This window comes from Limnothrix redekei LRLZ20PSL1, assembly GCF_043235035.1.
Taxonomy (GTDB): Bacteria; Cyanobacteriota; Cyanobacteriia; order CACIAM-69d; family CACIAM-69d; genus CACIAM-69d.
Map to the genome: position 1 here is coordinate 115,344 of NZ_JAZAQF010000086.1, position 115,343 is coordinate 230,686.

General features: G+C 55.4%; 96 protein-coding genes, 2 tRNA genes and 1 pseudogene (2 of these 99 cut by a window edge). 42 read left to right on the top strand and 57 right to left on the bottom strand.

The genetic code is table 11. The features are described 5' to 3' along the window. From VPK24_RS15215 to VPK24_RS15245, 7 genes are all read right to left on the bottom strand, one after another. On the bottom strand, positions 1 to 275 hold the 5' end (the start) of the coding sequence (locus VPK24_RS15215) for a S8 family peptidase (protein ID WP_393014613.1). 1,861 nt of this gene lie to the left of the window's left edge; the window shows 275 of its 2,136 coding nt (coding positions 1-275); it begins with the start codon at positions 273 to 275; its stop codon lies beyond the left edge, outside the window. Positions 276 to 459: 184 nt separating this feature from the next. Next, positions 460 to 675 carry a cyanobactin biosynthesis PatC/TenC/TruC family protein gene (locus tag VPK24_RS15220; RefSeq protein WP_393014615.1) on the bottom strand — a complete coding sequence of 72 codons (216 nt, stop codon included), beginning with the start codon at positions 673 to 675 and terminating at the stop codon, positions 460 to 462. A 64-nt stretch (positions 676 to 739) separates the two neighbouring features. Next, positions 740 to 946 carry a cyanobactin biosynthesis system PatB/AcyB/McaB family protein gene (locus VPK24_RS15225; RefSeq protein ID WP_393014616.1) on the bottom strand — a complete coding sequence of 69 codons (207 nt, stop codon included), beginning with the start codon at positions 944 to 946 and terminating at the stop codon, positions 740 to 742. Between the two features lie 111 nt (positions 947 to 1,057). After that, positions 1,058 to 3,031 carry a S8 family peptidase gene (locus VPK24_RS15230; RefSeq protein ID WP_393014618.1) on the bottom strand — a complete coding sequence of 658 codons (1,974 nt, stop codon included), beginning with the start codon at positions 3,029 to 3,031 and terminating at the stop codon, positions 1,058 to 1,060. Continuing rightward, positions 3,018 to 3,941: a DUF5838 family protein gene (locus VPK24_RS15235; protein WP_393014620.1), complete on the bottom strand. Its 924-nt coding sequence runs from the start codon at positions 3,939 to 3,941 to the stop codon at positions 3,018 to 3,020. Before VPK24_RS15235 ends, VPK24_RS15230 begins: the two co-directional genes overlap by 14 nt. A gap of 335 nt (positions 3,942 to 4,276) precedes the next feature. Further along, entirely contained in the window at positions 4,277 to 4,438 is a 162-nt protein-coding gene (locus VPK24_RS15240; RefSeq protein ID WP_393014621.1) for an anacyclamide/piricyclamide family prenylated cyclic peptide, read from the bottom strand. Positions 4,439 to 4,780: 342 nt separating this feature from the next. Further along, positions 4,781 to 4,948: an anacyclamide/piricyclamide family prenylated cyclic peptide gene (locus VPK24_RS15245; protein ID WP_393014623.1), complete on the bottom strand. Its 168-nt coding sequence runs from the start codon at positions 4,946 to 4,948 to the stop codon at positions 4,781 to 4,783. A 634-nt stretch (positions 4,949 to 5,582) separates the two neighbouring features. On the opposite strand from VPK24_RS15245, the gene VPK24_RS15250 reads away from it, so the two are divergent. Continuing rightward, positions 5,583 to 6,326, top strand: a complete 744-nt coding sequence (locus VPK24_RS15250) for a hypothetical protein (protein ID WP_393014624.1) — start codon at positions 5,583 to 5,585, stop codon at positions 6,324 to 6,326. Between the two features lie 204 nt (positions 6,327 to 6,530). Then, on the top strand, positions 6,531 to 7,880 hold the full coding sequence (locus VPK24_RS15255) for an ATP-grasp domain-containing protein (protein WP_393014626.1): 1,350 nt from the start codon (positions 6,531 to 6,533) through the stop codon (positions 7,878 to 7,880). A 14-nt stretch (positions 7,881 to 7,894) separates the two neighbouring features. On the opposite strand, the gene VPK24_RS15260 is transcribed toward VPK24_RS15255, so the two are convergent. The 6 genes from VPK24_RS15260 to VPK24_RS15285 form a co-directional block, all read right to left on the bottom strand. After that, a tRNA-Ala gene (locus VPK24_RS15260) sits at positions 7,895 to 7,967 on the bottom strand. Continuing rightward, positions 7,958 to 8,719 carry an HAD family hydrolase gene (locus tag VPK24_RS15265; protein ID WP_393014628.1) on the bottom strand — a complete coding sequence of 254 codons (762 nt, stop codon included), beginning with the start codon at positions 8,717 to 8,719 and terminating at the stop codon, positions 7,958 to 7,960. The genes VPK24_RS15260 and VPK24_RS15265 overlap by 10 nt, the downstream gene beginning before the upstream one ends. A gap of 173 nt (positions 8,720 to 8,892) precedes the next feature. Beyond that, on the bottom strand, positions 8,893 to 11,187 hold the full coding sequence (locus VPK24_RS15270) for a transglutaminase family protein (protein ID WP_393014629.1): 2,295 nt from the start codon (positions 11,185 to 11,187) through the stop codon (positions 8,893 to 8,895). A 135-nt stretch (positions 11,188 to 11,322) separates the two neighbouring features. Next, a complete protein-coding gene (locus VPK24_RS15275) occupies positions 11,323 to 12,672 on the bottom strand; it encodes an adenylate/guanylate cyclase domain-containing protein (protein ID WP_393014631.1) in 1,350 nt (449 codons plus the stop codon). A gap of 67 nt (positions 12,673 to 12,739) precedes the next feature. Continuing rightward, positions 12,740 to 12,892 carry a hypothetical protein gene (locus VPK24_RS15280; RefSeq protein ID WP_393014633.1) on the bottom strand — a complete coding sequence of 51 codons (153 nt, stop codon included), beginning with the start codon at positions 12,890 to 12,892 and terminating at the stop codon, positions 12,740 to 12,742. 65 nt (positions 12,893 to 12,957) lie between these two features. Next, positions 12,958 to 13,113 (bottom strand): hypothetical protein, encoded by a 156-nt coding sequence (locus VPK24_RS15285; protein WP_393014635.1) that lies wholly within the window; start codon positions 13,111 to 13,113, stop codon positions 12,958 to 12,960. A 33-nt stretch (positions 13,114 to 13,146) separates the two neighbouring features. On the opposite strand from VPK24_RS15285, the gene VPK24_RS15290 reads away from it, so the two are divergent. Then, positions 13,147 to 13,848, top strand: a complete 702-nt coding sequence (locus tag VPK24_RS15290; protein WP_393014637.1) for a Uma2 family endonuclease — start codon at positions 13,147 to 13,149, stop codon at positions 13,846 to 13,848. Between the two features lie 51 nt (positions 13,849 to 13,899). Further along, positions 13,900 to 14,466 (top strand): Uma2 family endonuclease, encoded by a 567-nt coding sequence (locus VPK24_RS15295; RefSeq protein ID WP_393014639.1) that lies wholly within the window; start codon positions 13,900 to 13,902, stop codon positions 14,464 to 14,466. A gap of 38 nt (positions 14,467 to 14,504) precedes the next feature. Here the strand turns inward: VPK24_RS15295 and VPK24_RS15300 are convergent, their stop codons facing one another. From VPK24_RS15300 to VPK24_RS15335, 8 genes are all read right to left on the bottom strand, one after another. Further along, complete coding sequence (locus VPK24_RS15300) at positions 14,505 to 14,684, bottom strand: hypothetical protein (protein ID WP_242026240.1); 180 nt, start codon at positions 14,682 to 14,684, stop codon at positions 14,505 to 14,507. A gap of 144 nt (positions 14,685 to 14,828) precedes the next feature. Then, positions 14,829 to 15,143, bottom strand: a complete 315-nt coding sequence (locus VPK24_RS15305) for a DUF2442 domain-containing protein (RefSeq protein ID WP_393014641.1) — start codon at positions 15,141 to 15,143, stop codon at positions 14,829 to 14,831. Then, positions 15,118 to 15,684 carry a DUF4160 domain-containing protein gene (locus tag VPK24_RS15310; RefSeq protein WP_393014642.1) on the bottom strand — a complete coding sequence of 189 codons (567 nt, stop codon included), beginning with the start codon at positions 15,682 to 15,684 and terminating at the stop codon, positions 15,118 to 15,120. Before VPK24_RS15310 ends, VPK24_RS15305 begins: the two co-directional genes overlap by 26 nt. A gap of 143 nt (positions 15,685 to 15,827) precedes the next feature. After that, entirely contained in the window at positions 15,828 to 17,957 is a 2,130-nt protein-coding gene (locus VPK24_RS15315; RefSeq protein WP_393014983.1) for a tetratricopeptide repeat protein, read from the bottom strand. Between the two features lie 60 nt (positions 17,958 to 18,017). Next, on the bottom strand, positions 18,018 to 19,421 hold the full coding sequence (locus VPK24_RS15320; protein WP_393014643.1) for an ATP-binding protein: 1,404 nt from the start codon (positions 19,419 to 19,421) through the stop codon (positions 18,018 to 18,020). A gap of 36 nt (positions 19,422 to 19,457) precedes the next feature. After that, positions 19,458 to 21,044, bottom strand: coding sequence for a DHA2 family efflux MFS transporter permease subunit (locus VPK24_RS15325; protein WP_393014645.1), 1,587 nt, complete (start codon positions 21,042 to 21,044; stop codon positions 19,458 to 19,460). Positions 21,045 to 21,056: 12 nt separating this feature from the next. Further along, a complete protein-coding gene (locus VPK24_RS15330) occupies positions 21,057 to 22,403 on the bottom strand; it encodes an HlyD family secretion protein (RefSeq protein ID WP_393014647.1) in 1,347 nt (448 codons plus the stop codon). A 165-nt stretch (positions 22,404 to 22,568) separates the two neighbouring features. Then, positions 22,569 to 23,045: a MarR family winged helix-turn-helix transcriptional regulator gene (locus VPK24_RS15335; protein WP_393014649.1), complete on the bottom strand. Its 477-nt coding sequence runs from the start codon at positions 23,043 to 23,045 to the stop codon at positions 22,569 to 22,571. A 310-nt stretch (positions 23,046 to 23,355) separates the two neighbouring features. Here VPK24_RS15335 and VPK24_RS15340 point away from each other — a divergent pair, with 310 nt between their 5' ends. The 3 genes from VPK24_RS15340 (at position 23,356) to arsC (ending at position 25,708) form a co-directional block, all read left to right on the top strand. Then, positions 23,356 to 23,691, top strand: coding sequence for an ArsR/SmtB family transcription factor (locus VPK24_RS15340; RefSeq protein WP_393014651.1), 336 nt, complete (start codon positions 23,356 to 23,358; stop codon positions 23,689 to 23,691). 359 nt (positions 23,692 to 24,050) lie between these two features. Further along, positions 24,051 to 25,190 carry an ACR3 family arsenite efflux transporter gene (arsB, locus tag VPK24_RS15345; RefSeq protein WP_393014985.1) on the top strand — a complete coding sequence of 380 codons (1,140 nt, stop codon included), beginning with the start codon at positions 24,051 to 24,053 and terminating at the stop codon, positions 25,188 to 25,190. A 110-nt stretch (positions 25,191 to 25,300) separates the two neighbouring features. Further along, the gene (gene arsC, locus VPK24_RS15350; protein WP_393014653.1) at positions 25,301 to 25,708 is read left to right on the top strand and encodes an arsenate reductase, glutathione/glutaredoxin type; all 408 of its coding nucleotides are present in this window, start codon (positions 25,301 to 25,303) and stop codon (positions 25,706 to 25,708) included. On the opposite strand, the gene VPK24_RS15355 is transcribed toward arsC, so the two are convergent. The 4 genes and pseudogenes from VPK24_RS15355 to VPK24_RS15370 form a co-directional block, all read right to left on the bottom strand. Next, positions 25,705 to 26,208: a nucleoside 2-deoxyribosyltransferase gene (locus VPK24_RS15355; protein ID WP_393014986.1), complete on the bottom strand. Its 504-nt coding sequence runs from the start codon at positions 26,206 to 26,208 to the stop codon at positions 25,705 to 25,707. The two genes, arsC and VPK24_RS15355, sit on opposite strands and share 4 nt — an antisense overlap. Then, a pseudogene (locus VPK24_RS15360) lies at positions 26,191 to 26,697 on the bottom strand (HD domain-containing protein); the annotation flags it as partial. The pseudogene VPK24_RS15360 and the gene VPK24_RS15355, both read right to left, overlap by 18 nt. Before the next feature lie 97 nt (positions 26,698 to 26,794). After that, a complete protein-coding gene (locus VPK24_RS15365; protein WP_393014655.1) occupies positions 26,795 to 27,511 on the bottom strand; it encodes an HAD family hydrolase in 717 nt (238 codons plus the stop codon). A 184-nt stretch (positions 27,512 to 27,695) separates the two neighbouring features. Continuing rightward, positions 27,696 to 28,055, bottom strand: coding sequence for a translation initiation factor (locus VPK24_RS15370; protein ID WP_099535125.1), 360 nt, complete (start codon positions 28,053 to 28,055; stop codon positions 27,696 to 27,698). Between the two features lie 157 nt (positions 28,056 to 28,212). Between VPK24_RS15370 and VPK24_RS15375 the strand changes: the two genes are divergently transcribed. After that, entirely contained in the window at positions 28,213 to 28,656 is a 444-nt protein-coding gene (locus VPK24_RS15375) for a hypothetical protein (RefSeq protein WP_099535123.1), read from the top strand. A 76-nt stretch (positions 28,657 to 28,732) separates the two neighbouring features. Here the strand turns inward: VPK24_RS15375 and VPK24_RS15380 are convergent, their stop codons facing one another. Further along, a complete protein-coding gene (locus VPK24_RS15380) occupies positions 28,733 to 29,395 on the bottom strand; it encodes a hypothetical protein (RefSeq protein WP_393014658.1) in 663 nt (220 codons plus the stop codon). 321 nt (positions 29,396 to 29,716) lie between these two features. Between VPK24_RS15380 and VPK24_RS15385 the strand changes: the two genes are divergently transcribed. Next, the gene (locus tag VPK24_RS15385; RefSeq protein WP_393014660.1) at positions 29,717 to 31,015 is read left to right on the top strand and encodes an FAD-dependent oxidoreductase; all 1,299 of its coding nucleotides are present in this window, start codon (positions 29,717 to 29,719) and stop codon (positions 31,013 to 31,015) included. 6 nt (positions 31,016 to 31,021) lie between these two features. Here the strand turns inward: VPK24_RS15385 and gcvH are convergent, their stop codons facing one another. After that, on the bottom strand, positions 31,022 to 31,414 hold the full coding sequence (gene gcvH, locus VPK24_RS15390) for a glycine cleavage system protein GcvH (RefSeq protein ID WP_393014661.1): 393 nt from the start codon (positions 31,412 to 31,414) through the stop codon (positions 31,022 to 31,024). A gap of 141 nt (positions 31,415 to 31,555) precedes the next feature. Then, positions 31,556 to 31,999, bottom strand: coding sequence for an acyl-CoA thioesterase (locus VPK24_RS15395; RefSeq protein ID WP_099535620.1), 444 nt, complete (start codon positions 31,997 to 31,999; stop codon positions 31,556 to 31,558). 677 nt (positions 32,000 to 32,676) lie between these two features. On the opposite strand from VPK24_RS15395, the gene VPK24_RS15400 reads away from it, so the two are divergent. Continuing rightward, the gene (locus tag VPK24_RS15400; protein WP_190527312.1) at positions 32,677 to 33,519 is read left to right on the top strand and encodes a universal stress protein; all 843 of its coding nucleotides are present in this window, start codon (positions 32,677 to 32,679) and stop codon (positions 33,517 to 33,519) included. 91 nt (positions 33,520 to 33,610) lie between these two features. On the opposite strand, the gene VPK24_RS15405 is transcribed toward VPK24_RS15400, so the two are convergent. The 3 genes from VPK24_RS15405 to VPK24_RS15415 form a co-directional block, all read right to left on the bottom strand. Further along, complete coding sequence (locus VPK24_RS15405) at positions 33,611 to 34,081, bottom strand: NADAR family protein (RefSeq protein WP_190527314.1); 471 nt, start codon at positions 34,079 to 34,081, stop codon at positions 33,611 to 33,613. A gap of 176 nt (positions 34,082 to 34,257) precedes the next feature. Beyond that, positions 34,258 to 35,109: a glutamate racemase gene (murI, locus tag VPK24_RS15410; RefSeq protein WP_190527452.1), complete on the bottom strand. Its 852-nt coding sequence runs from the start codon at positions 35,107 to 35,109 to the stop codon at positions 34,258 to 34,260. Positions 35,110 to 35,520: 411 nt separating this feature from the next. Continuing rightward, positions 35,521 to 37,110 carry an adenylate/guanylate cyclase domain-containing protein gene (locus VPK24_RS15415; RefSeq protein ID WP_393014664.1) on the bottom strand — a complete coding sequence of 530 codons (1,590 nt, stop codon included), beginning with the start codon at positions 37,108 to 37,110 and terminating at the stop codon, positions 35,521 to 35,523. Positions 37,111 to 37,676: 566 nt separating this feature from the next. Here VPK24_RS15415 and VPK24_RS15420 point away from each other — a divergent pair. Next, positions 37,677 to 38,339 carry a hypothetical protein gene (locus tag VPK24_RS15420; protein ID WP_393014666.1) on the top strand — a complete coding sequence of 221 codons (663 nt, stop codon included), beginning with the start codon at positions 37,677 to 37,679 and terminating at the stop codon, positions 38,337 to 38,339. A 75-nt stretch (positions 38,340 to 38,414) separates the two neighbouring features. Here VPK24_RS15420 and VPK24_RS15425 read toward each other — a convergent pair whose 3' ends face one another. The 3 genes from VPK24_RS15425 to psaD form a co-directional block, all read right to left on the bottom strand. Further along, positions 38,415 to 39,941 (bottom strand): anthranilate synthase component I family protein, encoded by a 1,527-nt coding sequence (locus tag VPK24_RS15425; protein ID WP_393014668.1) that lies wholly within the window; start codon positions 39,939 to 39,941, stop codon positions 38,415 to 38,417. 24 nt (positions 39,942 to 39,965) lie between these two features. Then, positions 39,966 to 40,229 carry a hypothetical protein gene (locus tag VPK24_RS15430; protein ID WP_393014670.1) on the bottom strand — a complete coding sequence of 88 codons (264 nt, stop codon included), beginning with the start codon at positions 40,227 to 40,229 and terminating at the stop codon, positions 39,966 to 39,968. 110 nt (positions 40,230 to 40,339) lie between these two features. Next, positions 40,340 to 40,789 carry a photosystem I reaction center subunit II PsaD gene (gene psaD, locus VPK24_RS15435; RefSeq protein WP_393014672.1) on the bottom strand — a complete coding sequence of 150 codons (450 nt, stop codon included), beginning with the start codon at positions 40,787 to 40,789 and terminating at the stop codon, positions 40,340 to 40,342. A gap of 411 nt (positions 40,790 to 41,200) precedes the next feature. Between psaD and VPK24_RS15440 the strand changes: the two genes are divergently transcribed. Next, complete coding sequence (locus VPK24_RS15440) at positions 41,201 to 41,926, top strand: response regulator transcription factor (protein ID WP_099535626.1); 726 nt, start codon at positions 41,201 to 41,203, stop codon at positions 41,924 to 41,926. 375 nt (positions 41,927 to 42,301) lie between these two features. On the opposite strand, the gene VPK24_RS15445 is transcribed toward VPK24_RS15440, so the two are convergent. Further along, positions 42,302 to 42,375, bottom strand: a tRNA-Asp gene (locus tag VPK24_RS15445). A gap of 330 nt (positions 42,376 to 42,705) precedes the next feature. Here VPK24_RS15445 and carB point away from each other — a divergent pair. Continuing rightward, on the top strand, positions 42,706 to 46,005 hold the full coding sequence (gene carB / locus VPK24_RS15450) for a carbamoyl-phosphate synthase large subunit (protein ID WP_393014674.1): 3,300 nt from the start codon (positions 42,706 to 42,708) through the stop codon (positions 46,003 to 46,005). A gap of 182 nt (positions 46,006 to 46,187) precedes the next feature. Here carB and VPK24_RS15455 read toward each other — a convergent pair whose 3' ends face one another. The 3 genes from VPK24_RS15455 to VPK24_RS15465 all read right to left on the bottom strand — a co-directional run bounded on the left by VPK24_RS15455 (position 46,188) and on the right by VPK24_RS15465 (position 50,868). Then, positions 46,188 to 47,285: an alkene reductase gene (locus tag VPK24_RS15455; protein WP_393014676.1), complete on the bottom strand. Its 1,098-nt coding sequence runs from the start codon at positions 47,283 to 47,285 to the stop codon at positions 46,188 to 46,190. Between the two features lie 299 nt (positions 47,286 to 47,584). Further along, on the bottom strand, positions 47,585 to 49,000 hold the full coding sequence (locus tag VPK24_RS15460; RefSeq protein WP_393014677.1) for a mechanosensitive ion channel domain-containing protein: 1,416 nt from the start codon (positions 48,998 to 49,000) through the stop codon (positions 47,585 to 47,587). A gap of 125 nt (positions 49,001 to 49,125) precedes the next feature. Beyond that, entirely contained in the window at positions 49,126 to 50,868 is a 1,743-nt protein-coding gene (locus tag VPK24_RS15465) for an ABC transporter ATP-binding protein (RefSeq protein ID WP_393014679.1), read from the bottom strand. A 438-nt stretch (positions 50,869 to 51,306) separates the two neighbouring features. On the opposite strand from VPK24_RS15465, the gene VPK24_RS15470 reads away from it, so the two are divergent. The 3 genes from VPK24_RS15470 to VPK24_RS15480 all read left to right on the top strand — a co-directional run bounded on the left by VPK24_RS15470 (position 51,307) and on the right by VPK24_RS15480 (position 56,347). Then, complete coding sequence (locus VPK24_RS15470; RefSeq protein WP_393014681.1) at positions 51,307 to 53,340, top strand: tetratricopeptide repeat protein; 2,034 nt, start codon at positions 51,307 to 51,309, stop codon at positions 53,338 to 53,340. 273 nt (positions 53,341 to 53,613) lie between these two features. Next, positions 53,614 to 55,650 carry a protein kinase domain-containing protein gene (locus VPK24_RS15475; protein ID WP_393014683.1) on the top strand — a complete coding sequence of 679 codons (2,037 nt, stop codon included), beginning with the start codon at positions 53,614 to 53,616 and terminating at the stop codon, positions 55,648 to 55,650. Between the two features lie 40 nt (positions 55,651 to 55,690). Beyond that, positions 55,691 to 56,347 (top strand): DUF3124 domain-containing protein, encoded by a 657-nt coding sequence (locus VPK24_RS15480; protein ID WP_393014685.1) that lies wholly within the window; start codon positions 55,691 to 55,693, stop codon positions 56,345 to 56,347. A gap of 98 nt (positions 56,348 to 56,445) precedes the next feature. Here the strand turns inward: VPK24_RS15480 and VPK24_RS15485 are convergent, their stop codons facing one another. The 7 genes from VPK24_RS15485 to VPK24_RS15515 form a co-directional block, all read right to left on the bottom strand. Further along, complete coding sequence (locus tag VPK24_RS15485; RefSeq protein ID WP_393014687.1) at positions 56,446 to 57,486, bottom strand: hypothetical protein; 1,041 nt, start codon at positions 57,484 to 57,486, stop codon at positions 56,446 to 56,448. A gap of 77 nt (positions 57,487 to 57,563) precedes the next feature. Beyond that, positions 57,564 to 58,823: a SufS family cysteine desulfurase gene (locus tag VPK24_RS15490; RefSeq protein WP_393014689.1), complete on the bottom strand. Its 1,260-nt coding sequence runs from the start codon at positions 58,821 to 58,823 to the stop codon at positions 57,564 to 57,566. Between the two features lie 131 nt (positions 58,824 to 58,954). Beyond that, positions 58,955 to 60,352, bottom strand: coding sequence for a Fe-S cluster assembly protein SufD (gene sufD, locus VPK24_RS15495; RefSeq protein ID WP_393014690.1), 1,398 nt, complete (start codon positions 60,350 to 60,352; stop codon positions 58,955 to 58,957). Between the two features lie 2 nt (positions 60,353 to 60,354). Further along, positions 60,355 to 61,137: a Fe-S cluster assembly ATPase SufC gene (sufC, locus tag VPK24_RS15500; protein WP_190355347.1), complete on the bottom strand. Its 783-nt coding sequence runs from the start codon at positions 61,135 to 61,137 to the stop codon at positions 60,355 to 60,357. A 320-nt stretch (positions 61,138 to 61,457) separates the two neighbouring features. Beyond that, positions 61,458 to 62,894: a Fe-S cluster assembly protein SufB gene (sufB, locus tag VPK24_RS15505; protein ID WP_393014989.1), complete on the bottom strand. Its 1,437-nt coding sequence runs from the start codon at positions 62,892 to 62,894 to the stop codon at positions 61,458 to 61,460. Positions 62,895 to 63,029: 135 nt separating this feature from the next. Further along, positions 63,030 to 63,377, bottom strand: a complete 348-nt coding sequence (locus tag VPK24_RS15510) for a ferredoxin-thioredoxin reductase catalytic domain-containing protein (RefSeq protein WP_393014692.1) — start codon at positions 63,375 to 63,377, stop codon at positions 63,030 to 63,032. Between the two features lie 52 nt (positions 63,378 to 63,429). Further along, positions 63,430 to 63,609: a hypothetical protein gene (locus tag VPK24_RS15515; RefSeq protein WP_099535548.1), complete on the bottom strand. Its 180-nt coding sequence runs from the start codon at positions 63,607 to 63,609 to the stop codon at positions 63,430 to 63,432. A gap of 18 nt (positions 63,610 to 63,627) precedes the next feature. Here VPK24_RS15515 and sufR point away from each other — a divergent pair, with 18 nt between their 5' ends. The 3 genes from sufR (at position 63,628) to VPK24_RS15530 (ending at position 65,418) form a co-directional block, all read left to right on the top strand. Next, positions 63,628 to 64,308 carry an iron-sulfur cluster biosynthesis transcriptional regulator SufR gene (sufR, locus tag VPK24_RS15520; protein ID WP_393014694.1) on the top strand — a complete coding sequence of 227 codons (681 nt, stop codon included), beginning with the start codon at positions 63,628 to 63,630 and terminating at the stop codon, positions 64,306 to 64,308. Positions 64,309 to 64,549: 241 nt separating this feature from the next. Beyond that, the gene (locus VPK24_RS15525; protein WP_393014696.1) at positions 64,550 to 64,822 is read left to right on the top strand and encodes a hypothetical protein; all 273 of its coding nucleotides are present in this window, start codon (positions 64,550 to 64,552) and stop codon (positions 64,820 to 64,822) included. Between the two features lie 158 nt (positions 64,823 to 64,980). Continuing rightward, positions 64,981 to 65,418, top strand: a complete 438-nt coding sequence (locus VPK24_RS15530; RefSeq protein ID WP_199291569.1) for a hypothetical protein — start codon at positions 64,981 to 64,983, stop codon at positions 65,416 to 65,418. 307 nt (positions 65,419 to 65,725) lie between these two features. Here the strand turns inward: VPK24_RS15530 and petL are convergent, their stop codons facing one another. Further along, positions 65,726 to 65,821, bottom strand: coding sequence for a cytochrome b6-f complex subunit PetL (gene petL, locus VPK24_RS15535; RefSeq protein ID WP_393014698.1), 96 nt, complete (start codon positions 65,819 to 65,821; stop codon positions 65,726 to 65,728). Between the two features lie 131 nt (positions 65,822 to 65,952). Here petL and aroB point away from each other — a divergent pair, with 131 nt between their 5' ends. The 6 genes from aroB (at position 65,953) to VPK24_RS15565 (ending at position 73,873) form a co-directional block, all read left to right on the top strand. After that, positions 65,953 to 67,053 carry a 3-dehydroquinate synthase gene (aroB, locus tag VPK24_RS15540; RefSeq protein ID WP_393014700.1) on the top strand — a complete coding sequence of 367 codons (1,101 nt, stop codon included), beginning with the start codon at positions 65,953 to 65,955 and terminating at the stop codon, positions 67,051 to 67,053. A gap of 129 nt (positions 67,054 to 67,182) precedes the next feature. Then, complete coding sequence (locus tag VPK24_RS15545; RefSeq protein WP_099535556.1) at positions 67,183 to 68,232, top strand: MraY family glycosyltransferase; 1,050 nt, start codon at positions 67,183 to 67,185, stop codon at positions 68,230 to 68,232. A 10-nt stretch (positions 68,233 to 68,242) separates the two neighbouring features. Then, positions 68,243 to 68,992 (top strand): GUN4 domain-containing protein, encoded by a 750-nt coding sequence (locus VPK24_RS15550; RefSeq protein WP_393014702.1) that lies wholly within the window; start codon positions 68,243 to 68,245, stop codon positions 68,990 to 68,992. A 621-nt stretch (positions 68,993 to 69,613) separates the two neighbouring features. Continuing rightward, positions 69,614 to 71,287, top strand: a complete 1,674-nt coding sequence (bicA, locus tag VPK24_RS15555) for a bicarbonate transporter BicA (RefSeq protein ID WP_393014704.1) — start codon at positions 69,614 to 69,616, stop codon at positions 71,285 to 71,287. Positions 71,288 to 71,495: 208 nt separating this feature from the next. Further along, on the top strand, positions 71,496 to 72,866 hold the full coding sequence (locus VPK24_RS15560) for a cation:proton antiporter (protein ID WP_393014991.1): 1,371 nt from the start codon (positions 71,496 to 71,498) through the stop codon (positions 72,864 to 72,866). 269 nt (positions 72,867 to 73,135) lie between these two features. Continuing rightward, complete coding sequence (locus VPK24_RS15565; RefSeq protein WP_393014706.1) at positions 73,136 to 73,873, top strand: peptidase; 738 nt, start codon at positions 73,136 to 73,138, stop codon at positions 73,871 to 73,873. Between the two features lie 128 nt (positions 73,874 to 74,001). Here the strand turns inward: VPK24_RS15565 and VPK24_RS15570 are convergent, their stop codons facing one another. Continuing rightward, complete coding sequence (locus VPK24_RS15570) at positions 74,002 to 74,613, bottom strand: nitroreductase family protein (protein ID WP_393014708.1); 612 nt, start codon at positions 74,611 to 74,613, stop codon at positions 74,002 to 74,004. A 200-nt stretch (positions 74,614 to 74,813) separates the two neighbouring features. On the opposite strand from VPK24_RS15570, the gene VPK24_RS15575 reads away from it, so the two are divergent. From VPK24_RS15575 to VPK24_RS15620, 10 genes are all read left to right on the top strand, one after another. Continuing rightward, positions 74,814 to 75,281, top strand: coding sequence for a DUF4079 domain-containing protein (locus VPK24_RS15575; protein ID WP_190355342.1), 468 nt, complete (start codon positions 74,814 to 74,816; stop codon positions 75,279 to 75,281). A 352-nt stretch (positions 75,282 to 75,633) separates the two neighbouring features. Next, positions 75,634 to 77,757, top strand: a complete 2,124-nt coding sequence (locus VPK24_RS15580) for an S-layer homology domain-containing protein (RefSeq protein ID WP_393014710.1) — start codon at positions 75,634 to 75,636, stop codon at positions 77,755 to 77,757. A gap of 347 nt (positions 77,758 to 78,104) precedes the next feature. After that, the gene (locus tag VPK24_RS15585; protein ID WP_393014712.1) at positions 78,105 to 80,882 is read left to right on the top strand and encodes an S-layer homology domain-containing protein; all 2,778 of its coding nucleotides are present in this window, start codon (positions 78,105 to 78,107) and stop codon (positions 80,880 to 80,882) included. Between the two features lie 193 nt (positions 80,883 to 81,075). Beyond that, positions 81,076 to 82,308 carry a magnesium/cobalt transporter CorA gene (gene corA, locus VPK24_RS15590; protein WP_393014713.1) on the top strand — a complete coding sequence of 411 codons (1,233 nt, stop codon included), beginning with the start codon at positions 81,076 to 81,078 and terminating at the stop codon, positions 82,306 to 82,308. A gap of 311 nt (positions 82,309 to 82,619) precedes the next feature. After that, positions 82,620 to 85,172, top strand: a complete 2,553-nt coding sequence (locus VPK24_RS15595) for a sugar phosphate nucleotidyltransferase (RefSeq protein WP_393014992.1) — start codon at positions 82,620 to 82,622, stop codon at positions 85,170 to 85,172. A 455-nt stretch (positions 85,173 to 85,627) separates the two neighbouring features. Further along, on the top strand, positions 85,628 to 86,335 hold the full coding sequence (locus tag VPK24_RS15600) for a Crp/Fnr family transcriptional regulator (protein ID WP_099535580.1): 708 nt from the start codon (positions 85,628 to 85,630) through the stop codon (positions 86,333 to 86,335). Then, positions 86,329 to 87,594, top strand: a complete 1,266-nt coding sequence (locus VPK24_RS15605; RefSeq protein WP_393014715.1) for a class I SAM-dependent methyltransferase — start codon at positions 86,329 to 86,331, stop codon at positions 87,592 to 87,594. The genes VPK24_RS15600 and VPK24_RS15605 overlap by 7 nt, the downstream gene beginning before the upstream one ends. A gap of 150 nt (positions 87,595 to 87,744) precedes the next feature. Then, a complete protein-coding gene (locus VPK24_RS15610; protein WP_190355338.1) occupies positions 87,745 to 87,996 on the top strand; it encodes a BolA family protein in 252 nt (83 codons plus the stop codon). 245 nt (positions 87,997 to 88,241) lie between these two features. Beyond that, positions 88,242 to 88,565, top strand: a complete 324-nt coding sequence (gene grxD / locus VPK24_RS15615; RefSeq protein WP_393014717.1) for a Grx4 family monothiol glutaredoxin — start codon at positions 88,242 to 88,244, stop codon at positions 88,563 to 88,565. 129 nt (positions 88,566 to 88,694) lie between these two features. Further along, the gene (locus VPK24_RS15620) at positions 88,695 to 89,258 is read left to right on the top strand and encodes a glyoxalase-like domain protein (RefSeq protein ID WP_393014719.1); all 564 of its coding nucleotides are present in this window, start codon (positions 88,695 to 88,697) and stop codon (positions 89,256 to 89,258) included. Between the two features lie 37 nt (positions 89,259 to 89,295). On the opposite strand, the gene VPK24_RS15625 is transcribed toward VPK24_RS15620, so the two are convergent. The 3 genes from VPK24_RS15625 to VPK24_RS15635 all read right to left on the bottom strand — a co-directional run bounded on the left by VPK24_RS15625 (position 89,296) and on the right by VPK24_RS15635 (position 92,073). Further along, complete coding sequence (locus tag VPK24_RS15625) at positions 89,296 to 90,240, bottom strand: TIGR04168 family protein (protein WP_393014721.1); 945 nt, start codon at positions 90,238 to 90,240, stop codon at positions 89,296 to 89,298. A 143-nt stretch (positions 90,241 to 90,383) separates the two neighbouring features. Then, positions 90,384 to 91,205, bottom strand: a complete 822-nt coding sequence (locus VPK24_RS15630; protein WP_393014723.1) for a SirB1 family protein — start codon at positions 91,203 to 91,205, stop codon at positions 90,384 to 90,386. 73 nt (positions 91,206 to 91,278) lie between these two features. Continuing rightward, positions 91,279 to 92,073, bottom strand: coding sequence for a pentapeptide repeat-containing protein (locus VPK24_RS15635; protein ID WP_393014725.1), 795 nt, complete (start codon positions 92,071 to 92,073; stop codon positions 91,279 to 91,281). Between the two features lie 578 nt (positions 92,074 to 92,651). Between VPK24_RS15635 and VPK24_RS15640 the strand changes: the two genes are divergently transcribed. Together VPK24_RS15640 and VPK24_RS15645 are read left to right on the top strand one after the other, a co-directional pair. After that, on the top strand, positions 92,652 to 92,927 hold the full coding sequence (locus tag VPK24_RS15640) for an HU family DNA-binding protein (protein ID WP_099535592.1): 276 nt from the start codon (positions 92,652 to 92,654) through the stop codon (positions 92,925 to 92,927). A gap of 318 nt (positions 92,928 to 93,245) precedes the next feature. Then, a complete protein-coding gene (locus tag VPK24_RS15645; protein ID WP_393014994.1) occupies positions 93,246 to 94,004 on the top strand; it encodes a WecB/TagA/CpsF family glycosyltransferase in 759 nt (252 codons plus the stop codon). 85 nt (positions 94,005 to 94,089) lie between these two features. On the opposite strand, the gene VPK24_RS15650 is transcribed toward VPK24_RS15645, so the two are convergent. Beyond that, entirely contained in the window at positions 94,090 to 94,680 is a 591-nt protein-coding gene (locus tag VPK24_RS15650; RefSeq protein WP_393014727.1) for a hypothetical protein, read from the bottom strand. A gap of 79 nt (positions 94,681 to 94,759) precedes the next feature. Next, positions 94,760 to 97,330, bottom strand: a complete 2,571-nt coding sequence (locus VPK24_RS15655; protein ID WP_393014729.1) for a peptidase U32 family protein — start codon at positions 97,328 to 97,330, stop codon at positions 94,760 to 94,762. Positions 97,331 to 97,951: 621 nt separating this feature from the next. Between VPK24_RS15655 and VPK24_RS15660 the strand changes: the two genes are divergently transcribed. Both VPK24_RS15660 and VPK24_RS15665 read left to right on the top strand, forming a co-directional pair. Then, positions 97,952 to 98,272: an STAS domain-containing protein gene (locus tag VPK24_RS15660; protein ID WP_099535598.1), complete on the top strand. Its 321-nt coding sequence runs from the start codon at positions 97,952 to 97,954 to the stop codon at positions 98,270 to 98,272. A 503-nt stretch (positions 98,273 to 98,775) separates the two neighbouring features. After that, a complete protein-coding gene (locus VPK24_RS15665) occupies positions 98,776 to 99,666 on the top strand; it encodes a sensor histidine kinase (protein WP_393014731.1) in 891 nt (296 codons plus the stop codon). An 11-nt stretch (positions 99,667 to 99,677) separates the two neighbouring features. On the opposite strand, the gene VPK24_RS15670 is transcribed toward VPK24_RS15665, so the two are convergent. Next, positions 99,678 to 100,706, bottom strand: a complete 1,029-nt coding sequence (locus VPK24_RS15670) for a S66 peptidase family protein (RefSeq protein WP_393014733.1) — start codon at positions 100,704 to 100,706, stop codon at positions 99,678 to 99,680. Between the two features lie 597 nt (positions 100,707 to 101,303). On the opposite strand from VPK24_RS15670, the gene VPK24_RS15675 reads away from it, so the two are divergent. Both VPK24_RS15675 and VPK24_RS15680 read left to right on the top strand, forming a co-directional pair. Continuing rightward, complete coding sequence (locus VPK24_RS15675) at positions 101,304 to 102,401, top strand: Fe(3+) ABC transporter substrate-binding protein (RefSeq protein WP_393014735.1); 1,098 nt, start codon at positions 101,304 to 101,306, stop codon at positions 102,399 to 102,401. Positions 102,402 to 103,249: 848 nt separating this feature from the next. Then, entirely contained in the window at positions 103,250 to 108,685 is a 5,436-nt protein-coding gene (locus VPK24_RS15680) for a trifunctional serine/threonine-protein kinase/ATP-binding protein/sensor histidine kinase (RefSeq protein ID WP_393014737.1), read from the top strand. Between the two features lie 130 nt (positions 108,686 to 108,815). Here the strand turns inward: VPK24_RS15680 and VPK24_RS15685 are convergent, their stop codons facing one another. From VPK24_RS15685 to VPK24_RS15700, 4 genes are all read right to left on the bottom strand, one after another. Continuing rightward, a complete protein-coding gene (locus VPK24_RS15685) occupies positions 108,816 to 109,424 on the bottom strand; it encodes an L-threonylcarbamoyladenylate synthase (RefSeq protein ID WP_393014739.1) in 609 nt (202 codons plus the stop codon). Positions 109,425 to 109,576: 152 nt separating this feature from the next. Continuing rightward, positions 109,577 to 112,594 carry an ATP-dependent Clp protease ATP-binding subunit gene (locus tag VPK24_RS15690; protein ID WP_393014741.1) on the bottom strand — a complete coding sequence of 1,006 codons (3,018 nt, stop codon included), beginning with the start codon at positions 112,592 to 112,594 and terminating at the stop codon, positions 109,577 to 109,579. Positions 112,595 to 112,673: 79 nt separating this feature from the next. After that, a complete protein-coding gene (locus VPK24_RS15695) occupies positions 112,674 to 113,780 on the bottom strand; it encodes a CIA30 family protein (protein WP_393014743.1) in 1,107 nt (368 codons plus the stop codon). A 134-nt stretch (positions 113,781 to 113,914) separates the two neighbouring features. Next, positions 113,915 to 115,054 carry an ATP-binding protein gene (locus VPK24_RS15700; RefSeq protein ID WP_190355150.1) on the bottom strand — a complete coding sequence of 380 codons (1,140 nt, stop codon included), beginning with the start codon at positions 115,052 to 115,054 and terminating at the stop codon, positions 113,915 to 113,917. 233 nt (positions 115,055 to 115,287) lie between these two features. Here VPK24_RS15700 and VPK24_RS15705 point away from each other — a divergent pair, with 233 nt between their 5' ends. Continuing rightward, positions 115,288 to 115,343: the start of a cation-translocating P-type ATPase gene (locus tag VPK24_RS15705; protein WP_393014745.1), read on the top strand. Its footprint extends 2,917 nt past the window's final position; the window shows 56 of its 2,973 coding nt (coding positions 1-56); the start codon lies at positions 115,288 to 115,290; its stop codon lies off the right edge, out of view.

Sequence of the window (115,343 nt, forward strand, 5' to 3'; positions counted from 1 at the left end):
TCGGGAATAGCCGCTTCCATTAGCTTCCCCGATTCCTCCTCACTGAGACCTGCTGCTTTGGCATGGAGGTCAATTTCAACAAAGGCTTGAATATCAGCTGGGTCGATTTCAAATGATTCGATCCAGTAGGGATCAATTCGAGTTAGATTTCCCCCTTGAAAGCAAGCCCGATCAAGATCAACCTTCCCATCAAGCACAGCAATTTTGATGCGCGGATCGCCAAGGGTGCGCGATCGCAAGGCAGACATTCCAGAAATATCGGCTAGATTCGGCATAATTTTAAGAACTTTATGAACAATGCATCAATTACGCACGCATCAATTGCGATTAACCCGTGGGAAGTCAATCGCATTGCTTGCTGTCCAACTGCAACTATTGGGAGTTGATCCTGAAGCTTGTGGGCTGCCTAGCGACAGTCGCTTTGATTCGACTTAGCAACCCATGCTTAGTCACAAATGGTTAGCACCAGATGCGGCCGCGCCGAAACGGTTTTTCGTTCTTTGGGCGCTGGTAGCCTTGGTAAAACGTGCGCCAACGACCGTAATCCTCCAAGCCTGTTGTCAAGGGTTGTGGTTCCTTCTTGGCTTTGGGTTCTGAGGATTGATCGTTGGTTTTAGCCGACTCTGTTTCGGCCACTTGCTCGGCTGATTTTTTTGATTTTTTATCGTTTGCCATGGTGTTGTCTCCTGAAGATCACCGATTGCTGTGGCGAGTTTGTCGCATATCTAGACGACTTGATCTAGTAAGAACGCCCTTGTCCTGACATTTTCAAGTAGCCATAGGCCGGATATTGAAACTGAGCCGGATCGTTGTAATTAGCGCCGTGCATGATGTCCATGCGAATGCTCAACAGGTCTTCACCACCACCATGAAGGACATCCACACAGTCATGGATGTGGACGAAATGAGGGCGTTTGACTGGGGGAGATTGTTTAGGAAGTGCCATCGGAGTTGCCAGGATGATCGTGATGGGACGCGGCGAGAAATGAGATGGGCAGCTACCCTCTTCACTCCTCGCCTCTAGTTCTTGATGTTTTTTGTGGCTGCGCGGTTGCCCTTAGTAAGGCGACGACCAGGAACGCACCTCGCCCAGGGTGACAGGAATGAGGTCGCTCACATCAATCGTAAAACGGAAGACCTTCTTGGCGCGGCGGCTGTTTTCCGGATCAAAGAACTTCAGTTGCACATCCCAACAATCGCTGTCCATCCGGCAGAAGGGACTCTTGGACACATTGATGCTGTCCAGTTCCATCCCCGCGCCAACGGCTTCCGAGAAGGTTTGGGCGGCTTGGAACGCATTGGTGGCAGCGAAGTTGAGAGCGCGGTCTTGGGAGGTTTGGCCCAAGTTGCGGAGATCGTAATAAATTCGATTCAGGAAGCTGCTGAGCGTGCGGCGCATTTGGCTTTCATCGCCGTCCTGTTCGGTACCCACGGCTTCTAGGGCGGCATCCACCAGGGTGTTGACGTGCCAGCCGTACATCCCGCGTGGGCTTTGGGGTTCGATGACGGGGACGACTTGACCAGAGAACAGACGCACGGTGCGACCCGTAATCAGGCCGGGAATGCTGACCCGCTCAATGTAGTCTGCGCTGTCTTCAGCTTCGACCTGACCTGCCAAGAGGCCTTGGAGGACGGCATAGACTTCACGGGAGAAGGAACCCGTAGGCTCAATTGCATAAATCGGGGTCAGTTCCAGATTCAGCGTCCAAATCAGCGATTTGGTTTCTGATAGGTTTTCCCCTAAGTAATCGACCATTTGCCGCGCATCGTAGGGGTTGGCGGGAATCTGCGTTCCTTCAATGGCGTAGGGCGGCATGAGTTGTTTAAAGGTGTCGCGGCGGGCTTCGCTGCCGAAGTCGTAACCGAGAGTACCGATCGCGTAAACCATGCCATTAGCGGGTTCAGCAGCTTGGCTAGGGGTGACGGGGGCGCTGGTGGTTTCGGGCATAGGGGTTCCTGATGAAGTAATGGAGTTAACAGGGGTTTCGATCGCACTGACCGTTACCAGGGCGGGTTGGCGCTCCTGTGGGGGAGAAACAATTTCTTCTGCTTCTTCCACGGGCGGGGAGGAACCGCCGCAACTGCAACCGGAGGCTTCTATCAGTGCGGTTTCTAAGCTTTGAGCTTGATCGTCAGACATACTGACTCCTATTAATTTTTCTCCGGTTAACTTTTGAACAGCCCCAGGAATATTCAGAACACCGACCAAACATTTACGATCGTGTTCGGTGTCGGCAAGGGGACAAGGCAGGGCAGAAGCGAGAATCGCATCCCGCACCGCTTGGGGGTTGGGGTCGTCGCCCCGTTGCACCTGAAGGCTCAACAGCAGGGCCGCCACGCCAGAAACAATGGGAGCGGCAAAGCTGGTGCCACTGAGCCGAATGATGCCACCACCGGGACTAGCGCCGGAAATATTTTCACCAGGGGCGAGAATGCCTTGGCTTTGGTAGGTTTCCCCCCAGTTGCTGAAATCCAGGGGATGACCTCTAGCATCCATCGCACCAACCGCGAGGACGGCGGGTAGAGCGGCGGGGACATTCAGGCAGTCGCAACCATCGTTTCCGGCGGCGGCAACGATGAGGATGTTGCGTTCTTGGCAAGTTTGCACGGCGCGATCGAGCCAGTCTTCTGCTTCGCCAATATCGGTGAGAGCACCACCGCTGATGTTGATGATGTGCGCTCCGGCTTCGGCGGCTTGTTCGATCGCGCGGGCAAGATCCAGTTGGGAGAGCTTACGGTTGTCGTCGGAGAAGACGGGGGCGAGGATGCCGCAACAGTGGGGGGCGAGTCCAGGAACTTCGGTGTTGGGCTGCCCGAAAATCAAGCTGGCAATGTGGGTGCCGTGGGTGGACATGGCCCCGGCGGTGGCTTTGCCAAGGGCAAGCGTGGGCAGGCGGCTGAGGTTGGCTCCGGCGAAGCAGGAATGGTCGGTATCGACGAGGCCATCGAGGACGGCGACGGCAATTTCCGAGGAGCCTTGGGTGCGGGTTTGGAGTGCCGCCAGTCCGGGAAGCCAATCACGCTGGGGCATATTGTTCGCCTCCCTCTAGATTGCGGTCTGCATGGTAATAGTAAAGGCGCACGTTTTCTAAATAATTTTTTTCGAGTTCTTTTTGGGAGGTTCCGACCCACATTTGAGGCAATACATCCCGATGTTGATAAAAGCTGTGAACCCGTTGGGCGGTGTCGTTCAGTCGGAAATGCTGGGATAGGTTGTCTCGATTTTTGAGGTGATAATAAAGCACCGGATTGGTATTGGCTTTCGATAAGCCGGTAAAGAATAGGTCAGATCCTTGCAGGGGTTTTAAGACCGACTCTGGAAAGTGTCGCCAAACCTTTTCCTGCGTTTTGGGCTGATAAAAATCTGCCTCTGCAACTTCAGCATAGAGTTCGATTTCGCTAGTGCCGTCAAAGTAGAAGTCAAAGCCGATGAGAGAGACAAAATCTTTGAGATATTGGCTACTCGCTGCTCCATCACTGAGGGCAAAGGCAGTTTCTAGTTTTTCTGGATAATCTTGGATGCGGATGTGCATTTTGAGGCTAGAGTCGGGCAGATGTTGCCTTAAGTCGATTCCAGCCGAGAAAACGGTCATTTTATTAAAATCAAAATCGCGTCCCAGAAATCTCTGCAACAGCGAGTAGTCCAACTTAACACCTACTCGGCTTTTCACCTGACCAAAAAACGCCAGGGACTGGTGTAGCCATTTTTGCCACTGTTGGGTTGGGTCTTTGAAAAACAGCAGAAATCTTGAGGCAATTAATTTATCGAGTTCGATTTTGCAGGATGCTTCTAAACTGCAACTTTCCCGTATCGAAACGACAAAATCTTCAAATAGAGAAAGGGGATAAATGGGATCGACATCAAAGGCTTGTTGATGGGCGCGAATAAATTGAATTCTTTGTTCTTTAAGTCGCTCTTTGTCAATCTCAGTAACAATCATAACAAGCCGGTCATCAGATAAAATTCATTTAAAATCATATGCCTAGAAAACCGAGGGGATTAAAGCCGGGAGAGGATATTTTATATAAGTCCTAATCACTCGTAGCAAATCAGATTCAGATCCCCCTAAATCCCCCTTAATAAGGAGGATTTTGAAGATTTCCAGTTCCCCCCTTGAAAAAGGGGGGCTAGGGAGGATCAAACCTTGGTGCGGTGGTATCGGAAAGCCCCGAAGTAACGAGAGTTGCCCGTCAATTCATTGAGGCAAACTCCGCGTCCTGGCAATTGAAAAAGGAGTTTTGACCTGTTTTGAGGTGGATGGTAGAGCTAAGAGACTTACTCCGCGTCATCCCCCGCAAAAGGATTCATAGTTCCGTTGTTATATAATGACAAAGCGGTGGATGCGATCGCACTGCCATCCCGAGAAACGGTCGCAGAAGTTTCGTGCTGCACGGGAGCCACGGTTTGCGGCATCAGCGCTTTCAGATTTTTCTTCATGGTCTTTGCTTCAAGTCGAGTGAGGGGTATTGTTCCTGTCAGGAACTGAAGAGAAGTTAGCCCACTTTATTCAGCATCGTCAAGACTAAAGATTGCATCTTTATATTTTATTTTTGATGCAATCAAGCTCAGTGAAAGAGAGCAAAAATGGTCAGGCAACTGAAGCAGAGAAACAATCAGTTGTCTGTCTTGGAGTCTTGCCATCCAACAACCTAGTGCCAGGTATCGGAATGCCCTGAAGTAACGAGGGTTGCCCGTCAATTCATAGAGACGAACCAAGCGCCTTGGCAGTCAAAAAAAGGGTTTTGACCTGTTTTGAGGTGGATGATAGAATGAGGCGTGTTACTCCGCATCGTCTCCCGCAAAAGGATCAGTCTGGTCGCTTCGCCCCCAACCTAACGCAACCCAGATAGACGGGGCGATCGCAATCCGACCATCACGAGAAACGGTCGCAGAAGTTTCGCGCTGCACGGGAGCCACGGTTTGGGGCATCAAATTTTTTTTCTTCATGGTCTTTGCCTCAAGTTGAGTGAGGGGCACTGTTCCTGTCAGGAACTGAAGAGAAGCTAGCCCACTTTATTCAGCATCGTCAAGACTAAGGATTGCGTCTTTATATTTTTAATCTTGATGCAATCAAACTCGACAAAAGAAAATAGAAATAGTCAAGCAACTGAAGTAGAAAAATAATTCAGTTGCCTGTTTTGGAGCTTTGCGATCCAACACCTAGTGCCAGGTAGGTATCACCAGGTATCGGAAAGCCCCGAAGTGACGAGGATTGCCCGTCACTTCATCGAGGCGAACTCTGCGCCCTGGCAGCTAGAAAACGGGTTTTGACCGGTTTTGGGGTGGATGGTAAAGTGCCATCGTCACCAAGCGGCGAAGTAGTGATACACCGCTATGCGGGGTCGTCCACCTACCTTGATGTGACGGGCAACAGGGCTTCCCGGAGTTGCCATTGGTCATCAGCCAAATCACCTGGGTAGGATAGAGACACGGCTAACGGGGTCTATTGAGTTGATCTGTTGATCTAGTGACAAAATCTAATGACAACAGGCTGATATCGTTAGCTTTTTTGCGTTTCAGATATTCCCTCAGGCGAATTTTTCCAGCGATCGAGTGAGCAGTAGCATCAGCGAGGCAGCCTATGTCCATAAAGTCTGCGGACTATGAGGAAATTCTGGCGACTTATAGTGGGCGGCAGGCGGCGATCGAGCTGCTGCGGGAATATCGGCCCTACTTGGAACTGTTGCCCAGTATGCGGCGGCCCCTGGACAGCACCGTGGTGATTACGTTGCCGTTGGCGCGGATCGATCCCGATGTGTTGGAAATGACCCAACTGGCCGATGTGGCCGATGTGAGCCGATCGCGCCGTCGCCATTCGATCGAGTCCGAGCGATCGACCAACAAGCCGGGGCGGCAGGCGGTGCGGTTGCCCTGCGAGATTGCCCTCCTGATGTGCGATCCCGAATGGCAGGTGACCACGGGCGTGGCGGTGTTTGTGTTTGTGCATCGGCCCAATGAGGATTTTTATGGGCTGATGAGTCGCTGGCGACAAACGCAATTGCTGCTCGATCGCGACTATGAATGGGTGATGCCCCTGGCTTACCGCCATGTGGTGGGCGATCGGGCCGATCGAATCTATCCGCTGTTTTTGCTGTCGGAGCGATCGCCCGAACGATTGCAACGGGGCTTGAAGGGCGCAACCTTGCCCTATGTGGTTTGTCCAACCCAGGCGGAACCCCCCGCTCGATTCGATCCCCAGGTTGACCATACCCCTGCTCCCACCACGGATCTGACCCGCGAAACGCCCCATCCGGGCCCGGGGCGATCGACCCGCGAGGCTCAGCCCGCCTCCGATCCAGAACTGGAAGGCGATCTTTGGGTTTAGTGAGGGTCGCTGCTCGTTTTCTTTGGGGCCAATTCGGTTTTGGGCAACGACTGAAACCCGGATTGGGCCCAGTATCCAATAGGTTGCTTTTGTGCCTTGAGTGGCATTGGGCGACACAGCGCCGTTTTCAGCGCGATCGTATAATGCCAAGGCCACCCCACAAGGCTGGCCATCCCCTCCCCACAGCGTTTAGCTAGGTTAACGATGGACTTGCTGGAGTATCAGGCAAAAGCCCTGTTTGCCGCCATGGGCATTCCGGTGCTGCCTTCCCAACCGATCGCCAGCTTGCAGGAATTGCGGGAACTAAAGATTCCCTACCCGATCGCCCTGAAATCCCAAGTGCGGGCCGGGGGGCGGGGGCGTGCTGGCGGGATCCGGTTCGCCAGCAACACGATCGATGCGGTGGCCGCCGCCCAAGCCATTTTCAGCTTGCCGATCGAGGGGGAATGTCCTGCGTTGCTGCTGGCGGAGGCCAAATACAACGTGGAGCAGGAGTTTTATCTGGCGGTGGCGCTGGATGACAACGCTCGGCGGCCGGTGCTGCTGGGATCCACCCAAGGGGGGATGGATGGCAAGCTTTCCGCCGGTACGGTGCATCAGGTGTTGGTGGATGGGGAATTTTCGCCCTTCTATGCCCGCCGTTTGGTGCTGAAGATGGGGCTGCGGGGCGAGCTAGTGCCTTCCGTCAGCGAGATTGTGGAGCGGATGTATGCCCTGTTTGTCCAAAATGATTTGGATTTGGTAGAGATCAATCCCCTAGGGGTCGATCGCGCCGGGGGATTGATGGCCCTGGACGGCAAAGTCACCGTGAACGACAGTGCGATCGATCGCCATGCGGAGTTGAAATGCCTGCTCAACGGCGTAGTGATGCCGCCCAGCCTCAAGCCCGTTTGGATTGAGGGCGGAACCGGAACCGCGCCCGCTCCGGCGGCCAATGCGACCCACGGTGCTCAGGGGGCCGTGAATGGTCAGGGCAGTAATTCCACCAATGGCGATCGCAGCAAAAAGAACGCCAGCACCCCGATCGGGATTGTTTGCAATGGCATGGGGCTGACCTTAGCGGCCTTGGATTTGGTTTGCCGCTTTGGGGGCAACGTGGCCGGGTTCATCAATGTGGGCTGGACCGTGGGCGGTGGCCGTCCCGAAACCCTAGAAGAGCGGCTCGAACAGGCCTTAGCCAGTCTCAGTCATCCACACCCGGTTCGGGTGGTGCTGCTGGATCTGTTGGGCAGTGCCATCACCCTGGATGGCATGGTGACCGTCATTCACCAATATGCCAAGCGCCATGGTTGGTGGCGACAGGAAACCCAACCGATGGAGGAATTACCGCAACCCCTCCCAACCAACCGCAGTGAAGGGGATTTTGCCTCGAATAATTTGGCTAATAGCTTGGCCCTGAATAAGGGACGGGGCCCCGCGATCGTGCTGCGGGTGTTGGGAGAACCCAGTGATGAAACGCGCGAGTTAATTGAAAGTTTGCCGATTTCCCTGGCCGACAGCCTCGAAGCCGCAGCCAAACTGACAGCTGTGTTGGCCAACGCGCCCCAAGTTTAAGGAACTGGTTGAAATGGAGAATAGCGGACTCGAACCGCTGGCCTCTGCGGTGCGATCGCAGCGCTCTACCAACTGAGCTAATTCCCCGAGGCGATTGGCGTATCGGACATGGTAGCACCAATCGGCGGTTCGGGCCGTTCCCGACCGGAAAAAAGCCGCTGCACCCGATCGAGATCCAAGGTATTTAAAAAGTCCACCACCCAATCGGCCCGGCGGTGCACCATTTGGAATGGGTGGCTGGTGGCCACGCCCACCACCTGCATTCCAGCAGCCTTGGCCGCCGCAATGCCAGGGTAGGTGTCTTCGATCGCCAAGCAATTTTGGGGTTGTAGATCCGGCCGATCGAGCTGCGATTGCAACTGGGCCACCGCTTGCAAATAACCATCGGGAGCGGGCTTGCTCTCTAGGCCCATATCACCCGTAATCAGCACGCTAAAGAACGATCGCAGCCCCGCCCGACTCAAAACCGTCTCCACCTCCGCAGCCAGCGCCCCGGTCACAATCCCCATGGGCAACCCCAAGGTGCGCACCCGACTACAAAAGTCCACCACGCCCGGGTAGATTGGCAGTTGGGGCAAGTGGGCTAGGCGATCGAGATACAGTTGCGACTTGCGGGCCACCAACCGATCGAGCGTGTCATCATCCACCATTCGCCCCCGTCGAGCCAGCAGATCCCGCAAACAGGCCCGATCGCTCCGGCCCAAACATACCTCGCGGAATTCTTCCGGATCCGGCCGCAAATTCTCACTCAGCAACATCTCTTGCAGAAGTTGCCCGTGCAGCGGTTCGTCATTAATGATTGTGCCGTTAAAGTCCAGCAGAATTGCTTTGAGGGTCATGGGCAATTGGGCAAACAACGGCCAACGGAGCCATTACCGATTCCCAACCTCGAAGATCCTCGGTGCGGATTTGAATCCTGAATCCTGGGAACGGGAATTGCGTCTTAAAAGTTTAGCGCCAAACCAGTACCCCACCGTTGAACACCAAAGGCCAGGGCCCGATCGCCCGCCCCCTAGCGAGCCGCTGCCCCCAACAGCCGGGGTCGATCGCGCCGTCGCACCCGCTGCCACTGTTCCCGCAAAGCCGCCACATCCGCCGGGCGATCGCCATAGCGCCAATCACTGTAGGCCCTGGCCACCGCCGCCAACAAAGCCAAGCGATCACCCGCGCCGGGGCCGCCCCCCTGCTGGGCGAGCCACTGTTCATAGGCGGCCACATATTCCAACGGTGTTTGCCAAGGATAGGCAGGACAGTCTTCTGCCAGCCAATCGCGCACCTCCTGATATAACGCGGCGATCGGGGCTAACCGAGCCAATCGCCGCCGCCGTTGCCAAGTGCGCCAGCCCAACCAACCCAACCACAGGGCCCCGCCCACCACCAAGGCCAGGGCGATCGCCGCCAAAATGCCTGTCCAGCCCCCCGTCAACAAACCCAGCAACCGACCCACCAGCGCCAGCAGTCCCCCCAGCACCCCTGAAATCACCCCATCCAGCCAATTGCGCAGGGGTGTGGGCAACCAACCAGCTACCCAAGCCCAGAGTTTTTCCAGGGTGCTGAAGGTTTCATTTTTCTCGATCGAGGGTGGAATCAAGGGATGGCCAGGAATTGGGTCAAAGCTATACCAGCCATACCCAGGAAAATAAACCTCTGTGATCAAATGGGCATCGGTGTTGTAAACCTCGTATAGGCCGGTGAAGGGATTGAACCGACCCGGCGCAAACCCGGCCGCCACCCGCGCCGGAATCCCCAAGCTTCGCAACATGAGGGTGAGGGTGGTGGGGAAATGATCGGGATAGCCCCCTTGATACTGAAACAAAAAGCGATCGACCAAATCTTCACCCGCAGCCGGTGGCGGCAAGTCCGGTTGCACAGTGTAGGTTTGCTTCAGGGCTTGGGCTAAGAACAGCGCCTGTTCATACGCATCATTGCGGGCGTTGGGAGCCTTAGCGAGTAATTCTTGGGCCCGTTTTTGCAACTTGGGCCGCAGGGCCGCGGGCACATCGAGGTAATAGTTCCGAATGAAGGGGGGATAGGTACGGCGAGCCTGGCGCAGTCGGGTGCGATCGCGGTAGGCCACTTGGGAGATGACCGAGTAGGTTAACCCTTCATCCAAAATGCGGGGCGATCGAATACTGCCTTCCTTGTCGATCGCAATTCCTCGGGTTGGGAAAAACAGCTCCGTTGGTTGGGCCAGGGTGGGAATCAGGTTGGGCAAGGCCGAAAGCACCGTGTAGCTTTGCACCACCTCTTCAATTTGGGCGCGGGTTGGCTCCGGTGGAATCACAAAGCGATAGGACCAATCGGGCCGCACCAGGCTTTGGGTGTCGTCATTGCGGGAAATTTCCCACCCACGACCGGTGTAGCGATCGAACCCCAACACTCGCCAAAAGCCCGGCGACTGCGATCGCACCCGCATCACCAAGGTGGGAACCAGTTGCCCCTGAAGGGTTTGGTCGATCGTGCTGCTAAAGCCGTAATAGAACGTGTTGTCCGTTTGGCCGCGGCCTGCGCCACTGGTTCCTCCGAGAGCTTGGCCATCTTGCCCATAACCGGGATTGCGAATCGATGCAGACTGATCCCGATTATCAAACATCTCATCCATCAAATTGGGCGGGGCCGTCACCGGAAACTGGCGCAGTTGGTAGCCCGGAAAACGCGGCAGCAGAGCAAAGACCACCAGCCCCAAAACCGCCACCACCCCAAACAGCCGGGCCATTTGACCCGGCCGAATTAGCCCCGTGAGGGCGCGCCAATCCCGATCGCCCGGTTCCAACCCCAGGCGCGATCGATAGTCCAACACCAACATCGGCAGCGCCACCCCCACAAAGGCCACCAACACGGGCGCAAACAACATGGTTTGGCTAAGGGTTCCGGCCACCCCCATCAGAATCAGCCCGATCAGCATCGAGTAGCCCAAGTCCTTCCGCCGGGGCAAGTCGAAGCAATGGAGCACTTGTAAATGGATCAGCAACTCCGCCAAAACCAGGCGTGTATCTCCCAAATTGCCCAGGAGCGATCGAAAGAAAACGGCCAAGGCCACCAGCATTCCCGCCGCGATCGCCAGTTGCGCCCCCAGGTTGCGCCGCCGCCGTTGCCGCCAACTCCAGTAGGCCCCGCCAAAGCTGAGGGGAATGGCCCACCAACTGGTTTGGGTTCCAGCGGCCACATCGGTGGCCAAAATCCCGATCGCCACCAAAATTTGCACCAAAATTCGCAGGGCGATCGACTCTTCCGGTTGCGGCCGGGGTTGATTTTGCCAAGTTTGCAGCCGTTGCCACCAAGCCTTCCTTGCCGCTTCCGAAACCATGCCTGCTCCCCGGTTTTGCTTCAGCTATTCCCAGGATAGTGGTTTGGCCAAAGATCCCCAGATCCTCAACCGATCAATCACAGTCACAATCACGATCATGAACGATCGCGATCATCACCACGATCGCAACCCCCATCAAAGAGCAATTTCAGGGGTTGGCTCGCGCGATCGCAACTCCGACGGCCCCGAGTCAGTGCCATGGGGCACAGGGGCCGGTGTTTCTTCTGAGGCCGAGTTGGCTTCCGGATTGGGCCAGGGACTCGATCGCCGCCGCACATAGAGATAGGCCGTCATGCGACCGCGCCCCTTCACCGGCAGATTAGACCAACGCTCAAACTCGTAATGATCTTTCAGGTAGGCATAGGTTGCCTCGGTCACCTGAATTTTGCCGGGAATCCCCTGGGACTCCATCCGACTGGCCACATTGACCGTGTCGCCCCAAAGGTCATAGCTAAATTTTTTGATGCCAATCACGCCGGCCACCACAGCCCCCGTGTTGATGCCAATTCGCAAGGCCAAGGGCAGCCCGGTTTCTCGCCGCAGTTGATTAATTTCCCGGCGCATAGCGATCGCCATTTCCATCACCGTGAGGGCATGGTCAGGACGCGGCACAGGAATTCCGCCGGCCACCATGTAGGCATCGCCGATCGTCTTAATTTTTTCGAGGCCAAATTCTTCGGCTAATCGATCGAACGCCGAAAAAATTCGATTCAACAATTGCACCAACTCCAAGGGCGGCAACTGCACCGAAAGGGGCGTGAAGTCCACAATATCGGCAAATAAAATCGTGGCTTCCTCAAACCGATCGGCGAGGATTTCGTTTTCCATCGCCAACCCATCCCCCCTTGCCAGCCGATCGACAATGGCTTGGGGCAACACATTCAACAGCAGCTTTTGCGTGCGGCTTTGCTCATCGCGCAGGGCCGATTCCATTTGCCGCCGCTCCCGCACTTCCCGATCGAGCAAAAAGAGCTGCTCTTGCAATAATTCCGCCTGTCGTCGCAAACGCTTTTGCAAACTGGCGGCCAACAGGGCCGGCCCCCGAAACAGCGTCAGATTGCGGGCCCGCTCATGGAGTCGATCGAGCCGACTGCGATCCAAATGCAACCGAATGCGTGCCAAAGCCTCCGCCGGTTCCAAGGGCAACAGCAAATAGTCCGCCGCCCCCGCCGCAAACAACGCGCCCCGATCGATTTGCCCCGCCGTCCCCACCAGCACGATCGGGGTGTTTTGGTAAGGAGCCGCCGATCGCAACTGATGGCACAGTTCCAAGGCCGCCAGCTCTGGCCAAGACCCCACCAACACCAAAAGCGGCTGGAGCCGAGCCGCCGCCATCAACTCATCCAAACTCGCGGGGCAATGGGCTTCGCACCCTAACTCCGCCACCACCTGGGCCAAGGCCTGCGCCAATTCCCGATCGGCAATGCCAATCAGAATTGGGCTACCGGAGGCAACCACAGCCGAGCTTGTCGTTGGAGCATTCACAATAATCGCAGCGCCATGCGGCCGAAAACGATGCAGCCTGTCGTAACCATCAGTTACTAGGTAGGGGCTACAACTCCGCACAGACCAAATCCGCCTCAAACCAGAGATTCAAGGGAAATTGCCCCCAAAATCCCGGTATTTCGTGGTCAAAATTCGGTAAATGATGAAAACCGACCGCCACAGTGGCGATCGCCCCCCCAAAAGACAGACTGCGTGACAATACGCCGATTAAAGATGCACCAACGGTTTAGCTCCCTGAGGCCGCACTGTGGCATCAAGCAACCTTCAGCTCAGGGTTTTGAGCCAAAAGTATCTTGAGCTTTGAGCCAGCAACAAAGCTGCTGCGATCGTATCAAAATTCCCCCGAATCCAGGTTTCCTGGGCCCCACAAACCCCCACCGGGCGATCGCAGGCTCCGTTGGCATCAGGCCCCGTTGGCATAATGAGACCAACCGCGATCGTGAGGACTAACCGATGATTGCCCAACCCACCACCACGACGATCACGCCGGGGATTCAGCCGTCACCGATCGACTATCCCGACAGCGACGGCCAGCCGATCGCGGACAACACGAAACAGTTTCATTGGATCCAAAAGATCTACATGAACCTTGCCGCCATCTTTACCAACGATCCGCAAGTTTTTGTGGCGGGCGATCTGCTCTGGTATCCGATGGAAGGAGACAACAAAACCCGACAAGCGCCCGATGTGATGGTAGCGTTTGGGGTTCCCAAGGGCGATCGGGGTTCCTACAAGCAGTGGTGTGAAAACAACATCGCGCCCCAAGTGGTATTTGAGATTTTGTCGCCGGGAAATCGCTTTGGGGAAATGCTGAAAAAGCAGGCGTTTTATGACACCTACGGCGTTGAGGAATATTACATCTACGATCCCGATCGCCATGATTTGAGCATTTTGGCGCGATCGGAGCGAGGCGATTTGCGGCTCCGGGACGATCACCCGGACGATTGGGTGAGTCCCCGGCTCGGGATTCGGTTCCAAATGGGCGAAGACAGCTTCACCCTATTTCGGCCAGACGGTCAGCCCTTTTCGACCCTGGCGGAAGAGATCCAGCGCACCAAGCAAGAGCGCGATCGGGCTGAACAGGAGCGCGATCGCGCCGATCGCCTGGCGGCTCGGCTGCGAGAGTTGGGCATTGATCCCGAGGTGATCGGGTAGACCACGGCACAATAGCAACAGGCGATCGCGATCGGCAGGAGCGCAACGGGAATGACCATTGCCACAAGCCCTCAAACCTGGACGGATCAAGACTGGATGGCCTTACCCAGAGAGGGGCATCGCTACGAGTTGGTGGACGGTCAGATGGTGGATCTGGGCCATGCGGGGATGGAGCATGGCTATTTGGCCTGCGTTTTGGTGGCGGCGCTGATGAATTGGGTGCGATCGCGCCGTTTGGGGGCGGTTTGTGATTCGAGCACGGCGTTTACCTTGGCCAATGGCAACCGGCGATCGCCCGATATTGCCTTTATCGATCGGTCTCGGTTGCAGGGTCTCAGCCGCCCGCCACGCGGCTATTTTGAGGGTGCGCCGGATCTGGTGGTGGAGATTTTGTCGCCGGGCAACACGGTGGACGAAATGCACCAAAAAATCGTGGAATATTTTGCCCACGGGACGCGCTTGCTGTGGAAGATTGACCCGAATGAGCGCTGCATTTTGGTCTATCACGGCCCGGAACCCGATCGCCTGTTGCGGGTTGGCGATTTGTTGGAGGGGGAGGATGTGGTGAGTGGGTTTGCGTTCCCGGTGGCGGAGTTATTTGAACCGTGGGATTTTTGACGAGCCGCGATCGCTCCCCGCGAGCTAGATTGATTGGGCTATGGCGGGTCTGGGGTGATCCAATCCGTGAGCGATCGCCCCAGGTAGGCTTCCAAAAAGGCTCGGGCGGCGGCGGGTTCGATCGCCTCTAGGGCGGCGACGATGGCGGGAATTGCGTCGGCTTGGGGGTCTTGGGTTTCGTTGAACCAATAATGCACGGTCGATCGGGCAATGCCCATGGTGACGGCGAGCCGCCAATGGTCTGAAAGGGGGGCTGATGTCGTAGTCTTGCAAGGTTTGTTTGAGTGCTTTTCCTGCTCGCGCCATGCCCCCAATGGTCTCAAAGGGGGGCTGATGGGCGCAATGGCTGGGGGTGATCGATCCTACGGTTCTGGGATGGGGGTCGATCGCCGTTGGGTGAGCCAGCGATCGAATGATCGGGCGCTTTCGCCGCTGCGTTTGCCGGCCAGGAGTCCATTGATGCCGATGTGTTCGTCGAGGTCGGGCCACTCGATCGCGTAGCCATCGCCGAGCAGTTGCCAGTTTTGGCGTTCGGTGGGGGTGGCTTGTTGCAAGCGGGGATACCAATCGAGGGGGATGGTGAGTTGGCGGCCGTCGGCGAGGTGAATGGTGAAGGTGCGATCGTCAAAGTCGATTCGCTGGGCTTGGGGTTCAATCTCCAAGATCAAAGTAGTCATGCCAGGCCTCAATCAGCTCGGGTTGGTGTTCTTGAACGAGTTTGATAATGCGACTGACTTCGTGGTCAGGAAAGCCGAGGTTTTTGCTGGTTTCAATTGGATCGAGCCAAATCTTGACCAGTTGCCGATCGCGTTTGACGTGGATGTGGGGCGGCTCTCCTCGATCGGAACTGAAGAAAATGAAACTGTAGGGGCCGACTTGCAGAACGGTTGGCATTTTTGATCCATTTTCTAATGACTCAAGGGCGATCGAGTAGGGTGCATGGGAGCAATTTGTAATTGTTACGAAACGGTTGATTTGTTCTCCCATGCACCGTGAATTGATCGCTACCCAACCGATCGTTGTTCCATGCGTTACGGGTGGCGGTGCATGGGAGATGAATGGCGATTGGTATTGCCTTCCGAGCGTTCTCCCATGCACCCTACTACAAAAATTCGATCGCGAAGAGCATTGAATAATTAATGTGTGATTGTTGATGGCTTTAGCGGCGATAATTTTGGGAATGGTTGATTGGGTAGGGTGCATGGGAGCAATTTGCAATTGTTACGAAATGGTTGATTTGTTCTCCCATGCACCGTGGATTGATCGCCACCCAATCGATCGTCGTTCCATGTGTGGCGGGTTGCGGTGCACGGGAGAACAATCGCAATAGTCGTTGCTTCTGGAGCGTACTCCCCTGCACCCTACGGGCCTGTGGATTTGGGGGTGAGGTGGGATTGGAGCAGGTCGATCGCCCGGTGTAGGTCGGGGGTTTGCAGGGGCGATCGGGCGATTGCTTGGGAGGCTTCCAGCACGCCGCCCCGAATCGGCCACGTTGCTGTTGGATCGGTCAGGGTGGCGAGGGTGGTGGTGAGTTGCTCAAAACCGGCTTCGACATTGCCCAGCAGGATTGAGATGATCGACCAATGAAGTTGTTCTTGGTCGATGTTTTTGGGGCAGAGTTGCAGGCTTTCGGCTAGGAGCGATCGGGCACTGTCGAGATCGGAGCGCAAGGCTCGCACCGCTGCCAAATTGAAAGCGGGCATATAGAAGCTGGGTTTGAGTTTTCTGGCTTTTAACAAATAGGTTTCGGCTTCGTCGAGGCGATCGGTAATTAGGCACAAAAAGCCGAGATTATTGGGCAGAATTTCATCGGTGGGATCGAGTTCGGCTACCTTTTGAAAGGTGGCGATCGCCCCAGCGAGATCGCCTTGCTCAAATTGCAATAGTCCTAAATCGTAGTAGGGCGAAGTGTTTTGCGGGTTGAGTTTGATTGCTTGTTGAAAGGCGGCGATCGCCTCTTCATGCCGCCCGAGATGACCCAGCGCAGTGCCTCGGTTGTACCAGGCATCGTGGTCGTCGGGCTTGAATTGGAGGGCTTGGTCGTAGCTGGCGATCGCCTCTTCATAGCGCCCAAGATTATCCAGCGCAATGCCTCGGTTGTTCCAGGCTTCGTGGTAATCGGGTTTGAATTGGAGAGTTTGGTCGTAGCTGGCGATCGCCTCTCCATGCTGCCCAAGAGCATTTAGCATCATGCCTCGACCAAAGCAGGCGTGATATTCATCAGCTTTAAGCTGGAGGGTGCGATCATAGCTACTGATCGCATCTTCACACCATCCCAAAATACTCAAAACTAGACCTCGCATAAGCCAAACTTTTTCACTATCAGGATTGAGCTGGAGGGCACGATCATAGCTGCTGATCGCATCTTCATACCGTCCCAAATCCTTCAGTGCACTGCCTCGTTTACTCCAAACATCGTAGTCATCGGGTTTGAACTGAAGGGCGCGATCATAGCTGGTAATCGCATCTTCATACCGTCCCAAATCCTTCAGTGCGCTGCCTCGGGCACTCCAGGCATTGTCGTCATCGGGTTTGAGCTGGATAGCACGATCATAGTTAGTAATTGCCTCCTCATATTGCCCAAGAATACTCAGAACCAGACCTCGAATAAGCCAAACTTTTTCACTGTCAGGATTGAGCTGTAGAGCGTGACCATAGCTGGTGATTGCTTCTTCATACCGCCCCATATGAAACAATGAACTACCGTGAAAAAAAGCAGCTGAATCATTTGTCGGATCAAGATCAAGGGCACGAATAAAATTACTGATTGCCGGACTGTAATTTTTAGCGAAAAAATTTAGCTTTCCAGCTTGAAAGTAGAGTTTGCTTAGTTGATTTATATCACCAGTAATTTTAATCAGGTCTTGTAATTCAAGCAGCTTTTTGATGAACTCTGCCTCAGTCAGATTTTCATAGCTATCTTCTGCTAATGCTTCTTCTAGGATTTTTCGATCAATTTCTGAAGATTCTAAGGGAAACCGATAGACCCCTAGCCGCCAATCAAAAAAGTCCGGCGCTCGCTCACTGAGATATTGGATGGTCGTCGGTCGGCAACTGATTACAAATGCACAAGGAAATTGATCCCGCAAGGTTTCCCGCGCCCAATTCAAATGCTGCAAAATTGGTGGAACACCCTGCCAATCAACCTCATAAATTTGCACATTGCTCCAGCCCGCCTGCCGTTTGGTGTCTTCATAGTCCAGCAGGGTTTCATCCAAATCCCGCACAAACAGCACATCAAACTCGGTCGTTGCTGCCAGCTCCTTCACCTTGTCCAGCAGCGTCGTATCCTTTCGATCGAGTACCAATTGAGCAAACCGTTTTTTGGGAATCTCCCGCCGTAAGCGATCGAATAGCTCTACTTCCTTAGCGCGATCGCACACCAAAAAGTGCAGCTCAAATCCCGTTTGCCGCTGGAGCGATCGCCGCAAATTCCCATAGATCTCCTCCGGTGTTTCCGGTAGCAAATCCTCCTCTTCATCCCAATCCATCACCCATCCCCTCCTCAACGTTGAGGTCAGCCGCCTGCCATGTCAGTCCAGACAAGGGACTTAAGCCCCTTGCCCCCGCAAGTTTGCTGCTTGAAACGCATCCCACCGCTGCTTAAATTCCTTGGAACTCCGAATCAGCGGATGCACCGCCGCCCAAGTGATTTTGTCTTCGGTTTCCTCATCCCACTCGCGATATTCCAACACACACAATCGAAACAGCAAATTGCGACAGCGATCTTCACATTCGTTGCGACTGTCCTTGGTTTGCTCAACCGCCATCAACGCTTCCCAATCCTCAAATCGAATCGCATCCAGATAGGTTTCTCGCGCCTCCGCGATCGCCCGTTGCACCGTTTTCAAACTAATGGGCAACACATCAATCCGCTTCAACGATTCCTGCACCAACCGCATCAGTTCCCGCATGTGGCCGCCACTAGCCACACACAACCGCTGCACGGCGGCCTCATCCGCAAACACATCGGGCACAAGCGATCGGCTGGGCGCAGCTTTCGCCACCCGCCGAGCCAACACGTCCCGCAATTTGGCATAGCCATCATTCAGCATTTGATGATTGCGATCGGCGATCGCCACCATCGGCAACCGTTCCACCCCGTCATACTCATCCCGCAACCGTGACGCACTGGCCGAAAACACAAAGGACACCGGAGCCGTATAAATCGTGTGGCAGTTGAGGGACTTCAGGGAATCCGCGCGATCGAGAAAAATCTCATCGTGATTGGTGCGGCCATCGGTGCGATCGACCGGCGAAATTCGATCTAAGTTATCCGCCATCACCACCAAATCGCGTTTACCCGACGGCAATTTTTGGCGCGCATTGGCTAACAAATCATTCAGGGCCGTTTCTAAGCTTTCAGTGCGATCGCGCATCAATTTGCGAACTTGATCGCGCTTTTGCGGTTCCAACCGCACCGCCGTGGTCAGCTTGACAAACTGACTCAGTTGCAACTCCACATTGGTTTTCAGATCTTCAATTTTGATATCAGCCGACAGGATAGTTTTGAGATCATCAAAAGACTTAGAAATCCATTGGGCGATCGGTTGCGAATCGAGTCCTTCTAGGCTCTTGAGTCCATCAATAATATTGCGAGCACAAGCCAGCAAAATATCTGAATATTCCGTATCTTTCAGGTTCAAATCCCCAGCATCTTCCGTGGCAGCGGCGAAGTAAACCACAAAGAATCCCCGCTCTTCCAGCCACTGTTTCAGCTTTTTCAGTTCCGTGGATTTGCCGCCGCCGCGATGACCGGAATAGATTTGGCAGGTTTTGCGTTGGGCATCGGTGATCGTGCGGCCCAAGTCCACGGTGATGTCATCGTCGCCCCGCACCGAGGTGCAGTCCACGTAGGCGGGATCGCCCGGTTCTAGCGGTCGCGACGGATCGAATTCGTGTTTGAGCTGAACAATGATCTGAAATTCTGGGCTAAACACGCCGACAACTACCAACGCAACTAGCCTCGATTGTAGCCAAGCCGATCGCCCCTAGTGCCCTCCGCTCGGTGCTTGGCCCTTGCGACCCTTGCCCAGCAACAACAACAACGGCAACGAAGCCAAAAACGCCATCCCCACCACCCAAAACGTGTCACTAAACGACAGAATCGACGATTGCAAACTCAAGAGACCATCCAGCGAGGCGATCGCCTGTTGGTGAGCCGTCGTCGGATCAACGCCACGACTTTGGAACGCGCTGGTCAGGGCATCGAGTCGCCCTTGGGTTTCCGGGCTATAAACACTCAGGTGCTCACTCAAGACACTGCGGTGGAAGGCGTTGCGGCGATCGAGCAGCGTCGTCAAAATCGCGATGCCAATGCTGCCGCCCAGTTGCCGCGTCAGGTTATAAAACCCCGACCCGGCGGGAATGTCAGCCGGGGGCAACGAGCCGAGGGTAGCCAAGCTGAGGGGCAAAAACATCATCACCGTGCCCACACCCCGGAAAATCAGCGGATAGAACAGTGAATCGCTGCTGGAGTCGGGGTTGAGGGTCGCCAGGGAAAACATCACGAGGCTGGTCATGACGCTGCCCGCCGCGATCGCCCAGCGGGGATCGATCAAGCTGCTCACTTTTCCCAGCATGAGCATTGTGGCGGCGGAGGCCAGCGCCCCCGGCAACAGCAACAGACCCGTTTGCTGGGCGGTGTAGTGCAACACGCTCTGGGCAAAAATCGGCACGGCGAACAAGGTTCCATAGAGACCCATGCCCACCACGGCGGAGTAGATGCTGCCGGCCGCGAGCGATCGATGGCGCAACACGCGCAAGTCCACGGCCGGGTGGCGCACGGTCAGCTCCCGCCAAATAAACAGCGCCAACCCCACGATCGCAGCGATCGCCAGGGCCACGATCGTCGGGGATTCAAACCAGTTGTCCTGCTCGCCCTCTTCCAGGAAAGTTTGCAGGCTGCCCACGGCGATCGTCAGCAGGCCAATGCCCCACCAATCGACCGATCTCCTTGGGCCGGAGCGATCGATCGGGCGATCGGCGGGCAAAAACAGCAGGGCCATCACCACCGCCGCGATCCCGAAGGGAATATTGATAAAGAAAATCCAGCGCCACCCAAGGTTATCGGTCAGGTAGCCGCCGAGGGTCGGCCCGATCGCCGGCCCCGTAATCACGCCGACTCCAAAGACCGCTTGGGCCAAACCCTGCTCGGCGGGCGGAAAGCTCTGAAACAAAATCGACTGGGCCTTGGCCAGCAAACCGCCGCCCAGCAACCCTTGCAAGATGCGGGCGGCTACTAGCTCGGGCAAACTGCCGGATAGACCACAGAGAACGGAGGCGATCGTGAAGCCAGCCAAGGAGAGGATGAAATAGCGTTTTTGGCCAAAGGTTTCGCCCAGCCAAGCCGTCAGGGGAATCACGATTACGTTGGCGATCGCGTAGCCCGTAACGATCCAGCCGATTTCGCTGAGGGTGGCTCCGACGCTGGATTGGATATCCGTGAGGGCAACGTTGACGATGCTGGTGTCAATCACTTCCAGGATTGCACCCAGGGAAGCGGTGGCGGCGATCGCCCATTTCAGCCAGCCGGTGGGATAGGTCGGGGCGATCGCGGGATTAGATGTAGCGCTCATGGGGCCTGGCTCCTAGCGCACCGCCACGCTGACGTTGGCGGACATCCCCGGCGTGACTTGGGCTTCGTAGCCGCGCAAACTGTCGGGGTCGATCGCAATCCGCACGGGAATCCGTTGCACCACTTTGGTGAAGTTGCCCGTGGCGTTGTCCGGCGGCAACAGGGCAAATTGCGCACCGGAGGCGGGGGCCAGGCTTTCCACATGGCCGCGGAACGGGCGATCGGGAAAGGCATCGAGCCGAATTTCGACCGCTTCGCCGGGATGCATCCGCTGCACTTGGGTTTCCTTGAAGTTAGCTTCGATCCAAAGCTGATCACCGACGATCGCTATTAGCGGTTGACCCGCTTGCACCTGTGCGCCCACTTCCACGGCTTTGCGGCCAATCCGGCCGCTGACGGGTGCGGCGATCGTGGTGTAGGACAACTGCAACTGGGCGGCGCGTAGGTCGGCGGCCTGGCGGGCAATTTGGGCCGTGGCGGCGGCGTAGCGATCGCGATTCACCTGGGTTTGGTTGCCGGTGGCGCGGGCCTGTTGCAGATCGCCCTGGCGCGATTGGCGGGTGGCCTTGGCCCGATCGACCCCTTGGCGAGCCTGGGCCACTCGGGCGATCGCCTGTTGCACCTGTTGGCGGGCGGCGGCGGTTTGGGCCAGGGCCACATCGTAGGCGGCCTTGGCGGCATCCCGTTGCTGGGCAGCGATCGCCCCGTCTTGGTAAAGCGCATTGTAGCGATCGTAGTCCGCCTTGGCTTTGGTCAAGGCTGCCTGAGCTTGAGCCAAATTCGCCCGCGCCACGGGTACGCCTGCGGTGGCTTCGTTCAAGGCCGCTTCGGCATTGGCGATCGCGGCGGTGGCATCGTTCAGATCGCCGCTGGCCGTGGTCAGTTGGGCGGCGGTGTTGGCTCCGGCCAGGGCGATCGAAGATTGGGCCGCACGGGCATCCTGTTGGGCCGCCACCAAGGCCGCCTGGGATTGCTGCACTTTCACTTGGTAGTCCGTTGGGTCGAGGCGCACCAACACCGACCCCGCCGTCACATGCTGGTTTTCCTCGATCGCCACGGCCGTTACTGTGCCCGGCACGCGGCTCGCCACTTGATAAAGATGGCCCGCTACTTGGGCGTTGTCCGTTTCCTCGTGGGTGGAGGCATATTGCCAAAACTGCCAAGCCCAGCGGCCCCCGGCGATCGCCCCGGCCGCCACCAGCACCAGCACGATCGCCAGGCCGATCGGGTGACGCTTTTGGGGAGCAGGCTCGGGCGTGGGTTCAGGAATTGGGGCGATCGGGCGATCGGATGGGGAAGCGGCGATCGGCTCCAATGTGGTAACGGGCGGCTCAGAGCCGTTGCGATCAGTTTCATTCATTAACTGGGGTTTCACAATCTCTGACCTCCGTGGAATGTGGAATCACGAAATGACGGATTATTACGGGTATTTTTATTTCGTGTGCGTATTATTTGAGCGACTAAACACCCCTTGGGTGGTGATCGATGTTGTCCAGGCGATCGCTGGCTTCAACAACCCGGTGAATCAGTCGAGCTGCGTCAGGTTGCTGATTGCCCGATCGACCAAGCTAGACATCAGTTGCCGATCGGGTTCCGAAAATCCTTGCAGGGTTTCATCGCGAATTTGGATGGCGATCGGCGGCAAAATTTCTCGCATTTGCCAACCCAAATCCGTCAGCCAAATCCGCCACACGCGCCGATCGTGGCGATCGCGCTCCCGTCGAATCAGGCCGCGCTCCTCCATTCGATCGAGTGCGCCGGTCATCGTGCCGCCCACCTGCCGTAGCCGATCGCCGATCGCGCAGGTGGCTAGCCCGTCCTGTTCCCACAGGCAACAGAGCACTACCCAGTGAAACGGCGTGAGGCTATGGGGTTCCAGCAGTTCCTGAAACCGCCGTCCCATCAGTTGCGACAGCAGCCGAATCCGATAGCCCAAACCATGGGGGGCCAAAATTTCCTGCCAAGGCGCAGTGGAACGGGGCGATCGAGCGGTGGCGTTCATGGGAAAACCGCAAGCGTAATTTATTTCGTGTACTAACTATTTAAGCACGAAATAAAATTCGAAGTATGACCTGAGCGCCGTTGGCCATCCGGGCCATGATGAGACGCGAAGATCAGAACTGATCATCCCGGATCGTCCCCGATCGCCCCTAAGCCTTGGCTACAATCCGATCGAGCCGATCGATCGCCCTGATCGCCTTTCCCGATTGCGTTTGGCCCCTGGCGGACTTGTTGCCGATCGCCTTGGACTCTTGAGCAACCTGGGCCAAGGGGCGTTAGGCTGAGCAAGAGCGTGGCCAAGGAACCTCAAAATGGCACTGAAATCGATCGAACGGGCGGAAACGGTGGAGCGAGCAACCCTGCTGGCGGGGTTTCATGCCCTGGGCGATCCGATTCGATTGGGAGCGATCGAACATTTGCGGCAGGGCGAGTTGTGCGTGTGCGACCTCTGCGAGCTGCTGGGGGTTAGTCAATCGAAGCTGTCGTTTCACCTGAAGGTGCTCCGGGAAGCGGGCTTAATTGAAGTGCGCCAGGATGGCCGCTGGAACTATTACCGGCTGAATTCGATGGGATTTGATCGTTTAGAGCAATATTTGACGAATTTTGCGGAGTTGGTGGGCATGGGCGATCGCGCCTGCTGTCCCTAGCGATTCGCCGCGCCCACAGACAAGGGGTTTAGGGGCTGTCATCAAATCCCCAAAACCCTAATGATTGCGTCTTCCCAGCCGATCAATCGTAGGGGCGGGGTCTCCCCGCCCAGCCCCCGCGATCCCTGACGCTTCCGGTGGTGGCCAGGTTGGGAGCGATCGCTCGGGTCAGGGTTGGGAGACCCAACCCCTACGGCGACGGAATTGATGACACGCCCTAAACCCCTTGCCCCCTCAATGGGATCTTTAGGAGTCTTCAAATCAATTTTTTTTGAATTCATCAATTTTTTTTGAATTATTCCTGGCACAATGGAGGCGATCGGGGGAAATCGGTGCGCATTGCCCGATCGCGAGGTGTTATGACCATCAATCCCAGTGCCAAGGCCCCGAAGGTGGGCGGCCAACTCAGTTTTTTTGAACGCTATCTGACCGTTTGGGTGCTGGTCTGCATCGGGGTCGGCATTCTGTTGGGGCGGCTGTTTCCCGATGTGGCGATCGCCCTGGATGCCTGGACGGTGCATCAGGTGTCAATCCCGATCGCGGTCTGCCTGTTTTTCATGATGTATCCGATCATGGTGAAAATCGATTTCACCCAAGCCAAACGGGCCATGCGATCGCCCAAGCCAGTGTTGCTAACCCTGGTGGTGAATTGGGGAATTAAGCCCTTCACGATGATCGCGATTGCCCAGCTATTTTTAGGCCATTGGTTCCGCCCACTGATCCAAGGTTCCGAGCTATTGCGTGGGAAATCAATTGCTCTCGCGGATTCCTACATTGCCGGGGCAATTTTGTTAGGCATTGCGCCCTGCACGGCCATGGTGTTGATGTGGGGCTATCTCTGCTATGGCAATCAGGGCCACACTTTGGTGATGGTGGCGGTGAATTCGCTGACCATGCTGCTGCTCTATGCGCCTTTGGGTCGGTGGCTGTTGGCGGCCAATGATTTGGCCGTTCCTTGGGCCACGATCGCCCTGTCCGTGTTGATCTATGTGGGCTTGCCCTTGGCAGCGGGCATTTACACGCGCCACTGGATTTTCAAATACAAGGGAGCCGATTGGTTTGAGCAAAAATTTTTGCACTACCTCAGCCCGATCGCCACTTCAGCGCTGCTATTAACCCTGATTTTGCTCTTTGCCTTTAAGGGAGAGCTAATCGTTAATAATCCGCTGCATATTTTCCTAATTGCCGTGCCGTTACTGATTCAAACGCTGGCAATTTTTGGGATTACCTATGCCTTAGCGAAACCCCTGAAATTAGTCTACGAAGATGCGGCCCCGGCGGCTTTAATCGGTGCGAGCAATCATTTTGAAGTGGCGATCGCCACGGCGGTGATGTTGTTTGGTTTGAACTCGGGGGCGGCCCTGGCGACGGTGGTGGGCGTGTTGATCGAAGTGCCGGTGATGTTGTTGCTGGTGGAATGCTGTCGGCGCACGGCCCACTGGTTCCCCCGATCGCCCGAAAAGGCCACCTTGCTCGATCCGCGTTGTGTGCGTCTTTAAGTTGTGTGTGTCTTTAAGTTGTGTGTGTCTTTAAGTTGTGTGCGTCTTTAAGTTGTGTGCGTCTTTAAGTTGTTGAGATTGGTGCGTTTTGAGATTGGGAGGGCAATGGAATGAAATCGGTGATGTTTGTTTGTCGGCGCAATTCTTGCCGATCGCAGATGGCGGAAGGCTGGGCGAAAACCCTGGGAGCGGGCAAAATTCGGGTGGTGAGTTCCGGTCTTGAAGCCAGCCGGGTGCATCCCACGGCGATCTCGGTGATGGCGGAAGCAGGAATTGAGATCAGCGACCAAACCTCCAACGCCCTGGCCGAATTTGCCCCCGAAGACTTCGACGGCGTGATTTCCCTCTGTGGCTGTGGGGTGAATTTGCCGGAAGCCTGGGTGCTGCGGGAACGGTTTGAGGATTGGCAACTGGACGATCCCGATGGCCAGCCGATCGAGGTGTTTCGGCGGGTGCGCGACGAAATTCGCGATCGCGTCACGGCCTTGATCGATCAAATCAGCCAAATCAGCCCTTAATTCAGCGGCACCAAGGCTTCAATCGCCGCCACCAAGCGCGATCGTACGGTGGGCAAGTCGGCGGCCGGATCCGTGAGCGCAATGACCGATCGGGCCGTTCCCAGTAGCATGGCGTTGAAGCCGCCCGCATCACCAGAGCCGCGAAAATCTGTGCGCAGCGCCACGATCGGTAACTGACGTGCGAACGCATAGCCACATTCCCAACAGGTTCCCGAGTCCGCATCGGCCCCGTCCAACACGGCAATCACGGCGTTTGCCTGATCCAGCCCCGATCGACAGCGTTCAAAAATCGCCTGCGGATCACTGAGGCCCGCACATGCCGCCTGGGGCAAAAAGACTGGATAGCCCAAGGTTTGCAGTTCCTCGGTCAGGGTTTGGTTCAGCCAGCGTTCTCCCAAGGAAAACAGCGGCCCAGCCCAATAAAGCCGCAAGGGGCGATCGGCCGTTGGGGCGGCCAGATGGGCACGGCCGGTTTGCAAAATGGCGTGAAACGGTTCCATCAGGGCCGGCGGCATTGGCCCCAGGGCAGTCACCACCTGTTCAGCCCAGTCGAAATAGGCCTGGCGACGGGCGATCGACCAGCGCTCCGGGGGCGACTGATCCACATCCCGCAAGTTGCAAATTTTGTCCGCCAGTTTCACCAGTTTGGCCTGATCGCTCAAGTTGGGCGCATGGTCAATTTGCAACTGCTTTCGCTCGGCCTGGGGCAATCGCTTATCGTCCGTCACCTCTTGCACCAGGGCGGCAATTTCGGGGCCAAAGTGGGCGACCAATTCGGCAGCGGTGGTGTCTGTGTCCTCGATCGTGTCGTGGAGCAGGGCCGCCGCCAGCACTTGAGGATCCGTCATTTGGGCCTCATGCACCAGCACCCGCAGCAGGGCGATCGGGTGATTGATGTAGGGCGATCGCTCTCGATCCTTGCGCCGTTGGTGTCGATGCTTTGCGGCCGCAAAGGCCAAGGCCCGCGCTAACAAATCTAGTTGGGGCAAACCGTTGGGGAAATCGATCGGGCGATGGCTTCCCGATTCAGTGATCGGCTGAGGATCCATAGGGCTGACGGTTGCGCAACGGTAAGGGAGATTGAGATTAAACGGTGGATGCAGCCGAAAGCGAGATCGCCTCGTCTCCCAAGCGCGATCGCAACAGTTGCCAAAGCCGTTGATTGGTAAAGTTTTCAATCACCAACGAGGCCCCGGCTTGGGTCAGTTCCTCGGGCGCGTGGGTGGTGCTCAGGCCCACGGTGAAAATCCCCGCCGCCACCGCCGATCGCACTCCGGGGGGTGAATCCTCAAAGGCGATCGCCCCATTGGCCGGCAGGTTCAACCGTTCCAACCCCAACCGGTAGGGCGCGGGATCCGGTTTGCCGGGGGGCGCTTCCTCCGCCAGCACCACCGTTGCGAACCGCTCCCGCAACCCCAAGGCCGTCAGCATGTGGATCGCATTGTCCTTGGGCGCATTGGTCACCACAGCCATCGGCAGATTGCAAGGCTCCAGGGCTTTCAGCAGCAAAGGCAACCCCAGCACCGGTTCCAAGTCGGGGGCCAACTGCCGAAACAGAGCTTCCTTGCGATCGCTCAGGGCCGCTCCCTCCGCCACGGAATAGCTGGGCAACAAATCCACCACAATTTGGGCATTGGTGCGGCCACTGATGATCTGTTCATAAATCGTGGGCGTGAGGTCAAAGCCCACTTCCGCCAAAACCAGTTCCCAAGCTCGGTAATGCAAGGGATTGGTTTCAGTTAAAGTGCCATCCAAATCGAATAGCAAGCCGAAGGAATTGGGCAACAAATCAGCGGACAACATGGCAAAGGCAAGGAGCGAAGGGGAAGGGCGTATGATTCAAGCCAAGTAATTCAAGCCAAGTAATTTCAATCAATTCAATTTGACTTACTCAAATTGGCTTACTCAAATTGGCTTACTCAAGCCAAGTAATTTCAACCAATTCAATCAATCAATCAATTCAATCCAATCCAATGTATCCATCGCTTTATCCACCGCTGCGTTTGGCTTTATAGCCCTGTTCCACCAGCAACGCCACTAGCCGATCGGCATAATCCCCTTGAATTTCCAAATTGTTGTCCTTGACTGTGCCGCCGGTTCCGCAGCGGTTTTTCAGGGTTTTCAGCAGGGCTTGTAGCGTCTCGGGTTTGTGCTGAAAACCGCTGATGACCGTGACGGTTTTGCCGCCGCGGCCTTTGCGGGACAGTTGCACTTTCAGGTTTTGTTGATTGGGCGGCAGGTCAGGAACCGCCCGGGCAATCGCGTCTGGATTCACCGCATCGCCAAATTCCGAATAGACCACACGGCGATCGGGGCGATCGTCAGCAGCACGGCGAGGACTCGGCATTGGTAGCAACTACTCCTTTGCAGTTGGGATTCGTACATTATGATGAAACGACGTTAATCCATGCGGGTTTCATGGCCCTGAGTCGGGGTTTAGCGCCATTGCCCCGCCGCTGGCCCTGGCCCGCAGGTCGATCGCCCGTTTCGCCCGGAGGAGTTGCGTGAACGCCGCCGAACGTGCCCACTCGATCGCCCTAGCCAGCCAAATCGCGGCTGCGGTGAATTTGTTTCGCATCGCTTTTCCCGATGTGCGCGTGGATCTGAAACCTTGGCTCAATGATGCAGAAACCCGCGCCACCGTTGATCCAGACTCGATCGACATTGGGTTTCACTTCCCGGGCTACAGCCGCGCCTGTGCCTGCCGTAGTTTGCTGGTGCAAGTGCGCTTTTTTGCGGATCCGGTAGAAGACACCCAACGGGCGATCGGTGTGGAGGTGGCGGGCTACGACCATCGGGGGCAACAGTGGCGCTTCTCCACGATCGAGGCCTGGCAGTTTGAGGGCGACAGCCAACCCCGCGCCGAACCGGCCGATCGAATTAAGCATTACTGCCGCGAGGTGTTGGAACTGTTCAACGGGCGATCGAGCAGCGATTCGGCTGCCTAAGTATTGCTCGATCGTATCGCTCGATCGCGCAAACTCAAGTGCAGCCAGTCGAACAGGGAGGCGAGAGTAAATTACCTTACTCTTGTCCCCAACCATTAGGATTCAGGGTGTTATAGCCACTGATCAGTTTCTTTTGCCCCTTCAACTGATAATAATCATCTTCGTAAATTGAGAACATACAGAGGTCGATCGGGGTCACTTCCGAAGCATTAATCGATCCGATCGCCCCGCTGGCTTCCAAAGCTGCCGCCGCCAATTCTGAGCAAAAGAACCGTGAAAAATCTTCCGCATTACGGGTTAATTTTCCAGGAATAGGTAAATTGTTGGGCAAGTCAAAGGCAGAGCGAATTGCCTGGGCAATGTCATAGGAACGGTGCTCATGATGGAGCAGAAAATTATAAAAAGCTCGCAAATCCATGCGATCGCGCACGTCCTGTCTGAGGGGCAACCACCACATATCCCCTGGATAAAACTTCACTCGATCGCTCAACCGATTGGCAATTACCCCGGCTCTCGTGCCGCTGGCCACGGTGGACTCCATCACCTGGTTAAAGAACCCCTCTTGGGCCTCTCCATAGATAAAGAGTTTGGTTTGAAAAACAATGCCAATGTGGGTGATGTTCGATCGCGTGGCCATCTTAATCAGCGATGAAAATCCCACATTGCTCGAAAATGCAACAATATCGCCGGGATTCATGGCTTTCCGAACTGATTCGTAGGGGGCAGATTTCCAGGGCATGAAACCTCTTCAAAGTCTTTGCTGAGATTGAATGAAAATAGATAGATGGGAAAATTAGACAGTCGGGAGCCGCCAAAAAAAGGCTAAGGATGTGTTCTCATATAGCCTATGATGCGTACCCCATTGTTGGCGAATCCCTGAGCAAATCATCGGTAGCGTAGTCAGTAGCTCAATCGGTAGCTTAGTTAGTAGCCCAGACAAAAGCCCAAATAAAAGCCCAGACAAAAGCCCGAACAAGTTTTGAATGCATCATCTCGGGCGATCGCATCCTTGACATCATCATCGGCCCACGTCCTTGGCACAGTCGTTCCTTAACCCCCTATGGCAGCCTGCTACGAACAACACGATTGGATCATTTTGGGCGGAACCGCGGCCGGACGGCTGGCGGCCCAACAGGCGACCCGATCGGGGTTGCGGGTGGCGCTGATTGAGCCGTTGGAACCGGAAACGCGCCCTTGGGCTGAGTTGCTGGTGAGTCAAGGGGCGGCCCTGGCGGCCGGGACGATCGATTGGCGATCGCTGCAACGCCAGGCCCAATGGCACGATCGCCTCTGGGGCGATCAACGGGCTGCTTTGGCAGCGGGTGGGGTGGACTGCCTGGTGGGCGATGGGTTGCTGATGCGACACCAGAACCAGTGGCGAGTGCAATTGGGTGATCGCCTGTTGGCGGGGCGGCGTTGTCTGTTGGCGTTGCCGGGCCGATCGACCGTGCCCCTGTGGACAGAGCGGGCCCCCGTGGCGGCCTACACTCCGGACACAATCGCCCAATTGGCTCATCGGGGGGTGCGGCCCGGCGAGCGCTGGTTGGTCACCGCCGACAGTCCCATGGCGATCGAGCTGGCCCAGGTGCTCCGGGGGTTGGGGGCCCAAGTGACCTTGGCGGCGGCGGGCGATCGGGTCTTGGGGGGGTTACCGGCGGCCGCAGCCGAATGGTTACAAGCGGAACTGGCAGCCCAGGCGATCGAGGTGATTTTGCGGGCTGCTCCCCAACAGTGCAAAGTGTTGGAGGGACAAACCTGGATTCAAGTTGGCGATCGGGCCCGGGAAGTGGATTGCTTGCTCACGGATGGCAACTATCAAGCTCTCCTGCCCAAGGGGTTTGAGCAGCTTTGCCCCCGGGCGATCGGGATTGGCGATTGGCCCGCCAATGACCGGTTGCAACTGCCCCTCGCGCCAGAACTGTATGGCTGCGGGGCCCTGCTGGGGGGCCACCCGATCGGGGCGATCGCCGCCACCGAAGCCCAATTGATCATCCGCAATAGCCTGCAAAACCCAATCCAACGCCCCCATTGCATCCGCTATGAACAGCAGCCTTGGGCCGTGCGCGGGCCGCTGCCCTTGGCTGTGGTAGGCGGTGGCGAAGGGCCAGAACTGCGCAGCGTGGCCTTGACCCTAGCGGCCGGCCGTTGCCAAATCCAGCACGATCGCCAGGGCCAATTGCAAGGGGCCCTGTTACTCGCGGCGGGGGCGATCGAAGCGATCAGCACCGTCGCCGCCCTGATTACCCGATCGGGAACCATTGCCGACCTGGCCCACCTGCCCGCCACCGAGTCCCCAGCGATTGACCTGCTGCGGCGCACCGCTCAACAGGCCCTGGTAGCCGCTCGCTCCCGCCAGTAACGGGCCCTACTGCTCCCCAGATACCAAGCTGGAGTAGATATCCGCCGTCATTGCTCGATCCAATTCCTGTGGATTGCTCATCCGAATTTTCACCAACCAGCCATCCCCGTAGGGATCCTCATTGACCAACTCTGGAGAACTATCCACGTCGCTATTGGTTGCCACCACTTCCCCAGACACCATGGCGTATAGCTCGCTGACGGCCTTCACAGATTCGATCGATCCCACCGATTCACCAGCCTCAACCCTTTGTCCTACGGATGGCAGTTCCACAAACACCACATCGCCCAGTTGGTCGGCCGCAAAATCCGTGACCCCCATCGTGGCCTCGTCGCCTTCAACCCGGACATACTCATGGGAGTCGCTATATTTCAAATCATGGGGAAAGTGGTTAGCCATTGCTTTGCCATTCCTTGGGATTGTTGGAACTAAAAACTGCGAATTGCGACCTTGATTGGCTATGCATGAGCCACCGGCCACGAACTGAGTGATGAATGACTGAATCGAGTCGCGCGTGAACGATCGTGAATCGCCCTTGGCCTACTGCACGGGCCCGGCGATCGACTGCAACACAGACACCAACTCCGGTGGCCAGCGGCGCATTACCCGCCCCGTTGCTCGATCGACCGGTACTAGGGTGACACAGGCCGTGGCATAACATTCCCCCGTCGCCGCCGATTCCACTTGGTAGTCAAACATCAAGCGTACGCCCTCGATCGGCTCCAGGGCCACCTTCACCACCACCTCTTCGCCCATCCGCGCTGGGCGGTGATATTGGATCCCCAGGTCAACCACGGGCAACTCACAGCCCATCTCCACCAGTTGCTCATAGGCCAACCCGCGCGATCGTAAATATTCCACCCGCGCCGACTCCATCCAAGAAAGATAAGTGCCATGCCACACCACCCCGGCATAGTCCGTGTGGTGGGGCTGAACCCGCGCCGGGTAAGCAAAACCCTGAAAATCCGTTGAATCTTGAGCCATCGGAGCTGAGGAGGCAGTTACAGAGGCATTCATAGCGCACATTGCAAAGCACATTGCAAAATTGCAGAAGGATTTAATCGGCCAAGGTTCAGGCAGGGCTAATCCCCTTTGGTCGAGCCAGCGATCGCGTGGAGTGATCGAACCGGCGATCGCATTGATTAAACCAGGATTAAACCGGCAATCATCAGGCGATCATCATAGGGCCCGAGGTCATTCAGAACATAATCCTCTTGTTAACAAATTAAACAGACAGCCCTCGGGCCCACCACCCCCATTTAACACCTCCAGACCCGATCCCGTTGTAATTCTTTAAGGTTTTAATTTTTCCAGCAATTCTTGAAAAATGTAACTATTACAAGGGGTTCTGGCGGCAACTCAGGAATTCGGTGGTAGGCTTTAAATGAACTGTTGAAGTCTGTTGAATCAGCTCGTCGATCGTCAGCAAGTGGCGTGCCTGCTATGTTTGTGTCGCCCCTGACCCGGTTGATTCACACAGCAAAGAGACATCCTTAAATAATACCAACCCTAAGCAACACCAATTCCAGGATATTCACTTGATATCCATTTGGTTAGTATTAGGTTGGCATTAGCATTTTGTCGATTTTCTCTGGATCAAATTTCAACATTGTTCTTGAGTAGTTCTTGATCGGTCTAGCAACGCGACTCCTTCAGAAGCCATGATTAAAAAAATCTTGTTCGCTGACTCGGGCACGGGACAGTCAGAAGAAATGCTGAAATTTCTGATGGAGATCCCCGCGATCAAAGATGCCCATGTCACCATTTTGCACGTGGTTCCTGGTCGGATTGGGTCTGACCAGATGACCGAAAAGCTGGAAGCAGGCGGCAAGATGCTGGCCAAGGCGATCGAGTTTTTGGGCCTGCCGCCGGAGCAAGTGTCGCCCATGTTGCAGCAGGGTGAACCCAAAGACTTGGTGCTGCGGGTGGCGGACAGTGTGGACGCGGACTTGATCGTGATGGGATCGCGGGGTCTGAAGCGGCTGCAATCAATTTTGGAAAACTCGGTGAGTCAGTATGTTTTCCAACTGTCGGGGCGGCCGATGTTGCTGGTGAAGGATGATATCTACGTCAAGCGGATTAACCGCGTGATGGTGGCGATCGATAAGTCCGAGGCATCCCAGCAAGCGCTGCAATTGGGACTGTTTTTGACGCGGGATATCAAGGGCAGCCAATTGATTTTGACCCACGTAGATGCCAAGCGGAAGCCGGATGAGGTGATCAGCGGCGAGAGCGATGAGGTGCTGGCTGGGGCGATCGCGGAGGCGAAAAAGTTTGGGGTTGGCTACAAGGCCATTTCTGCCGGGGGGCGGGCTGGGGAAACCATCTGTCGCTTGGCGGATGATAACAATGCGGATCTGTTGCTGTTGGGGTCGCCCGATCGCCGGCCGTCGGTGGCGAAGGGACTGCCGGATCTCGATCGCCTGCTGGGATCGTCTCTGTCAGACTATGTGCGGGTTTATGCCAACTGTCCGGTGTTGTTGACGCGGATTCCGAGTGCGTAAGGTTTTCAGCTTGGGCGTTTGAGCTTAGGGCTTTGAGCGCTAACCAAGTTTTCGGGGGCAAGGGGTTTAAACCCCTTGTCTGTTTGTTTGTCTAGAGAAAACTGCGACTCAAGGCTAGGTTTTCCCGCAGTCGATCGCGCGTTTCCATGAGCACCTTGCCTAGTTCGTTTTTTCCGGTGCGATCGGCTCCACATCCCCAGTAATAATCTGTGGGTGAATCTTCAATGAGTTCTTCGCTGCCCGTGCTGAGCAACACTTGCGCCAATTCAGGATGGCTAGAAAACTTGACCCACACCCCTTGGGCCATGATCGATCGCTTCACCCGATTCCAGTCCGATCGCAACTGATGGGCCGGGTTGCGCCCCAAGGCGGCCGCTTCTGATGCAGTCAGCGCCGATCGAATTTGATCGATCATGACCGTCGATTCCGTGCCCACAAACTTCTGTGCCTGATAGAAATGTTCCACCGTTGGCCAGTCAACGCCATCAACAACAATCCAATGGGGTGAGAAGTTGGAAAAACACCCATAGGGTTCGCCAACTTTGTAGAAGTAAATGGTCATGGGAAATCGATCGGGCAACGGCGGACAGCCCATCACACCCGGCGAGCATTCCAGCCTGGGATCAATGGGCAGAGATGGATGAGGCGATCGCTGTGTTCTCAAGATTTTTGGGAGCGCGCCTATTGCTGATCATCGCATGGCAATGATCCCTGAGAGCAATTTCCCGATCGCCCGGCCTAAGCTGACAACGGCGACTCGATCGGCAAGTAATCGCCTAGGGTTTCCGCCTCCAGCAGTTGCACCTGCTCCACCAACGGCGCACAGCCTAACCAGCGGGTTGCCAAACTGGCAAAGCGATCGGCCTCGCCCGTGACACAAAAGCGAGTGGGTTGCGGTTGATCCAAATGCTTCAGGTTAAGCAACTCCAGCTCTTGGGTTGCGGCGGCCACCACATGGGCGGCCGGGTCGATCGTGACCACTCCCGGCGGCAGCAGCGGTTCAATCACCCCTGCTAGGTGTGGATAGTGGGTGCAACCATAAACCAACGTGTCGATCGACTGTTCCAGCAGCGGTTCCAGGTACTGTTGCGCGATCGCTCGGGTATCGGGTTCGTGCAACCGCCCTTGCTCCACGATCGGCACAAATTCCGGACAGCCCACTTGCCAAACCTGCACCGTGGGATCAATCTCCACCATGGCCCGGCGATAGGCATCGCTGGCGGCCGTGATTGGCGTGGCAATCACCCCCACCCGGGATCCGCGATCGACCGCCACCCGAGCCGCCGGCAAAATCAAGCCCACAATGGGCAAATCAAACTCTGCTCGCACCACATCCAGCGCTAACGCCGAAGAGGTATTGCAGGCCATCACAACCATCTTCACGCCCTGGCGCTCCATCCAGGAGAGGATTTCGCGTGAAAATTGGACAATTTCGGCGGGCGATCGCATCCCGTAGGGCAAGCGGGCCGTATCCGCCAAATACAGCAGCGACTCGTTGGGCAGTTGGCGATATAGCTCCCGCAAAACCGTTAGGCCACCCACGCCACTATCAAACACGCCGATCGGCCGTCTGCGGGCATCCCTCGCGATCGCTCCTGAAATTAGCCCCTTCAAACTCCAGACCTCCAATCCTCAAGGACAAGCAACTGCCTCGCCAGTCACAACCGCACCATTAAACCGCGCCATTGAGCCGCGCCATTGAACCGCGCCATTTTGCAACTCCACATCTGGAACGGTATCCGAGATCCTGTTCAGGAAACCCTAGCTTCGGGAAATCCTAGCTTCAGGAAACTCCGGCGATCTCGCATTCATCGCAGTACCAGCGGCAATGGATGGCGGGGAATGGATGAAGGCTGCAACAGCGATCGGGGCAAGTTCCCATCAATTACGCTACAGCTTGGCGGGGATGTCAACTCTGGAGCCGATCGGGAGTCAATGGTGAGTCAAGCGCCGGTTCCGGTGAGGGCCCGCAGGCTTTGGTTCAGGACATCAGCGAGATCATCAGCGCGATCGGGCCCGTCGCCGTCCTCGGTAGCGTTTGCGCTTATGAATCACCTTGCCCTTAATTAGTTGCCAGGTGTGCTCAGAAGGTGGAAAACCCGCCAAAACCGATCGCTGCAAATAGATATGAGTTGCGCGATCAGTTGGATTCATGCTGAGGCATTCTTCAAACAAAGAAGCGGCTTCCCGATATTGCCGACGATGGAATCGCAGGACTCCTTCCTCAAATAAACTACTGGATGCACGCTTGAGGGTTTGCAATTCAATCGGGTCGGCATTCAGGACTTCATAAACCGCCACAGGTTGAGTCCTTCCGCGCACATACAGCCGATCGATAAACCGAATGCTGTACTTAGAGGGGTTATGCAGCGCTGCCAATAGACGATGGGAAACCAAAATCGAAACACTATATTGCTTCGTTAATTCCTCTAGGCGAGAAGCCAAATTTACCGCATCCCCGATCGCGGTAGTTTCCATGCGGTGAACGCCCCCGATTGTGCCCAAAATCAGCGGCCCCGTATCCAAACCAATGCCAATGCGAATGGCCGATCGCCCTGCTTTCAAGCGCTCCTGGTTATATTCACTCAGCGCCTTGAGCATCGAAATGGCCGCATCAACCGCCAGGTCAGCATCCCCTTCAAACAGGGCCATAATGGCATCGCCAATGTACTTGTCAATGAACCCATTATGTTGGGCGATCGCCCGCTCCATTCGACCTAAATAGGCATTCAAAAAACGCAAATTTTCCTGAGGGGACATGGTTTCCGAAAGGGTCGTAAAACCTCGAATATCGGCAAACATGACCGCCATGGTTCGTTCCGTATAGTCTCCTAGGCTCACTTCCGCCAAGGTTGACCGCTGCAACAATTGCAGAAATTGGGTAGGCACAAATCGCCCATCTAAACCATCCCAATCGGCCGGCGCTTCCGAAGTTTCTGTCAAATCTGTAATGTCAATGTCTGCCAAATCCGTTGTTTCGGGATTGGCCTCGTCACTAATTTCCTCTACTTTTTGATCATTTGCTGGCCCATGAACAGGCTCATCAACTAGTTCATCGACTAGTTCGTCAACTAGTTCGTCAATTGGCTCATTACCGCCTTGATGATGGTTGCTTGGGCTATCTTCTCCCTGATGATCATTAACAAATGCAGAACCATCAGCTTCAAATTCAGAGCTGATCTTGAAATTGGAATGAGGATGTTGATTGATATCAAAAGAATAATGAGAATGAGAATGGCGATTGGAAGAATGACGATCGAAATGATTGACCAGCGGCAAACGGGAATGAGAATCAGAATCTTGAGGAGAACAAGAATGGGCGATCGCTTGGGCGCAGGTTTGGCGGGTAATCCAAAATCCAATCACACTGGCTGCTGAGGTACTCAAAAAAGCCACCATCGCCGCAGTGCTGACGGGGGGAATCATCTGGCTCAATTCTGGAGCAGTCTCCGAAAAAATCAGGAGTTGCCACTGCCAGGTGATGGCTCCACTGATGACGGCCGCCAAGGCCGGCAAGGCAATGAATAACCATTCCCACGACCAATTGCGAAATCGCCCACTCAGGGCTTGATAGAACTGAAGTGTTGACATGACTCCCTGAGTGACGGCTTTGGCTCAGATGCTATTTGCATGATGCACACCTTGAGGGAAAAAAATCGGGAAGATGCAGGCAAAAAACGTAGACCATGGGCGCAAATAGCGCTGTGCTTACCGTAGCCTGATTCAATTCCCTGTGCCAGGAATCGTCGTGGATCGTTGGCCTGTCGTGATTGATCCCAGATCTCGCCTCACAGGGCTGGCGCGTGGGGAATGGAAAATCATGTGCTCCAAGAGAGCTGAATTGCAAATCTTAATTGCAAATCTTAATTGCAAACCTTAATTGCAAACCTTTACCTAACCGCTGCTTTAGATTTGGATCAACTTCTATCCCGCCTGTTGATGCTGTGGGGTGGAAATAGCAATAGGGTTGTGGGTTGTCCTCAACTGCTGTTTTGAAACGGCCAAATTGCCCAAGGGCTGAATGGGCAACTGAGCCAGGGAGCGGCTAAATGGCTGAATTTTTAATGGATTGCTACTGAATTGCTGCTGAATTGCTACTGGATTGCCACTGAGTGGCCATTGAACTTCTCAAGTGCTGAATTGCTGGGAGAAAAATCGTGATGCGTGCAGTCTTGACCTTGCTTTTGTTGGGTGCTTGTTCAATGGGAGGGCCTGTGACCGGAGCCGATCGCTCGCCGGTTGTGCCGATCGCTCCCCAATCGATCGCGCCGGTTGCCCAAGCCACGCCCACACCGCCCGCCCGCATCACCGAGACGATCATGGTTGAAGGGGAGCCGGAGTCGATCGAGCTGGAGCGGTTTGCGCCCGATCGATTTCCGGTGGTGACCTATTTGGCTCGGGAAGATTTTGCCCCGATCATGGATCGCCAAGGGGGCCGCGCGATCGTCCGGTTTGTGGCCCAGGGGGGAGCAGTCCGCAACGAAGCGGCCTATGTCAGTGTGATTGTTCCGGAAACGCCCACCACGCCGGAACAGTTGTGGCAAAGCTATACGGGCCCCAATGGCTGGTTAGCTACGAATCGGGCCAGCATTGTTCGATCGAGCGACGACCCCAAATTCAAGCGGTTTGGTTGGGTGAAGCGGGCGATCGCCTTCATGCGCACCGACAAAGGCGAGCCGATCGCCGGAGAGCTTTATTTAGGAGAAATGGCGGGTCGCCCCTTTGTGGTGCTCGTGCATTTGCCCATGGAATACCTGGAAGGCTATGGCCCTCGGGTGAGCTTGCTGCTGAAACATTTGGCAGTGCAGCCAGCGCCCTAATTCCAGCTTGCATCAAGGCGCTCAGGCGCTTTGAATGGCGGTTCTTCTAAGCTGCTAGGGTCAACCCTTGTTGAATTAACCTTGCAAGCAACGCAAGGCCTCCAGCACGCCGCGCGCCTTATTTAAGGTTTCCTGGTATTCCTTTTCGGGATCCGAGTCCGCCACCAGTCCCGCGCCCGCTTGCACCGACACTTCGTGAGTACCATCAGCACGGTTGCGCACCAAGGCCGTGCGCAGGGTGATGGCGGTGTTGAGTTGCCCCTCAAAGTCGTAGTAGCCATAGGCTCCGGAATAGGGGCCGCGCCGACAGCCTTCCAGGGCGTGAATGATCTCCATGGCCCGAATTTTGGGCGCACCGCTGACGGTTCCGGCGGGGAAGGTGGCAGCCAACACATCCCAAGCCGTGCGATCGCCCGCCACTTGCCCGATCGCGTTGCTCACGATGTGCATCACATGGCTGTATCGCTCGATCGTCATGAGTTGATTGACCGTGACCGTGCCGCTGTTGCAAACACGCCCCAAATCATTGCGGCCCAAGTCCACCAACATCACGTGTTCGGCCACTTCTTTGGGATCTGCCAACAGATCCGCCGCCAGGGCTTCATCTTCGGTGTGATTGGCTCCTCGGGGGCGTGTACCGGCGATTGGGCGAACGGTGGCTTGAATGGTTCCATCAACTTGGCGATCGGTCTTGACCATGATTTCCGGGCTGGAACCGATTAATTGCCAATCACCAAATTGGAAATAGGCCATGTAGGGCGAAGGGTTCACCAACCGGAGCGATCGATAGATATCGAAAGGATCCCCTTCAAAATCCGTGCTCAACCGTTGGGAAATCACCACCTGAAAAATATCGCCGGCCTTGATGTGTTCCTTGGCCTTGAGCACGTTGGCATGGAAGGCTTCGCGAGTGGTGTTGCTGCGAGGGTTCAAGGGCGGGCGATCGCTCTGGGTAGCCGGAGTCCAGCGCAGGAGTGATTCTTGGCGATCGATACTGCCTTGGAGGCGATCGATCAATTCATCAACCCGCCCACAGGCCACCTCATAGGCCTGGCGTAACTCCACCGCCGGATCCCGCAAATCCGCATAGGCAATCACAAACACCTTTCGCTTCACCTGATCAAAAATCATCAGGCGATCGACCTGCATCCACAGCCCATCCGGCAAATCCGCCTCCGTGGGCCCATAGACCGGCACACGCGGCTCAATCCACTGGATCAGCTCATAGCCCCAAAAGCCAAACAGCCCGCCAATTCCCGGGGGCAACTGTGGCAGCTTCACCGGCCGCACCAACTCCAGACAACCGCTCAAAACCTCAAACGGGTTGCCCCGGTGCTCCACCACCGTCCCATCCCGGAACGTTTGCACCGCCAAATCTCCACGCGCTTCTAGCACCCACAGGGGGTCATAACCCAAAAGGCTATAGCGGCCAATATTTTCGCCCCCTTCCACCGACTCCAGCAAGAAGCTGTAGCGTTGGCCCTGGCAAGTGCGCAACCAGGCCGAAACCGGCGTGTCCAAATCCGCAACCCACTCGCGATAAACCGGGACGAAGTTTCCTTGGCGGGCGAGTTCCGAAAATTGGCTAAAGTCGGGCAACATGGGTCAGCAGCAGATGAGCAAGTCTCAAAATACTAGCAACCGTCTGGATTCCTTGCACCAAAACTTCTCCGATCGGGCGATCGCCCCATGGTGTCGATGTCCCAGCTCAGGAATGCACCGGTAATCAGCACCGGTAATCAGCCAGCCCAACACAGGCAGGCCCAAAACAAAAACGAGCCGCCCCAAAGCAAGGAAGCGGCCCGTTATTGAGTCGATTTGGCAGTCTTGGAATTGGGGAAAGTTCCCCGAACCATGGGCAAAGGCGCTGGAATCGAGCGGAGCTGTCAAGCAGAATTCTGAGCAAATCAGCGGTTTAAGTGCAGGAGTCAAAAACCACCTTGCAATTCAAGCTCAACCCCTCGCCCATCCGAGCACCCACCATGGGCAACCCCAAAAACCTACACTTCGTAGGTTTCCTTGCCGCTGAACTTGACCGTTGCGGGCTGAGGGTTTTCGCCAATGCGGCGATCCTTCTTGCCGTTGAAGTCGCGACCAGCATTCACCTTTTCGGGGAAGGTGCCATCGGCGGGGTGGATGAACTCCTGTTCGCCGTTGGGATAAATACGATAGACCTTATAGTCTTCGATTTTGGGCTTGAACTTGGTGCGCAGTTGCTTACCAAGGGCGATGCACTGCTCCTTGCGGGCCAAGAACAGCAGGTTTTCGCCTGCGTTCATGACGGCAGCGCCACCGGTGGGCATTTCAAAAACTTGTTCTTTGGTACTGGTCCAGGTAATGGCGTATTTCTCTTCGACGTTAGCCTTCGAGAGCAAGCCACCCGTGCTACCGCCAAATTTCGGCGTTTGGCCCGTGAGGCCGCTGGTTTCAGGTGTAGGATTTTCGGACATCGCTTTTTGTCTCGCTAGTCTCTAAAAAGTCTTGCGAATTTACGGGAAATCCTAGCACTGGCTTTGTGTTGAGCCATACCCCCCCGGCCAGAACTGTTACAGTTCTTTATTTGAGCCGATCGAGCTGAGAATAGCTGCTGCAAAGGATCTGCGGCGCGATCGCCCCGGTTTTCGAGCGCTATGCTGAGGACGAAAGCCCCGCTTCGCCCTGGAGCTAACCCGATCGCCCATCCGTGCCCAGAATGGGGAGGCGCGATCAACCCATTGCCGGGATTGGGGTGCAATTCTGGTACAGGATGGGCTGAAGATCGGCTCAAAATGCTCAAATTTTTGATGTGATTTCGACCTGTTTTTCGACCTGTTTTTCGATGTGTTTGGTGTGATCGCGACACGGATGAGGCCCTGCAAATCATGCAAATTCTGATTGTGGAAGATGACACGGAGATTGCGGAGTTGTTGCGCGGCACGCTCGATCGCGAAGGGTTCACCTGTGGGGTTTGTCACGATGGCCAAGCGGCGATCGAGCAGTTTTATCGATCGCAGCCCGATTTAGTCATTTTGGATTGGATGATTCCGGGCATTGATGGCCTCGAAGTCTGTGCCCGCATTCGCCAAAAACCCGGCGACAAGGATCCTTATATTTTGATGTTGACGGCGCGGGGCGAAGAGTTCGATCGAGTTGTGGGCCTGTCAACCGGTGCAGATGACTATTTAGTTAAGCCTTTTAGCCCCCGCGAGATGGTGGCTCGGGTGCGGGCGCTGTTGCGTCGCAGTTTGCGCCAGGCCGGAACCGGGGGCGATCGGGACTTGACCCCCACCTACGCCACCCACCACTTCAGCCTCGACAGCGATCGGCGCGTGGCCCGTCGCCACCTGCCCGATCACGATTCCGAAGATCTTGACCTCACCACCTTGGAGTTCAATCTGTTGGCCACCTTCCTCAGCTATCCGGGCCGGGTCTGGAGCCGCAGCCAACTGATCGACAAACTTTGGGGCGATGACTTTTTTGGCGATGAGCGAGTGGTGGACACCCATGTGGCCCGCCTGCGCAAGAAAATTGAACCGGATCCCGGAAATCCCCAATTTCTGAAAACGGTGATTGGGGCCGGCTATAAGTTTGAAGACCCCGGAAACTAATCTCGAACTCGCCTGATTTTCCATGCCCCAATCGTTATAACAAGGGGCTTAGGGCCTGTCGTCAAATTGCCTGAAATCCTGATGACCTCGTTCTTTAAACCAATCAGTCGTAGGGGCGGGGTTTCCCCGCCCAGTTCCCGTGATCCTTGGGTATTCCCAGGGGTGGACAGGGTTGTGGCGATCGCCCGGGTTAGGGTTGGGAGACCCAACCCCTACGACGATGGAAATGACGACAGGCCCTAAGGATCGATCGCACAGGATCGACCTGCCTGGTTGAGACTGAAGCAATAGAAGCAACATCAGTGACGATGTAGGTTCAGTTCGGGTTCAGAGCTGACGCTCTTCGCTCTTTAGTCTTGAACTTTACCTTTTGAACGGGTCTGACGGGGCTCGAACCCGCAACTTCCGCCGTGACAGGGCGGTGCTCTAACCAATTGAACTACAGACCCAAATTGCTTTTTGGCTTTTGGAGCGCTTTTGTTTCGCGTCCCGCGCCTTCAGCGATATACATATTTGCGGATAAACTCGAATTTGTCAAACGTTTTTCTGAAATTTCCTAAAAAAATTTTCTGGGCGGTCTTCCAGAAGATTTTCTAAAAAACTTTTTCGCCCCTTTGGCCGCCGATCGCGGGCCTGGGGTAGGAACCCAAAGCAAAACCGGGCCGGAGAACAGTGCGCCCTAAACATTGACGGGATGATCGCACCTCGTACAATAAGCAGGATCTCGGGCCGGGCGGCCCGTGGTCGATCGAAATCGCTAGTCCCCTGGGATTGCCCTTATGCCCCGCCGCGACGACATTCGCAAGATTCTGCTCCTTGGTTCCGGCCCGATCGTGATTGGTCAGGCCTGCGAATTTGACTACTCCGGTACTCAGGCTTGTAAAGCGCTCCGGGCCGAAGGGTACGAGGTCGTGCTGGTGAACTCCAACCCAGCCACGATCATGACCGACCCAGAAATGGCCGATCGCACCTACATTGAGCCGCTCACCCCGGAAGTGGTTGAGAAAATCATCATTAAAGAGCGGCCCGATGCCTTGCTGCCCACCATGGGCGGCCAAACGGCCCTGAACATTGCTGTGGCCTTGGCCAAGAGCGGTGTGCTGGCTCGCTATGGTGTGGAGCTGATTGGGGCCAAGCTGGCGGCGATCGAAATGGCCGAAGACCGCAAGCTCTTTAAGGAAGCCATGGAGCGAATTGGCGTGGGCGTTTGCCCCTCGGGGTTGGCCAACTCCCTGGAAGAAGCCCGTGATGTGGCGCGCCAAATTGGCTCCTACCCGCTGATTATTCGCCCGGCCTTCACCATGGGCGGCTCCGGCGGCGGCATTGCCTACAACCAAGAGGAATTTGAAGAAATTGCCCAGTCGGGTTTGGATGCCAGCCCCGTTTCACAAATTCTGATCGAGCAGTCCTTGTTGGGTTGGAAGGAATATGAGCTGGAGGTGATGCGCGATCTAGCCGATAACGTGGTGATTATCTGCTCGATCGAGAACTTCGACCCGATGGGGGTGCATACGGGCGATTCGATCACCGTGGCTCCGGCCCAAACCCTCACCGACAAGGAATATCAGCGGCTGCGGGATGCTTCGATCAAGATCATCCGGGAAATTGGGGTGGAAACCGGCGGCTCCAATATTCAGTTTTCGGTAAACCCGGAAAACGGCGATGTGATCGTCATTGAAATGAATCCTCGGGTGTCGCGCAGCTCGGCCTTGGCTTCCAAGGCCACAGGCTTCCCGATCGCCAAGTTTGCGGCCAAGCTGGCCGTGGGCTACACCCTGGATGAAATTTCCAACGACATCACCCAAAAAACCCCGGCCTCCTTTGAGCCGACGATCGATTACGTCGTCACTAAAATTCCCCGGTTTGCCTTTGAGAAATTCCCCGGCACCCCGGCCGTGCTGACCACCCAAATGAAATCCGTGGGTGAGGCAATGGCGATCGGGCGGACGTTCCAGGAATCCTTCCAAAAGGCACTGCGATCGCTCGAAACGGGTCGAGCCGGTTGGGGCTGCGATCGGGATGAAAAAATTCCCAGTCTGGAACAGGTTCGATCGAGCCTACGCACCCCCAGCCCGGAGCGCGTCTTTACCTTGCGCTATGCCATGCAGCTAGGCATGAGCGTGGAAGATATTTACGAACTGACCGGCGTTGATCCTTGGTTCCTGGATAAGCTGCAAGAAATTCTGGAAACCGAAAAGCTGCTGAAGCGCACGCCCTTGAAGGACATGAGCGCTGCAATTCTGCTGGCGGCCAAGCAACAGGGCTTCAGCGATCGACAAATTGCCTACGCCACCAAAACCAGCGAAGACGAAGTGCGGGCCTATCGCAAAGGCTTGGGCATTGTGCCGGTTTACAAAACCGTGGACACCTGCGCCGCCGAATTTGAAGCCTACACGCCCTACTACTACTCCGCCTATGAAACCAGCAGTCTGGTGTTGGCTGGTGACGAAGCGGAAACCGTGGCGGCGGAAACGGAAACCCTGCCGAGCGATCGACAAAAAGTAATGATCCTGGGTGGTGGCCCCAACCGGATTGGCCAGGGGATTGAGTTTGACTATTGCTGTTGTCATGCTTCCTTTGCGCTGCAAGCGGATGGCTACGAAACGATCATGGTTAACTCCAACCCGGAAACGGTTTCCACGGACTACGACACCAGCGATCGGCTCTACTTTGAACCGCTGACCAAGGAAGATGTGCTGAACATCATCGAAGCGGAACAGCCCAAGGGCGTGATTGTGCAATTTGGCGGTCAAACGCCCCTGAAACTGTCGGTTCCTTTGCTGACGGCTTTGCAAAGCAACCCCGATCTGCCAACGGAGATTTGGGGAACGTCGCCCGACTCGATCGACATGGCCGAAGACCGGGAACGGTTCGAGCATGTGTTGCGGGAACTGAACATCATGCAGCCCCCCAACGGCATTGCTCGCAGCTATGGTGAAGCCCTGGATATTGCCCGGCGGATTGGCTATCCGGTGGTGGTGCGGCCCAGCTATGTGTTGGGCGGTCGTGCCATGGAAATTGTCTATTCCGATGCGGATCTGGAACGCTACATGACCGTGGCGGTGCAGGTGGAACCAGATCACCCAATCTTGATTGATAAGTATCTGGAAAACGCGATCGAGGTGGATGTGGATGCGATCGCCGACCACGGCGGCAACGTGACGATCGGCGGGATCATGGAACACATCGAGCAGGCTGGGATTCACTCCGGTGACTCCGCCTGCGCCATTCCCAGTTTCTCGCTGCCGGCCAGCGCTCTAGCCACCATTCGCGACTGGACGGTTTCCTTGGCCAAAGCCCTGAAGGTGGTGGGGCTGATGAATATTCAGTTCGCAGTGGTCACGGGCGACAATGGCCAACCCCAGGTTTATATCCTGGAAGCGAATCCCCGGGCCTCGCGGACGGTTCCCTTTGTTTCCAAGGCGATCGGGGTACCCTTGGCCAAAATGGCCGTGCGGGTAATGTCTGGCAAAACCTTGGCCGAGCTGGGCTTTGAACAGGAAGTGATTCCCGATCGCTTTGCCCTCAAGGAAGCGGTGTTGCCCTTTGAAAAATTCCCGGGCACCGATACGATTCTGGGGCCGGAAATGCGATCGACCGGGGAAGTGATGGGCGTGGATCCAGACTTTGGCACGGCCTTCGCCAAGGCTGCTTTGGGGGCGGGCCAACGGTTGCCCCTAACCGGGACGGTGTTTGTGTCGGTCAACAGTCGCGACAAGGCGGCGATCGTGCCGGTGGTGAAGGAACTGCTGGACTTGGGTTTTGAAGTGTTGGCCACCGAAGGCACGCGCAAAGTGCTCCATGAGCATGGCCTCAAAGCGGTGCAACTGACCCTGAAAATCCATGAGGGCCGCCCCAACATTCGCGATGCGATCGTCAACGGTCAGGTGCAGTTGGTGATTAACACGCCCGCCGGGGAGCAAGCCCAGTTCGACGATCGAGCCATTCGGCGCACCGCCCTGGTCTACAAAGTGCCCATCATCACCACGATCGCCGGGGCCAAGGCCACGGCCGCCGCCATTCGATCGCTTCAATCCCAACCCCTAACCGTGAAATCCCTCCAGGAATATTTGGCTTAGGCCAATGAGGGCAGAGAGGATATCTGAGGATATCCACGGTTAAGAGGATATCCAGAGTTAAACAGACAAGGGGCTGAAGCCCCTTGTTTTTTTGGCTGAGTCCCCTGATTTTCTCAGTTTTTTCCAGGGGTTTTTTCTAGGGGTTTCCTAGCATCTTTCAGTGCTATTGAGGTTGAAGCCCCCTACGATGCTTGATAGGCAGGAAAATCCGCATAGCCCTTTTCGTCAAAAGCGTACCAAACCTCTAACGGGGCTTCCGGAGCCAGGGGCCAATCATGGGCAAACCGCTCAACTAAGTCCGGGTTGCTGATGAAAGGTCGCCCAAAAGCAATCAAGTCTGCATTTCCCGACGCGATCGCCGCTTCAGCCGTTTCTTGGGTGTAGCCACAATTGCCCATTAAGGGGCCTGAAAACACCGATCGAAACTCGTTCAGGGTCATGGGTTCACCCAAGTTATGGAACCCAATCGCTAGGCCATCCATAACGTGCAAATAGCCCAAATTCAGCGCATTGAGCTGTTGCGCCGCATAGGTAAAGGTTTCCCGATAATCCGGCGAACCCATATCGTTATAAATCCCATTGGGCGCAAGCCGAACCCCCACCCGATCGGACGGGAAAACTGTGATTACGGCTGCCACAATTTCGCCCAGAAACCGATAGCGATTTTCCAGGCTGCCACCGTAGCGATCGGTGCGTTGATTGGTTTTAGATTGTAGGAATTGATCAATCAAATAGCCATTGGCTGCGTGAATTTCCACCCCATCAAAACCCGCCGCCTTGGCTCGTTCGGCGGCCCGGCGATAGTCTTCCACCACTGCCGCCACCTCGTCGGTTTCCAAGGCGCGCGGGGTTTCGTAGGGGTGTTTGCCCGTGGGGGTGTGGATGTGGTCGTTGCTGATGGCGATTGCGGAGGCCGAAACCGGCAGCGACTCATCGGCGCGGAAACTGCTGTGGGAAGCGCGGCCGCAGTGCCACAGTTGCAAGAAAATTTTGCTGTCCCGATCGTGCACTGCTTGGGTGACCTGTTTCCAGGCTTCCGTTTGAGCGTCGTTGTAAATGCCGGGAGAATTTTGCCAGCCAATGCCCTGCTCAGAAACGACGGCGGCTTCGCTAATCAAAAGGCCAGCACTCGATCGCTGGGCATAATATTCCGCCATCAAGGCATTGGGCAGGCGCTCCACCCCTGCACGGGCACGGGTTAGGGGAGCCAAAACCACACGATTTTTGAGGGTTAAGTCACCAAACGTGAAAGGACTTAGAAGCTGAGGAGATGAACTCACAGAACGATTCCCAATGAATGACAGGGTTGATAGTCATGACTTTCAATCTAGCAAATTCATTAGTCTCTGGGACTCAATTGGCAGATTAAATTGCGTTTAAGTATTTGGATCTGAGCAATGGCCCCTACGAACTCTTTGACCATAATTTAGACCAAGAGACATCACTCACTGATCACATGAGCATGAAAAACAATTTAAGATGCTTTTGTTGACATCAAGACAGAAACTTAGTGAAAGATTTCGGTCAAAAATCTCGGTCAAAAATTTAAAAATATTCTGAATCAAACTCTAGGAAGCAATCAAGCAGACCAATGACTAACCCACTGGTGAAGTTGGTTTTGAAGTCTAGCCATTAGGCTTTTCGGTTCCGAATCTTCCAACAGACCCGCTGTTTCTAAATGGTGGCGATAGCTCTCCAACACATCTTGACGATCGCCCATGGCCTGTGAAATTACCTCCAGCAAGTGAGGATGGTTATTCAGAAGCAATTGAAACCCATCGCGGTGAATCAAAAAGAGTTCAGTGGGTTCCGCCGCTCGCATGGTGGTGGGGTAAGGCACATTCAACATCAGTGGCAATTCACCGAAAAATTCACCCTCTGTGAAAGAAAACAACCGGCGGCTGATGCGTTGATTTTCAAAAATGGCTTCGATCGCCCCCTTCAAGACAATGCAAAATTCATGGGCCCCATCCCCTTGCTGATAAAGAATTTCGGCCGTTGTTAATTGCCGTCGGTAGCCTAATTGGATCAGAAACTCAATTTCCAGGGGGGTGAAACTTTGGAAGTAGCCGATCGATCGCAGCAGGTCTTTGAGGGGTTGGGTGGGAACGGTTGCAGGAACGATCGCCCCAGCCTCAGTCTCCAGGGGTTCCGACTCGGCCGCAACCCAATGAGGAAGGGTCGGCGCAAGCTGGATCTGATGTTGCCGCAAACCATGGGCGATCGCAAAGTGGAGAGCACTGCGAATGCCAGCGCGTTGATCGACGCGATCGACCCAGGCCCAAAGCTCCAAGCTAATGCTGCCTTCCTGAAAGCCTTGAAACATTACTTTGGGTGGGGGTGATCGCAAAATCTGTGAGTGGGTAAAAGCCGCCGCTAGCAAAATTTCCGTCACGACTGAAAGATCGCTAGTCGGAACCACTTTCAAGGGAATTTCAATGCGGCTTCGGCAATCTTGATAACTCCAATTTTCAACCATTCGATTCGTTAATTCACTGTTGGGCACAATCAATTCTGATCCACGAAACGTGCGAATCACAGTTGAACGAATGGAAATATCTTGGATGTATCCCAACTTGTTATTAAATTCAATCAAATCCCCGACTTTGAGCTTTTGTTCGCCCAATAGGGTCAACCCACTAGCCCAGTTTTTGGTTAATTCTTTCAGTCCCAAACCAATGCCAACGCCTAGACCACTGATCACTAAAGCAAAGGATTCCAATTGTAATCCCATGGACTGGAGCACCAGCACATAACCCAGAGCACCCATACTCCAACTAAACAAAATAGCAACTGCTCCACGGGTTCCTTCGCTCATGCCCAAGCGCTTAAGGATGATGTTTTTCAGCAGTTGGCGCAGTCCTTTGGTGAATAGACTCACTAGCAGCAGCAGCAACGCCACTTGAATCATCCACCCGATCGTGATCGGGGTGGTTCCCAATCTAAAAAGGGGAACTTGTGTAATTTGCGACCAAGCAACTTGTAAAGCAGCCATGAAGACGTTCCCGATCGGGGTTGGGTTGGGAAAGTGGCCAGATTCAGCATTCAGGAAGCATCGTTCAGGAAGGGGTTTTCAGAACAAATTTTTCATAAGAACCCTTTTCCAAAAATTGAAACCCTTTATTCACGAAATTGGCGAGCATAGTAGGCGGCATAACGACCGTTTTGGACTAGTAGCTGATCATGGCTGCCCGATTCGACAATTTGCCCTTTTTCAACCACCAAAATCCGATCGGCCCCACGCACGGTGGCCAGGCGGTGCGCAATGGTCAGGGTGGTGCGATCGCGCCGGAGTCGATCGAGCGCTTCTTGCACCAGGCTTTCGGATTCCGAGTCGAGGGCGCTGGTGGCCTCATCCAAAATCAGAATTTTGGGATCTCGCAACACGGCCCGGGCGATCGCAATTCGCTGGCGCTGGCCGCCGGATAGGTTGGCTCCCCGTTCGCCCACCCAGGTGTTATAGCCCTCGGAGAGTTGGCTGATGAAGTCGTGGGCGTTGGCAATTTGGGCGGCTTGTTCGATGGCGCTGTGGCTGGCTTTAGGGTTACCCAGAGCGATGTTTTGGGCGATCGAACCGGAAAAGAGGATCGTTTCTTGGGGCACGATCGCAATCTGTTGGCGCAGGCTGTTGAGGGTCACTTCTCGTAAATCGATGCCATCAATGCAAACCTGGCCCGCTTGGGGATCATAAAACCGCAGCAACAGATTGACGATCGTGCTTTTGCCCGCGCCGGAAGCCCCCACCAGGGCGATCGCCTCACCGGGCCGCACGGTCAGATCCAACCCTTGCAACACCGGTTCCGCCGCGCTCGGGTAGGCAAACTCGATCGCGCGGAATTCCACCCGGCCGGTGATGGCGGGCAGGGGTTGCGCCCCGGGGCGATCGCGCACCGTCGGCGGCACGGCCAGCAGCTCAAACAGCCGATCGACTGAGGCCTCACTTTCCTTGAATTCGTTGTAATTGCTGGTGGTGATCGAAATGGGGTCAATCAACAGGGCCACAGCGGTCACGTAGCTAATGAACCCCGCGCCGGTTAAGTTGCCTTGGCCAATTTGCCAGCTTCCCAACCAAAACAACACCAACACGCTCATGGCTTCCAAAAAGCCCACAATCACAAACTGAGCCGCCTTGGCTTGGGCCGCTTGCAGTTTGGCGTGCCGGGCCGCTTCGGCCTCTTGCCGGAAGCGATCGAGTTCTGTGCGTTCGGCCCCAAAGGCTTGCACCAACCGAATTCCCGCCAAAATTTCCGCGATCGTGGCCGCCAATCCCGCAATTCGATCCTGGCTGCGGCGAGCAAAGCTCAACAGGCGATCCCCAAACCAAGCAATCAAAACCGCAATCAAGGGCGCGATCGCAAAGGTAGCCAAGGTTAACTGCCAGTTGAGATAGATCATGTATCCCAGCACCACCACCAGTTGCAGCACACAGGGCACAAATTGGTGAAACACCTTGCCCACCGCGTCTCCCACCCGATCGACATCGCCCGTGAGTCGATAGGCCAGGTCACCCGTTTGCGATCGCTCAAAATAGTCCAGGCTCAGGGTTTGTAAATGTCCATACAGCCGCACCCGCAGGGTCATGGCCACCCGCAAAGCCGCCTTGGCCATCAAGGTATCTTGGCCATACTGAAACGCGCCGCGCACCAGAAAAATCAGGGCCGCTAAGCCCGCCAATTGCAGAATTTTGTCTGGCTGACCCGTGCCGATCGGCTCGGCCAACTGGCCCGGCAACCAGGCCAACACCGGCCAAAAAGCCGTGAACCCCACCGTGCAGGCCAATGCCAGGGCGATCGTCTTGGCCTCCGCGCGCACGAAGGGCCACAGTTGCCAATAGTGCGATCGCCCTTTGCCGGTTCGGGACATTGTTTACACCTGCTTTGTGGATAGAGCCAAAATGCTACCTGTTAATCAACCCCGAATCCCGATCGGGCCCCAATCTCCTCCTTGGCCGATCCTCGCGATTGCCAGAATCGAAAGCAGATTGAAAGGGGATCGGAAACGATCCATCTAGTCAACTTCAATGAGATGGCCTAAGAATGGTCTAAAAAAGAATGGCCTAAAAATGGCTGATTCAAGCGCCCCTTGGTAGCGAATTCCCCAATGAATCGTTAAAAAACATACCTATTCCTCCGAAGGATCCCCAAAGAGTTATGGTGTTAGCCGTCGTAGCCCTCGGGTGGGTGGTTTAAACTTGAAGCGTGCGACCATCCCGCGCGATCGCCCAATTGAGCCATCGGATGCCGCTCGCTCCCTACAAACCCACTGCTTTGAACGCTGACACAGTAACCGCAGCCTGGCCCTATGGTGACGCTCTCAGTCGGTCAACTTCTCGACCGACGCTATCGGATCGTAGAAATCCTGTCGTCCGGAGCGTTCGGGCAAACTTACCTGGCTGCGGACTTGCGCCGACCGGGCTTGCCCCACTGCATCGTGCGGCAATTCCAATTCCCCAGCAAAAATTCCAAAGCACTGCAAGTGGTGCAGTTGCTGTTTAAGAAAAAAGCAGAAACCCTCGAAAAGCTGGGCACTCACGATCGAATCCCGCAGCTTTTGGCCTGTTTTGAGCAAGAGGGACAACTTTTTTTCATTGAGGAACTGATTCAGGGGCAAACCATCGCCGAGGAGCTGAAGGCCAATCAGCCCCAGCCGGAAGAGTATGTGGTGCGTTTCCTGCAAGATACGCTGGAAGTGCTGGATTTTGTCCACAAAAACGGGGTCATTCACCGTAATTTGCGGCCCGAAACCCTGATTCGCCGCACGATCGATGGGCGAATTGTCCCGATCGAGTTCGGCTTGATTCAAGAAATTGCCAATCCCTCAGCCCGGGCTGATGCCATCACGCCGCCCCCTTCACCGGATTCGGTGGTTTACATGTCGCCGGAACAGTTGCAGGGAAACCCGCTCTACAACAGCGATCTCTATGCGGTGGGGATGATTTGCGTCCAAGCCCTGACCGGGTTACCGCCCAATGCTCTGCCCAAACCCAAAGATAACAATGGCGATCGCCCGCCCCATCTGGATTGGCCCAACCACGGGCAAATTAACCCCGGGCTGATTTCCCTGATTGAACGGCTGATTTCTCCCTACTTCGATCGCCGCTATCAGTCGGCCGCCGATGCCCTGCGGGATTTGCAGGAACTCTATGGGCTGTCCATGGGCAGCGGGGTGAATCTCAGCGGCGCGGGCATGAGCGGCCTGCGGGCCCGCCTGGCCAACAGCAGCCAAAACGCCCCCGCCCACAGCGAGGCCCAAGAGGCGGCCAAACGCCGTTGGCCCGATCGCCGGTTGTGGTTGGGGGTGGCGATCGCGGTGGTGGGATTGGGGTTTGGGGCGTTGCTGCTGGCGGGGCCCCTGCGATCGCGCTATTGGGTCGATCGCGGCAGTGACCAACTGAAGGCCGAAAACTTGGAAGAGGCGATCGCCAACTACAGCCAAGCCCTTCAGGTGGATGCCAACAATGCGGAAGCGCTCTACCGACGGGGAGCCGCCTATGAGGAAATTGGGGAATATCAAAAGGCGATCGCGGATTTAGATCGGGCCATTCGCCTGCGGCCCAAACATGCCCCCAGCTATTTCCAACGGGCCAACGCCCGCTACCGTCTCAGTGATGCCCGCGCCGCGATCGAGGACTACGATCGGGCCCTGACCTACGACCCCAACTTGGTGCAGGCTTACCTGAACCGGGGCAACGTTCGGGGCGACATTGGCGACGATAAAGGGGCAATCGAAGACTACAACCGTGTGATTGCGGCCAAGGGAGTGCCGGCCCGCCTCTTGGCCCCCGCCTATCTGAATCGGGGCCTATCGCGATCGAACCTGGATGACCAACAGGGGGCGATCGAAGATGCCACCAAAGCGATTCAACTCAACCCCAGCTATGCCCTGGCCTATCAAAACCGCGGCCTAGCCCATCGGCGGGCCGGCAACCTCCAGGCCGCCCTTCAGGATTTCAACATTGCGATCCAACTGCAACCGGACGACCCAGACCCCTACTACAATCGGGGGCTAACCCGTTGGGATTTGGGCGAAGTGGAAGGCACGATCGAAGACTTCAACAAGGCGATCGAACTGCGGCCAGAACATGCCCTGGTTTATTACGATCGGGGCGTGGCCCGGCTAAAACAGGGTGACCAAACTGGCGCACTCACCGACTTCCAACAATCGGCCAAGCTGTGCATCGACGAAGGCCGTTTGGGTTGTTACCGTGATGCCCAGTACCAAATCCAACAGATCCAAGCGGGCAAACTGCCCACCGATCTCAAATTGTCCGATGAGGAAGAACCCGAAGCCCCACCACCCGAACCCAGCCCAACCGCCAGCCCTCCGCCATCCTAGTCACGCGGCAGGCTTGCTTTCATCGGTCAAGCCATAGGTCAAGCCATAGGTCAAGTTAAATGACTGCTACCGTTACCCGATCGTTAGGCAGCAAAGGGCTTCAGCCCCCTGCGATTGCGACTGACTCCGCAATCTGCGCCCAACGGATTAAACCTGTCGCGCGACTAGGCGCGGCCATCCATTCACCTGCTGGGGTCTGTCTCAGTTTCTAATTCCCCAAACCTCGTTTCTGGATCATTTAACCTGTTGTTTTTGCCCCATCCCTAACTGAACTTGGCCCCCAACACCCCACCTTCTCCTCCACCTCCGGGCGATCGACCTCCCAAACCATCCTTAGGCAAGGATCCTATTACCATCGGCCAACTGCTGGATAAGCGCTATCGCATCTTGCAAGTGCTCGGCTCCGGAGCCTTTGGCAAAACCTACCTGGCTGCGGATCTTCGCCGGCCGGGCTATCCCCAATGTGTGGTGAAGCAACTGCGCCTGTTGCGTCCCAACCCCACCGCCGCCAAAAATGCCCACCGTCTCTTTCAGCGAGAGGCGGAAATGTTGCAACGGTTGGGAACCCATCCCCAAATTCCCCGCCTGTTGGCTTTTTTTGAAGAAAACGAGCAGTTTTATCTCGTCAAGGAATTTGCACCGGGCCACCCCCTCTCGCGGGAATTGGTGGTGGGGGAACCACTCCCGGAGCAACGGGTGATTTCCATGGTGGCGGAAATTCTGGAAATTTTGTCCTTTGTCCATGGCAACCGGGTGATTCACCGGGATATCAAACCCGCCAACTTAATCCGCCGCAGCGCTGACGGCCGGTTGGTGTTGATTGACTTTGGTTCCGTGAAGGAAATTTTGCAAACCGATGGGGAATCGGCCGCTGCCCGCACGATCGCGGCTGGCACTCCGGCCTATATGCCGATCGAGCAGTTTTATGGCAATCCCCAGTTCAACAGCGATATCTACGCCGTTGGGGCGATCGCGATTCAGGCCTTAGGGGGCTTTTCCTCGGAGGAATTACAGGCCTTGCGCGGATCCCAGGAGCCGGTGAGCGGCCGCCTGAATTGGCGAGCCAGCATTTCCGTCAGCACGGCGTTTGGAACCGTCCTCGATAAGATGGTGCATCCTTCCTATCAACAGCGCTACGCCAGCGCCGAGGAAGTGTTGATGGATCTGTTGCCGCTGATGGGCGGGAATGGTGGTGAATCCATCACCACGGCCGCCGAGGAAGAATTGGGCAACCCCATCCCTTGGGCGGATTGGTGGCGACGCTGGTGGCCCTGGGGGCTGGGGTTGTTGGGCACGGTGGTGGGGCTGGCAACCCTCTGGCAGTCGGGGTTGCCCCAATTAGCCATTGCCCAGATGATTTTGTCGCGGTGGTCTCAAGTGCCTACGGGATTGGTGATGAACCCAAATGCATCCCCTTCGGACTTGGTGGGAGTTGCGCGAGTGTTGGAGGGAAAAAAACCGGCTTCCGATCGCACCTGGGACTACAACAAGGCCATTCACGACGCAACCCAAGCGCTGGTTTGGTCTGCCAGCAGTTCTGCCTATTTTTTGCGCGGCGTGGCCTACTACAACAGCGGCAACTGGAATGCGGCGTTGGCTGACTTAAACCAGGCCTTGCAGCTCGAAGCCAGTGACGCGATCGCCCGTACCTATCTGGCGGCCACACAAGATCGCCTGGGTGATTTGCAAAGCGCTCTGGCCAGCTACGATCGAGCCATCAAAGACAATGACAGTCTGAGTGCGGCCTACCTGGGCCGAGGATTTGTGCGGTTGCAACTGAGCGATGCGAAAGGGGCGATCGCGGACTTTGACAAAGTGCTGTCTCAGCAGTCCAGTTGGTCGGCGGCTTACCGTGGCCGGGCCTTGGCCAAAATGCTGGCGGGCGACTCCGAAGGGGCGATCACCGACAGTTCCCAAGCCATCCGCTTGGATCCCAACAACGCCAGAGCCTATCAGGTGCGGGGACGTACTCACTTTGCCAGCGGCAATCTGCCCTCAGCCCTGGCCGATTTGACGGTGGCCATTCGTTTAGACAGCAAAGATCCGGAAAGCTACTACTACCGCGCCCTCACTCGCCAGGCCCTGGGGGAACCCCAAGGCACACTCAGCGATCTGAACCAGGCGATCGCCCTAGACGATCGCTATGCCATGGCCTATCAACAGCGGGGATTGGTGCAGGTGGGCTTGGGGAACCGGGCCCCGGCGGCGGCGGATTTTCGACAGGCGGCCAAGCTCTGTCTCGATCGGGGGCAACTGGATTGTTATGACGCAGCCCGCCGTGAGCTAGAGAAATTGCAGGCCATGCCTTAAGGGCTGTTCTCTAGGTTATTCTCCAACCCCCCATACCCTCATGCTGTCGATCGGGAAAATCATCGGGAACCCATGGTTCGGGCAAGCCGCCAGCCGCATCCGGCCAACCGGACTGATGGGCGCGGTGGCGGGCCTGTTGGTGGGTTGCCAAGCGCCCCCATCGCCTTCTCTGTCTTCGTCGTCCATGCCGACCGGTTCGCCCCCGGTGCAACCCTTGACGCGCATCACCCAATCCGGCGGCATTGCAATCACGCCTGATCGCCTGGCCGTCAGCACCGGTCAGGTCATCTTGGTGCCAGCCTACTCCCATGTGTATTACGGCGATCGACAGGATGAATTCCTGCTGAGCGTCACCCTCAGTATTCGCAACACCAGCCTCACGGAATCGATTGTGGTGCGATCGGTGCGCTATTACGACTCCAAAGGCAAGCTGATCAAGCAATATGCCAGCAGTGCCTTGAAGCTGCCGCCCTTAGCGAGCACGGAATTTTTCATTCCCCAAACCGATCGCAGCGGCGGTTCCAGTGCCAGTTTTGTGGTGGAGTGGGTCGCGGAGCAACAACAGGTTACGGCCCCGATCGTGGAAGCGATTATGCTCAGCACCAGTTTTCAGCAGGGCGTTTCATTCACCAGTCCTGGCCACGTGATTCAAGAGCTTTCAGCCTCACCAGCCGCCCGATCGCCCAATTCGCAGTGATGACAAGGGGGCACATTTGGTTGCACCATGGGGCGGGTTAAGCGAGCAAAATCCTGCTTTAGGAACCATGCTGCGGTCGCCGGAGCCAGGGCTGAGAGCTACGGGGATCCTAAAGATTGCAGGGAAATGAACGCGATCGCTATGCCTAAATCCTCGTCATCGGTGGCCAACAACAGGCGAGTGGCGTTCGGCTCCGGAGCCAGGGCGATCGCTTCGATTTTGTGGTTGCCCGCTTGGATCAGATTTTGCGGGCGATCGACCGGCTGCCAAGCCCATTGGCCCTCAACCCAAGTCAAAGACCCCACCCAATACAGGGCCGACTGAAAAGGGCCCCGATCGCCGCCATCGGTGGTGGCCACGCCCAACAGGCGACCATCGGCCAAATACACCAAATCCGAGAGCGATCGCTGGGTGGCCAAATTTAGGGGGCCGGTCACGGGGGCGCTGCCTTGTAGCTCGATCGCATTGCTGGCCGGGTCAAACCAACCCCAATGGAGGGTGGCGGGGCGGCCCTGGCCACCGCGATCGGCAAACAAGATCACCAGGCGATCGCCCCAGCGCACAATCTGTAGGGTTTCAATGTCGCGATCGGGTTCCGGGGTTGGGGGCAAGTTAAAAACCGCCCGAACAGTCAGTTCACCGGCCAGCGATCGGGGGTCTGGATTCAGGAAAACCTCGGCGATCGAGGAACCATTCTCCAACGCTGACAACCGATAGGCCCGTCCGCGACTGGTGACAGCCAGATAGTCTCCAGTTCCGGGAATGGCGCTGATCGCTTCGAGATCGTTGGGCAACTCAGCCCCAGCAGGCCAGGTTAGGGAAAACATGCCCCAACTGCGGCGATCATTCCACTGCAAGCGGCTGAGGCGTTTGAACAGAGCAGGATCGCTCTTGGTGTCATGCACAGCCAAGAACTGGTCGCCTCCGTCGGCCGATGGTTGGTTGACTAAGCCGCTGATGCCGGCCGATCGCTCCGTGCTGAGTTCAACCCAGGATAAATTGATCGCGTTGCGGGCTTGCAAGGGGGCCACCACCAGGCCGATCGCCCCGATGGTTACCAGCAACAGCAGCAGCCATCGGCGAATTCGGCGCACAAGGGTTTGGAGTCGGGAACGAAGCGGCGCGAGATCTGGCAGCATTCGGAGCAAAATCGACAGTGATCGATCGACTGGGGCGGCTTCCCTAGTTTGACCGATGGGCTGAAGCGGTCGCCAGCTTAGCCGACGGACTGGAAAAAGTTGATCGTGGCGTGCAGGGCTTGGGCAAACCGATCAATTTCTTCGATCGTGTTGTAGAAATACAGGCTGGCGCGGGCGCTAGAAGCAATATTCAGGGACTTATGCAGGGGCTGGGTGCAGTGGTGACCCGATCGAATGGCGATTCCCTCTTGATCCAAAAAAGAGGAGAGGTCGTGGGCGTGAATCCCATCCACGGTGAAGGCAGCCAGAGCCGCTCGGCCGGAGCCGTCCGCTTGGGGACGCGGGCCATAGATGCGCACTTTGGGAATGGCCCCGAGGCGATCGAACAGGTGACGGGTTAATTCTGCTTCATAGCGATGAATGGCATCCATCCCGATCGCGCTTAGGTAATCGATCGCCGCGCCCAGGGCGATCGCCTCGCCAATGGCCGGTGTCCCTGCTTCCAATTTGTGGGGCAAGTCCGCATAGGTCGATCGCTCCAAATCCACCTCAGCAATCATTTCCCCACCTCCCAAAAAGGGCGGCATCGATCGCAGCAATTCCAGCTTGCCATAAAGGAAGCCAATGCCCGTTGGGGCGCACATTTTGTGGCCAGAAGCCACCAGCCAATCACAATCCAGTGCTTGCACATCTAGGGCCAAGTGGGGCGCACTTTGGCAAGCATCGAGCAAGACTTTGGCTCCCACCGATCGAGCGGCGGCCACCACCTCAGCCACGGGCAAAACACAGCCTAAGGTGTTAGACACATGCACCAGGGAGACCAGTTTGGTGCGATCGGAAATCAGCGATCGCAACTGCTCCAAATCCAAAGATTCCGTGGCATCCAAGCCCACGAATTTCAGCACTGCCCCCGTGCGTTGGGCCACCAATTGCCAGGGCACTAAGTTGCTGTGGTGCTCTGCCACGGACAGGATAATTTCATCGCCCGCTTGCAGTTGGCTCATGCCCCAACTGTAGGCCACCACATTGATCGCTTCGCTGGCATTGCGTGTGAACACAATTTCCTGAAACGATCGAGCATTCACAAACTTAGCCACCTTTTCCCGCGCCGCTTCATAGGCATCCGTGGCCCGCATACTCAGGGCGTGAACCCCACGATGCACATTGGCGTTGTCCCACTCGTAATAGTGCCGTAAGGCATCAATCACCTGTCGGGGCTTTTGGGAAGTCGCCGCATTGTCCAAATACACCAGCGGCTGATCATGCACCCGTTGATCCAGGATCGGGAAGTCGGGGCGCACCTGTTGAGCGATCGAGCGGGGCAAGGTGAGGGTCATGGCACAGGGAACAGAACTAGGGGATGAAGTAGACCTGATGACCAACCGAGAGCAAGGGTGATTGGCTCGCGATCAACCGATATCAATGGCGATTGGTGAATGGCAATTGGTGAATGGCGATTAATGAGGCTCTAGCTTGCGCTGCCTGGATTAATCCGTTGGGCAATTTGGCGAGCCAAGGTCGATCGCAATGAGGCGATCGGGAGGCGATCCAAAATTTCCCCCGCAAACCCATCCAACAGGAGCGATCGAGCCGTGGCCAAATCCAAACCGCGACTGCGACAGTAAAACAGCTCCGTTTCCTCCAGTTGGCTGACCGTGGAACCGTGAGAACACTTCACGTCATCCGCAATGATCTCCAGTTGCGGCTTGGTGTCCACCCGCGCCTTGGGCGACAGCAACAAATTGCGGTTGAGCTGGGCGGCGTTGGTTTGTTGCGCATCGTGATCCACAAAAACCCGTCCATTGAAGACCGTGTGGCCCCGATCGTCCGCAATGCACTTGTGCAACTGATCGGCGGTTCCGTGGGGATGGCTCAACACCAGGGAGCTATGGGTGTCCGTTAACTGTTCACCCGTAGCCACCGACAACCCGTTCAGGATGGTTTCAGTGCCGGGGCCCGTTTGGGCAATGTCGATCGAGTGACGGGCGATCGATGCACCCTGGCTAATGGTGGTCAGGGTGTAGTGACTGTTCCAGTCCTGGGAGATGGCGGTTTTGCCGATATGGATCGCCTGCTCGCCTTCCCGTTGCAGCCGCACATGGTGCAGGGTGGCGCAATTCCCCAGCACCACTTCCATCACGCTGTTGGTGCAATAGCCGCCTTGCCCGATCGCCACATAGTCTTCAATCAGGGTGCAATGGCTGTCGCCGGCCTTGGCCAACACCAAGCAACGGGGCTGACTGATTGCCGGTTGATCTGCCGTGGCCACATACAGCAGGTGAATGGGTTTGGCCACCTGCACGCGGCGTTCCAGCTCAATCACCACGCCATCGTTCAGGCCGGCCGTATTCAGCACCGAGAAGGCATCCTGACTGCCTTGTTGGCCCAGGTGGCTCGCCAGGCGCTCCCGATCGGTCACGGCCGCCAGCGAGCCGATTGTGACACCATCGGGCAGCCCGGCCAGATTCGACAGTTCCGGCGCAAACCGACCGTTCACCACCACCACCCGCACCGACGCTTCGGGAATGGCGAATGCCGCGATCGCCTCCCGTTCAAGGGTGGTTAGCTCCGGGGCCCGAAACGCGATCGCCAACATGGGCGACAGATCCGTAAACCGCCAATCCTCATCTCGCGTCGAAGGCAACGCCATTTCCTGTGCCACAGCTTGGGCCTGCGATCGCAGCCGCTGCACCAATTCCCAATCGGTTGCCGGAGTTGCCGCCGTCACCGTGGCCAGCAAGCCTGCGTAATAGGTCGATCGCTGGGCTGCTTTGCTCGGTGCTCGATCGCCCGGCGTTGAGTTCGCCGTCAGTGCGTCCAAATCTGCCTTGTTCAAGTCCGTTAAACCACTCAAATCCACGCCCATCGTTACACCCCCACCGGCTGCAACTCGTCCACCCAGTCGTAGCCTTTGGCTTCCAATTCCAGCGCCAATTCCTTACCGCCCGTCATCACGATTTTGCCGTCGTACATGACATGGACATAATCCGGCACGATGTAGTCCAGCAGCCGTTGGTAGTGGGTAATCACCAGCATCGCATTCTTTTCGTTTGCCAGTTGATTCACCCCCTCGGCCACAATCCGCAGGGCATCAATATCCAAGCCGGAATCCGTTTCATCCAACACAGCCAAGGTGGGTTCGAGCAGCGCCATTTGCAGGATTTCGTTGCGCTTTTTCTCGCCGCCCGAGAAGCCTTGATTCACGCTGCGATCGAGGAAGGACGCATCCATCTGCACCACTTGCAGGCGATCGCGCACCACATCCTCAAAATCAAAGGGATCCACTTCCTCCAATCCCTGGTGTTTGCGGCGGGCATTGTAGGACGCACGCAGAAAATCCAAGTTGGAAACCCCGGGAATTTCTACCGGGTATTGGAAGGCTAAGAACACCCCCGATCGGGCCCGTTCTTCCGCTTCCAATTCCAAGAGATTTTGTCCTTCAAAGACCACCTCGCCACCGGTCACCTCGTAGGCCGGATGTCCTGCCAAAATTTTGGAAAATGTACTTTTTCCGGAGCCGTTGCGACCCATGATCGCGTGAATTTCGCCGGCCTTAATTTCCAGGTTTAAGCCCTTCAAAATTGGCGTGTCATTCACATTGGCGGTGAGGTTTTTGACCGAAAGAACGGTCGGCGCATTATCAACAATCATCGTGGACTTTCAACCCTCAAAAACAGGCTTCCAATTCAACAAATAAGCTCAACAAATAAGCTCAACAAACAGGTTCAACAAGCAAGGGACTTAGAGCCTGTCGTCATTTTCCTCGCCGTAGGGGTTGGGTCTCCCAACCCTAACCCGGGCGATCGCCCTAACCTTGTCCACCCCTGGGAACACCCAAGGATCACGGGAACTGGGCGGGGAGACCCCGCCCCTACGACTGATCGGTTGGGAGAACGAGGTCATCGGGGTTTCAGGCGATTGGACGACACACCTTAAGCCCCTTGTTTCCAATCCCGATCGGCCCAGTACCGTTAGCCCACCGAGCCTTCCAACTTCAGGCTAAGGAGTTTGTCGGCTTCCACCGCAAATTCCATGGGCAACTGGTTAAACACATCCTTACAGAAGCCCGAAATCATCATTGAAACGGCATCTTCGGCAGAAATGCCCCGTTGCGCCAAATAAAACAGTTGGTCTTCGCCAATTTTGGACGTGGTGGCTTCGTGCTCCACCCTGGCCAACTCGTTCTGCACTTGAATGTAGGGATAGGTGTTGGCTTGGGCATTGCTGCCAATCAACATCGAATCGCATTGGGAATAGTTGCGCGCCCCATCGGCATTGGGCCCCACTTTCACCAGGCCGCGGTAGCTGTTTTTGGACTTGCCCGCCGAAATGCCCTTGGAGACGATCGTGCTGCGGGTGTTTTTGCCGATATGCACCATCTTCGTGCCAGTGTCGGCCTGTTGACAGTTATTGGTGAGGGCAACGGAATAGAACTCCCCGATCGAGTTATCACCCACCAGCACGCAACTGGGATATTTCCAAGTAATGGCTGATCCCGTTTCCACCTGTGTCCAAGAAATCTTGGAATTCCTGCCTTTGCAGAGGCCGCGCTTGGTCACGAAATTATAAATTCCGCCCTTCCCGTTCACATCCCCGGCATACCAGTTTTGCACCGTGGAATATTTGATGCTGGCATTGTCCAGGGCCACCAATTCCACCACCGCCGCATGGAGTTGGTTGCTGTCATACATGGGAGCCGTGCAACCTTCCAAATAGCTGACGGAGCTACCTTCTTCAGCCACAATCAACGTCCGCTCAAACTGACCGGAATCCCCGTTGTTGATGCGGAAGTAGGTGGACAATTCCATGGGGCATTCAACGCCCTTGGGAATGTAGACAAAGGAGCCATCGCTAAACACAGCGGAGTTGAGGGCCGCAAAGTAGTTATCCGCGATCGGGACAACGCTGCCCAAGTATTTTTTAACCAGCTCCGGATGCTCCTTGAGGGCCTCAGAAATGGAGCAGAAAATCACCCCATGCTCTGCGAGCTTTTCGCGGAAAGTGGTGGCCACGGAAACGCTGTCAAAGATGGCATCCACCGCCACATTAGCCAGCCGCTTTTGCTCCGAAAGGGGAATCCCCAACTTTTCGAAGGTTTCGAGCAGAGTTGGATCAACTTCATCTAGGCTCTGCTTCTTTTGCGCTTGCTTCGGAGCAGAGTAGTAAATGATGTCTTGGTAGTTGATCGAGGGATAGTTCACATCGGGCCAGGTCGGCTCCGTCATCTTCAGCCACTGGCGGTAGGCCCGCAGCCGAAATTCCAGCATGAACTCTGGCTCGTTTTTCTTGGCCGAAATGGCGTAGATTGTCTCTTCACTCAGACCCCGAGGCAGGGTATCTGACTCGATGTCGGTGACGAAGCCGTACTTATAGGGTTGGTTAACGAGGGTGCTGACGGATGCGCTCATGGCTCGTGGGGACTGGCGTTCTTCTCGGAGGGGGCGGGGGCCATCGGCGGAATGGACGATCGCACCTTTGGCTACCGGGGCGATCGAACGGATTGTAACCACTCACCGCGCGGAAAGTCGCGGGAGTAGGGAGCGCTAGCGCATGTTCAGGATTTCGTCGAGGCCGATTTCCTGCTTCTCGCCCCGGAAGTCATTGTCAGGGGTTAGAAACAACATGCAGTGACATTCATAGCGCTCGCGCATGGGCACGCAAGGACAGTTCCAATAGGCAGCAGCCACTTCGGCTTCCTTGTCTTCGTAGTGCCGACAGGGGCAAAGGGGCGAGCCGAGTTCGTCCTTGTGGCGGGCGAGACCTTCGATCACGACAGCGGTCACGCCCGGATCAGCGCAAAAGTAAGTGCCGGTACGTTTGGCATAGCTTTCAGCGAACTTCCGAACTGCATCAAGGCTCTTTTCGCTGGCGTGGGTCGTTGCATTGTCCATGTCGGCGGGTCTCTAGAAATTAACGGTGGGGTTTGTATAATGACCTTGATTGCTAAAACAACTTGATTGTTGCGTAATCATCTTTAGCGTACTTTAGCAACGCAAAAGTTGTCAAAGCCTGAGCGATCGAGGCCAGAATATAACAATAGGCTGTTTTCTTAACCGGTTGTTTTGAACGGGCCGATTCACGGTCGATCGACTGGCTGCCGCTGCCGAATGCTGCCCAATCCACGATCCACGGTCTGAGCGAATGAGTGCTCTTCAGCAAGCGTCCACGAAGCATGACATTTTGAAATACCTCCTCCAGCAGGGAGAAGCCACGGCCCAACGGCTGGCGGAGGCGCTGGGCATCAGTCCACAGGCCACCCGTCGGCACCTGAAGGATCTCGAAAGCGAGGGGCTGATCCTGCACGAGGCAGCCAGGGGCGGCACGGGTCGTCCCCAGCACCTTTACCGGTTGAGTCCGGCGGGGCGATCGCAATTTCCCGACAACTACGATGAATTTGCCGTGGATTTGCTCCACACCCTGACCGAAACGATCGGGAATGACCAAGTGCAGTCCCTGCTGCGCCAACAGTGGGTGCGCAAGGCGTTGGACTACCGCCGACATCTGGGCGCGGGTAATTTGCGCGATCGGGTGGCTCGGTTGGTGGACTTGCGCCGCGCCGAGGGCTACATGGCCGAGTGGGAAGCGATCGAGCCGGAAGCCGACGGCCACCCGCGCTACTTGCTGGTGGAACACAACTGCGCCATTTCCACCGTGGCCGAGTCCTATCCCGGCGTTTGTGCCCATGAGTTGGAAATGTTCGCGATCGCCCTTCAGGGCTGCAAGGTGGAGCGCACCCACTGGATTGTGGGCGGTGAGCACCGTTGTGGCTACTCCATCCAAGAGTCGGAAACCACCCCCGCCCCTGCGACCCGCACCAACTAGGCTTGCCCCACTCGGCCCCACAACCATAGGGGTGCAACAGAAGGGGCGATTGAGGGGAGCGATCGGGTCAGCAATCGGGCTAAGGTTAACTAGCGGGGGGTTGTCGATTGCAGCACGCCTGTTCAACTCCGCCTGTTAATCCCACCCATTCCAGCCCGCCCATTGCCTCTCGGGCGCTGTCTCCCAAATCTGGGTGAACCGAGCCGAGCGATCGCGATGGAAACCATCCGCCTCGATGCCTATGCCGCTGCACAATCCTATGAATCCTCAGGGTTTGGAGTTTTTGACCCCGGAAGAGTCTGCAAAGGTCGATGCGGCTCTGTTGTCTCAGCCCGAAAAGTTTTTAACGCGGTTGACCCTCTCGTCTTTGAAACTGCTGCGCTACATTGCCGAGGATGAGGGTGTGGCGATCGAAGCATTAACCCATGATCAGGTGATTGCTTGGTTTGAGCGCGATGCCAAGCGCAAGCGTGAGCAGGGAATTGATGCGACAGTGCTGAAGTGGGATGTTTAAATAGGTTTACAGACCTGTTTTAGCGGGTCTGTTTTTGATAGATTTTGGGTCTAATTTCCCTTTGAATTGCCTTGCAATTTCCCTTTTAGCTTCAATTTCAATTTCAACTCTAATTTCGACTCTAATTTCGACTCTAATTCCCGATTCACAACAACACCATGCTTGACTGGCTCCACACCCTTCTGGGTCACGATCATCACGCCCTGTCCCAATCGATTCAAGCAAGTTGGCAGTTTGGGTTTTCTGCCTTGCAAACCAGCCCTGCCAGTGAATTTTCACGGGGTTATTGTGTTCAAATCTGTGCCTTTCTGGTACCGGCCAATTTGTTGGCGACGATTCAAGCATTGGTGATGATGGTGATCGATCGCCCCCTGCGCGATCGATTGGTGATTGGTTTGGTCGGCAGTGTTTACGCCACCTTGATGGTGTTGCATGTGGCGACCTGGTTTGCGGTGGGCGTGGTAATGGCTCCGACCTATGTGTTGCTGTCGTTGGCGGTGGTTTGCTTGGTGATGAATGGGGCAATCATTGGAAAAGCAGTCCGATCGAGATCAAACTTGAGCAGCTCCGTCGCCGCTTCGGCCCCAGCTCTCTAGAACTGCACCCTTAAGACTGCCAAGACTGCACCAATCAAACTGCACCAATAAGACTGAACCAATCAAACTGCACCAATCGATACCCATTGATAAAGACCAGAAGAGATGCTTTTTGAATAGGCACAAGTTCAAACCGATCACCATCCTTAAAGGATCAACCCAAAGAAGCTCAAAAGGTCAACCCAAAAAGCAGACAAGGGGCTTAAGCCCCTTGCCCCCATCATCTTGTCAGCCCACAATCTTGCTGTGGAAGAATCAGGGCTGTCATCAATTGAATGAACCCAGATCAGCTTGACCTAGATCAAACCTAGATCAGCTTGATGGCCCGCAGGGTGAACATCATGCCCGCTGCCACGCCCAACATGCCGCCAAAGAAGATGAAATAAGTAATTACGCCAGACATGGGCCAAGCCTCCCAATGGATTCTGAAAAATGGGTTAGTCCCTAACCATTGAACCATCCCGCGCTAAAATACGGCCCGCTCTGGTTTTTTGCCGTTCGTTCACTGTTGCTGGCGCAATTGCGCTTTGGGTTATGGCCGCTACGATTCGCGTAAATTTGCCCCAAAATGCCTACGACATCGCGATCGGGGCGGGCTTGCTCGATCATGTGGGCGATTGGATGCGCGAGCGATCGACCCAAACCAATCCCAAGGTTTTGTTGGTCTCAAACCCGCAAATTTTCAAGCGCTATGGCGATCGGGTGATCACATCCCTACAGGCGGCGGGGTACCAAGTTCAAAGCTGCATTTTGCCCGCTGGTGAGCGGTACAAAACCCCCAACTCTCTCCAAAAAATTTACGATGCGGCGCTCGATTTTCGCTTGGAGCGATCGAGCGTCATGTTGGCGCTGGGCGGCGGAGTGATTGGCGATATGACCGGGTTTGCGGCCGCCACTTGGTTGCGGGGCATTGCCTTTGTTCAAGTGCCCACTTCGCTGTTGGCCATGGTGGATGCCGCGATCGGGGGCAAAACCGGCATTAACCATCCCCGAGGCAAAAATCTGATTGGGGCGTTTCACCAACCGAGGCTGGTGTTGATTGATCCCGAGGTGCTGGCCACCCTGCCGGTGCGGGAATTGCGGGCGGGCATGGCGGAGGTGATTAAATACGGCATTATCTGGGATCCAGACCTGTTCGATCGGCTGGAAGCGGCCCCGCGCCTCGATCGCTTTGCTGCCATTCAACCCCTGTTGGGCGAAATTTTGCAACGATCCTGCCAAGCCAAGGCCGATGTGGTGGCCCAAGACGAAAAGGAAGGGGGCTTGCGGGCCATCCTCAACTATGGCCACACGATCGGCCACGCGATCGAGTCATTGACCAACTACCGCTTGGTGAACCACGGGGAAGCCGTGGCGATCGGGATGGTGGCGGCGGCCGAGTTGGCGGCCAAGATGGGCCTGTGGGATGGGGCCAACTGTGCCCGACAACTGGCGGTGATTCAAAAAACGGCCCTGCCCGATCGCGTGCCGGCCAGCCTGGATCCGGAAGCGATCGCTGACTCCTTGCTGTTAGATAAAAAAGTCAAAGACGGCAAAGTTCGCTTCATCTTGCCCACTCGGATCGGAGCCGTTGAAATGGTTGATCAAGTGCCCGCCGATGTTTTGTACCCAGTGCTGCGAGCCTTACAGGGTTAACAGCGGGGCCCCTGAGCACCGGTCTCTGGCTGGATGCTGGCTTTTCCCGGGTTCGGTCAGTGTTCGGCCAAATGTAGTAGACTCTGCCTGACGCGGGTTCTCGTTGCATTCTGAAACGTTGGTAGCCCCATGTTCCCGTATTTGTTTCATTTCATTGCGTTTCTGGCGGCGGCGGCCATTGTGATGTGGACAACGCCGATCGTCCGGGCTGCGGGCCTCAAAACTGGGCGCTTTGATCTCCCCAACGAGCGTAAAATGCACGATCGCCCCATGGTTCGACTAGGGGGAATTTCGATCTTTTGCGGCGCGATCGCAGCCCTCGGTCTGGTGTGGTGGCTGGGCGGCTTTGAAACCGCCAGTTCCCACAAAATCAATGAAATTATTGGTGTTTTAGGGGGCGGGATCGCCTTTTTTGCGATCGGGCTTGCGGATGACCTCTATGGCCTTTCTCCCTTCACGCGCCTGGCCATTCAAACCGCCGTCGCCACCGTCTGTTGGCATGTGGGCGTTAGCATTGATTTCCTCACAATTCCTGGCTTGGGCCTGGTGCAATTGGGCTGGCTGAGCTTGCCCATCACCGTTCTCTGGTTAGTGGGCATGGTAAACGCCATCAACTGGATTGACGGTCTGGATGGTCTGGCGGCCGGCGTTTCCGGCATTTCCGCCACCGTCATGATGTTTGTGGCTCTGTTTATGAACCAGCCGGCCGTGGGCCTGATTGCCGCGGCCTTGGCGGGCGCGGCCCTCGGATTTTTGCGCTACAACTTCAACCCTGCCCAAATTTTTATGGGAGACGGGGGAGCCTATTTTATGGGCTTCGTGCTGGCGGGGGTAGGGGCGATCGGCCTGGTGAAGGTGACCGCCGTAACTTCTGTGCTGCTGCCTTACCTGATTCTGGCGGTTCCGTTGTTGGATATGTCGGCGGTCATTCTCGATCGCCTGCGCAACGGTAAGCTGCCTTGGATTGCTGACAAGCGACACTTACACCACCGCCTTTTGGATGCCGGCTTGTCCCATCGGGCGGCCGTTTTGTTTATTTATGCCCTGACCCTGTGGGTGGGAACCCTGGCTCTGGCTTTTTCCGGAATGCCCAGCGGTCTTGGCTATGCCCTCGCGGCTACTGCCGTTTTGAGCTACATGGGCTGGCAAGTTTGGCGACAGGCCAAAAACCCCTCCTAGGACTGACCAGATGGATCCGATCGCCCTACTGATTGGGCTGGGGCTGGGCGGAGCGATCGGCTGGTGGGGGCGTGCTGCTTGGCGATCACCCAAACCCGATTCATCGCCCTCCTTGGATCAGCTTCAGCATTACCTGTGGCAGTGGCACGATCGCCACGCCCAATCCTTGGATCTGTCACTCGATCGACAGACAACCCTAGAACAACACTTGCAAACCTTGGGCGATCGATTAGGGGCGATCGAGCAACAGCTCAACACCTTGCCCGCCTTCCCGATCAACCCCGAACCCGCCCCCCTAGCCTCAGCGCTCGGGTTCGACTACCTGCCCCTCAACGACCTACTCGGCAATGGACGATGGCAAGCCGCCGACACCGCCACCCGAGACTATTTGCTAGCGGCCCTGGGCAAATCAACCCGGGATCCCCTCACCCCCGACGATCTCCAGAACCTGCCGCTCACGGACTTAGCCACCATCAACCAGCTTTGGACCTATTGGAGCGGTGGTCGGTTTGGTTGGACAGCCCAACAGGTCGCCTGGCAGGCCGCCCAAGGTGACTATGGGCAATTTTGCGATCGGGTCGGTTGGCGCAAAGGCGAATCCTGGTGCTACGCTGACGAGCTTTCCTTCCGTGACAATGCACCCATCGGCCATTTGCCCACCATTGTTTGGACAAAACGCGCCTGCTATGGCCTAGGAGCCGTTCCCGTGTCGAGCCTGTTGGCCGCCCTGCTCGATCGCCTGGCTCAGGCCGATCGCTGAGGAGACTAGGCACTCAGACAGCTAATGGTCTTGGTCGCCAACCCCATCGTCAAAACCCCCTAAAGACCAAAGTTTCTAGGTATAAAAACTTATTCGCTTAGACAATTAAATCTGTAGCAATGACCCTTCTCCTCAATTGTCGAATCAAAAATTGTTGCATCAAAAACAGTGGCAATTCAAAGCAGCTCAAGAATTGCCACGGGGGCTTGCAGTCCGTAACTATCAATGCTGCCCTAGTGGGTTGATAAAAATCACTAATTGAGTGATTGGTATCCGATTACCATCCCAACAGAGCCAAATTATGCTTCATTTCGAAAAATAGAACATAGCTATCAGGCATCAAAGATTTTTCAATAAAAATATTGACCGTAGAGCGATTTTTAAGCGATCACGAGGGATTCCTTTGGCGTAGATTAAAAAAAGCTAAATTGCACATCCCCGTTGCTCTTGAGCAATACAAAACTTAATGATTAGAAATCATGATTATTTGCTTAATGAACTGTGATGGCAAGCTGGCTTCAATCGTTCAATACACAAAGCCTGGAATGCTGAAGCATTTCATCTCTGTCATGTTGATCCCATGTTTAGCTTTTCAATCTTGATAGTCAGCACTGACTGCTTATGACTGTGACAAACCTAATTCGATTTAACAATTTACGGGGCGATATATTTGGCGGTGTTACTGCCGCAATCGTTTCGTTGCCCTTAGCCCTGGCTTTCGGTGTGGCCTCGGGTATTGGCCCGATCGGAGGCCTCTATGGTGCGATCTGTGTGGGCTTTTTTGCAGCCCTCTTTGGCGGCACTCCAACCCTAATTTCAGAACCAACGGGGCCCATGACGGTGGTCATGACCTCGGTTGTGGCAGGACTAACAGCCCAAAACCCTGAAAATGGGTTAGCCATGGCCTTTACAGTGGTGATGTTAGCCGGTTTATTCCAAATTATTTTTGGGATTTTTAGGCTCGGAAAATATGTCACCCTGATGCCCTACAGCGTCATTTCAGGCTTCATGTCTGGGATTGGGGTTATCTTAATCATTTTGCAAATCCCCCCTTTCTTGGGCCAAGCCGCTCCGAAGGGTGGGGTGCTGGGAACGGTGCTGGCGATTCCTGAGCTATTGAGCAAAATGGCTCCTGCAGAGGCCATTCTAGGGGCCCTGACGCTGGCGATCATTTTCTTGATGCCCAAAAAGCTGAAGAAGCTTGTACCGCCGCAGTTGGTCGCGTTGGTCGTTGGCACGGTCATTTCATTGACGGTGTTTAAAGACGCGGAAATTCGCCGCATCATTGATGTGGGGCAAATTCCGATGGGCTTGCCGCAATTGCGTTTGCCAATGTTCACCCCAGATCAACTCACAACCATGCTGGTGGATGGTGTGATGTTGGGAATGCTGGGCTGCATTGACACGTTGCTAACGGCGGTGGTCGCTGATAGTTTGACCCGGACAGAACACAAGTCTGATCAGGAATTGATTGGCCAAGGTATTGGCAATATTGTTTCCGGCCTATGCGGTGGTTTACCCGGCGCAGGGGCAACGATGGGCACGGTGGTGAACATCCAAACCGGGGCAACCACGGCGGTCTCAGGCCTGACAAGGGCCCTGGTGCTGTTGGTGGTTGTGCTGGGGGCAGCTCGCTTCACGGAGCCGGTACCGATGGCGGTGCTGGCAGGGATTGCCCTGAAAGTGGGGATCGACATTTTGGACTGGAGCTTCCTGAAGCGATCGCACGTGGTGTCCGTCAAAGGCTCGCTGATTATGTACGGCGTGCTGCTGTTGACCGTGTTTGTAGATCTGATTGTGGCTGTGGGCGTGGGTGTGTTTATCGCCAATATCTTGACGATCGAGCGCCTGAGCACCCTGCAATCACAGGAGGTGAAGTTAATCACAGACACCGATGATGATGTGCGCCTAACGGACGAACAAAAGCGGTTGTTGGATCGGGGCCGGGGCCGAGTCCTGCTGTTCTATCTCAGTGGGCCGATGATCTTTGGCTTATCCAAAGCGATCGCTCGGGAGCATAACGCCATGCGTGAGGGAGATGCGTTGGTGATGGATCTCAGCGATGTGCCTTTGCTGGGGGTAACGGCTTCTTTGGCGATCGAGAATGCAATCCGCGATGCCCATGATCGAGGCTTGCAGATCTATATCGTCGGAGCCAGCGAGAAGATCCAGCGTCGCTTGCAACGGTTGGGCCTGATGGATCTGGTCTCGGCGGAACATCTGATCGACGATCGAACCGTAGCCCTCAAAGCTGCCGTTGCCTCAGTTCAGCGCCCTGAGCCGGCTTTAGCCTAAGTTTGGCCGGAATCGCTAGGCGAGGAAAAACAGCAATTCCCCGATCTCCCCCTGCTTTTCCAGCCCACTCAGTCCCCATGAGCCGTTCATGATTCGTGGGCAGACCCACCACCTGCCCGCCCTTAGCTCCCAGTTGGAGTGATTGTTCTTAAACTTCGCAACCAAATCCATGTTCTTACAGGAAACCCTGGCGGCTTTCATCACGCGGATGGATGGCATCGCTCCAAGTAATTTTGTTCCCCTGTTTGCGCCCCTGTTGGCCACCGCCGAAGCCGAGAACGCCCCGATCGTTTTGGCTGGCGTGCTGTTGTCTTTGGTGATCATTTATTTGTCCAGCAAACTTGGCTCAGAAGTTGCCAAGCGGCTGGACTTTCCCCCCGTTTTGGGCGAATTAGTTGCCGGGGTGATCGTCGGGGTGTCGGCATTGCACCTGATCGTGTTCCCGGAAGGGGGCTTGACGGCCAATGACTCGATCGTGATGCAGGCCCTCAGCCTGATTAACACCCTCACGCCCGAAGCCGTCACGGATATCTTCAGCTCCCAAAGCGAAGTCATTTCCGTGCTGGCGGAATTGGGCGTGATTGTGTTGCTGTTTGAAATCGGTTTGGAGTCCGACCTCCGGCAACTCAAAGAAGTGGGCATTCAGGCCACCGTTGTGGCCTGCGTGGGAGTCGTGGTTCCCTTCGTTGCAGGCACTGCGGGGCTGATGACCATTTTTGGTGTGCCCGCCATTCCTGCCATCTTTGCGGGCGCGGCCCTCACCGCCACCAGCATCGGGATTACCTCCAAAGTCCTGTCAGAGTTGAACCAACTCAAATCCAAGGAAGGACAAATCATCGTCGGCGCGGCGGTGATTGATGACGTGCTGGGGATTGTGGTTTTGGCCGTGGTGGCCAGCCTGGCCAAGACCGGTGAAATTGACACCGGCAACGTGATCTATTTGATTGTTAGCTCCACGGTGTTTCTGTTTGGCTCCATTTTCCTGGGCGGTGTATTCAACAAGTTTTTTGTGAAGACCGTCGAAGCACTGAAAACACGCGGCAATGTTGTGATTCCGGCCTTTATTTTTGCCTTCTTCATGGCGTTTTTAGGCAACGCAATTCATTTGGAAGCCATCTTGGGAGCCTTTGCGGCCGGGTTGGTGTTGGATGAAAGCGATGCCCGCAATGAGTTGGATGAGTTGGTGAAGCCGATCGCAGATTTGCTGGTGCCCATTTTCTTTGTGACGGTCGGGGCCCGCGCCGATTTGGGTGTGCTGAATCCGGCAGTTCCCGAAAACCGGGCCGGCCTGCTGATTGCCGTGTTCTTGGTGGCTGTGGCGATCGTGGGCAAGTTGGTGACCGGCTGGGCCGTGTTTGGGCAACCGGGCATTAACCGCTTGGCGATCGGGGTGGGCATGATTCCCCGGGGCGAAGTGGGCCTGGTGTTTGCGGGCATTGGTTCCGCCAGCGGTGTGCTGAGCAAGCCTCTGGAAGTATCGATCATCATCATGGTGATCTTGACCACCTTCCTGGCTCCGCCGTTCTTGCGGGTGGCCTTTGGGCAGCAGGAATCGAGCACCAGCGAATCAACCCCCTAGGGCCTTTTCCAGTAATTCGTCCAGTTCTCGAAATTCTCTAGGCAACAATTGCCCCTGATCGCACCGCTGATCCCGATCGATTGCAATTGATTGCTCATCATCCAACGGGATCACCGTCGGGGGCCTTGGCTCCCGATTTTTTTTGCTTCGCCTTGGCTTTTCTATTGGCATTTTGGGCCCACGATTGGGGCGATCGGGAACTGAGGAACCCCTCACTTTTCCCAAAATCTGGTAGATTCAGGCAGTCGAACAATGAGTCCTAAGCCGTTATGACCTATTGCCTTGGCATTATTACCCAGGAAGGATTGGTGATGGCCGCCGATTCGCGCACCAATGCCGGTGTTGATAATGTTTCCACTTATAAGAAGTTATTTGACTTTTCCTTACCGGGCGATCGAGTCGTTGTTGTTTGCACCTCCGGGAATTTATCGCTCACCCAATCTGTTATTAGCCATCTTGAACAGGATTTAAAAAATCAAGCCAGCATCACGCTCCACTCCCTCACCAGCATGTATGATCTGGCCCATTATGTGGGTCAAACCCTCCGAAAAATTCACCAAGAACATGCCGAGTGGCTCCGCAAAGACAATGTGGATTTTTCGGGGAACCTGCTCTTGGGGGGGCAAATTCGTGATGAAGGCCCCCAGCTATTTTTAATTTATAACCAAGGCAATTTTATCCATGCCACTGTGGAAACCCCATTTCTGCAAATTGGGGAAACTAAGTATGGAAAGCCCATTCTCGATCGCACCGTTAGCTTCAACACGCCCCTCAACTCAGCAGCAAAGTGTGCGTTGCTTTCCCTAGACTCCACCATGAAATCCAATATTTCCGTTGGCCCCCCGATCAACATGGTGATGTATCGCAAAGACTCCTTTGAAATTCGCCATCGGCTGCGGCTACCAGCGGGCGATCCTTACCTAGCCAAAGTAGGTCAAGAATGGGCTGCTTCTTTGCGCAAGGCCTTTGATCAAATGCCCGATCTGGAGTGGGAATATACCAACTAATCACGATTCATTTCACGATTCATTGAAAACAAGGGGCTTGAAGCCCCTTGCTCCCAAGACTGCTGACCCTTCATTTAAAGATCAACCCTTCTCAAGGATCAGTCCTTTTAAGAATCAAATTTTCAACGTTAAGCGCTGGGAAATTGGTTGCGAATCACCACCTCTGAAAGGGGCAATTGGCCACCCCGCTCCCGCGCCGGTTGCACGGCCTTGCCTACCGTAATCATCATGCCAATCACATGATCGGCCGGTAGCTGAATAATGTCAGCAACCGCCTGGGGATCAAAACCAATCATCGGACAGGTATCGTAGCCCATGGCTTTGGCGGCCAGCATCAAAGTTTGGGCCGCAATCCCACAGGAACGCATGGCTTCATCCCGTTGCAGGGCCTCGCTTCCCTCATAGAACTGAATAATCATCGGCACCAGTTGTTGGCGAACCGCTTCGGGGGCGTTTTGCCAATAGCGTTCCGGTTGCTGTTGCCAAGCATTCAAGTTTCCACACAACAACACCAACAGGGACGCATCGGTCACTTGGGCTTGATTCCAAGAGGCAGCCCGAATTTGTTGGCGCAGTTCGGGATCATCCACAATCACAAATCGCCAATTTTGGATATTGAACGATGTGGGCGACAGCAACACATGCTCCATCAGGGTCTGAATTTCCGATTCAGACATTTGATGATTGGGGTCGTAATGCTTGACGGCGCGACGTTGCTGAATAGCAGTCAGGGTATCCATGAGCTGTCCTGAATGGGGTGAATCGACTCAATTTAAGGGAAAGCTGCGGGTCGCCAAGGCTACGGGCCGCCTCTTAGCAACTTTGGCCCAAGCTCAGGGTGGGGAAATCAAATCAGGGAACGAAACCGACGAAAATTTCTCCTCACCCTGCGTTAAGTTTAGTAACATTGCCCGCAACTGCGACGACTAGGAGAAACACCGTGAATCTGATTCCCGAAGACATTAAGCCCTATCTGAATTTGTTTCACCCGATTTTGATGTGGGTGTTGTTGGGTCTGACGGTTTATGCGCTGTATTTGGGAGTCCAGGCCCGTCGGACTCGGACAGCGGAGGCGGAGGTGCGCAAGGAGCTGATTAAGGGGAAGTTTGCTAATCGTCACTACCAAATCGGCTCGTTGATTTTGGCGCTGATGGTGTTGGGGACGATCGGGGGGATGGCAGCGACCTATATCAATAACAACAAGCTATTTGTGGGGCCACACCTGTTGGCAGGCTTGGGGATGACGGGGCTGATTGCTGTGTCGGCGGCCCTTTCACCGTTGATGCAGAAGGGTCAAGATTGGGCCCGCTATGCCCACATTGGTTTGAATGTGGCAATTGTGGGACTGTTTGGCTGGCAGGCGGTTTCGGGAATGGATATTTTCCAGCGCATTTTGCAGAATTTTTAGGCGCAGGTTGCTGACCCCATGGTCTAGTTGAGCAACTTCGGTTGTTTACCTAGAACCAGAATCCCCGCCCTTTCAGGACAGGGAGGATGTCAAGAAAAGCCTTATGGATCCTGTGTAGGCGGCCGGTGCGATCGCGCCGGTTTTTTTGGGCCCCTGCTGCGGGGCCGATCGAGACCGGGTGGCTACCAATTTGGAGGCCGGCTCCCCCCTGCCCGTCCGGGCGATCGCAACGTTACCATGGCCAAATTGGGCCCAAACTTGCGCCACCTACGTTTAAGGGCGTTTAAGGGCGATCGCCTCGCCCGGGGCCGCAGCACCTTCATCCGTTGTTAATACAGCATCGATATCAACCATGCCACAGACGTTTTATGTGAACCCGACCAGCGGTAATGACAGCGCTGATGGATCCCAGGGTGCGCCGCTGAAGACCATTGCGGCGGCCCTGCGCAAAACCCAAGCGGGCGATCGGGTGCAACTGGCTGCGGGAACTTACAGCAGCACCAGCGGCGAAGAATTTCCGCTGACGGTTCCTTCGGGGGTGACCGTGGTGGGCAACGAAGGCACGAAGGGCAGCGGCATTCTGGTGCGGGGCAGTGGTCGCTACGTTAGCCCCACCTTTGCGGGCCAAAATGTCCTTTTTCTATTGACGGATGATGCCCACTTGCGGGGGGTGACGGCCACCAATCCAGAAACTCGGGGAACGGCGGCTTGGGTGGAGTCGGCTCGCCCCACGATCGCCAACAATACCTTTGTGAACTCCAACCGGGAAGGGGTGTTCGTCAGCGGTTCCAGTGCACCCCTGGTGGAAGGGAATTTGTTTGAAACCAACTCCGGTAATGGCTTGTCGATCGACCGGAACTCCAGCGGCACGATTCGTGGCAACACTTTCCGGAATACGGGATTTGGGATTGCGGTGGGGGGCAACGCCAGCCCCACGATCAGTGGCAATGTAATTACGGGGAACCGTAGCGGTGTGGTGGCTTCCCAAACGGCCCGCCCCATTTTGCGCAACAACACGATCGAGAACAACCGGGATGACGGTCTGACGGTCATTAATCAGGCCCTGCCGGACTTGGGCAGCACTGGCCAGCCGGGCAATAATGTGTTTCGTGCTAACGGTAAGTACGACATCCAAAACGCCACCACGAACACGATCGTGGCCGTTGGGAACCAGATTGGCACGGTGTTGGGATCTGTGTCCTCGTCCGGTTCGGTGTCGCCCTCGCCTACGCCCGTGCCAATTCCGTCGCCGGATCCCTCGCCCACGCCAACCCCCACACCAACTCCCACGCCGGTTCCCGTGCCCACCCCGATCGATGATCTGAAGGGCCATTGGGCAGAGGCGTTCATTCGGGCTTTGATCAGCCAGGGGGTGGTGAAGGGGTTTGAGGATGGCTCTTTCCGGCCCAATAACAAGTTGACACGGGCGGAATATGCGGCGCTGGTGGTGAAGGCGTTTGATCGTCCGCTGGTCAAGCCTTCGATTGGTTTTAGCGATGTGCCAGCGGGCTTTTGGGCGATCGGGGCGATCGCCAAGGCCAGCCAAATGGGCTTCATTTCTGGTTTCCCCGACAACAGCTTCCGCCCGGGCCAGAACTTGACCCGCACCCAAGCCCTGTTATCAATCACCAATGGCTTGGGCCTATCGGGTGGATCGCTGAATCTGTTGGGGAATTTTGCCGATCGCGCGCAAATTCCCAGCTACGCCACCAACCCGATCGCGACGGCCACCGCCAATCGCTTGGTGGTGAATTATCCCCAACTGAACGCCCTGCGTCCCCTAGAAGACATCACCCGCGCCGAAGTGGCCGCTTTGATTTATCAAGCGCGGGTGTTGCTGAACCAAGCCTCGGCCCTCACATCGCCCTACATCGTGCAGCCCGATACAAAGCTGCCGGCCTTTACGGACACGCGCAACCACTGGGCAGAACCGTTCATCGAGGCCTTGGCAAATCGGGGGTTAATGGGAGGCTTCCCCGATGGATCCTTCCGTCCCGATGCCACCATGACGCGCGCCCAGTTTGCCAGCGCGATCGCCAAGGTCTTTAATCCACCGGCCGAGCGACCGGGCAAAACTTTTACGGATGTGAATTCCAGCTTCTGGGGCCATGCGGCGATCCAACAGACCTACCGGGCGGGCTTCATGTCTGGCACGTCGGAAACCACCTTCAGCCCCGATGCCACGTTGCAAAAGGTGCAAATTGCCGTGGCCCTGGCCAGTGGCTTGGATTGGCCGGACGGCACGGAGGCAGATTTGGCTTCCTTGAGCGATCGAGAAGCGGTGGCCAAGTGGGCCCGGCCCAAGGTGGCGGCTGTTTTGAAGCGCAAGGCGTTGGTGAGTTACCCCAGTGCCAACACCTTTGCTCCCGAGCGGTTTGCAACGCGGGCGGAGGTGGCGGCCATGTTGTATCAGGCTCTGCGCGATCGGGATGGATCTTTAGCGGCTATTAATTCTCCCTACGTTCTTTCGGCTTAGAGCGATGGTGGGGGAATTGGGGATCGATCGGGAGCCGATCGGGGCTTGATGGGGAGTTGTGCGCGATCGCCCAACGCGATCGCCCAACGTGATCTGAGGCGCGATCTGAGGCGCGATCTGAGGCGTGATCAGCAAGGGCGATCGGCCACAACCCTCTCTCACCCAGGCATCCCAGATTCCCCCACCATGCAGCAGCATCCTTCAGAACAGCAATCCAGTTCAGCGATCCAGTTCAGCAATCCAGTTCAGCAATCCAGCTCAGCAATCCAGTTCAGCAATCCAGTTCAGCAATCCAGTTCAGCAATCCAGCTCAGCAATCCAGCAAAGCAACGTCGGTGAATCCTGCCATGACTCGGGACTATGACCTGATTGGTTACGGTGATGAAGTGCCAGGGGTTCTGGCCCTGGTGGCGGCGGCCCGGGAATATCGGGCCCGATCGGGCGGTCAACCACTCAAAACCCTGCTGCTCACGGCCGGCGACACCAGCTATGGCGTGGGCGGCCACCTGATCCGAGGGCAACTGTGCTACCTAGACCGCACCCACCTCTCTCCTAAGCTCCGGGAACAATACGGCATGGGTCTCTACGGCGATCCCGCCAGCCTATATCAGGAGTTCTTGCAGCGATCGGGCGTGGTGGAAGTGGGTCTCGATTGGCGCAAGGGCGATCGGGCCCTGCGGGAAATGCTGTTGGAAGCGGGCGTGGATATTGTTGACCAGGCGAAAATCAGCCGCGTCCAAAAAACGGGCGATCGGCTCCTGTCCATCACCACCGACGATGGCGACACCTTCCAAGCCAAGCAGTTCATCGATTCCACTGTGAATGCGGGCCTCTTGCAAAGGGCCCGGGGCCTGACCGTCCGAGGCTTTGGCACGTTGGGGCTACCCGATTCGGCCCTGCCCGTTTCGTTGATTTTCGAGACCCAGGGCCTCACCGTAGACTTCCTGCGCCGGGCCGAAGCGGGTTGGATCCAACGATTCTGTAATCCCAAGGATGCCGAAGCTCAAAAATATCTCTCGATCGCGGCCGGCGGCGATCCCAAGCGCGTGCAGTGGTTCATCTCCCGAATGCAAGATAGCGCCGGCCGACCGATGACCATGGTGGTTGGCCCCGACTACATCGATGTGCGCTGCCATGTTCTCTCGGTGCTCTATCACGCCTATCGCGGAACCGCCTGGAATTTGGAGCAAACCAAATTCATTCTCGACTCACCGAACATTGCTGTGCTGCCGGGCGGGCGCATGTCCTGGAACGCACTGCTTTGTTTTGTGACCGCCAACGAAGCAGAAGCCTTGGCCCAAAATGCCGGTCTGCCCACCGCCCGGATGCAGCAAGAGGTGGAGCATGTGAGTCGGTGGCTCAAGAGCTTTGGGCAACAAATCGCCGTGACCCCGGCCCATGAGCTGTACATTCGCTATGCCGGCAGCATGGTCGATCCAATTCACCCCTTTTCTGGGGCCCAAATGCTGGCGGGCGGTTTGCCCACCCGTGAGGCCCTGGGCACCTTCTGCTACAAATTCGATGTGCGGGGCGGCATTCCTGGTCTGGGCAAAAAAGCGCTGGCTAAAAATCACAAGAGTTTGCAATTTTTGGCGGAGCCAGTGCCGGTGTTTAACTACGGCATTCGCCACGCCATTTCTAAATCCGTGCCCAATGTGGCGGTGGTGAGTCCGGCTTCTGGTTATTTCGGCATTGCTCCGGCGGCCGGGCGGATTGTGGAGTTGAATGCGGGCGTGGGCCAAGGTTTGGGGATTGCGGCGGCGATCGCCATTCAAGGGGGGCGCAACTTGGCCGATGTGACCAACGTGGAGGTCAATCAAATTCTGAAAACGCGGGGTCAGTTGCCAACCATCTACGGGATTGGGCAGGCCCTCTCCCAAAAGTTTGCGGACTTTGAAAAGGACATGTTTCCTGATCCGTTGCCGATCCCACGGCCCGACCCGATCGATGATGTGTCCGAGCACTGGGCGAAAGACTTCATTCAGATCCTGCGCGATCGCAAAGTCATGGGGGGCTATGAAGACGGCTCTTTTCGCCCCAACAACACCATCAGTCGGGCAGAGTTTTCGGCGGTATTGGGTCGGGCATTTGATTTACCCCTGCGGAGGGCGGAGCGAGCATTTGTGGATGTGCCCACTAACCATTGGGCCCATGGGGCGGTGCAAAAGGCCTGGCGGATGGGGTTTTTAACGGGCTATCAGGGCGATCGCTTCTTGCCCAATGCGGAAATTCGGCGCGGCGATGCCATGACCGCCCTGGTGAATGGTTTGGGGTTACCGGCGGGCGATCTGAAACTGCTGGGGCTGTACCAAGACCGGGCCACCATTCCCCCCTATGCAACGGGGGCGATCGCCACGGCCACAGAGCGGCGCATGGTGGTGAACTATCCCCAAAAACGCCAGATTCGGGCCCAAGATCCCCTCACTCGGGGAGAGTTAGCTACCCTGATTCACCAGGCCCTGGCGGCGCGGGGAACCGTTCCGCCGCTGAATTCCGAGCATATTGTGCAGCCGATCGACCCCAGCACCTTGCCCCTGTTTGCCGATCTGGAGGGACATTGGACCCGGCATTTTGTGGAAGCCTTCGCGATCGAGGGTTGGATCAGCGGCTACAAAGACGGCACTTTTCGCCCCAATGACCCCATGACTCGGGCCCAATTTGCCGTGCTGGTGACTGCCGCCATCAAACCCCTAGCCCGGCGACCTGTCAAGGCGTTTCGGGATGTGCCCCGAGGTCACTGGGCCGATCGCGCCATTGAGCAGGCCTATGCGGCCGAGTTTCTTTCGGGCATGGGGGCCGATCAATTTCAGCCAGATAGCCCCCTCAAGCGGCTGCAAGTGGCCGTGGCCTTGGTGAGCGGGTTGCGGTGGGCCGATGAAGCCGTGACGGTGCTCAATAGCTTGAGCGATCGCGCCGCCATTCCCGCTTGGGCCCAACCCAAGGTGGCCACCGCCCTTCGTCGCCGGTTGTTGGTGAACTATCCCGATCCCCAACGGTTCGATCCCGATCGCACCGCAACCCGAGCGGAAGTTGTCGTCATGCTTTACCAAGCTCTGGTCGCCAGCGGCCGACTCAAGCCCCTAAACTCCGACATGATCAGCCAACCTGCTCCCCTGCCCACTTGAGATCCCGTCAGATGACTTAGGGCGATTATTATTTAGGGCGATCGAAGGCAGGCGATCGCTAATTATTTCGTCCAAACCATCGCAGGCAAAGAAATTCAGCCTCTTATCTCCAGGATTTCAACCCGAGATCGCCCCAAAATTGCCCCAAGATCGCGATTGATCCCCCCTTGGCAATTGGGGTGATTTTGGCAACATGGGGGTGCAAACCCGATCAAAATTCCCCATGCCATTCCAAGCCATTCCCCGCCGCCTCAAACTCTGGCGCGGCCAGCAGCGCTCCAAGCTGTTTAGCATTCCTACAAAAATTGTGTCGCCCGTCGCTTTTCCTTGGACCCAGGACGGAGCCGAAGACTTTTTTGCCGAAGAACCCGGCAGTGCCCCAGGAACGTTGCGGATTGACCCCGATGCCGCCCCGTCGGAGTTAATCGCCATTGATTACAGTCGCACCCACTGGAATCGACAACTTTTGGCAGCCCCCACGGACTGCGAACCCCTGCTTGACTCCGGATCGGTCACTTGGTTGGATGTGCAGGGGTTGGGTTCCGAGGATGTGTTGCGCCAGTTGGGACAAGTGTTTCGTCTCCATGCTCTCACCTTGGAAGACATTGCCAATGTGCCCCAACGGCCCAAGGTGGAATTTGAGGACGATCGCATCTTGGTATTGGTGCATATGTTGTCGCCCAGGGGCAAAGGTGGCGGTTATTTCACAGAACAAGTCAGCCTTTTGTTGGGGGGCAATTATGTTGTGACTGTGCAAGAAGAATCGGAGCACGATGCCCTAGAACCCGTGCGAGAACGCCTCCGAACCGATCGCGGAATTATTCGGCGGATGGGATCAGATTATTTGCTATGTGCCCTTTTGGATGCGATCGTGGATGGGTGCTATCCCGCCATGGATTATTATGCCCAGGAAATTGAACGATTGGAATGTGCCATTTTGTTTGAACCCGATCGCAAATTAATGCGCGAAATTTATATGATTGAGCGCGATTTGTTGACCCTGCGGCGGTGGATGGCTCCCCAAACCCACGCGATCGCCCTGTTAATGCGCGAACAACATCCCCTGATCAGTCAAGACGTGCGGGCTTATTTGCAAGAATGTTATGAACATGCAACGGATGTTTTGGATGTGGTCACGCTCTATCAAGAATTGACTGTAAATTTGATGAATTTATACATGTCTGCGGTCAGCAATCGTATGAATGAAATCATGAAGGTGTTAACAATTGTTTCGGCAATTTTTATTCCCCTCACCTTTTTGGCGGGGATCTATGGCATGAATTTCAACACCGAAACTTCGCCTTGGAATATGCCAGAATTAAATTGGCGCTATGGCTATCTTATCTGTTGGTTGGTGATGATTGTCATTGCCTGTGGATTGGTGCTGTATTTTTGGCGAAGAGGCTGGTTTAAGAACTCTTTTTAGGAAACTGGTAGGTGCTGTTGACCGCTGTCGTTCGGGCCATGGGCGGTTGGGCCATGGTCGAATCTGGATCAAGGGTAATCTTGATCGAGAGTGATCTCGATCCAGGATTAACCCCACCATTGCGAAGCGCGATCGAGCGGCTCAGGGATCGAGGAACCGGGCCATAATGAAACTGAACCGGTTTAAGTCTCAGCCGATCGGGCAGTAGCCGCACTTCGTGCAATTAAGCCCAAAACTTCTTGCTGCGGGCCCCTATTTCGGCATAAATCGCGATTGATCTGGATTTTGCAATCACCGATCGGGAGGTGGCTATGCGCGCAGTGTTGATGGCTGGTGGTTCTGGAACGCGCCTGCGCCCATTAACCTGTGACTTACCCAAGCCAATGGTTCCCATTTTGAACCGCCCGATCGCTGAGCATATTATTAACCTGCTCAAACGCCACGGCATTTTTGAAATTATCGCCACCCTGCATTATTTACCCGATATTTTTCGGGACTATTTTCAGGATGGATCGGATTTTGGTGTGCGTTTAAGCTATGCCGTTGAGGAGGATCAACCCCTCGGCACTGCCGGTTCAGTGAAGAACGTGGAAGAGTGGCTGAGCGGCACATTTTTGGTCATTAGCGGTGACAGCATCACGGATTTTAATTTACAAGCAGCGATCGACTTCCATCGCCAAAAGCAATCGAAAGCAACCCTAGTGTTGACAAGGGTTCCCAACCCAATTGAGTTTGGGGCAGTGATTGTGGATGCGGATCAGCGGATTGTTCGTTTCTTGGAAAAACCATCAGCCAGCGAAATTTTTTCAGACACAATCAACACTGGAATTTATATTCTAGAACCGGAAGTTTTGCGTTATCTAGAACGTAATCAAGAAGCGGACTTTTCCACAGATTTATTTCCCCTGCTGCTGGCCGAAGGAGAACCCATTTATGGTTATATTGCCGAGGGCTATTGGTGCGATGTGGGGCATTTGGACACCTATCGCGAAGCCCACTATGCGGCCCTCCACGGCAAGGTCAAACTGGATTTCGCCTATCAAATGATTTCGCCGGGTTTGTGGGTGGGCGAAAATACCGCGATCGATGATCGCGCCAAAATTGTGCCCCCCGTTTTGATTGGTCACAACTGCCGAATTGGCCCCCGCGCCACGATCGAGTCCGGCACGGTCATTGGCGATAACGTCACGATCGGCACCGAAGCGGATCTCAAGCGCCCCATCATTTGGAACGGGGCAATCATTGGCGAAGAAGCCCACCTCTACGCCTGCACGATCGCCCGAGGGGTGCGGATCGATCGTCGGGCCCGGGTGTTTGAAGGCGTGGCGATCGGCTCCCTGTCCATGGTGGGCGAAGAGTCCCAAATCAACAGCCTGGTGCGTGTTTGGCCCAGCAAGCACATTGAATCGGGAGCCATCCTCAATTTGGATTTAATTTGGGGCCAAACCGCCCACCGCAACCTGTTTGGCCAGCGCGGTGTGGCTGGCTTAGCCAACATTGACATCACGCCCGAATTTGCCGTCAAACTGGGAGCCGCCTATGGTTCCACCCTGCAACCAGGCGCACAAGTGACCGTTTCGCGCGACCAACGCAGCATCTCGCGGATGGTGACGCGATCGTTCATTTCCGGCCTGATGTCTGTGGGGGTCAATGTCCAAAACTTGGAGGCCACACCGATTCCCGTGGCTCGCAGTGTTGTGCCCACCTTGGGAGTGGTGGGCGGTGTGCATGTGCGCATTGATCCCGATCGCCCCGATCGCGCCGCCATTGAATTTTTTGACGACAAGGGCATTAACCTCTCCAAAGGCAAAGAGAAGAAAATCGAAGGAGCCTATTTCAAAGAAGATTTGCGCCGGGTGCAAATTGACGAAATTGGCGATGTTTTTTACCCCAGCCAAACCCTTGAAATCTACCGCAGTTGCTTTGAAAAACACCTCAACCTAGAAGCCATTCGCTACAGCAACGCCAAGGTGGTGGTGGACTATGCCTATTCCGTATCCGGTGCTATTTTGCCCCAACTGCTGAGTAAGTTTGGTTGCGAAGCGGTGGTGCTAAATGCCAGCTTGACCCAAATGGTGGCCGATGCCGATGGCCGAGAAGCCCTGTTGGTGCAACTCGGCCGCGTGGTGGAAGCGATTTCCGCCACCTTTGGGGCCCAAATTTTGGCCAACGGGGAACAGTTAATTTTGGCCGATGAGGCCGGTGGTCTCATTCGTGGGGAGGCGCTGACGGCGTTGATGGTGGAGGCCGTGTTGGCGGCCCATCCCCGATCGTCCGTGGCGGTTCCCGTGCGGGCTTCGGGCGTGATCGAACAAATTGCCCGCCGCCACGATGGCCGCGTCATTCGCACCAAATGTAATCCCACCGCCCTGATGGAAACCTGTCGTGCTTATCCCAACGTTGTGCTGGGCGGCAGTGGGGATATGGGTTTCATTTTTCCAGAATTGCACCCGGGTTTTGATGCCATGTTCTGTGTTGCCAAACTCATCGAATTATTGGCAATTCAAGAGCGCACCCTAGCGGATTTACGAGCCGACAGTTTGCCCCGCATCTATCACAAATACTTCACGGTGCGCTGTCCCTGGACGGTGAAGGGAGCCTTGATGCGCCACTTGGTTGAATCCCACTCGCCCAGCACCTTGGAAATGATTGATGGGATCAAAGTCCACGATCGCGCGCGGGACAGTTGGATCCTGGTGCTGCCTGATGCCAGTGAACCCCTGGTGCATTTAATTGCCGATAGCCCCAGTCGAGAATGGGTGGAGCTGACCCTGCGGGACTATCGCCAATTGGTGCAGGAATTCATTGCACGCGATCGGGGAATTGAAGAAATTGTGGAGTTTGAAAACCGCGTTTTGGCCTAGGGCCGGTCGCCATTTCCATCGCCTGCAACCCTGATTTCACCGTTGGCAGATCGTGGGGGACAAGGGGCTTAAGCCCCTTGTCACTATGACGACTGGGACATGGAAAATCAATCGTTTTCGCCGGATCCCAGGAAATGACGACGGGCCCTAGAACATTTCAACTGAGGAAAGGGTAATCATCGCTTTGAGGCTAGATGTTGCCTTGGCTAGGAAGTCGTGAATTAGGACATAGTAAATAATGCTCACCCTGATAGCTGGATCTGGGCTGAAATCTTGATTCAGACCTTGGCTGCGGCCAGCCCTCCGCAGCCCCTGCCACAACCCGAGTAACAATTAATACAAACAAATCACTGGAATTGGGATTCCACCCAGAAACCGGTAGCATTCCGTAGCATTCAGTCGCCACCAAACTCGGCACAATCGAGTATTCTGTGAATGACTCTCGCGATCACCCCATGGAAGACCGTCCCACCTCCCGTGACACCCATGCGGACATTGAGCGGCTCATCGAATCGGCTCCGTTTTTCCGGGCGCTGCCGCGTGATGCCGTTGAGTTAGCCACTGCCCACGTTGTCACCCGCACCCACCCATCGAACCAAGTCATTCTGCTGGAAAATGACTGGGGCGGTTCGGTGTACTTCATCTTGGAAGGCTGGGTCAAAATCCGCACCTACAACCTGGAAGGCAAGGAAGTAACCCTGAATATTCTGGGTCGCGGTGAAATTTTTGGCGAAATGGCGGCTCTCGATGAAGTGCCCCGATCGACCGATGCCATTACCTTGGCCCCCACCACCATTGGCAGCATTCCCGCCCAAGACTTCATCACCCTTGTGGAAACGGAACCCCAAGCGGGCATCAAGTTGGCCCAACTGATGGGGCGGCGGTTGCGCCAGGTGAACCGGCGGTTGCGATTGCGGGAATCCGACAGCGTATCGCGGGTGGCCGATATTTTGATGTTTTTGGCGGAGGGTCAGGGTCGCAGCAGCGATCGGGGCGTGGAGATTCCCAACTTGCCCCATCGCGAACTGAGCAGCCTCAGTGGCCTGGCCCGCGAAACCGTGACCCGGGTGCTAACCAAGCTGGAAAAAAAGAGCCTGATTGAACGGGATGGGGATGTGCTGCGAATCCCCAGTTTGAACGCTTTGGAGCGAACCATTTGCTAGGTTGGTCGCGCCACGGGGCTCCAGGCCCAGCCGGAACCGCGGCCGGAGATCCGCCCCCGATCGCCCCGGCCATGGCCCAGGCCTTGCACGATCGCCTGGCTGCCGCCGGGGGACAAATTACCTTTGCCGACTACATGGCCCTGGTGCTGTATGACCCCCAGGTGGGCTACTACGCGAGATCGGGCGATCGGGTTGGCATTGGCCCCCAGGGCGATTTTGTCACCTCGCCCCACCTCTGCCCCGATTTTGCGGAACTGTTGGCGGATCAGGTGGCCGAATGTTGGGCACGGCTGGGTTGCCCGTCTGCCTTTGACCTGGTGGAAATGGGAGCCGGCCAAGGGGTGATGGCGGCGGATTTGCTCACCCATTTGCAAACGGCCCACCCAGACTGTTGGGCCACCACCACCTATCGGATTGTGGAAATTTCGCCGGCCTTAAGGGCTGTGCAGCGATCGCGCTTGGCGGCCTGTCCAGCGGCGGGCGATCGGGTCGTTTGGGTCGCCTGGGAGGCGATCGCCCCCAACTCGATCACTGGCTGCTGTTTATCCAATGAATTGGTGGATGCTTTCCCCGTTCATCGAGTGATTTGGCAAGGGGGGCAGCTCCAAGAATGTTACGTCGCCGCCTCCGAAGGACACCTGAGCGATCGCGTGGGGCCCCTGTCCACGGAGCGGCTAGACACCTATTTCCAGAGCCTCAACATTGACTTTGCTCAGGGTGCTTATCCCGAGGGCTATTGCACAGAGGTGAACCTGGCAGCATTGGACTGGTTGGCAACCTTGGCCGATCGACTGCGGTCGGGCTACCTGCTCACCATTGACTACGGCTACGATGCACAGCGGTTTTACCACCCCAGCCGATCGGGCGGCACGCTACAGTGCTACACCCGCCATGCCCACCACAACAATCCCTACTGGTTGCCGGGCCAGCAGGACTTGACGGCCCACGTGGACTTCAGTGCCCTGCAACATTGGGGCGAACAACAGGGCCTGCAAACCCTGGGATTCACACGCCAAAGTTTGTTTTTAATGGCCCTTGGATTGGGCGATCGACTGATGGCCCTCAGCCAGGGCGGGGCGATCGCCCAAGCAATGGACTTTCAGCAAATTTTGCATCGTCGGGATGTGTTGCACCGCCTCATCGATCCCACGGGACTCGGCAACTTTGGAGTTCTGATTCAGGCCAAGAACCTTCCACCGGGGGCGACCGATTCTCCCCTCAAAGGCCTACAAGAACCCATGGGTCTGGGCTTTGTGTAGGGGGAATTCCAGCCCGATCGCTCGGTTCCAGCACCGCTTGTCCAGTGGCCGACTACAATCAAGAATGCCGTCCTTTTGGGGCGGGGTTATCAGATCCCGTAATTTTCTAACGAAAAACGGATTCAATCTTTATCCCCTTGAACAGCAACCATGGTCACGCCCGATCGCATCACAACTGCCATCAAGGCCAACCTGCCCGACGCAGAAATTCAGCTTGCGGGTGACGGCGACCACTACGAGGCGATCGTTGTCTCTGCGGCCTTCGCGGGCAAAAGCCGTGTCCAGCAACACCAACTGGTCTATGGCGCACTGAATGAAGATCTCCGCAGCGGGGCGCTTCATGCCCTCGCCCTCAAGACCTTTACCCCCGAAAGCTGGGCCGCACAACAAGCCACCGCTTAGGGGCTTCAGCCGGGGCAAAACATCAGCAGTTCCTGAGAACGAAGAACCTCTAGAAACCCAAAGTTTCTGGAAACTGGCCAAGTGAAGATGCTGAAAGCGTCAAAAAAAGGCAAAAATTAGCCAACCTTGGCCAGGACGAATTCTTGGCTGTTTCATCCCAATCGCCAAAGCAAGGAGCCGCAGTTCCTTGTTTTGTTCTAACTTTGTCCTAACCACGTCCACTATTACGATCGCGGATAGCCACCATGACCCCTGAAACGAAAAAACGCATCGAAAGCTTGGTGCAAAACAATAAAGTGATGCTGTTTATGAAGGGCACAAAATTGATGCCCATGTGCGGCTTTTCAAACACTGTGGTGCAAATTTTGAATGCGGTGGGTGTGCCCTTCGAGTCTGTGAATGTCCTGGATGAGCCAGAAATTCGAGAAGGCATCAAGGAGTTTTCCAACTGGCAGACTATCCCGCAACTTTACATCGATGGCAACTTCATCGGCGGTGCTGATATTACCGTTGAACTATTCCAAAGCGGTGAGCTGCAACAACTGTTGGAAGTCGCAATTGCTTCTTAATTGCTTCTTAGATGAAGCCTAAAAAGCACCTTGAAGCCATTGCCTTCTGGTCATTTTGGGAGCAAGGGGCTTAAGCCCCTTGTCTTCGTTGATTGATTAGGCAATTCACCCGTTCCCATCCTTAACGCCATGACCCTCCATCCCCTGATGTTTGCCATTTTTGGCCTGTCGTTGGATACGATTTTCTCTACCCAAGGCATCATGGTGCTGCTGTTGATGGCCTATGGGGGAGCCATGTGGATGTTTCTGTCCAGCGCGCCCAAGGTTTACACCATCATGGTGTCGGATTTGGAGATTGCCCGACAGTTCTATGAGGGGGATTTGGAATTGGCGATGGCAGATGTGCCCTTGCAGTATTACTACAACTACGAACAAACCCTTGGGGCGACCACGATCGACCCGCTTTATATGGCCCCCAGCACCTTTGCGCGCGTTGCTAATCCGGCTCCTGTGCCCGATGGTTTGTGGTATCAACTCAAGAAGAATGTGCAGCTCCATGTGATTGCTGGAGCCAGTTTGGGCGATCGCAACCACCAACGCCACGTTTGTTTCGATCGCGACTGTCTAGAGCAAATCCTGTTGCGAATTCAGGTGCGGGGAATTCGGCACAAAATTCGCCAAGAGTTACCGCTCAATTTCTTGGTCAAGGATTGGTCGGGTCGCACCTTGGAATTAACCGAAGCGGGCCAGTAGTCATCAAGGGCGATTAATCAACCTTGATCAATCAACCTTAAGGAACCGGAATGAGCGGTGTTGATGAATGCTGAAGTGCGGGGGGCTGCCCCAGCCAAGCCTCAGCAGCATCGATCGCCCCGGTGCGATCGACCCAAACGGAAGCGGCCCGGGTCACCTGCCCGGCCAGCAATTCCACCCACACAAAATGGTGGAGCCGTCCCCGATCATGTTCTCGAATTCGGGGAACCACCGCCGCATTCACATACACCGTTCCTTGGGCATCGCTGGCCGTGGCCTGTCGCAAGCGATCTTTGCGGTGGCGCAGGTGGTGGTGCATGTGACCAAAGGTGACCAAAGCCACCTGTTGATGGCGCTGTTGGGCCATGCGGATCGCTTGGCGCAGGTCAGGATCGCCAAAATCGCCGCCGAGCGGTTGCCAATCGCGCCCGCAAATGGACTCCGGTTGATCCCCAAGCCCATGGGGACCGTTATGTCCCAGAAAAATGAGGGTGGGTTGAGTGGCGCGGGCCGCCGCTTGGGCAATTCGATCGGCCGAATCCATCATGCCCTTCACGGCAAAGCGATCGCGGTAAAACTCCCCATAGCTCCAGTTCGGGCCGCCCCAGCTAAAGGGCCGCCCCCCAATCACACTCAACCCCAACTCCGGCCAATCCAGGCAACCGTAGCCCACATGGGCTGCCCCCAACAGATCCAGTTGTTCCTGCACCCGATCTTCGCGGCTGCGATCGTAGGGACATTTTTTGCGGCCCCAAGGAGTGGCGCTATACCAGGAATCATGGTTGCCCAGAATCACCGCTTTGGGCAAAGGTAATGCTGCGATCGCCCGGGTAATTTCCACCGCTTCGTTGCCAAAATCACCCACAAATAACGCTGCATCAACGCCTAGGCCTTCAAGGGCATGGGCATCATCAACCGTCCACTGGTCATGGACATCGCCAATGATGGCGAGATGAATCGGGCGAGGGGCAGCGGCGGTCATGGCGATTTTAGAGATGCTATTTCGTTAAAGCGTGGTTAAAGCGTTCAGAAAGTTAAAGCGCTCAAGATGCGATTGGTTTAAAACGCAACGGAAAGATGAAGTTGTAGAGATATCTTTTGAAATTAATTAAAACTAAAAGTGAATTAAAAGTCCGAAAGACGATCTAATAAAGCCGCGATCGGGGCGCGATCGAACGCTTGTGGTTTTGCTTCCAAATAGGCTTGTAAATCAGCTCGAGCTTCGGTGAATCGCTCTAATTGGTAATACAACAGTCCCCGATCGCGCCGCTCCTGAATCGCATCGGGAAAAATCAACAGAATTTGCTCAATCACTCGGGCTGCACGGATCGGATCCTGCCGACTGATGTAGATTGCCTTGAGGTTGGTCAGCATTCTCACCAGGAAACGATGCGGATCCACTGGTTCCAAAAATTGCGGCTTGAGGGCGACCGGCTGCCCATAAATGCTACTGAGGCGATCGGCACAATCCTGCGGAAACAGAATTTCTCCCTGGGCAAAGGCATCTACAAAAATTCCCGCCTCTTCAAAATCGGGGCGGATGATAAAGTGGCCCGGCATTCCAATGCCAACCATAGGAAAATGCAGCCGTTTAGCAATTTCTAAATAGACTAGCGAAAGGGTGATGGGAATACCTAAGCGGCGATTTAACACTTCATTCAAAAAGCTATTGCGAGGATCGTAATAGTCCGATTGATTGCCGCTGAATTCTAATTCTGTGAAGAGGTATTGATTAATCGCCCGAATCACACGCATGGGAACCCGATCGCCCGCCAGTCGATCGCCCACCACCGCCGCCATCTGATCTAATCGGTTTAAATAGGATTCCACCACCAGCCCCGGATAGTCTTCCTGGGCAAGATAGAGGGCTGCTCGGGCTAGGTCAATTTGCTCGATCGGTCGTCGAACTTCTTGCAAAAAAGCCTGTCGAGCTTGGGAAAATTCCATCGTGGCGATCGTCGCTAAAGGGCAGAATTGAGAATTAAGGCCAGCAAAACCCGAAACAGACAAACCCCAGAAATCAAAATAATAACGGAATTAGAAAAGAACCAACACCACGCACAAAATCCAACACCGAAATTCCCAACCCGCTGCCTTCCGACTGCTCACGGCCGCCCTTTTTGACATAGCGCTCCAATTGATCGGAAAACTTTTCCGCTAATGCCTGCTGCTCGGGATTGTTGGCCTGGGCAAAGAGCTGGGCCGCCACCCGTCCATCCCCGATTGCTCCGCCATAGTCCGCCAAGTGCGATCGCGCCACGGCTCGATTGAGGTAAGCTTCAGCAAATTGCGGATCTTGGGCGATCGCCTGATTGTAGTGATTAATGGCCCCGGCGAAGTTGCGCCGATCAGCCTCATACACGCCCCAGTTGAAACGCTCGCGCGGCGTGGCCACCTCGATCGGCAACCCCACAGCCCCAATCACAAGAGCTTGGGTCATGATGGCCCCGCTCAGATCGGCCCCAAAAAAAACCGCCTCCCGCAAATCCGTGCTCACCAAATTGGCATTGGTCAACTGGGCATTGAGCAACGTGGCCCCAAACAGGGTGGCACTCTGCAAATTTGCACCGCTCAGGTTGGCCTGGCTGAGGTTGGCACGGCTCAGATTTGCACCCCGCAGGTCAGCCCCCATCAGGTTTGCGCCGCTCAAGTTGGCATAAACCAGGCTGGCCCCTGTCAAGTCGCATTGCACACATTGCCGCGTGAGCAACAGCGTTTGGACATGCTCTGGATTGGCCCCATAGCTCGCAGGACTAGCCAGCACCGTCAGTCCCAATGCCCAGCCCAGCCCAACCAGCCCGCGCCCAGCTTCCATAACGGCTTCCTCCCGGTTCTTGTGCCGACACCCTATCTTAGAAGATGTTTCAAACGTCCGAATTGATAGTTCAAGCTAATCGACCGGCCAATCAGCCCAGCCAATCAGCCCAACTGATCGATCGACCCTTGCGCGGGCCCCAAAAACCAACGAAGACCAGATCCCCCCCCCGCTAGTCAGCGCATCTGAGGCAGCTCATCACAGTTGGCTAACCTGAATCAGTGATATTGATTGGGTTGAATTGCTCAGGCTGAATTTCCAGAATTTCGCCGCGCCGTCTTCATTTCAGCCCACGCCCCTTGGACTCAGAAGCATCACAACAGGGCAGAAATTGAGGAGATTGATCTCAGCATTGACCCGAGATCGAAGGTAGTTTTTACTCAACGACAAGCTGTTAGAAACTGAAAAAAAACTTCAGATAGCTACAAATTGTCAGTTCCTATGGTCACATCCTGAGAGTTTATGGATAGAATATGCGATTGAAACCGCTATTCGGTAGGGGTTTCAGCCACTCATTCTACTGATTGCCGACCCGGAAACTGGGTTGGCTCCCCTTTGCATTCAGGAGATTTCGAATTATGAATAAAGGCGAGCTGATTGATAAGGTGGCCGAAAAGGCGAATGTCACCAAAAAGCAGGCCGATCAAGTGCTGACCGCAGCGCTCGACTCGATCGTGGAAGCGGTTTCGTCGGGCGAAAAGGTGACTCTGGTGGGGTTTGGCTCATTTGAGCGCCGTGAGCGGAAGTCCCGCGAAGGCCGCAACCCCAAAACCGGCCAAAAGATGGAAATTCCGGCCACCTGTGTTCCCGCCTTTTCTGCCGGTAAGTTGTTCAAGGAAAAGGTTGCGCCTTAGGCAGTCTCCTAAGCGCCCTTTCAGGTCTCTGTGGTTGCCATGGCCGACTGGTGTTGAGGGTCGGTCATGGAATTCGTTTTACCAGCGCCCAAAAATCTGCATGGCAAAGCAGCGAGCGACCCTTGGGCCGATCGAATGGGCCGATCAAACGGGCCGATCGAACCAGGCCCGTGAGTTGCAAGTGAATTAGTGACGGTTTGGGATTAATCGCCCTGGCGGGATGAATCAACGGAAAAGCATCGGTTGTAGACTAAATCCCGACTGCCCGACCCATCATTTTGCAAATTTGCCATGCACGCTTCCATGGATGCTTCCCCGATCGCCCCGCGCCCGTTGAAGGCTACGGTGCTTCAGTTGCCGGTTCATCTGCTGGATGACTACACCCAGTGGTTGTTGGATCGGCGACAGGAGGGAGGCGCGCAGGTGGTGACCCTCAATGCGGAAATGGCGATCGAGGGGGAACGAAACGCCCGGTTGGGGGAAACGATTCGCCAAGCCGATTTGTGCATTCCCGATGGGGCCGGCGTGGCCCTATACCTGAAGCTGCGGGGTTATCGCCAAGTGCGCCGGGTTCCGGGCATTGAGTTAGCAGAATCGGTGCTGACGGCCTTTGGTCGATCGCCCAATGCCTACGGAACCGTTTGGTGCTACGGCGGTCAACCGGGCATTGCTCAGGCGGCGGCCCAATCCTGGGAAAAACGGGCCCCCGGCATTCAATTTTCAGGGATTTATCACGGCTTTTTGAGCGAAGACGAGCGATCGACCATGGTGCAGGCCATGCGAGAGGCTCAACCGGGTCTGATTTTGGTGGCGCTGGGTGTTCCTCGCCAGGAGTATTGGATTGCGGAACACCGCCACCTCTGTCCCAATGCCATTTGGATTGGCGTTGGGGGCAGTTTTGATATTTGGTCGGGCACAAAAGAGCGCGCGCCCGCCTGGTTTTGCGAAAACAATCTGGAATGGCTCTATCGGCTCTATCAAGAACCTTGGCGTTGGCGGCGAATGCTGGCTTTGCCGAAGTTTGCTTGGCGGGCGCTGCTGGAAACGCTACGCCCCCAGCGCCCCAGTTCTCATTAAGGCGTTGATCAATGAAACTTTGATCAATTAGTTCCTGATCGATAAAACTCTGATCAATTAGTCATTCCTAACCAATCAATTCCCTCTAAAACATGCCTTCAGGAACGGGAATATTGCCGTTGTTGTAGTCTTCCCAAACTCGGAACAGGAACATTCGCCGATCGCGGGCAGTGTTGCCATAACTTTCTAGTTCCGATCGAAACAGTTTGCGCAGTGTGGGATTTTGCGCCAAGTTCAGCAGTTCCTGAAGCTCGGTTTCAGAAAACTGGCTATCGAGACGACGGCTGTAAGTGAGGGCGACGGTTTTCCAGCCGGCCCGCTCCTTGAGCACATCATTCAACCAGTTAATAAATTTCAGGGACTGATTGGGCGAAACGGCTAAATCTACAGCATTTCCCAAATATTGATCGTAGCGTTCAGCAACTCCCAATTCTTGCAAAACAGCGGCGATCAGTTGCCGTTTTGTCATGGGCTGTTCAGGCAGGGCTGGCGTGGTTTGCGCAAGTCGATCGCCAGGATTCTCGCTGATCAAATTCATGGTGTTTTGAGCGGCGATCGGCTCTGTTGCATTGGCTGGTTGCAAATGAGCGATCGCCATGGCAATGCAAAGACCGGCGGCCGCAAGGGCGATCGATTGCCAAAAATTAATCCAACGAACTTGCTTGAGATGGGTCATACCGGTAACTAAAGAAAAGGGGAAAGATGAGGAAAAAGGGGTTCAAGGATGAAGATCTTTGGCTGATGGGCACAAAACACTAGCGGCCAGATTGCGATCGCTCTCGTTTCCCGATCGTGCCGCGCGTGACTCCCAGTTGGCTGGACAGTTGCAAATCTTGCCAAAGTTCAGTGCCGGAAATTTCGCCCCGCAGGAGTTGTTGATAGCGGGCGATCGAGTGACTGACCCGATCGGGCGATTCATTTAGAAACTCCAACCGGAATCGCCGGGCCCCGGATGCGATTAACCGTTGCACCACCTCTGCGCCCGTCTGTGCCACCCCATTAAACACCGTGTTTCGACAGCCCGCATCCGCCTGTAACTGATGCTCCACCCCGGCTCGATCGCGCAGGGTAACCGTGTGTTTTTCGCAGGGACGACCGCAGTTTGTGTGATCAGTTCCAGTAGACAAAAAAGCACAAAAAACGCAATGCTCCATATGGAACATGGGCATATGCTGATGAATCGTAATTTCCAACCAGTCGGGAGGACAAGCTTTCAGCAAATCGACCAATTGATCAGCATTTAAATCGTAGGAGGCTGTGAGGCCGGCCAGTTGAAATTCTTGCTGAAAATAGCTAGCGGCGATTGGGTTGGCCACATTCAGCGAAAAATCTCCCATGCAGCGATCTTGGGCAAAGAAGCTGAGATGGTCATAATTTCGCACTAAATAGCCATCCGCATTGCTGTTGCGAACTTGCTGCAAAATCCAGGTTTCACCGGTTTTGTAAATCCGAGGGGGCGCAACCCAAAGGGTTTGTTGATCCGATTGTTTTTGGGTGCGAAACCATTCCACCAGCGATCGATATTGGCGCGGATCTTCTAATTCGCAATAGAGCCGATCGATTCCGGCGGCCATGGCGCTGGCCAGTTGGGCCCGGTTGCGCACCAAAACCGACAGTTGGGCTGGCTGCGGAGCCGGTCGATCGCCCATGGCGGGCCAAAGGTCTCGCGATCGCGCCGTGGCGTGCAACGTCCAGCGGGGCGGTTGGGCCCGCTGCTGTTCCAGTTGAGCCACCAAGTCTCGCCGCATTCGGTTTAGCTCGCTGGCGGGCAAAATCACCTCGCCACTGAGTTGTTGCTCAAAGCGATCGAGCCGAAAAGCCGTATTGCCCAGCCGGCCAAACTGGTCTTGCAGCCGCTCGGCCGTGAGGGGTTGGCGCTCTGCCGCCGCCAGGGGCATGGTGGACACCGCTTGGGCAATGTGGCCCAACTCATCCCGGGCGATCGCGGTGGCGGGCTGACCCAGCACCCCATGAAATTCAATGGCGATCGGGCGCTGAAATTTGGGTTGCTCGCCCGCGTAGGTTTGACGCACCCGCTTTTCCAGTTCCGGATCGGAAGTTTTCCACAGCCGATCGCCCGATCGCACCCGTCGCAAATCCAACTTACTGAAGCGATCGACCCGCAAGCCCCACAGATCGCCCGATCGTCCCGGTTCCCGCACCTCACAGATGCGGCCGCCCTGTTCGCCGCCGGGCCCATCCAGACCAATGCCATCGCCAGGGCTGAGGTGCAAACCAGTCGATCGCACCCACAGCCAATCGCCCTCCACCCGCACCACTTCGCCCAAATAGGCCCCGCGCTTTTTGGCATATTCCCCATGCACCAGCGCTTGGTTATTGATGCCCTCAAACCAGCCCGTGAATAGGCCACGAGAAAAGGACATTTCCAATTCGTAGCGATCAGCCGACTCAGCTAATCGCAGTGCTTGTTGCTGCGATCTCGATGGGGCAAGATGCTCAAGCCCCTTGTCTGCCGGGTTGGCCACGGCGGCCACCGCTCGATCGAGCGCTTGGCGATAAATCCTTGTGGTGCTGGCCACATATTCCGGTGCTTTCAACCGGCCTTCAATTTTTAGGCAACTGACCCCCGCCGCCACCAACTCCGACAGCACCGGCAACCCAGACAAATCCTGGGGACTGAGCAGATAGTCCCGATCGCCCAAATCCACCACCTGTCCATCGGCCACCAACTCATAGGGCATCCGACAGGCCTGGGCACATTCCCCCCGATTGGCCGAGCGCCCACCCAACGCCTCACTGGTCAAGCATTGGCCCGAATAGGCCACACAAAGGGCCCCATGCACAAACACCTCCAGCGGCAAAGACAAGCCCCGATCGCCCAACTGGGTTTGAATTTTCTCAATTTCCCGAATCGAACATTCCCGCGCCAACACCACCAACTGGCAACCCAAATTCCGCGCAAACGCCACCCCCGCCGCACTGGTGATCGTCATTTGCGTTGAAGCATGGATCGGAAAATCTGGCGACAGATGCCGAATCAACCGCACCAACCCCACATCCTGCACGATCGCCGCATCCACCCCCGCCGCAATCACCGACTTCAGGTAGCGCTCCGCCTCCGCCAGCTCATCGGTGAAAATCAGCGTGTTGATTGTCACATAACCCTTCACCCCGCGCCGATGCAACCAGGCCATCAGCTCCGGCAAATCCGCTTCCGTGAAGTTTTCGGCCCGCATTCGCGCATTGAAGCGATCGAGACCGAAATAAATCGCATCGGCCCCGTTTTCCACCGCCGCCTTCGCACAGTCCCAATTGCCCGCCGGAGCCAACAGCTCCGGTCGCCCCAAGGGCCGCGAAGCTGTCACCACATCCTCTGGGCGCGTGGAGCATGGAACATCAGATTGCTGAGCGTCAGGCAACGAAGAAAGCATGATGGGGGTTGAAGGCTGCTGGTGGATTCGTTCAAGAGGTTCAATAACCAGTATCAGGAAAAAGTACCGCACTCGGTATGTTGGGCAAGCAGTTCCCGCTGAAGTCCCGTGGGCGCGATCACAGTGGACTGCCGTGGGCTTTAGTTCTGTCGAATTATTTTCAGTTGTGTGAAAGTTGTGCAGAGTGACATGGTGTGCAGAGTTGCGTGGAAGCCTGAAATGGGCTAGGCATGATGAGTTAGTGATCAACCATGATCAATAGCCATGATCAATCGTCAATCAGTCGCCTCGATCAAGCGCCGTAGTCAAGCGCCTCAGCATCCCACCCTGAGCCACCTATCTGGATTAGTTTGTGCTGATTAGTTTGTGCTAATTGGCCGGTGCTGACCAGTTCGTACTGATCAATCTGCCCGGGTCAGTTAGTCTGTCTTAGTCAGGTTGTTCTGAGAATTCTGGCAGCGGGTGCAGGTTCTGGTTCGATCGAGCCGGTGTTTGCTCCCCTGGCCCAGATCGATCGTTTGAAGTCCCTAGCGTGTCAATTCCTAAATAGCAGCAATGGATCGCCTAAGCATCGTGCAGCCTTTCGGTATTTTGGACGGCAAACAAGCTGGCCCCTTCCGTCAAGAAGTGAGCGATCAGGTTCAATCAGGGATGCAACATATCCTGGTTGACTTTCAAGATGTGTCTTTCATGGATAGTTCGGGGCTGGGGGCCCTGGTTTTAGCCTTGAAAACGGCTCGATCGGCCGGAGCCAAGCTCTACCTTTGCTCAATCAATGACCAAGTAAAGATGCTCTTTGACCTGACAAGTATGGATCGGGTGTTTGAAATCTATCCCGATCAGGAGTCGTTCATGGAGCATTTCAATTCCCTCTAAGGCTCAATTGAAGGCTCGATCGCCCCTGGGAACTGGCAGTGAGTTATGGGCGAAAACCCTATGAATCTGTAAGATCCCTGTGCAATGCTAGGCATCAACGCTGTGGCGGAGTCTCGAAAACCAAGGCGGGCGGATGGGGCGATCGCCCATGTGGCCCCTCCACAAAGCCCCAGCGAGGGCCGGTCTAGATTTGCATCTCTGGTGAACTGCTGGTGAATCGTTGGTGAACCCTGGAATTGGAGCACCAACTTGCAACCCTAGGCCGAAGCACTGGATTTGAGCATTTGAATCGGCCCTAGTTCAACTAGCGGAATGAAAGCGCAGTCATGAGTTGGCCAGACTGGACGAGTTTGATCGTAGGGATCGGCATTGGGTTTTATGGGGCGCTGCGACGCTCAACCAGTCCGGCATCATTATCAGAAACAACCGCATCGCAAGTCTTGTCAGTCGCACCCACATTGCAACCGATCGCGGTGGGAATCCATCCTGGGATCCATTCGGAAATGGCTGAGGTTGCAGCCAACTCACCGGATGCCGAAAAAGATGCTGCAAGTGCCGATGCCGATGCCCAGGATGCTGATCCATCCAACATCGAGCCATCCAACATCGATCAAGTCCAAAATGCCAGCCCGTCAAATGCTGACACTTCAGCCTTAGCCGCTGCCTATCATTTGGCGAAACAATGGGGTGCGTTTCAGGCAGGATTTTTGGCCCGGACAGCCCATGAGTTGCGATCGCCCATGAGCAGCGCGATCGGGCTGCACCAAATGATTTTGAACGATCTTTGTGATGACTTGGAGGAGGAACGCCAGTGCGTGGCCGATGCCAACCACGCGGCTCAACGGATGGTGAATTTGCTCGATCGGCTGATTGAAGTGTCCAAATTTAATAACGGAGCCATTGAGCCGGATTTTCAAGTTGTTTCCCTGTCCCTCATTTTGGATGACGTGGAAGGGTTGACCTATTTACAGGCGGCAAACCGCAACATTGGCTTGGATTTTGAGGAACCACCCGAGGTGGATGTGTGGGTGGATTCCAAGCGAATGCGCCAGTCTTTGGCATTGGTGGTGGATGGTTTGATTACACAGCTTGCCCAAATTGGCGACAAGGGGCCGATTACCCTACGCACCTCAGTGATTGAGCAAACTGTTCAGATTCAAATTCAAACCACCTGTGCGCTGGAAACCTGGAGCGACCCGATCGACTTGATGGATCCGGGGATGTCCGTTGCCCACAGTTTGGCCGATCTGCGGGCCATGGCGGCCCACAGTCAGCTATCACCGATGATGGGCCTGTGGGTGGCTCAGTTGGCGATCGAATCGATGGATGGGCAATTAACTGCTACTTCGAGCGAAAACGGCATGGAACTGCTCTGCGCGGTTTCCTTGGCTTAGGGGGACTTGGGCTAACGGCGATCGAGAGATTCCAGCAGCTCCACAGGGGCTTCCAGTAATTGCAGCGTGGCCCGCTCGGCATCGATCGCCACCGAAATTCCGATCGGGAGGGTGAGCTTGTCGGGCACATGGCCCAGGGCCAACCCCTGCCAACTGGGAATTCCCAAGGGGCGAATCCAATCATCCAGCACGCGGTTGAGGGAAAGGGCCGGCTCCCGATCGCCCGGACTCTCGCAGCGCGTGCATTGGGCAAACACAAACCCCGCCAACTGCTCCAGCAAACCCGCCAGCTTCAGTTGCGACAACAGGCGATCGACCCGATAGACCGGCTCGCCCACCTCTTCGACCACTAAAATTTTGCCCGCCCACTGGGGAAGATAGGTGGATCCCACCATGGCCGCTAACACCGACAGATTCGCCACCACCAAGGGGCCCTGGGCTTGGCCGGGGTGAATCACTCGGTGGGTTTGCTGGGGCGGATTTTGGAGAGTGGCCGCTGTCCCTGCCATCAAAACCTGTTGCCAAGCGGCCGTGGAAAACGCATTCCAGCGAGAAGCGATCACGGGGCCATGGAACGTGACCAAGCCCGATCGCTCGTAATAGGCCAACAACAGGGCGCTGATGTCGCTGAAGCCCAGGAGAATTTTAGGGTGCGATCGCGCCAATTCCCAATCCAGCAGGGGCAAAATCCGCGCACAGCCCCACCCACCGCGCGCACAAATAATTGCCGCCACTTGGGGATCGGCAAAGGCCCGGTTTAAATCCGCCGCCCGATCCCGATCGCGCCCGGCCAAATAACCATCCCGATCGAATAAATGTCGCCCCGGAACCAGCCGAAATCCTTGCTGAGTCAACCACTGCCAGCCCTGCTGTAGGTCGGCTGCCGAAACGCGCCCCGCCGGAGCCACAATCGCGATCGTATCGCCGGGTCGGAGCGATCGCGGCCGCAGCAGGGGCCGCACCGGGTTGGCCGTTGGCAATGGCGACAAGGGAGAATCTTCTGCCCTGGCCAGCGATCGGCCATTGACTTGCGTAGCCAAGGCCAGAGCACCCAAACCCCTCAGCCAAAACCGGCGCGATCGCCTATGGTTGATCATCATTAATCACTTTTTGAAAAAAGTTATGAATAGAAATGAGAACGGCTCCGCAGCCTGCTCAGTAAACTTCTTACACGAATCGGCTAGCAGCCCTCATCCCCCACCCCCTTCGCCCTCCTTAGGCGAAGGGGAGCCAGAACCATTGCGTTACAGCGATCTCGGGACTGGTGATCAAGTCCCTCTCTCGACTTGGGAGAGGGATTTAGGGTGAGGGTCTTGATTGATACAAAAGGTCTAGTGATTCATTTCATAATTCCATGATCATTCATTACCCAGTCCTGGCTTCAGACAATCTTTTGTTAAGCTTGACTGAGAATTAATTGCAATAATGCTAGGCTCATACTTCAATCAAAACGCCGATTATCCGGCCGAGGTGCGATCGCCAGCAGCCATCGGCAATCCTCGATCGACCCACCATCCCAGGCGCTCAGTGCCCTAGCGGCAGACCCTGGAATTGGGTCACGACAACGGCCGATCTCCCTGCCCAGACTGACAACCGCCCCGAACCGGATTTTCATCAACCCGACATTGCCAGCTTCCATGAGACGTTTGACCCGCCGCGCCTTTTTGGCGACCAGCTCAATGGCCACCGCTGCCGTTGCGATCGCCCAGGGTTGCACCCCATCTTCATCCACCTCCAACAACACCAACAGCAGTTCCAGCAATGGCTCTAACCCAAAAGTGTTGCGGCTCTATTCCGGCCGTCACTACGACAGCGACAAGGCTGTTTATGAAGGGTTTGAGCGCAAAACCGGCATCAAAATCGAATATATCTCCGATGATGCCGACAAGCTCATTGAGCGGATCCAAGCAGAGGGCAGCAACAGCACAGCGGATTTGTTGTTAACGGTGGATGCGGGGCGATTATGGCGGGCTTCGGCGGAAGGGTTGTTTCAATCGGTGACCGCCACCCAGGCCCCCAACCTTTACAGCGCGGTTCCAGAAAATTTGCGCCACCCGGAAGGCCAGTGGTTTGCCCTGTCGAAGCGGGCCCGCGTGATTATGTACAACAAAGAAAAGGTGCAACCTTCGGAACTCAGCACCTATGAAGCGCTGGTCGATGCCCGGTGGCGCAGCCAAATTCTGGTGCGCACCTCCAGCAACATCTACAACCTGTCCTGGGTGGGCGAAATGATTGCTGTCCATGGCGAGGCTAAGACGGAACAATGGGCCCGCAGCATGGTGGCGAATTTTGCGCGGCCCCCGGAAGGCAATGACACGGCGCAAATCATGTCCTGTGCAGCGGGCATCGGCTCGATCGCCATTTCCAACACCTACTATTTGGTGCGCTTGGCCAAGTCCACCAAACCGGAAGAGCGCACCGCCTTCCAACGAATTGGAGTCTGTTTCCCAAACCAGGGCGATCGGGGAACCCACATCAACATCAGCGGAGTGGGCCTGGTGAAAAATGCCCGTAACCCCGAGGGGGCCATTCAGTTCATGGAATATTTACTGAGTCCCGAAGCCCAGGAACTCTTTGCCAAGGGTAACTATGAATATCCCGTTCTGAAGGGTGTGGCTTTGGATCCGGAGCTGGCCAAGCTGGGAACCTTCAAGGAATCCACCGTGAGCGCCACCACCTTTGGCCGCAACAACGAGGCGGCTCTCAAACTGCTCGATCGCGCCGGTTGGAAGTAACGTTGCCATGGGCCATGAACCCGCTCCCCGATCGCTCCCCCTGGCTTTGAGCGCCTTCGAGCCTCAGGCCCTGCGGAGGTGGTCATGGGTTCATGGCCATTCCCGCTCGATCGCCAAATTAAATCGACTAATTAACTTAACTTATCAACTTAACTTATTAACTTAATCCATGAGATCGGGTCACCGGATCAAAAATCCAGCGAGCCTTAGCCTTGTGCAAACTGCAACGAAATAGTTTCAGTAAGCAACTAATTGTTGCTAACTAGTGAGCTATCATCACCAACCGCTGAATCGCAGCTTGGATTTGCCAATCGAATTAGCACTGTCTCTTCAAGTTCGATGTAGCTTTTTTAGCAAGGTTGCCGAGTAGAAAACTCATAATTGCTGAAAATTGACTCAAAACTCAAATTTGCAGTGTAAAAAAAGTTACAGAATAGCCCCAATTAATGGTTAATCTATTGATCTAATCAGGGTAAAATTTCTAGGAAATATTGAAGAAATATTACAATTCTCTGAGAAAACATCTGAAATTCATTCAAAATCGTTTCGTTCAACCATATCATCCCATTCGGCAATGATCGCCATCTCACTTAATTTATAAAAGTCTGAAGCACAGCAATCAAGATTTTTGCTTCAGTCCTTGATCTCTCAAAATGGCAAAAATTCTGATTCTGGCTAAATGAGAATTGGTTTAGTCAATCCCCATTTCAGGAGCCAGTTTAGCCGGGAATGAGGAATGGCAAATCAAAATTTTTCTTTATACTAAAGCAGTAATTAGGACAGTGACCTACACTCAAGTTTCGGGCTTCTCAAATTCCCGTGACACTACTTTCCCTGAGTCTGAACCCATGACGAGTGCGCCCGGTTCCACCAGCCCAGCGATCGCCCATCTTCCGGCATACCAGGTTCTTGAGCTGATGTATGAAGGCGCAAGAACACTGGTCTATCGCGCAGTGGAAAAGGCAACCCAGCGATCGGTCATTATTAAAGTTCTGTCTCAGGAGTATCCGAGTTTTGCAGAATTGGTGCAGTTTCGCAATCAATATACGGTCACAAAAAATTTACCCATTGATGGAATTGTTCACCCCCTCAGCCTAATTCCCTGCGGCAATGGATATGGGTTGGTGATGGAAGATTTTGGAGCAATTTCCCTTGCTCAATATCTCCAAGACAACACAATCACGCTCATTGAAATTCTAGAAATTGCAGTTAATTTGGCTGGAATTCTCCATGAATTGCATCAATATCGAGTTATTCATAAAGATATTAAACCAACCAATATTCTAATTGACCCCACTTCCAAGCAAGTCAAGTTAATTGACTTTGGAATTGCTTCTCTGTTGCCCAAGGAAACCCAATCCCTCCAAAGCCCTAAAAGCTTAGAAGGAACCCTCGCCTATTTGGCTCCAGAACAAACGGGCCGCATGAATCGGGCGATCGATTATCGAGCTGATTTTTATGCCTTAGGAGTCACGCTCTATCAAATGTTGACGGGGGAATTGCCGTTTAAGGGTCAAGATCCCCTAGAGCTAATTCATTGCCATATGACGCAAGTTCCGCCAGCGGTGGATGGGTTGAACCCCCAGGTTCCTGGCATGGTGGCGGCGATCGTCAACAAGTTGATGGCCAAAAATGCGGAAGATCGCTATCAAAGTGCCTTGGGGTTGAAGCATGACCTGGAGCATTGTCTCAACCAATATGCCCTTCAAGGGCGGGTGGCAGTTTTTTCCTTGGGCGATCGGGACTTAAACGATCGGTTCTTGATTCCTGAAAAACTTTACGGTCGCCAACCAGAAGTTCAAGCCCTTTTGGATGCATTCGATCGCGTGGCCCAAGGAGCCTCGGAATTAATCTTGGTGGCGGGATTTTCCGGCATTGGCAAAACTGCCGTGGTTAGTGAAGTCCATAAGCCGATCGTGCGACAACGGGGCTACTTCATCAAGGGCAAGTTTGATCAATTTAATCGCAATATTCCCTTTTCGGCCTTTGTTCAAGCGTTTCGAGACTTGATGGGGCAGCTCCTCTCAGAATCCGATCAACAACTTGCCCAATGGCGCACCAAAATTTTGACGGCCCTTGGAACCAACGGGCAGGTACTGATTGAAGTGATTCCTGAATTAGAGCGGATCATTGGTTCGCAACCACCGGCTCCGGAGTTATCCGGAGCGGCGGCCCAAAATCGATTTAACTTGCTCTTTCAGAATTTCCTCCAAATCTTTACCCAAGCGACCCATCCCCTGGTTTTATTTCTGGATGATTTGCAGTGGGCTGATTCAGCTTCTTTACAACTCATTAAGATTTTAATGGATGGTCATCCCTATCTTTTGCTGTTGGGAACCTATCGAGACAATGAAGTCTCGTCTGCCCATCCCTTAATGCTGACCATTGAGGAACTAAAAAAAGCAGAAGTCACACTTCAAACAATCACCCTTGCCCCCCTAGGGTTTCGCGATACTAACCAGTTGGTGGCGGAAACTCTGCATTGCAGCTTAGATCGATCGCGCCTGCTGACGGAGCTAATTTATCTTCGTACTCAAGGAAACCCTTTCTTTACGGCCCAATTCTTGAAGGCTCTCAAAGAAGATGGCTACATTTTGTTTGACCGAGAACAAGGCGTTTGGGAATGCGATTTAGCGCCCATCAGCACCCTGTCTTTGACGGACAATGTGGTGGAATTTATGGCTTTGCAGCTTCAGAAGTTGCCTGCGGCCACTCAAGGGGTTTTGAAGCTAGCCGCTTGTATTGGCAACCAGTTTGATTTGAGCACCTTGGCCATTGTTTCTGAACAGTCAGAAACGGAGACCGCCGCAGCCCTCTGGAAAGCGTTGCAAGAGGGATTAATTTTGCCCCAAAGCGAGGTTTATAAATTCTATTTGGGTCAAGAAACACCAGAAGCGACGGAAACAGAAACCACAGTGAGCGATCGAGCTGTTTATCGCTTTTTGCACGATCGCGTTCAACAGGCGGCCTATGCCTTGATTGATGATGACCAAAAACAGGCAACCCATCTTTGTGTGGGTCGGTTGCTATTGGAGCAACTTTCAGAGCGCGATCGGGAAGAGCGGATCTTTGAAATTGTTAACCACCTCAACGTGGGTCAAGCGCTCATTGCAGCCCCCAACCAACAGCGAGAATTAGCTCAATTAAATTTTTTGGCCGGCTGTAAAGCAAAAGCTGCCACCGCCTATGCGGCCGCCTTGACTTACATTCGCACGGCGATCAAATTACTGCCGGAGACGATCGCCCAAAAAGACTATGACCTCAGTTTTAGGCTCGATAAAGAACGAGCGGAGATTGAGTATTTGAATGGCAACCTGGAAGCAGCAGAAATCTGGATTCAAAAAGCCTTGGGCAAGGCCAAAACTTCCTTGGAAAAAGCCGATGTTTACAACATGTCGATCTTGCAATATACCTTGCAAGCCAAATATCCCGAAGCGATTCAAGCGGGCCGCCAAGGTTTAGCCCTGTTGGAGATTGATTTGCCTGTTGATCACTTGGAAGCGGCCTTGGCTCAAGAATTAGACCAAGCTAAAACATTGGCCAATCACAATTCTTTTGAGGTGCTCACTCAGTTACCGATCATGACTGAGCCAGAGCAAAAAATGGCCATCAAGCTATTAATTAGCATGGGACCGCCCACCTATCGCTCCCATCAACGGCTGTGGTCGGTCATTTGTGCCAAAGCAGTAAATCTTTGTTTGCAATATGGCAATACACCGGAAATTGGCTATATCTATCCGGCGTTTGGTGGACTACGAGGCTATGCCTTGAATAACTATCAAGGTACTGATCAATTGCTGGATATTACCCTTCAGCTAATTCAGGCTTTTAATAATAAGTCCGCTGAAAGTGTGGCTTATCTGATGATTGGTAGCTCCTTGCGTCATTGGTCAGACCCCCTCAAAATTGCCACGGAAGATTATCTATCTTCCTATCGAGTGGGGCTGGAATCGAGTAATTTGCAATACGCGGCCTATGCTTTTGGTCACAACATGTATTGCCGGTTTTATCAAAGCCTGCCCCTAGATCAACTATTTGATGAAATTACAGAATATTTAAACTTTAGTCGCAAGCATAAAAATCAGTGGGCGATCGATCTGATGTTGGGTGGTCTGTCGGTGGTTGCCAACCTCCTAGACCCTGAGTATGACCCAACGGATTTATCGATCGGCTGGGGCAAAATTCAGTCAGAGTTAGCCTACTTAGAACAATGCCGGATTCACAAAAATTGGCAAGTTATCTGTATTTTTAATATTCTGCGCACTCAAGTTCTTTTGATTTTTGATCAACTGGAAGAAGCCTATTATTACGGTCAGCAGGCGGAATCAGAAATTATTAATGTGGCTCCTCAAGGGCTGTTGCCCTATGTTCATCACTGTTTTGTTTATGCGCTGCTCTTAGCTGCTCGATATGAGCAAACACCTGAGGAACAAAAAGCCAGGGATTGGACAACCATTATTCGTTATCGTGATCAACTCAAAATTTGGGCCGATAACTGTCCTGAAAATTTCCTACATCTCTACTTTTTAGTGAAGGCAGAAACCGATCGCATCACCAGTCAATATCCTGAGGCGATCGAGTCCTATGATTGGGCGATCGCCAATGCCAAAGGCATGGGGTATCTCCAGGAAGAGGCCCTGGCGAATGAACTCGCTGCGAAGTTTTATCTGGATTGGGGCAAGGAGAAAATTGCCGCTGTTTATCTTCAGGAAGCCTACTATTGCTATGCCCGCTGGGGAGCCAAAGCCAAAATTCGAGATCTGGAAATTCGTTATCCCAAGTTGTTGCGGCCAATTCTTCAGGCGAGTTCCACCTCGGTTGATTTCCTCAACACGTTGATGACGCTCACTTCGGTTAGCCCCACGACATCCGGCAGCACGCGCAAAAGCGCCAGTAGCGCTCGGCTTAACCAAACCTTGGACTTTGCCAGTATTTTGCGAGCATCGCAGGCCCTTTCTAGCACCATTCAACTAGAGGAACTGCTGGGGCAACTCACCCAAATTATTTTGCAAAACTCAGGAGCCGATCGCTGTGTTTTAGTATTGGCTGATGATGGTGAAAACTGGCAAGTACGCGCCACTGCCACGCTGAAGTTAACCCAACTTGGAAATGATCCTTTAACCGATCATGGCCAAGTGCCGGCCAAGCTCATTCGGTATGTGAAAAACACCCAAGAACTGGTCGTTATTGATGATTTAGTCACAAATTTGCCAGTCATTGGGAACTATTTAAATCAATACCAGCCCAAGAGCGTGCTCTGTTTGCCCATCCTCAATCAAGGACAGTTATTGGGTTGTTTGTATTTGGAAAATCGGCTAACCGCTGGAGTTTTCACCAACGATCGAGTGATTATTCTCAACTTCCTTTGCACGCAAGCGGCTATTTCTCTCAACAATGCCAAGCTTTATCAGCAGGTGCAACAGTCTTTCACGGACTTACAGCAAGCACAATTAAAGCTAGTCCAAAGTGAAAAAATGTCAGCTTTGGGAAGTTTGGTGGCGGGAGTGGCCCACGAAATCAATAATCCGATCGGCTGCATTATTGGCAACATTGACGCAACTCAAATCTATATTGAGGATCTTCTGGGTTTGCTGGATCTCTATGCTCAGGAGTTGCCGAATCCCAGCCCCCAAATCCAGGCGGAATTGGAAGCGGTGGATTTGAACTATGTGCGCGATGATGCCATGCAACTGATTCGGGCCATGAAGGAAAGTGGCGATCGAATCCGTGCCATCAGCAAGAGTTTGAGAACCTTCTCCCGAGCGGATACGGAAAATAAGCAATTGTTTGATGTGCGTGAAGGCATTGACAGCACAGTTTTGATCTTGCGCCATCGCCTGAAGGGTAATGATCACCGACCAGCGATTCATGTGGCAACCGATTATGATCCAGTGCCCGAGATTTATTGTTTTCCGGGGCAACTGAACCAGGTTTTCATGAATTTGTTAGCCAATGCGATCGATGCGTTGGATGAAGCCAGTCAAGGGCATAGTTTTGAAGCATTAACCGCCGCTGCTCAGGCAATTTCCATTCACGTCACTTCCGATCAAGCAACTGTTCAAGTCACGATCGCTGACAACGGAGTGGGAATTCCTGAGGAAATTATCAGCAAGATTTTTGATCAGGCGTTTACGACTAAAGCAGTGGGCCGCGGAACGGGGCTGGGATTGGCGATCGCTCGCCAAATTGTGGTGGATATCCATGGGGGAAGCTTGGAGGCGAAATCAACAGTCGGTCAGGGGACGGAATTTGTGATTTGCTTGCCGATCAATCGCCCCAATTAACCTGTAATGAATTGCTCATCGAATGAATTGCCCATCGATCGCCCCCATGAATCGTCTCGCCCCAATGGGATAGTTAATGCGATCCAGCATCTTAGCCAAGAAATAATCTTAGCCAAGCCAAGAAATAATCTTAGCCAAGAAATTGGATGGCCCCTTGGCGCAATACTGCCCAGCCCGTCGGCCCCCAGCGCACCACGGTGGATGGTTCGCCGGAACCCACTTCCGAATCACCCATAGCGGCCACTTCATCGGGGCTGAGGGTCAACAGTTCGGGAAATTCCCGGTTAATGTCTGCGATCGTCCGCAGGGGAGGCTGTCCCGATCGATTCACACTGGTGGTGAGCAGCGGCCCCGTTTGCGCCAAAATCGCCTTGGCCACTTCACAGGCGGGAACTCGCAGCCCGATCGAGCGCGTGGGGCCCAAGATGTCGTTCATTGGCGGCAGGCGATCGCTCTGGGCAGGCAACACGATCGTTAAGGCTCCTGGCCAATAGTCTTGGGCGATCGCCTGCCATTGGCCCAGGTCACCAGCCCGATCGTCCACATAGGGCCACAAATCCGCTGGCTGGGATCCCATCAAAATCAGGGGCTTTTGGAAATCGCGCTGCTTGGTGGCATAGACCGCCGGGGCCCGATCGGGCCGAGCCGCCAGGGCCGGAACCGTATCCGTAGGGAAACTGGCGAGGGCGGTTCCTGTTCGCAAGCCGGTGATTAGGGCTGAGAGGGTGACTTGGGGCATGCTGAAAGCTCCTGGTGCGATCGCAACAGTGGGCCAAATCGGCGAGAAACTACAAGAAATTACAAGAAATTGGGAGAGATTAGGAAAAATCAGGGTGCGAGAACTGCGGGCGCTTGGCGCAACCGGGAGCAACCTAGCCGCTGCATCAACCCCTAAACCTCATCATCTTCGTCATAGAACCGGGTAGAAAAAACAGGTTCAGACATCTTGCTCGTGGGAATCAGGGGCGGCTGTTCTGCGTCGAGGGAGTCGAGGGCCGGCAAATCAACCACCGTGGGAATGATCGAGGGGGCGGTGGTTGCGTCCTTTTCCTCGTCCGCCAGGGCATCCAAGTCCCGATCGGCTACCGTAACGGCCAAGTTATCCCGATCGCCCGCTTCATCTTGATCGAGCGGTTCTTGATCGAGCGGTTCTTGATCGAGCGGGTCGATCGCCGGGGGATTGAGCACCTCGGGGAGGGTTGGCGGCTGCGGTGGGTTTGGCTCCGAATCGGTCGCTTCGTCGGGATGCGCCGTGGGCCGATCGCTGGCCCGTCGAAACACCAAGTTGGTTTGACCATTCACCTCGATCGCTTCCACCTCGATCGTGTCGCCTTCGGTGAATGCGCCGGCCAGGATTTGATCGGCGATCGGGTTTTCCAATTCCTTTTGGATGGCTCGCTTCAGGGGGCGGGCCCCATACACTGGGTCGTAACCCACATCGGCAATGTAGGTTTTAGCCGATTCAGACAGGGCGATCACAATTTTTTGATCGGCCAACAATCGCTCAATTCGCTTCATTTGAATGGACACGATTTGTCGCAAATTCCCCCTCGAGAGGGCTTCAAAAATAATCGTTTCATCCACCCGATTCAAAAACTCGGGGCGGAAGTGCGATCGCAAAGCCTTCAACACCCGATCGCGCATTTCGTCATAGCCTTCCTCTTCCAGGCTAGATTTCAAAATATGCTCGCTGCCCAGATTGCTGGTCATGATCAAAATGGTGTTCCGGAAATCCGCCACACGCCCTTGGCCATCCGTTAAGCGCCCATCATCCAGCACTTGCAGCAAGATATTAAAAATATCCGGGTGCGCCTTTTCCACTTCATCAAACAAAATCACGGAATAGGGATGCCGCCGCACCGCATCGGTGAGCTGGCCACCCGCTTCATAGCCCACATATCCCGGCGGCGCACCCACCAACCGCAACACATTTTGCTTCTCCATATATTCGGACATATCAATCCGAATCATGGCATCTTCGCTATCAAATAGCAGCTCCGCCAAGGCGCGGGCCAATTCTGTTTTACCGACTCCCGTGGGCCCCAAAAACAGGAAGGAACCGATCGGGCGGCCCGGGTCTTTCATGCCAGCGCGGGCCCGGCGAATGGCGGCGGCCACGGCGGTAATCGCCTCCTGTTGGCCAATCACGCGATCGTGTAAATAGCGCTCCAATTGCAGAAGTTTTTGGCGCTCCGATTCCATCAACCGATTAACCGGAATACCAGTCCATTTCGCCACCACTTCCGCAATATCCGCTTCCGTGACCTGCTCTCGCAACATGGGCACGGCCATTTGCGTTTGGATGGCCAACAATTGGGATTCTTTAGCGGCTCGCTCCTCTTGAATATGCTCTAGGTCGCCATACTTAAGCTGGGCTGCCAAATTGAGATCATAGTCCCGCTCCGCTTGTTCAACTTGTTTTTGCAGGGTGCTTTCTTGCTCTTTCAAATTGCCAATTTCATCGAGCAATTCTTTCTCGCCCCGCCATTGTTGATCCAGCTCCGTTTGTTGACTCTGAAGGGTGCTGATTTCAGCTTCAATGCGCAGCAGTCGATCGCGCGAGGCCGTTTCGCCCTGCAAGGACAACCGCTCCATTTCCAATTGCCGCAGCCGCCGTTCGATCGTCTCCAGCTCCACCGGCTTGGAGGTGATTTCCATTTTTAATTTGGCGGCCGCTTCGTCCACCACATCGATCGCCTTATCGGGCAAGAATCGATCGGGAATATAGCGATTAGACAGTTGGGTGGCCGCCACCAAAGCCGCATCGGAAATCTTCACCCCATGGTGAACTTCGTAGCGCTCCTTGAGGCCGCGCAGGATCGAAACCGTCACGTCGATCGTCGGTTCTTCCACCAAAACCTGCTGGAATCGCCGCTCCAAAGCCGGATCCTTTTCCACATGGGTGCGATATTCATCGAGGGTGGTGGCTCCAATGCACCGCAGTTCCCCCCGCGCCAACATTGGCTTCAGCAGGCTGCCCGCGTCCATGGCGCTGCTTTGGCCCGATCCCGTGCCGATGATGGTGTGCAGCTCATCGATGAACAGCACCACGGAGCCGCCCGAGTGGGTCACGGCCCGCAAGACCGATCGCAGTCGTTCTTCAAATTCCCCCCGAAATTTGGCTCCGGCGATCAGGCTGCCCATATCCAGCACAATTAACCGCCGATTTTTGAGAGATTCCGGCACATCCCCATTCACAATCCGTTGGGCCAAGCCTTCCACCACGGCGGTTTTGCCCACGCCCGGCTCCCCAATCAACACCGGGTTATTTTTGCTGCGGCGTGAGAGCACCTGAATCACGCGGCGAATTTCCTCATCGCGTCCAATCACCGGATCTAATTTGCCGGCCCGGGCTTGTTCGGTCAGGTCGCGTCCAAAGCGCTCCAGGGCTTCCAGGGGATCTTCTTCTTTGCTCCCGCTGTCCCGGGCGGGGCCAGTGGCTTCGGTCGATCGCTCCTGGGCCTTGATGGCGCTGCGAATTTCCCGAATGGCCGCCTCCACATCTTGAGGATCGACCCGTAGCGATCGCAGAATTTTGCGCCCCACCCGATCGTCATCGGCAAAGGCCAACAGCAGGTGATCAATGCCAATTTCCCGATCGCCCCAGGACTCCCGAGCCACATCAGCCCGATCGAGCAGGGCATCTAACCCCCGCCCCAGATAGAGCTGGTCACCCGCGCCGCCCCGGGGTTGCCGCTGGCCAAAATTTTCCAACTGCCGCGCCACCTGGGCCGGATCCAGTTGGGCCCGCTCCAACACCACCGCCGCCGTGTCGTTAATTTCCAGCAGAGCCAAGATCACATGCTCCACCTCCAGGTTCTGCTGGCGCATCCGGCGGGCCACTTCTTGGGAATTAACGATCGCTTCCCAGGCTTTTTCGGTGAATTGATTGGGGTCGGTGGGCTGCATGGATGGCGCTAGGAAAAGTGAGCATGGCCCGATCGTAGTCGATCGGGAGTGCCTACGAGGACGTTGGCTATTTTAGGGGTTAATCAACAGCCTGAAGACAAGTTTGGGCGAGCTGCTCCGCTTGGGCCGGGTCGATCGACCCAGGCGTTGTCAAGACCTGGCCGTTCAGGCCGCTCCCTTGCCAATAGTCCACAAACTCCGGCACAGCACCGCAGAGAATCCAGCGCGAGGGCGTTGCTTGGCCATAGGCGGTGATGGTTTCGATCGCCAGGGAAAACCCACCGGCCTTGAATTTGGGGTTCAAATCCCCGTCATATTCAAACTTGCTCAACATCAACTGCACGGCCCGCAAGGCTCGGGCATCAAACCCGGGAGCATCGGTCAAGGTACGGGCCCGAAACACCGGTCGCAGGGTTCGGAAAGGAATGCGCACCGTTTGCCAAATGTTGTAGACCGTATCAAAAGAGGCGCAGTAGCCAATGCCGTCCCAGCGGGATTCCGCACGCAAAATCAGCTTGTAGCGTTGGCCATCGCCCTTAATGCGCAATTCCAACCCCTCAAAGGCTGACAGATTAATCGGCTCCTGAAAATTGCGGGTGCGAATGGAGGCGAACCCCCCAGAATTGTCGGTGGAAACATTGCCTGAAAACAGGCCGTATCCATTAAAAAGACGCAGATCGCTGCTGCTGACTCCGCCCATCACTACATCGTCGATCGCCCCCCAAACTTGGGCCAGTTCGGGGCTGGGTTGCCGAAAGTCACAAACCATTTGCGGCGATCGTTGGGGCGATCGGGTCGCTTGAGCCGCGCGATCGACCCAGGCTTCGGGGGCCGCCGCTCCAAAAATCAAAATTGCCGCCGCCTGTTCGATCGGCGCTTCAGCCCATTGGTCAAGGGTCAGCCAATGGAGTTGGGGATCGGCCGGGAGCCGGGCCCGATCGACTCCCAAGGCCCAAACTTGATAGTTTCGTTGCAGGAGCAGACGCACCACCCGCCGGCCCACATCCCCACAGGCCCCCCACACCAGGGCGATCGGGCGCGCAGTCTGGGCTAAAGACGGTTCCATCCAATCCACCTTGGCCTGTGTCCCCATCAGTTTTTGTACCCAACCAAAATCACCAATCACGGGAAACACCCCAAAATAGCGCAGGGTGCTGACGAATCGATCAAATGCCCAAGTTGCCATTGGTTTGCGTGGGGTGAATCAACGATGTAGGAAACGATTTAGGAAAAGACTCGATGCAGTGGACTGATTGATCCTGTGGACTGTATTGATCCTAATGATTTTCCCCAATGCTTTGCGGAACCATGGGCCGTGATTTAGCCCAATCGATGGCGCAACCAAAGGGCCATGAGCGGCAAAGCCACCCGATATCCCAAATCGGGCCCGTAAACCAAGCCCTTTTGTTGCAAGCTGGCCAGGGCCCCTTGCAGGCCGCCCCCCCGCGAAAGGCGGTGTTTTTGGACATATTCCCGCGCATGGGGGCGATCGGTCGGATCCAACGCCAAACTTTCCAACAGCCGCACTTGGGAATCAGGCAGCAACAACAGCAAGGATTCAAACGTGGCCGACAAGTCCTCCACTAACCCGATCGCCGCGCGATCAACCTGCTCCGCCGTAATCGCCACCGGGGTCGCTGTCGATCGGCCCCGTTGCCCCGCCAACACATCGAGCCAAATCCGCCGCGCCAGGGCGATCGACTCGCCAAAATGGCCCCCCGCATTCAGGGCAAACCGTCGAATTGCCTCCGGAGTCCAATGCAACCCCAGCCGATCGCTCCGTTCCCGTAACCAGGGTTCCAACTCCGCCGCCGACAGGGGAGGCAGCAACAAAATTGCCAAATTGTGATCGGTGACCCACTCATCGGCCGTCGTAGCAATCAGGGCATAGCTCACTCGGGTTTGCCGCTGAATTTCGGCCCGCAAATATTGCTCCCAGCGACCGTCACGATCCCATGACCTAAGGTGGGGCAAGTTTGCCAAAACCATCACCACCCGATAGTTCAGCCCATCGGCTAACTGTTGGGGCAAGGCCAGCAAAGATTGAAAACTCGCCCATCGATCGGCCGTGGGCGGCAACCGCAGTTCCGGCCGATGCCCCCAGCGGATGGTGGCTCCCATGGTTTCGGCCCACCGTTGCAGGGTTTGGCGCTCCCGCTCTTGGCGGCAGGCCTGCAAAATACCCGTGGCCAAGCAGTCCACCAATCGCTCCGGACTCACGGCCCGCAAGCAATCAATTTCCATGACTTGGGCCCCCAAACTGGCGGCCGCATAGGTCAAAAGGGTACGCCGACCAATGCCCGGCACTCCGGCCAACAGCACGTCGCCATCCGCTTGCAGAATTTGACACAACTGCTCCCGATCGCTCACTCGGCCCACCAAATAGGGCGGAATAAAGGGATTCAGCGGAGGGCGATCGGGAAATGCATTTGCAGCCGCCACGGGCGAAAGGATGACCATTTTCACAACCTCAGCCAAACCAGTGACGGACTTCAATCAAGATCGATTGCGATCCTGATAGCACTATATAATAGTGCCAGCCGATCCCGCTGACTCATCTCGCCTTAGGGGATCGCAATTTTTAGCGACCAACGCGACCAAAGCCCATTTGCAAATTTTCTGATCCCAAACCCCGCGATCGCCCACCGTTCAACTAGAGCGATCGGGTTTGGTCACCCACCCCCTCCAGATCTATGACTATTGACTCTCCTGCCCGCACGGCCACCCCCAACGCGGCGGCAGCCAAGCC

What these genes read in the sequence shown, in the direction of transcription:
- VPK24_RS15220 (WP_393014615.1), bottom strand. Translation starts at nt 675, where the DNA reads ATGGCAAACGATAAAAAATCAAAAAAATCAGCCGAGCAAGTGGCCGAA.
- VPK24_RS15225 (WP_393014616.1), bottom strand. Translation starts at nt 946, where the DNA reads ATGGCACTTCCTAAACAATCTCCCCCAGTCAAACGCCCTCATTTCGTC.
- VPK24_RS15230 (WP_393014618.1), bottom strand. Translation starts at nt 3,031, where the DNA reads ATGCCCCAGCGTGATTGGCTTCCCGGACTGGCGGCACTCCAAACCCGC.
- VPK24_RS15235 (WP_393014620.1), bottom strand. Translation starts at nt 3,941, where the DNA reads ATGATTGTTACTGAGATTGACAAAGAGCGACTTAAAGAACAAAGAATT.
- VPK24_RS15240 (WP_393014621.1), bottom strand. Translation starts at nt 4,438, where the DNA reads ATGAAGAAAAATCTGAAAGCGCTGATGCCGCAAACCGTGGCTCCCGTG.
- VPK24_RS15245 (WP_393014623.1), bottom strand. Translation starts at nt 4,948, where the DNA reads ATGAAGAAAAAAAATTTGATGCCCCAAACCGTGGCTCCCGTGCAGCGC.
- VPK24_RS15250 (WP_393014624.1), top strand. Translation starts at nt 5,583, where the DNA reads ATGTCCATAAAGTCTGCGGACTATGAGGAAATTCTGGCGACTTATAGT.
- VPK24_RS15255 (WP_393014626.1), top strand. Translation starts at nt 6,531, where the DNA reads ATGGACTTGCTGGAGTATCAGGCAAAAGCCCTGTTTGCCGCCATGGGC.
- VPK24_RS15265 (WP_393014628.1), bottom strand. Translation starts at nt 8,719, where the DNA reads ATGACCCTCAAAGCAATTCTGCTGGACTTTAACGGCACAATCATTAAT.
- VPK24_RS15270 (WP_393014629.1), bottom strand. Translation starts at nt 11,187, where the DNA reads ATGGTTTCGGAAGCGGCAAGGAAGGCTTGGTGGCAACGGCTGCAAACT.
- VPK24_RS15285 (WP_393014635.1), bottom strand. Translation starts at nt 13,113, where the DNA reads ATGCCAACGGGGCCTGATGCCAACGGAGCCTGCGATCGCCCGGTGGGG.
- VPK24_RS15290 (WP_393014637.1), top strand. Translation starts at nt 13,147, where the DNA reads ATGATTGCCCAACCCACCACCACGACGATCACGCCGGGGATTCAGCCG.
- VPK24_RS15295 (WP_393014639.1), top strand. Translation starts at nt 13,900, where the DNA reads ATGACCATTGCCACAAGCCCTCAAACCTGGACGGATCAAGACTGGATG.
- VPK24_RS15300 (WP_242026240.1), bottom strand. Translation starts at nt 14,684, where the DNA reads ATGGGCATTGCCCGATCGACCGTGCATTATTGGTTCAACGAAACCCAA.
- VPK24_RS15305 (WP_393014641.1), bottom strand. Translation starts at nt 15,143, where the DNA reads ATGACTACTTTGATCTTGGAGATTGAACCCCAAGCCCAGCGAATCGAC.
- VPK24_RS15315 (WP_393014983.1), bottom strand. Translation starts at nt 17,957, where the DNA reads ATGGATTGGGATGAAGAGGAGGATTTGCTACCGGAAACACCGGAGGAG.
- VPK24_RS15325 (WP_393014645.1), bottom strand. Translation starts at nt 21,044, where the DNA reads ATGAGCGCTACATCTAATCCCGCGATCGCCCCGACCTATCCCACCGGC.
- VPK24_RS15330 (WP_393014647.1), bottom strand. Translation starts at nt 22,403, where the DNA reads ATGAATGAAACTGATCGCAACGGCTCTGAGCCGCCCGTTACCACATTG.
- VPK24_RS15335 (WP_393014649.1), bottom strand. Translation starts at nt 23,045, where the DNA reads ATGAACGCCACCGCTCGATCGCCCCGTTCCACTGCGCCTTGGCAGGAA.
- VPK24_RS15340 (WP_393014651.1), top strand. Translation starts at nt 23,356, where the DNA reads ATGGCACTGAAATCGATCGAACGGGCGGAAACGGTGGAGCGAGCAACC.
- arsB (WP_393014985.1), top strand. Translation starts at nt 24,051, where the DNA reads ATGACCATCAATCCCAGTGCCAAGGCCCCGAAGGTGGGCGGCCAACTC.
- arsC (WP_393014653.1), top strand. Translation starts at nt 25,301, where the DNA reads ATGAAATCGGTGATGTTTGTTTGTCGGCGCAATTCTTGCCGATCGCAG.
- VPK24_RS15355 (WP_393014986.1), bottom strand. Translation starts at nt 26,208, where the DNA reads ATGGAACCGTTTCACGCCATTTTGCAAACCGGCCGTGCCCATCTGGCC.
- VPK24_RS15365 (WP_393014655.1), bottom strand. Translation starts at nt 27,511, where the DNA reads ATGTTGTCCGCTGATTTGTTGCCCAATTCCTTCGGCTTGCTATTCGAT.
- VPK24_RS15370 (WP_099535125.1), bottom strand. Translation starts at nt 28,055, where the DNA reads ATGCCGAGTCCTCGCCGTGCTGCTGACGATCGCCCCGATCGCCGTGTG.
- VPK24_RS15380 (WP_393014658.1), bottom strand. Translation starts at nt 29,395, where the DNA reads ATGCCCTGGAAATCTGCCCCCTACGAATCAGTTCGGAAAGCCATGAAT.
- VPK24_RS15385 (WP_393014660.1), top strand. Translation starts at nt 29,717, where the DNA reads ATGGCAGCCTGCTACGAACAACACGATTGGATCATTTTGGGCGGAACC.
- gcvH (WP_393014661.1), bottom strand. Translation starts at nt 31,414, where the DNA reads ATGGCTAACCACTTTCCCCATGATTTGAAATATAGCGACTCCCATGAG.
- VPK24_RS15395 (WP_099535620.1), bottom strand. Translation starts at nt 31,999, where the DNA reads ATGGCTCAAGATTCAACGGATTTTCAGGGTTTTGCTTACCCGGCGCGG.
- VPK24_RS15400 (WP_190527312.1), top strand. Translation starts at nt 32,677, where the DNA reads ATGATTAAAAAAATCTTGTTCGCTGACTCGGGCACGGGACAGTCAGAA.
- VPK24_RS15405 (WP_190527314.1), bottom strand. Translation starts at nt 34,081, where the DNA reads ATGACCATTTACTTCTACAAAGTTGGCGAACCCTATGGGTGTTTTTCC.
- VPK24_RS15415 (WP_393014664.1), bottom strand. Translation starts at nt 37,110, where the DNA reads ATGTCAACACTTCAGTTCTATCAAGCCCTGAGTGGGCGATTTCGCAAT.
- VPK24_RS15425 (WP_393014668.1), bottom strand. Translation starts at nt 39,941, where the DNA reads ATGTTGCCCGACTTTAGCCAATTTTCGGAACTCGCCCGCCAAGGAAAC.
- psaD (WP_393014672.1), bottom strand. Translation starts at nt 40,789, where the DNA reads ATGTCCGAAAATCCTACACCTGAAACCAGCGGCCTCACGGGCCAAACG.
- VPK24_RS15440 (WP_099535626.1), top strand. Translation starts at nt 41,201, where the DNA reads ATGCAAATTCTGATTGTGGAAGATGACACGGAGATTGCGGAGTTGTTG.
- carB (WP_393014674.1), top strand. Translation starts at nt 42,706, where the DNA reads ATGCCCCGCCGCGACGACATTCGCAAGATTCTGCTCCTTGGTTCCGGC.
- VPK24_RS15460 (WP_393014677.1), bottom strand. Translation starts at nt 49,000, where the DNA reads ATGGCTGCTTTACAAGTTGCTTGGTCGCAAATTACACAAGTTCCCCTT.
- VPK24_RS15465 (WP_393014679.1), bottom strand. Translation starts at nt 50,868, where the DNA reads ATGTCCCGAACCGGCAAAGGGCGATCGCACTATTGGCAACTGTGGCCC.
- VPK24_RS15470 (WP_393014681.1), top strand. Translation starts at nt 51,307, where the DNA reads ATGGTGACGCTCTCAGTCGGTCAACTTCTCGACCGACGCTATCGGATC.
- VPK24_RS15480 (WP_393014685.1), top strand. Translation starts at nt 55,691, where the DNA reads ATGCTGTCGATCGGGAAAATCATCGGGAACCCATGGTTCGGGCAAGCC.
- VPK24_RS15485 (WP_393014687.1), bottom strand. Translation starts at nt 57,486, where the DNA reads ATGCTGCCAGATCTCGCGCCGCTTCGTTCCCGACTCCAAACCCTTGTG.
- VPK24_RS15490 (WP_393014689.1), bottom strand. Translation starts at nt 58,823, where the DNA reads ATGACCCTCACCTTGCCCCGCTCGATCGCTCAACAGGTGCGCCCCGAC.
- sufD (WP_393014690.1), bottom strand. Translation starts at nt 60,352, where the DNA reads ATGGGCGTGGATTTGAGTGGTTTAACGGACTTGAACAAGGCAGATTTG.
- sufC (WP_190355347.1), bottom strand. Translation starts at nt 61,137, where the DNA reads ATGATTGTTGATAATGCGCCGACCGTTCTTTCGGTCAAAAACCTCACC.
- sufB (WP_393014989.1), bottom strand. Translation starts at nt 62,894, where the DNA reads ATGAGCGCATCCGTCAGCACCCTCGTTAACCAACCCTATAAGTACGGC.
- VPK24_RS15510 (WP_393014692.1), bottom strand. Translation starts at nt 63,377, where the DNA reads ATGGACAATGCAACGACCCACGCCAGCGAAAAGAGCCTTGATGCAGTT.
- sufR (WP_393014694.1), top strand. Translation starts at nt 63,628, where the DNA reads ATGAGTGCTCTTCAGCAAGCGTCCACGAAGCATGACATTTTGAAATAC.
- VPK24_RS15525 (WP_393014696.1), top strand. Translation starts at nt 64,550, where the DNA reads ATGCCGCTGCACAATCCTATGAATCCTCAGGGTTTGGAGTTTTTGACC.
- VPK24_RS15530 (WP_199291569.1), top strand. Translation starts at nt 64,981, where the DNA reads ATGCTTGACTGGCTCCACACCCTTCTGGGTCACGATCATCACGCCCTG.
- petL (WP_393014698.1), bottom strand. Translation starts at nt 65,821, where the DNA reads ATGTCTGGCGTAATTACTTATTTCATCTTCTTTGGCGGCATGTTGGGC.
- aroB (WP_393014700.1), top strand. Translation starts at nt 65,953, where the DNA reads ATGGCCGCTACGATTCGCGTAAATTTGCCCCAAAATGCCTACGACATC.
- VPK24_RS15545 (WP_099535556.1), top strand. Translation starts at nt 67,183, where the DNA reads ATGTTCCCGTATTTGTTTCATTTCATTGCGTTTCTGGCGGCGGCGGCC.
- VPK24_RS15550 (WP_393014702.1), top strand. Translation starts at nt 68,243, where the DNA reads ATGGATCCGATCGCCCTACTGATTGGGCTGGGGCTGGGCGGAGCGATC.
- bicA (WP_393014704.1), top strand. Translation starts at nt 69,614, where the DNA reads ATGACTGTGACAAACCTAATTCGATTTAACAATTTACGGGGCGATATA.
- VPK24_RS15560 (WP_393014991.1), top strand. Translation starts at nt 71,496, where the DNA reads ATGGATGGCATCGCTCCAAGTAATTTTGTTCCCCTGTTTGCGCCCCTG.
- VPK24_RS15565 (WP_393014706.1), top strand. Translation starts at nt 73,136, where the DNA reads ATGACCTATTGCCTTGGCATTATTACCCAGGAAGGATTGGTGATGGCC.
- VPK24_RS15570 (WP_393014708.1), bottom strand. Translation starts at nt 74,613, where the DNA reads ATGGATACCCTGACTGCTATTCAGCAACGTCGCGCCGTCAAGCATTAC.
- VPK24_RS15580 (WP_393014710.1), top strand. Translation starts at nt 75,634, where the DNA reads ATGCCACAGACGTTTTATGTGAACCCGACCAGCGGTAATGACAGCGCT.
- VPK24_RS15585 (WP_393014712.1), top strand. Translation starts at nt 78,105, where the DNA reads ATGACTCGGGACTATGACCTGATTGGTTACGGTGATGAAGTGCCAGGG.
- corA (WP_393014713.1), top strand. Translation starts at nt 81,076, where the DNA reads ATGGGGGTGCAAACCCGATCAAAATTCCCCATGCCATTCCAAGCCATT.
- VPK24_RS15595 (WP_393014992.1), top strand. Translation starts at nt 82,620, where the DNA reads ATGCGCGCAGTGTTGATGGCTGGTGGTTCTGGAACGCGCCTGCGCCCA.
- VPK24_RS15600 (WP_099535580.1), top strand. Translation starts at nt 85,628, where the DNA reads ATGGAAGACCGTCCCACCTCCCGTGACACCCATGCGGACATTGAGCGG.
- VPK24_RS15610 (WP_190355338.1), top strand. Translation starts at nt 87,745, where the DNA reads ATGGTCACGCCCGATCGCATCACAACTGCCATCAAGGCCAACCTGCCC.
- grxD (WP_393014717.1), top strand. Translation starts at nt 88,242, where the DNA reads ATGACCCCTGAAACGAAAAAACGCATCGAAAGCTTGGTGCAAAACAAT.
- VPK24_RS15620 (WP_393014719.1), top strand. Translation starts at nt 88,695, where the DNA reads ATGACCCTCCATCCCCTGATGTTTGCCATTTTTGGCCTGTCGTTGGAT.
- VPK24_RS15625 (WP_393014721.1), bottom strand. Translation starts at nt 90,240, where the DNA reads ATGACCGCCGCTGCCCCTCGCCCGATTCATCTCGCCATCATTGGCGAT.
- VPK24_RS15630 (WP_393014723.1), bottom strand. Translation starts at nt 91,205, where the DNA reads ATGGAATTTTCCCAAGCTCGACAGGCTTTTTTGCAAGAAGTTCGACGA.
- VPK24_RS15635 (WP_393014725.1), bottom strand. Translation starts at nt 92,073, where the DNA reads ATGGAAGCTGGGCGCGGGCTGGTTGGGCTGGGCTGGGCATTGGGACTG.
- VPK24_RS15640 (WP_099535592.1), top strand. Translation starts at nt 92,652, where the DNA reads ATGAATAAAGGCGAGCTGATTGATAAGGTGGCCGAAAAGGCGAATGTC.
- VPK24_RS15650 (WP_393014727.1), bottom strand. Translation starts at nt 94,680, where the DNA reads ATGACCCATCTCAAGCAAGTTCGTTGGATTAATTTTTGGCAATCGATC.
- VPK24_RS15660 (WP_099535598.1), top strand. Translation starts at nt 97,952, where the DNA reads ATGGATCGCCTAAGCATCGTGCAGCCTTTCGGTATTTTGGACGGCAAA.
- VPK24_RS15665 (WP_393014731.1), top strand. Translation starts at nt 98,776, where the DNA reads ATGGCTGAGGTTGCAGCCAACTCACCGGATGCCGAAAAAGATGCTGCA.
- VPK24_RS15675 (WP_393014735.1), top strand. Translation starts at nt 101,304, where the DNA reads ATGAGACGTTTGACCCGCCGCGCCTTTTTGGCGACCAGCTCAATGGCC.
- VPK24_RS15680 (WP_393014737.1), top strand. Translation starts at nt 103,250, where the DNA reads ATGACGAGTGCGCCCGGTTCCACCAGCCCAGCGATCGCCCATCTTCCG.
- VPK24_RS15685 (WP_393014739.1), bottom strand. Translation starts at nt 109,424, where the DNA reads ATGCCCCAAGTCACCCTCTCAGCCCTAATCACCGGCTTGCGAACAGGA.
- VPK24_RS15690 (WP_393014741.1), bottom strand. Translation starts at nt 112,594, where the DNA reads ATGCAGCCCACCGACCCCAATCAATTCACCGAAAAAGCCTGGGAAGCG.
- VPK24_RS15695 (WP_393014743.1), bottom strand. Translation starts at nt 113,780, where the DNA reads ATGGCAACTTGGGCATTTGATCGATTCGTCAGCACCCTGCGCTATTTT.
- VPK24_RS15700 (WP_190355150.1), bottom strand. Translation starts at nt 115,054, where the DNA reads ATGGTCATCCTTTCGCCCGTGGCGGCTGCAAATGCATTTCCCGATCGC.